Origin of the sequence: Pseudocitrobacter faecalis (genome assembly GCF_965231525.1) — a bacterium.
GTDB lineage: Bacteria > Pseudomonadota > Gammaproteobacteria > Enterobacterales > Enterobacteriaceae > Pseudocitrobacter > Pseudocitrobacter faecalis.
The window spans coordinates 4,428,731-4,544,073 of sequence record NZ_CBDDNJ010000002.1 but is presented as its reverse complement, the minus strand read 5'-3'; the positions used below and the strand labels follow the sequence as shown (position 1 = coordinate 4,544,073).

Annotated in this window: 102 protein-coding genes, 1 tRNA gene, 3 rRNA genes and 1 pseudogene (1 of these 107 cut by a window edge); 58 read left to right on the top strand and 49 right to left on the bottom strand. The window is 52.4% G+C overall.

Features of this window, described 5'->3' with window-relative positions; translation table 11 throughout:
- Positions 1–15: 15 nt before the first annotated feature.
- The gene (gene fieF / locus ACOXYR_RS21915; protein WP_108477049.1) at positions 16–909 is read right to left on the bottom strand and encodes a CDF family cation-efflux transporter FieF; all 894 of its coding nucleotides are present in this window, start codon (positions 907–909) and stop codon (positions 16–18) included.
- Positions 910–1,036: 127 nt separating this feature from the next.
- A complete protein-coding gene (gene cpxP / locus ACOXYR_RS21910; protein WP_108477050.1) occupies positions 1,037–1,534 on the bottom strand; it encodes a cell-envelope stress modulator CpxP in 498 nt (165 codons plus the stop codon).
- Positions 1,535–1,684: 150 nt separating this feature from the next.
- Here cpxP and cpxR point away from each other — a divergent pair, with 150 nt between their 5' ends.
- Both cpxR and cpxA read left to right on the top strand, forming a co-directional pair.
- The gene (gene cpxR, locus ACOXYR_RS21905) at positions 1,685–2,383 is read left to right on the top strand and encodes an envelope stress response regulator transcription factor CpxR (RefSeq protein WP_015966513.1); all 699 of its coding nucleotides are present in this window, start codon (positions 1,685–1,687) and stop codon (positions 2,381–2,383) included.
- Entirely contained in the window at positions 2,380–3,753 is a 1,374-nt protein-coding gene (gene cpxA, locus ACOXYR_RS21900) for an envelope stress sensor histidine kinase CpxA (protein WP_108477051.1), read from the top strand. The genes cpxR and cpxA overlap by 4 nt, the downstream gene beginning before the upstream one ends.
- A 114-nt stretch (positions 3,754–3,867) precedes the next feature.
- Here the strand turns inward: cpxA and yiiM are convergent, their stop codons facing one another.
- Together yiiM and sodA are read right to left on the bottom strand one after the other, a co-directional pair.
- Positions 3,868–4,542: a 6-hydroxyaminopurine reductase gene (gene yiiM / locus ACOXYR_RS21895; RefSeq protein WP_113858297.1), complete on the bottom strand. Its 675-nt coding sequence runs from the start codon at positions 4,540–4,542 to the stop codon at positions 3,868–3,870.
- Positions 4,543–4,677: 135 nt separating this feature from the next.
- Positions 4,678–5,298 (bottom strand): superoxide dismutase [Mn], encoded by a 621-nt coding sequence (gene sodA, locus ACOXYR_RS21890; RefSeq protein ID WP_015966516.1) that lies wholly within the window; start codon positions 5,296–5,298, stop codon positions 4,678–4,680.
- Between the two features lie 370 nt (positions 5,299–5,668).
- Here sodA and rhaT point away from each other — a divergent pair, with 370 nt between their 5' ends.
- A complete protein-coding gene (gene rhaT, locus ACOXYR_RS21885) occupies positions 5,669–6,703 on the top strand; it encodes an L-rhamnose/proton symporter RhaT (protein WP_113858296.1) in 1,035 nt (344 codons plus the stop codon).
- On the opposite strand, the gene rhaR is transcribed toward rhaT, so the two are convergent.
- Together rhaR and rhaS are read right to left on the bottom strand one after the other, a co-directional pair.
- Entirely contained in the window at positions 6,704–7,552 is an 849-nt protein-coding gene (gene rhaR / locus ACOXYR_RS21880; RefSeq protein WP_108477089.1) for an HTH-type transcriptional activator RhaR, read from the bottom strand.
- Positions 7,553–7,623: 71 nt separating this feature from the next.
- Complete coding sequence (gene rhaS, locus ACOXYR_RS21875) at positions 7,624–8,460, bottom strand: HTH-type transcriptional activator RhaS (RefSeq protein WP_108477054.1); 837 nt, start codon at positions 8,458–8,460, stop codon at positions 7,624–7,626.
- A gap of 300 nt (positions 8,461–8,760) precedes the next feature.
- On the opposite strand from rhaS, the gene rhaB reads away from it, so the two are divergent.
- The 5 genes from rhaB (at position 8,761) to rhaM (ending at position 14,006) form a co-directional block, all read left to right on the top strand.
- Entirely contained in the window at positions 8,761–10,230 is a 1,470-nt protein-coding gene (gene rhaB, locus ACOXYR_RS21870; protein ID WP_421356680.1) for a rhamnulokinase, read from the top strand.
- On the top strand, positions 10,227–11,486 hold the full coding sequence (rhaA, locus tag ACOXYR_RS21865) for an L-rhamnose isomerase (RefSeq protein WP_108477056.1): 1,260 nt from the start codon (positions 10,227–10,229) through the stop codon (positions 11,484–11,486). The genes rhaB and rhaA overlap by 4 nt, the downstream gene beginning before the upstream one ends.
- Before the next feature lie 166 nt (positions 11,487–11,652).
- The gene (rhaD, locus tag ACOXYR_RS21860; protein ID WP_113858295.1) at positions 11,653–12,477 is read left to right on the top strand and encodes a rhamnulose-1-phosphate aldolase; all 825 of its coding nucleotides are present in this window, start codon (positions 11,653–11,655) and stop codon (positions 12,475–12,477) included.
- A gap of 69 nt (positions 12,478–12,546) precedes the next feature.
- Entirely contained in the window at positions 12,547–13,695 is a 1,149-nt protein-coding gene (gene fucO, locus ACOXYR_RS21855; protein WP_421356553.1) for a lactaldehyde reductase, read from the top strand.
- Positions 13,692–14,006 carry an L-rhamnose mutarotase gene (gene rhaM / locus ACOXYR_RS21850; protein WP_108477059.1) on the top strand — a complete coding sequence of 105 codons (315 nt, stop codon included), beginning with the start codon at positions 13,692–13,694 and terminating at the stop codon, positions 14,004–14,006. The genes fucO and rhaM overlap by 4 nt, the downstream gene beginning before the upstream one ends.
- A 65-nt stretch (positions 14,007–14,071) precedes the next feature.
- Here the strand turns inward: rhaM and ACOXYR_RS21845 are convergent, their stop codons facing one another.
- The gene (locus ACOXYR_RS21845) at positions 14,072–15,481 is read right to left on the bottom strand and encodes a carbohydrate porin (protein ID WP_108477062.1); all 1,410 of its coding nucleotides are present in this window, start codon (positions 15,479–15,481) and stop codon (positions 14,072–14,074) included.
- Between the two features lie 382 nt (positions 15,482–15,863).
- Positions 15,864–16,412 carry a helix-turn-helix domain-containing protein gene (locus tag ACOXYR_RS21840; RefSeq protein WP_421356554.1) on the bottom strand — a complete coding sequence of 183 codons (549 nt, stop codon included), beginning with the start codon at positions 16,410–16,412 and terminating at the stop codon, positions 15,864–15,866.
- A 102-nt stretch (positions 16,413–16,514) separates the two neighbouring features.
- On the opposite strand from ACOXYR_RS21840, the gene ACOXYR_RS21835 reads away from it, so the two are divergent.
- A complete protein-coding gene (locus tag ACOXYR_RS21835; protein WP_108477064.1) occupies positions 16,515–17,180 on the top strand; it encodes an AzlC family ABC transporter permease in 666 nt (221 codons plus the stop codon).
- Positions 17,180–17,503, top strand: coding sequence for an AzlD domain-containing protein (locus ACOXYR_RS21830; protein WP_108477065.1), 324 nt, complete (start codon positions 17,180–17,182; stop codon positions 17,501–17,503). The genes ACOXYR_RS21835 and ACOXYR_RS21830 overlap by 1 nt, the downstream gene beginning before the upstream one ends.
- Before the next feature lie 42 nt (positions 17,504–17,545).
- Here ACOXYR_RS21830 and ACOXYR_RS21825 read toward each other — a convergent pair whose 3' ends face one another.
- Complete coding sequence (locus ACOXYR_RS21825) at positions 17,546–17,758, bottom strand: YdgH/BhsA/McbA-like domain containing protein (protein ID WP_108477066.1); 213 nt, start codon at positions 17,756–17,758, stop codon at positions 17,546–17,548.
- 128 nt (positions 17,759–17,886) lie between these two features.
- Positions 17,887–18,678 carry a formate dehydrogenase accessory sulfurtransferase FdhD gene (gene fdhD / locus ACOXYR_RS21820; protein ID WP_373300361.1) on the bottom strand — a complete coding sequence of 264 codons (792 nt, stop codon included), beginning with the start codon at positions 18,676–18,678 and terminating at the stop codon, positions 17,887–17,889.
- Positions 18,679–19,140: 462 nt separating this feature from the next.
- On the opposite strand from fdhD, the gene fdnG reads away from it, so the two are divergent.
- Genes fdnG through fdhE form a run of 4 tightly spaced genes read left to right on the top strand, consistent with a single transcriptional unit; the run spans position 19,141 to position 24,664 of the window.
- Positions 19,141–22,191 (top strand): formate dehydrogenase-N subunit alpha, encoded by a 3,051-nt coding sequence (gene fdnG / locus ACOXYR_RS21815; RefSeq protein ID WP_189624127.1) that lies wholly within the window; start codon positions 19,141–19,143, stop codon positions 22,189–22,191.
- Positions 22,192–22,203: 12 nt separating this feature from the next.
- On the top strand, positions 22,204–23,106 hold the full coding sequence (gene fdxH / locus ACOXYR_RS21810) for a formate dehydrogenase subunit beta (RefSeq protein ID WP_108477068.1): 903 nt from the start codon (positions 22,204–22,206) through the stop codon (positions 23,104–23,106).
- On the top strand, positions 23,103–23,738 hold the full coding sequence (gene fdoI / locus ACOXYR_RS21805) for a formate dehydrogenase cytochrome b556 subunit (protein ID WP_015966543.1): 636 nt from the start codon (positions 23,103–23,105) through the stop codon (positions 23,736–23,738). The genes fdxH and fdoI overlap by 4 nt, the downstream gene beginning before the upstream one ends.
- A complete protein-coding gene (gene fdhE / locus ACOXYR_RS21800; protein ID WP_421356555.1) occupies positions 23,735–24,664 on the top strand; it encodes a formate dehydrogenase accessory protein FdhE in 930 nt (309 codons plus the stop codon). Before fdoI ends, fdhE begins: the two co-directional genes overlap by 4 nt.
- A gap of 133 nt (positions 24,665–24,797) precedes the next feature.
- Here fdhE and nadS read toward each other — a convergent pair whose 3' ends face one another.
- On the bottom strand, positions 24,798–25,088 hold the full coding sequence (gene nadS / locus ACOXYR_RS21795) for a NadS family protein (protein ID WP_421356556.1): 291 nt from the start codon (positions 25,086–25,088) through the stop codon (positions 24,798–24,800).
- A complete protein-coding gene (locus ACOXYR_RS21790) occupies positions 25,089–25,400 on the bottom strand; it encodes a type II toxin-antitoxin system RelE/ParE family toxin (protein WP_108477091.1) in 312 nt (103 codons plus the stop codon). It lies immediately after the preceding gene.
- Positions 25,401–25,629: 229 nt separating this feature from the next.
- Here ACOXYR_RS21790 and ACOXYR_RS21785 point away from each other — a divergent pair, with 229 nt between their 5' ends.
- From ACOXYR_RS21785 to ACOXYR_RS21775, 3 genes are read left to right on the top strand one after another with little or no spacing between them, the layout of a single operon-like run.
- Positions 25,630–26,538: an alpha/beta hydrolase gene (locus ACOXYR_RS21785; protein ID WP_421356557.1), complete on the top strand. Its 909-nt coding sequence runs from the start codon at positions 25,630–25,632 to the stop codon at positions 26,536–26,538.
- Positions 26,539–26,598: 60 nt separating this feature from the next.
- Positions 26,599–26,841, top strand: coding sequence for a type II toxin-antitoxin system ParD family antitoxin (locus ACOXYR_RS21780; RefSeq protein ID WP_113858287.1), 243 nt, complete (start codon positions 26,599–26,601; stop codon positions 26,839–26,841).
- Positions 26,834–27,124, top strand: coding sequence for a type II toxin-antitoxin system RelE/ParE family toxin (locus tag ACOXYR_RS21775; protein WP_113858286.1), 291 nt, complete (start codon positions 26,834–26,836; stop codon positions 27,122–27,124). Before ACOXYR_RS21780 ends, ACOXYR_RS21775 begins: the two co-directional genes overlap by 8 nt.
- Here the strand turns inward: ACOXYR_RS21775 and fabY are convergent, their stop codons facing one another.
- From fabY to typA, 5 genes are all read right to left on the bottom strand, one after another.
- The gene (gene fabY, locus ACOXYR_RS21770; protein ID WP_158529134.1) at positions 27,125–28,066 is read right to left on the bottom strand and encodes a fatty acid biosynthesis protein FabY; all 942 of its coding nucleotides are present in this window, start codon (positions 28,064–28,066) and stop codon (positions 27,125–27,127) included.
- A 44-nt stretch (positions 28,067–28,110) separates the two neighbouring features.
- Positions 28,111–28,548: a D-aminoacyl-tRNA deacylase gene (gene dtd, locus ACOXYR_RS21765; protein WP_108477074.1), complete on the bottom strand. Its 438-nt coding sequence runs from the start codon at positions 28,546–28,548 to the stop codon at positions 28,111–28,113.
- Positions 28,545–29,411: a virulence factor BrkB family protein gene (locus ACOXYR_RS21760; protein WP_421356558.1), complete on the bottom strand. Its 867-nt coding sequence runs from the start codon at positions 29,409–29,411 to the stop codon at positions 28,545–28,547. Before ACOXYR_RS21760 ends, dtd begins: the two co-directional genes overlap by 4 nt.
- A complete protein-coding gene (yihX, locus tag ACOXYR_RS21755) occupies positions 29,405–30,004 on the bottom strand; it encodes a glucose-1-phosphatase (RefSeq protein ID WP_189624132.1) in 600 nt (199 codons plus the stop codon). Before yihX ends, ACOXYR_RS21760 begins: the two co-directional genes overlap by 7 nt.
- A 247-nt stretch (positions 30,005–30,251) precedes the next feature.
- Positions 30,252–32,075: a ribosome-dependent GTPase TypA gene (gene typA / locus ACOXYR_RS21750; RefSeq protein WP_108477077.1), complete on the bottom strand. Its 1,824-nt coding sequence runs from the start codon at positions 32,073–32,075 to the stop codon at positions 30,252–30,254.
- Between the two features lie 380 nt (positions 32,076–32,455).
- Between typA and glnA the strand changes: the two genes are divergently transcribed.
- The 3 genes from glnA to glnG all read left to right on the top strand — a co-directional run bounded on the left by glnA (position 32,456) and on the right by glnG (position 36,527).
- Complete coding sequence (gene glnA, locus ACOXYR_RS21745; protein ID WP_015966560.1) at positions 32,456–33,865, top strand: glutamate--ammonia ligase; 1,410 nt, start codon at positions 32,456–32,458, stop codon at positions 33,863–33,865.
- Between the two features lie 193 nt (positions 33,866–34,058).
- Positions 34,059–35,108 carry a nitrogen regulation protein NR(II) gene (gene glnL / locus ACOXYR_RS21740; protein ID WP_421356559.1) on the top strand — a complete coding sequence of 350 codons (1,050 nt, stop codon included), beginning with the start codon at positions 34,059–34,061 and terminating at the stop codon, positions 35,106–35,108.
- A gap of 9 nt (positions 35,109–35,117) precedes the next feature.
- On the top strand, positions 35,118–36,527 hold the full coding sequence (gene glnG, locus ACOXYR_RS21735) for a nitrogen regulation protein NR(I) (protein WP_108477078.1): 1,410 nt from the start codon (positions 35,118–35,120) through the stop codon (positions 36,525–36,527).
- A 73-nt stretch (positions 36,528–36,600) separates the two neighbouring features.
- On the opposite strand, the gene hemN is transcribed toward glnG, so the two are convergent.
- Positions 36,601–37,974: an oxygen-independent coproporphyrinogen III oxidase gene (gene hemN, locus ACOXYR_RS21730; protein WP_421356560.1), complete on the bottom strand. Its 1,374-nt coding sequence runs from the start codon at positions 37,972–37,974 to the stop codon at positions 36,601–36,603.
- 313 nt (positions 37,975–38,287) lie between these two features.
- Positions 38,288–38,794, bottom strand: a complete 507-nt coding sequence (gene yihI, locus ACOXYR_RS21725) for a Der GTPase-activating protein YihI (RefSeq protein WP_189624134.1) — start codon at positions 38,792–38,794, stop codon at positions 38,288–38,290.
- 584 nt (positions 38,795–39,378) lie between these two features.
- On the opposite strand from yihI, the gene yihA reads away from it, so the two are divergent.
- Entirely contained in the window at positions 39,379–40,014 is a 636-nt protein-coding gene (yihA, locus tag ACOXYR_RS21720) for a ribosome biogenesis GTP-binding protein YihA/YsxC (protein ID WP_108477081.1), read from the top strand.
- Positions 40,015–40,134: 120 nt separating this feature from the next.
- On the opposite strand, the gene spfP is transcribed toward yihA, so the two are convergent.
- Positions 40,135–40,182 (bottom strand): small protein SpfP, encoded by a 48-nt coding sequence (gene spfP / locus ACOXYR_RS24815; protein WP_071892919.1) that lies wholly within the window; start codon positions 40,180–40,182, stop codon positions 40,135–40,137.
- A 165-nt stretch (positions 40,183–40,347) separates the two neighbouring features.
- On the bottom strand, positions 40,348–43,140 hold the full coding sequence (gene polA / locus ACOXYR_RS21715) for a DNA polymerase I (protein ID WP_421356561.1): 2,793 nt from the start codon (positions 43,138–43,140) through the stop codon (positions 40,348–40,350).
- Between the two features lie 396 nt (positions 43,141–43,536).
- Here polA and ACOXYR_RS21710 point away from each other — a divergent pair, with 396 nt between their 5' ends.
- On the top strand, positions 43,537–44,442 hold the full coding sequence (locus tag ACOXYR_RS21710; protein WP_421356562.1) for an acyltransferase: 906 nt from the start codon (positions 43,537–43,539) through the stop codon (positions 44,440–44,442).
- 45 nt (positions 44,443–44,487) lie between these two features.
- Here ACOXYR_RS21710 and ACOXYR_RS21705 read toward each other — a convergent pair whose 3' ends face one another.
- From ACOXYR_RS21705 to ACOXYR_RS21690, 4 genes are all read right to left on the bottom strand, one after another.
- Positions 44,488–45,957: a DUF945 family protein gene (locus ACOXYR_RS21705; RefSeq protein ID WP_421356563.1), complete on the bottom strand. Its 1,470-nt coding sequence runs from the start codon at positions 45,955–45,957 to the stop codon at positions 44,488–44,490.
- 158 nt (positions 45,958–46,115) lie between these two features.
- A complete protein-coding gene (gene dsbA / locus ACOXYR_RS21700) occupies positions 46,116–46,739 on the bottom strand; it encodes a thiol:disulfide interchange protein DsbA (RefSeq protein WP_108477085.1) in 624 nt (207 codons plus the stop codon).
- 27 nt (positions 46,740–46,766) lie between these two features.
- A complete protein-coding gene (locus ACOXYR_RS21695; protein ID WP_421356564.1) occupies positions 46,767–47,753 on the bottom strand; it encodes a serine/threonine protein kinase in 987 nt (328 codons plus the stop codon).
- A gap of 77 nt (positions 47,754–47,830) precedes the next feature.
- Positions 47,831–48,100 (bottom strand): YihD family protein, encoded by a 270-nt coding sequence (locus ACOXYR_RS21690; protein WP_015966571.1) that lies wholly within the window; start codon positions 48,098–48,100, stop codon positions 47,831–47,833.
- 113 nt (positions 48,101–48,213) lie between these two features.
- On the opposite strand from ACOXYR_RS21690, the gene mobA reads away from it, so the two are divergent.
- Positions 48,214–48,741 (top strand): molybdenum cofactor guanylyltransferase MobA, encoded by a 528-nt coding sequence (mobA, locus tag ACOXYR_RS21685; protein ID WP_233503916.1) that lies wholly within the window; start codon positions 48,214–48,216, stop codon positions 48,739–48,741.
- A complete protein-coding gene (mobB, locus tag ACOXYR_RS21680; protein WP_421356565.1) occupies positions 48,738–49,244 on the top strand; it encodes a molybdopterin-guanine dinucleotide biosynthesis protein MobB in 507 nt (168 codons plus the stop codon). The genes mobA and mobB overlap by 4 nt, the downstream gene beginning before the upstream one ends.
- Positions 49,245–49,415: 171 nt before the next feature.
- Here mobB and rrf read toward each other — a convergent pair.
- The 4 genes from rrf to ACOXYR_RS21660 form a co-directional block, all read right to left on the bottom strand.
- Positions 49,416–49,531, bottom strand: a 5S ribosomal RNA gene (rrf, locus tag ACOXYR_RS21675).
- Between the two features lie 188 nt (positions 49,532–49,719).
- A 23S ribosomal RNA gene (locus ACOXYR_RS21670) occupies positions 49,720–52,625 on the bottom strand.
- Between the two features lie 191 nt (positions 52,626–52,816).
- Positions 52,817–52,892 (bottom strand) — tRNA-Glu (locus ACOXYR_RS21665).
- A gap of 85 nt (positions 52,893–52,977) precedes the next feature.
- Positions 52,978–54,519 (bottom strand): 16S ribosomal RNA (locus ACOXYR_RS21660).
- Together the 16S, 23S and 5S rRNA genes with 1 tRNA gene alongside form the textbook arrangement of a ribosomal RNA operon.
- A gap of 475 nt (positions 54,520–54,994) precedes the next feature.
- On the opposite strand from ACOXYR_RS21660, the gene ACOXYR_RS21655 reads away from it, so the two are divergent.
- Positions 54,995–55,699: a FadR/GntR family transcriptional regulator gene (locus ACOXYR_RS21655; RefSeq protein ID WP_108476229.1), complete on the top strand. Its 705-nt coding sequence runs from the start codon at positions 54,995–54,997 to the stop codon at positions 55,697–55,699.
- 9 nt (positions 55,700–55,708) lie between these two features.
- Positions 55,709–57,106 carry a multidrug transporter subunit MdtD gene (gene mdtD / locus ACOXYR_RS21650; RefSeq protein ID WP_108476230.1) on the top strand — a complete coding sequence of 466 codons (1,398 nt, stop codon included), beginning with the start codon at positions 55,709–55,711 and terminating at the stop codon, positions 57,104–57,106.
- On the opposite strand, the gene rbsR is transcribed toward mdtD, so the two are convergent.
- The 7 genes from rbsR to kup all read right to left on the bottom strand — a co-directional run bounded on the left by rbsR (position 57,103) and on the right by kup (position 65,000).
- Positions 57,103–58,095, bottom strand: a complete 993-nt coding sequence (gene rbsR, locus ACOXYR_RS21645) for a ribose operon transcriptional repressor RbsR (protein WP_108476231.1) — start codon at positions 58,093–58,095, stop codon at positions 57,103–57,105. The two genes, mdtD and rbsR, sit on opposite strands and share 4 nt — an antisense overlap.
- A gap of 3 nt (positions 58,096–58,098) precedes the next feature.
- Positions 58,099–59,028, bottom strand: coding sequence for a ribokinase (gene rbsK, locus ACOXYR_RS21640; RefSeq protein ID WP_407731805.1), 930 nt, complete (start codon positions 59,026–59,028; stop codon positions 58,099–58,101).
- 99 nt (positions 59,029–59,127) lie between these two features.
- Positions 59,128–60,018, bottom strand: coding sequence for a ribose ABC transporter substrate-binding protein RbsB (gene rbsB, locus ACOXYR_RS21635; RefSeq protein ID WP_108476233.1), 891 nt, complete (start codon positions 60,016–60,018; stop codon positions 59,128–59,130).
- 27 nt (positions 60,019–60,045) lie between these two features.
- The gene (rbsC, locus tag ACOXYR_RS21630) at positions 60,046–61,011 is read right to left on the bottom strand and encodes a ribose ABC transporter permease (RefSeq protein ID WP_015966579.1); all 966 of its coding nucleotides are present in this window, start codon (positions 61,009–61,011) and stop codon (positions 60,046–60,048) included.
- A gap of 5 nt (positions 61,012–61,016) precedes the next feature.
- Complete coding sequence (gene rbsA / locus ACOXYR_RS21625; RefSeq protein ID WP_108476234.1) at positions 61,017–62,522, bottom strand: ribose ABC transporter ATP-binding protein RbsA; 1,506 nt, start codon at positions 62,520–62,522, stop codon at positions 61,017–61,019.
- A 7-nt stretch (positions 62,523–62,529) separates the two neighbouring features.
- Complete coding sequence (rbsD, locus tag ACOXYR_RS21620; RefSeq protein ID WP_108476235.1) at positions 62,530–62,949, bottom strand: D-ribose pyranase; 420 nt, start codon at positions 62,947–62,949, stop codon at positions 62,530–62,532.
- A gap of 182 nt (positions 62,950–63,131) precedes the next feature.
- Positions 63,132–65,000 carry a low affinity potassium transporter Kup gene (kup, locus tag ACOXYR_RS21615; protein WP_108476236.1) on the bottom strand — a complete coding sequence of 623 codons (1,869 nt, stop codon included), beginning with the start codon at positions 64,998–65,000 and terminating at the stop codon, positions 63,132–63,134.
- A gap of 219 nt (positions 65,001–65,219) precedes the next feature.
- Between kup and ravA the strand changes: the two genes are divergently transcribed.
- Both ravA and viaA read left to right on the top strand, forming a co-directional pair.
- Positions 65,220–66,719, top strand: a complete 1,500-nt coding sequence (gene ravA, locus ACOXYR_RS21610) for an ATPase RavA (RefSeq protein ID WP_189624464.1) — start codon at positions 65,220–65,222, stop codon at positions 66,717–66,719.
- Complete coding sequence (gene viaA / locus ACOXYR_RS21605; RefSeq protein WP_421356478.1) at positions 66,713–68,164, top strand: ATPase RavA stimulator ViaA; 1,452 nt, start codon at positions 66,713–66,715, stop codon at positions 68,162–68,164. The genes ravA and viaA overlap by 7 nt, the downstream gene beginning before the upstream one ends.
- 3 nt (positions 68,165–68,167) lie before the next feature.
- Here viaA and asnA read toward each other — a convergent pair whose 3' ends face one another.
- Positions 68,168–69,160, bottom strand: a complete 993-nt coding sequence (asnA, locus tag ACOXYR_RS21600; RefSeq protein WP_113859121.1) for an aspartate--ammonia ligase — start codon at positions 69,158–69,160, stop codon at positions 68,168–68,170.
- Positions 69,161–69,312: 152 nt separating this feature from the next.
- Here asnA and asnC point away from each other — a divergent pair, with 152 nt between their 5' ends.
- The 14 genes from asnC (at position 69,313) to ACOXYR_RS21530 (ending at position 81,698) form a co-directional block, all read left to right on the top strand.
- Positions 69,313–69,771: a transcriptional regulator AsnC gene (gene asnC / locus ACOXYR_RS21595; RefSeq protein WP_015966586.1), complete on the top strand. Its 459-nt coding sequence runs from the start codon at positions 69,313–69,315 to the stop codon at positions 69,769–69,771.
- Between the two features lie 88 nt (positions 69,772–69,859).
- Positions 69,860–70,309: an FMN-binding protein MioC gene (mioC, locus tag ACOXYR_RS21590; RefSeq protein WP_113859120.1), complete on the top strand. Its 450-nt coding sequence runs from the start codon at positions 69,860–69,862 to the stop codon at positions 70,307–70,309.
- Positions 70,310–70,681: 372 nt separating this feature from the next.
- A complete protein-coding gene (gene mnmG, locus ACOXYR_RS21585; protein ID WP_108476241.1) occupies positions 70,682–72,571 on the top strand; it encodes a tRNA uridine-5-carboxymethylaminomethyl(34) synthesis enzyme MnmG in 1,890 nt (629 codons plus the stop codon).
- A 102-nt stretch (positions 72,572–72,673) separates the two neighbouring features.
- Positions 72,674–73,297, top strand: a complete 624-nt coding sequence (gene rsmG / locus ACOXYR_RS21580) for a 16S rRNA (guanine(527)-N(7))-methyltransferase RsmG (protein WP_108476242.1) — start codon at positions 72,674–72,676, stop codon at positions 73,295–73,297.
- 615 nt (positions 73,298–73,912) lie between these two features.
- Positions 73,913–74,293 carry a F0F1 ATP synthase subunit I gene (gene atpI, locus ACOXYR_RS21575; protein ID WP_015966590.1) on the top strand — a complete coding sequence of 127 codons (381 nt, stop codon included), beginning with the start codon at positions 73,913–73,915 and terminating at the stop codon, positions 74,291–74,293.
- An 8-nt stretch (positions 74,294–74,301) separates the two neighbouring features.
- Entirely contained in the window at positions 74,302–75,117 is an 816-nt protein-coding gene (atpB, locus tag ACOXYR_RS21570; protein ID WP_015966591.1) for a F0F1 ATP synthase subunit A, read from the top strand.
- A 46-nt stretch (positions 75,118–75,163) separates the two neighbouring features.
- Positions 75,164–75,403 (top strand): F0F1 ATP synthase subunit C, encoded by a 240-nt coding sequence (gene atpE, locus ACOXYR_RS21565; protein ID WP_000429386.1) that lies wholly within the window; start codon positions 75,164–75,166, stop codon positions 75,401–75,403.
- A gap of 61 nt (positions 75,404–75,464) precedes the next feature.
- Positions 75,465–75,935, top strand: a complete 471-nt coding sequence (atpF, locus tag ACOXYR_RS21560) for a F0F1 ATP synthase subunit B (protein WP_015966592.1) — start codon at positions 75,465–75,467, stop codon at positions 75,933–75,935.
- A gap of 14 nt (positions 75,936–75,949) precedes the next feature.
- On the top strand, positions 75,950–76,483 hold the full coding sequence (gene atpH / locus ACOXYR_RS21555) for a F0F1 ATP synthase subunit delta (protein WP_108476243.1): 534 nt from the start codon (positions 75,950–75,952) through the stop codon (positions 76,481–76,483).
- 12 nt (positions 76,484–76,495) lie between these two features.
- Positions 76,496–78,037, top strand: a complete 1,542-nt coding sequence (gene atpA / locus ACOXYR_RS21550; RefSeq protein ID WP_015966594.1) for a F0F1 ATP synthase subunit alpha — start codon at positions 76,496–76,498, stop codon at positions 78,035–78,037.
- A gap of 50 nt (positions 78,038–78,087) precedes the next feature.
- Positions 78,088–78,951: a F0F1 ATP synthase subunit gamma gene (gene atpG, locus ACOXYR_RS21545; RefSeq protein WP_015966595.1), complete on the top strand. Its 864-nt coding sequence runs from the start codon at positions 78,088–78,090 to the stop codon at positions 78,949–78,951.
- Positions 78,952–78,977: 26 nt separating this feature from the next.
- Positions 78,978–80,360, top strand: coding sequence for a F0F1 ATP synthase subunit beta (atpD, locus tag ACOXYR_RS21540; protein WP_015966596.1), 1,383 nt, complete (start codon positions 78,978–78,980; stop codon positions 80,358–80,360).
- A gap of 20 nt (positions 80,361–80,380) precedes the next feature.
- On the top strand, positions 80,381–80,800 hold the full coding sequence (locus tag ACOXYR_RS21535) for a F0F1 ATP synthase subunit epsilon (protein ID WP_015966597.1): 420 nt from the start codon (positions 80,381–80,383) through the stop codon (positions 80,798–80,800).
- 199 nt (positions 80,801–80,999) lie between these two features.
- The gene (locus ACOXYR_RS21530) at positions 81,000–81,698 is read left to right on the top strand and encodes a Bax inhibitor-1/YccA family protein (protein WP_421356479.1); all 699 of its coding nucleotides are present in this window, start codon (positions 81,000–81,002) and stop codon (positions 81,696–81,698) included.
- A gap of 391 nt (positions 81,699–82,089) precedes the next feature.
- Here the strand turns inward: ACOXYR_RS21530 and ACOXYR_RS21525 are convergent, their stop codons facing one another.
- Positions 82,090–84,237 carry a right-handed parallel beta-helix repeat-containing protein gene (locus tag ACOXYR_RS21525; RefSeq protein WP_421356480.1) on the bottom strand — a complete coding sequence of 716 codons (2,148 nt, stop codon included), beginning with the start codon at positions 84,235–84,237 and terminating at the stop codon, positions 82,090–82,092.
- 345 nt (positions 84,238–84,582) lie between these two features.
- On the opposite strand from ACOXYR_RS21525, the gene glmU reads away from it, so the two are divergent.
- The 7 genes from glmU (at position 84,583) to phoU (ending at position 92,893) form a co-directional block, all read left to right on the top strand.
- On the top strand, positions 84,583–85,953 hold the full coding sequence (glmU, locus tag ACOXYR_RS21520; protein WP_113859117.1) for a bifunctional UDP-N-acetylglucosamine diphosphorylase/glucosamine-1-phosphate N-acetyltransferase GlmU: 1,371 nt from the start codon (positions 84,583–84,585) through the stop codon (positions 85,951–85,953).
- 234 nt (positions 85,954–86,187) lie between these two features.
- Positions 86,188–88,017 (top strand): glutamine--fructose-6-phosphate transaminase (isomerizing), encoded by a 1,830-nt coding sequence (glmS, locus tag ACOXYR_RS21515; protein ID WP_108476247.1) that lies wholly within the window; start codon positions 86,188–86,190, stop codon positions 88,015–88,017.
- 299 nt (positions 88,018–88,316) lie between these two features.
- Positions 88,317–89,357 (top strand): phosphate ABC transporter substrate-binding protein PstS, encoded by a 1,041-nt coding sequence (pstS, locus tag ACOXYR_RS21510; protein WP_108476248.1) that lies wholly within the window; start codon positions 88,317–88,319, stop codon positions 89,355–89,357.
- A 127-nt stretch (positions 89,358–89,484) separates the two neighbouring features.
- On the top strand, positions 89,485–90,444 hold the full coding sequence (pstC, locus tag ACOXYR_RS21505) for a phosphate ABC transporter permease PstC (protein ID WP_108476249.1): 960 nt from the start codon (positions 89,485–89,487) through the stop codon (positions 90,442–90,444).
- Positions 90,444–91,334 carry a phosphate ABC transporter permease PstA gene (gene pstA / locus ACOXYR_RS21500; protein WP_108476250.1) on the top strand — a complete coding sequence of 297 codons (891 nt, stop codon included), beginning with the start codon at positions 90,444–90,446 and terminating at the stop codon, positions 91,332–91,334. Before pstC ends, pstA begins: the two co-directional genes overlap by 1 nt.
- Positions 91,335–91,380: 46 nt before the next feature.
- Positions 91,381–92,154: a phosphate ABC transporter ATP-binding protein PstB gene (gene pstB / locus ACOXYR_RS21495; RefSeq protein ID WP_015966605.1), complete on the top strand. Its 774-nt coding sequence runs from the start codon at positions 91,381–91,383 to the stop codon at positions 92,152–92,154.
- Positions 92,155–92,167: 13 nt separating this feature from the next.
- On the top strand, positions 92,168–92,893 hold the full coding sequence (phoU, locus tag ACOXYR_RS21490; RefSeq protein ID WP_421356481.1) for a phosphate signaling complex protein PhoU: 726 nt from the start codon (positions 92,168–92,170) through the stop codon (positions 92,891–92,893).
- A 61-nt stretch (positions 92,894–92,954) separates the two neighbouring features.
- On the opposite strand, the gene yieH is transcribed toward phoU, so the two are convergent.
- Positions 92,955–93,620: a 6-phosphogluconate phosphatase gene (yieH, locus tag ACOXYR_RS21485; protein ID WP_113859114.1), complete on the bottom strand. Its 666-nt coding sequence runs from the start codon at positions 93,618–93,620 to the stop codon at positions 92,955–92,957.
- 168 nt (positions 93,621–93,788) lie between these two features.
- On the opposite strand from yieH, the gene adeP reads away from it, so the two are divergent.
- Complete coding sequence (gene adeP / locus ACOXYR_RS21480; protein WP_108476253.1) at positions 93,789–95,126, top strand: adenine permease AdeP; 1,338 nt, start codon at positions 93,789–93,791, stop codon at positions 95,124–95,126.
- A 92-nt stretch (positions 95,127–95,218) separates the two neighbouring features.
- On the opposite strand, the gene ACOXYR_RS21475 is transcribed toward adeP, so the two are convergent.
- The 4 genes from ACOXYR_RS21475 to ACOXYR_RS21460 form a co-directional block, all read right to left on the bottom strand.
- Entirely contained in the window at positions 95,219–95,785 is a 567-nt protein-coding gene (locus tag ACOXYR_RS21475) for an NADPH-dependent FMN reductase (protein WP_108476254.1), read from the bottom strand.
- A gap of 38 nt (positions 95,786–95,823) precedes the next feature.
- Positions 95,824–96,573 carry a 4'-phosphopantetheinyl transferase family protein gene (locus ACOXYR_RS21470; RefSeq protein WP_108476255.1) on the bottom strand — a complete coding sequence of 250 codons (750 nt, stop codon included), beginning with the start codon at positions 96,571–96,573 and terminating at the stop codon, positions 95,824–95,826.
- Between the two features lie 170 nt (positions 96,574–96,743).
- Positions 96,744–97,703 (bottom strand): HTH-type transcriptional regulator YidZ, encoded by a 960-nt coding sequence (yidZ, locus tag ACOXYR_RS21465; RefSeq protein ID WP_407731810.1) that lies wholly within the window; start codon positions 97,701–97,703, stop codon positions 96,744–96,746.
- A complete protein-coding gene (locus ACOXYR_RS21460; protein ID WP_421356484.1) occupies positions 97,672–98,856 on the bottom strand; it encodes an MFS transporter in 1,185 nt (394 codons plus the stop codon). The genes yidZ and ACOXYR_RS21460 overlap by 32 nt, the downstream gene beginning before the upstream one ends.
- A gap of 1,377 nt (positions 98,857–100,233) precedes the next feature.
- Between ACOXYR_RS21460 and ACOXYR_RS21455 the strand changes: the two genes are divergently transcribed.
- From ACOXYR_RS21455 to ACOXYR_RS21440, 4 genes are all read left to right on the top strand, one after another.
- Positions 100,234–101,217, top strand: coding sequence for an AAA family ATPase (locus tag ACOXYR_RS21455; protein ID WP_421356482.1), 984 nt, complete (start codon positions 100,234–100,236; stop codon positions 101,215–101,217).
- A gap of 21 nt (positions 101,218–101,238) precedes the next feature.
- Positions 101,239–101,661, top strand: a complete 423-nt coding sequence (locus ACOXYR_RS21450) for a hypothetical protein (protein ID WP_421356483.1) — start codon at positions 101,239–101,241, stop codon at positions 101,659–101,661.
- Positions 101,662–101,710: 49 nt separating this feature from the next.
- A protein-coding gene (locus ACOXYR_RS21445; protein ID WP_096147877.1) for an IS3-like element ISSen4 family transposase occupies positions 101,711–102,831 on the top strand; the annotation gives its coding sequence in 2 pieces (ribosomal slippage) (positions 101,711–101,969 and positions 101,969–102,831; 1,122 coding nt in all).
- Between the two features lie 121 nt (positions 102,832–102,952).
- Complete coding sequence (locus tag ACOXYR_RS21440) at positions 102,953–104,908, top strand: S8 family peptidase (RefSeq protein WP_421356057.1); 1,956 nt, start codon at positions 102,953–102,955, stop codon at positions 104,906–104,908.
- Positions 104,909–105,001: 93 nt separating this feature from the next.
- Here the strand turns inward: ACOXYR_RS21440 and ACOXYR_RS21435 are convergent.
- The 6 genes and pseudogenes from ACOXYR_RS21435 to rpmH all read right to left on the bottom strand — a co-directional run bounded on the left by ACOXYR_RS21435 (position 105,002) and on the right by rpmH (position 110,316).
- Positions 105,002–106,220: pseudogene (locus ACOXYR_RS21435) on the bottom strand (tyrosine-type recombinase/integrase).
- Positions 106,221–106,463: 243 nt separating this feature from the next.
- Positions 106,464–107,828, bottom strand: coding sequence for a tRNA uridine-5-carboxymethylaminomethyl(34) synthesis GTPase MnmE (mnmE, locus tag ACOXYR_RS21430; RefSeq protein ID WP_350436822.1), 1,365 nt, complete (start codon positions 107,826–107,828; stop codon positions 106,464–106,466).
- Positions 107,829–107,932: 104 nt separating this feature from the next.
- Positions 107,933–109,576: a membrane protein insertase YidC gene (yidC, locus tag ACOXYR_RS21425; protein ID WP_015966613.1), complete on the bottom strand. Its 1,644-nt coding sequence runs from the start codon at positions 109,574–109,576 to the stop codon at positions 107,933–107,935.
- 2 nt (positions 109,577–109,578) lie between these two features.
- Positions 109,579–109,836, bottom strand: coding sequence for a membrane protein insertion efficiency factor YidD (gene yidD, locus ACOXYR_RS21420; RefSeq protein WP_015966614.1), 258 nt, complete (start codon positions 109,834–109,836; stop codon positions 109,579–109,581).
- The gene (rnpA, locus tag ACOXYR_RS21415; RefSeq protein ID WP_014072458.1) at positions 109,800–110,159 is read right to left on the bottom strand and encodes a ribonuclease P protein component; all 360 of its coding nucleotides are present in this window, start codon (positions 110,157–110,159) and stop codon (positions 109,800–109,802) included. Before rnpA ends, yidD begins: the two co-directional genes overlap by 37 nt.
- Positions 110,160–110,175: 16 nt before the next feature.
- A complete protein-coding gene (rpmH, locus tag ACOXYR_RS21410; RefSeq protein ID WP_000831330.1) occupies positions 110,176–110,316 on the bottom strand; it encodes a 50S ribosomal protein L34 in 141 nt (46 codons plus the stop codon).
- Between the two features lie 793 nt (positions 110,317–111,109).
- On the opposite strand from rpmH, the gene dnaA reads away from it, so the two are divergent.
- The 4 genes in view from dnaA to gyrB are tightly spaced (at most 28 nt apart) and all read left to right on the top strand, a layout consistent with a single transcriptional unit that may run on beyond the window.
- Entirely contained in the window at positions 111,110–112,507 is a 1,398-nt protein-coding gene (gene dnaA / locus ACOXYR_RS21405) for a chromosomal replication initiator protein DnaA (protein WP_108476260.1), read from the top strand.
- Positions 112,508–112,511: 4 nt separating this feature from the next.
- On the top strand, positions 112,512–113,612 hold the full coding sequence (gene dnaN / locus ACOXYR_RS21400) for a DNA polymerase III subunit beta (protein WP_108476261.1): 1,101 nt from the start codon (positions 112,512–112,514) through the stop codon (positions 113,610–113,612).
- The gene (gene recF / locus ACOXYR_RS21395) at positions 113,612–114,685 is read left to right on the top strand and encodes a DNA replication/repair protein RecF (RefSeq protein WP_113859110.1); all 1,074 of its coding nucleotides are present in this window, start codon (positions 113,612–113,614) and stop codon (positions 114,683–114,685) included. Before dnaN ends, recF begins: the two co-directional genes overlap by 1 nt.
- A gap of 28 nt (positions 114,686–114,713) precedes the next feature.
- On the top strand, positions 114,714–115,343 hold the start of the coding sequence (gene gyrB, locus ACOXYR_RS21390; protein WP_108476263.1) for a DNA topoisomerase (ATP-hydrolyzing) subunit B. It continues 1,785 nt past the right edge of the window; only the first 630 of its 2,415 coding nucleotides appear in the window; the start codon lies at positions 114,714–114,716; its stop codon lies beyond the right edge, outside the window.

The window sequence follows — 115,343 nt, the reverse complement described above, 5'->3', positions numbered from 1 at the left end:
ACGACTTACGAAAGTTCAAACGCTCCTGCCACCATCCGGGACAACTGAGCACGGATCCTGGTGAATAATCACATCGGATCCCGGGAAACGACGCAAAATAGCCTGCTCCACCTGTTCAGCAATCACATGTGCCTGAACTAAGGGTAGGTTATCTTCCATTTCCAGATGGATCTGAATAAAGCGGGTCGGCCCTGACTGCCGCGTTCTGAGATCGTGTGCACCGCTTACCCCGGGCCAGGCGGTCACGATGTCGATAATTTCCTGACGTTCTCCGTCGGGTAATGCGCGATCCAGCAAAGACTGAACCGCCTCATAACCCATACGTAATGCGCTATATAAAATATAGATGCCAATTCCTAATGCAAACAGCGCATCTGCGCGATGCCAACCGTACCAGGAAAGCCCCAGCGCGACTAAAATTGCACCGTTCATCATAACATCAGACTGATAATGAAGCATATCCGCCCTTACCGCCTGACTTTGCGTTTTACGAACCACCCAACGCTGGAATGAGACCAGCAACAGCGTACTTACCAGCGCAACAACGGTCACCAGCACACCAATGCCCGGTTTATTCATTTCCTGCGGCTGTGCCAGATGCTGGATGCCGGTTAAGAAAAGAAACAGTGCTGAACCGGAAATAAACATGCTCTGCGCCAGTGCCGCCAGCGATTCTGCTTTACCGTGGCCGAAGGTGTGCTCATCGTCGGCGGGTTGCAGCGAATAACGCACCACCCACAGATTGGTCAGCGATGCCGCAATATCCACCAGCGAATCCACCAGGGCCGCCAGAATACTGACGGAACCGGTGTACCACCACGCAAAAATTTTGATCAAAAGTAACACAGAGGCCATCACCGTCGCGGCAAGCGCTGCGCGGCTGATGAGCTGGCCATATGATTGATTCATAAACGCTCCTGCCATTCATTCTGCGGCTAGTATAGCGGAGGCGGTGGCAAAAATTGGGCAAAAAAAACCCCCACATCATGTGGGGGAAGACAGGGATGGTGTCTATGGCAAGGAAAAACAGGGTTTGTTACTGGTTGCTACGGGTACTACTAAATAACATTGTCGTTGGGTTTTTCTGCATCCCGGCAACCTCACGCAACTGATCCATACGTTGCTTGTGTTTCTCATTTAAAGCCGCTTGCTGCTCTGGCGTAAGGAGGCGATACATCTGGTTGCGCACTTTCGCCATTTCGACCTGGCGGGCAACCTGCTCCTGCGCCATTTTTTCTGCCTGAGCGCGTACCGCGGCTTCATCAAATTTTTCTGCTGTAATGAGACGATGCATCGTCTCTACTTCGCTAACATTAACGGGCGGCTGGTCATGCCGGGCTCGTTGCATCAGATCTCGCATCTGCTGACGTTGATGTTCGGTTAAACTTATGCCGTCAAACATATGACCCTGACTGCTACGCTGCGTACTACCCTCAGCGGGGTGCCAGTTAACGCTGGTGACGACTTCAGCTGCCTGGCTAGTAGCACTTAGCGCCAGTGTTGAGGCCATGACGGCAGCGATAACATTGCGCATCACTTGCTCCCAAAAACTTTTGTGTCGCGATTCAACGAGAGAGAGTTTACGATTCAGGCTGCAAACATGCGTCAGGGGGTGTAAAACAACGTAAAGTCATGGATTAGCGGGCCTTGATGACGTAATTTCTGCCTCGGAGGTATTTAAAATATGAATAAAATTTTATTAGTTGATGATGACCGCGAGCTTACTTCCTTGTTAAAGGAGTTGCTCGACATGGAAGGGTTCAACGTTCTGGTAGCCCATGACGGTGAACAGGCGCTGGCACTTCTGGACGACAGCATCGACCTGCTTTTGCTCGATGTGATGATGCCGAAGAAAAACGGTATCGACACGCTTAAAGAGCTTCGTCAGACACACCAGACCCCCGTTATTATGCTTACCGCGCGCGGAAGCGAGCTGGATCGCGTTCTGGGCCTTGAACTGGGCGCAGATGACTACTTGCCTAAGCCGTTCAACGATCGCGAACTGGTTGCGCGTATACGTGCGATTCTGCGTCGTTCGCACTGGAGCGAACAGCAACAAAACAGCGACGTTGGTTCACCAACCGTTGAAGTCGATTCCCTGAGCCTGAATCCGGGGCGCCAGGAAGCCAGCTTTGATGGGCAGGTTCTTGAACTGACCGGCACGGAATTCACCCTGCTTTACCTGCTGGCACAGCACCTCGGCCAGGTGGTTTCTCGTGAACACCTTAGTCAGGAAGTGCTGGGCAAGCGCTTAACTCCGTTCGACCGCGCTATCGATATGCACATCTCCAATCTGCGCCGCAAACTGCCAGAGCGTAAAGATGGGCATCCGTGGTTTAAAACCCTGCGTGGTCGCGGTTATCTGATGGTATCCGCTTCATGATAGGAAGTTTGACCGCACGCATCTTCGCCATTTTCTGGTTAACACTGGCGCTGGTGCTGATGCTGGTTCTGATGCTACCGAAGCTCGATTCTCGTCAGATGACCGAGCTGCTGGACAGCGAGCAGCGCCAGGGGATGATGATCGAGCAGCATGTTGAGGAAGAGTTAGCGGCAGACCCACCGAATGATTTGATGTGGTGGCGTCGCCTTTTCCGTGCCATTGATAAGTGGGCACCGCCGGGTCAACGTCTTCTGCTGGTGACCAGCGAAGGCCGCGTGATCGGCGCAGAACGCAGCGAAATGCAGATCATTCGCAACTTTATCGGCCAATCGGATAACTCAGATCACCCGCAGAAGAAAAAATATGGCCGCGTTGAGCTGGTCGGCCCGTTCTCTATCCGCGATGGGGAAGATAATTACCAGTTATACCTGATTCGACCGGCCAGCAGTTCACAGTCAGATTTTATCAACCTGCTGTTTGACCGCCCGTTATTGCTGCTTATCGTGACGATGTTAGTCAGTTCCCCACTGCTGTTATGGCTGGCGTGGAGCCTGGCGAAACCGGCGCGTAAGTTGAAGAATGCAGCCGATGAAGTTGCCCAGGGGAATTTGCGTCAGCACCCTGAACTGGAAGCCGGGCCACAGGAGTTTTTAGCCGCAGGTACCAGCTTTAACCAGATGGTGACGGCGCTGGAACGCATGATGACGTCGCAGCAACGCCTGCTTTCTGATATCTCCCACGAGTTGCGCACGCCGTTAACGCGTTTGCAGTTGGGCACCGCATTATTGCGTCGCCGCAGCGGCGAGAGCAAAGAGCTGGAGCGTATTGAAACCGAAGCGCAGCGTCTGGACAGCATGATCAACGATCTGCTGGTGATGTCGCGTAATCAGGCGAATAACGCGCTGGTCAGCGAGACGATGAAAGCGAATCAGCTGTGGGGAGAAGTGCTGGATAACGCGGCGTTTGAAGCAGAGCAGATGGGCAAATCCTTCAGCATCGATTACCCGCCGGGCCCGTGGCCGCTGTACGGTAACCCGAATGCGCTGGAAAGCGCGCTGGAAAATATCGTACGCAATGCTCTGCGTTACTCGCATACCAAAATCGCCGTGGCGTTTGCAGTCGATAAAGATGGTATCACCGTAAACGTTGACGATGATGGCCCGGGTGTCAGCCCGGAGGACAGAGAGCAAATCTTCCGTCCGTTCTATCGCACCGATGAAGCCCGCGACCGTGAATCCGGCGGCACCGGTCTTGGCCTGGCGATTGTTGAAGCCGCTATCCAGCAGCATCGTGGCTGGGTGAAGGCCGATGACAGCCCGCTCGGTGGGTTGCGGTTAACGATTTGGTTGCCGTTGTATAAGCGGACATAGGGATGAGGGCCCCCTCACCCTAACCCTCTCCCGCAGGGAGAGGGAACCGGCCCAGTTTTCCCCCTCTCCCTGTGGGAGAGGGCCGGGGTGAGGGCATCAAACCGCATAGTAACCCTACTTCCCCCACAATCTGCGCGAATTATCCTCAATTTTGCCGCTAAGTACCCGCTTCTGCATGGTTCTTGTCCAGCTTGTTGACAGCCCCGCAGCCGACATCAACCGATGATACTGCTCTTCATCAAACGGCATATGCCACGCAATCGCTGCCGCTTCATGCACGGAAACGTCGCTTAGCCGCGAAACCAGCTCCAGCGGTGCATCGCTCGACACCGGCCCCGGTGCGACTACGCGATACAACCAGCCTACTTTTGCCCGGCTTTGCATCTGCGAGGACATATCGGCAATGCCAAAATGGTAGTTCAGCTTAAAGCAGGGTGAACGCGGCTGGCTGATTTGAATCAACGCCTCGCCCCAGCGGAAGATATCGCCGATGAAAGCCTCTTTTTCGGTTAAACCGTGAGTGGAAAGATTTTCGCCAAACGCAGGCGCATAGAAGAGATCGGCCTGGTCTGGAAATTCGCGCATCCACTCTGCGTAGTGTTCGCGGGGATAGTGGCACAGCGCGCGCTCAGGCCCGCCATGGATTTTTTTCTCTGCCTGCTCATCGCCCACCAGCCCCAGCTCAGTCAGCGTCAGCTCGCCGTCTACCTGCACTTTGGCAATCGCACTCGGGCGGCTGCCGTCGTAGTCGCGGATCGTGCCAATAAAAACCTCAACCGGATAATGCATTTCGTCACCCTGCTCCTCGGAATCACTGCTTAAAGGCTCGCTGGTTGCAGGGGGAAATTCAATCTTTTCCTTAAAATCAGGACAAAAAAAAGCCCCTGAAGGCAAACCTTCAGGGGCTTACTATGAGCTCAGAACTTATTTTTTAGCCGCGAAACGTGCAGCAGCTTCGTCCCAGTTCACCACGTTCCAGAACTCTTTGATGTAGTCCGGGCGGCGGTTCTGGAATTTCAGATAGTAAGCGTGTTCCCAAACGTCCAGGCCCACGATCGGGAAGCCGGAAGCGCCAGAGATAGCTTCACCCATCAGCGGGGAGTCCTGGTTAGCGGTAGAAACCACAGCCAGTTTGTCGCCTTTCAGCACCAGCCATGCCCAACCGGAACCGAAACGGGTCGCCGCCGCTTTTTCGAATTCTTCTTTGAATTTGTCAACGGAACCGAAATCGCGCTCGATAGCCGCTTTCAGGTCACCCTGCAGGGTGGTGCCTTTTTTCAGGCCTTTCCAGAACAGGCTGTGGTTCGCGTGGCCGCCGGCGTTGTTGCGCAGGAAGGTTCTTTTTTCAGCCGGGATCTGGTCCAGTTTGGTGATCAGTTCTTCCGCAGACAGGGAAGCGAACTCCGGCAGGCTTTCCAGCGCGGTATTCGCGTTATTCACGTAGGTCTGGTGGTGTTTAGTGTGATGGATTTCCATCGTCTGCTTATCGAAGTGCGGTTCCAGAGCATCGTATGCATAAGGCAGTGATGGCAGGGTATAGCTCATAATCTTCTCCATTATTGTCGGGCGGCAAAGTGTTAACGCCGCGTAAGCAGTTGGTTCATTATAGTTAATTAAATGATATTGAAAATGATTATCAATGCCGTAGTTTTTATAAGGTTATAACATTTTGTTATGTGCCTGATTTTACGGGGCTTATAGCGCAGAAAAGCATTGCCTATCAATGAAAAAGGCACAACCGCCTCGCTTTCTGCACAGAATGTAAAAGTGTGAAGCCACTCACTACGACATTGCTCTGGTGGTCATTTTTTGATTCACCGTGGCAATTAACGGAAGGTTATTAAATCGCATACTTTTTAAGCTCAACGAGTTGGCAGGACGCCTGAACCAACAATAAACCGTTGAGGAAACAATAATGAATAATGCGATTATGATGGGCATTTTCTGGCATTTGATAGGCGCAGCCAGTGCAGCCTGTTTCTATGCCCCCTTCAAGAAGGTCAAACACTGGTCCTGGGAGACGATGTGGTCCGTTGGCGGCACCGTATCGTGGCTTATTCTTCCCTGGACAATCAGTGCCCTGCTATTACCCAATTTCTGGGCCTACTACGGCTCGTTTAGTGCCTCAACCCTGATGCCGGTCTTTCTCTTCGGCGCGATGTGGGGGATTGGCAATATCAACTATGGTCTGACGATGCGCTATCTCGGCATGTCAATGGGCATCGGGATTGCGATTGGCATTACGCTGATTGTCGGCACGCTAATGACGCCGATTCTGAACGGTAGCTTTGATGTACTGATCAACACCAAAGGTGGCCGTATGACGCTGCTCGGCGTGCTGGTTGCGCTGATTGGCGTAGGCATCGTCACGCGCGCAGGCCAGTTGAAAGAGCGCAACATGGGCATTAAAGCGGAAGACTTTAACCTCAAGAAAGGACTGGTACTGGCGGTAATGTGCGGCATCTTCTCAGCGGGGATGTCATTCGCGATGAGCGCCGCAAAACCGATGCACGAAGCCGCTGCCGCGCTGGGCGTCGATCCTCTTTACGTCGCGTTGCCAAGCTACGTCGTTATCATGGGCGGCGGCGCGCTGATTAACCTCGGCTTCTGCTTCATTCGTCTGGCAAAAGTGAAAACCTTGTCGGTAAAAGCTGACTTCTCGCTGGCAAAACCGCTGATCATCACCAACGTATTACTCTCTGCGTTGGGCGGCCTGATGTGGTATTTGCAGTTCTTCTTCTACGCCTGGGGCCACGCCAAAATCCCGGCGCAGTATGAATACATCAGTTGGATGCTGCACATGAGCTTCTACGTGCTTTGCGGCGGTCTGGTTGGGCTGGTGCTGAAAGAGTGGAGCAACGCAGGTCGCCGTCCGGTCGGCGTTCTGAGTGTCGGCTGCGTGGTGATTATCATCGCGGCGAATATTGTTGGGCTGGGTATGGCGAGTTAATCAGGCAACCACTCCGTTACGATGACGCCACTGACCTGGCGTCATCCCCACCTCGCGGTTAAACACTACCGAAAAGTAGTTGCTGTCTTCAAAGCCACACTGCATCGCCACCTCACCGATCATCAAATCTGTATGCTGCAATAAATACTGCGCGTGGCAGATGCGCAGCTGACGCAGATAGTGATTCACGGTCATGCCAGTTTGCTGACGGAATTGCTGGCGCAACGCGCGTTCGCTACACCCTTCCTGCGAACAAAAGCGATCCAGCGAGAAAGGCCGGTTTAGGCTTCCGGCAAGCGCACTCAGCAAGCGGTCGAGCAACGCCTCGCTTTGCGTCGCTTCCAGATTATCCGTGGCGTAGCGATAACGTTTGAAAGAGACCACCAGTTGCGCAAAAAGCAGCTCGGCCATTTCATTCGCCAGCGGTTCATCTTTGCGGCTTTCATGTTCCAGTTGGGTAATGATTTGCCGCGTCTGGGTCATACCGTTACTGCCCATCCGCCAGTGCGGTGTCCAGGCGCTACCGTTCAGGCCGGGTAAGTAGCTTTGCCAGTCCAGATTAAGCTTCAGTCGCTCAGGGCAGTAGATAATATTTTGTAAAACCAGATCGTTAACGGAAGCGTAGGAGTGTTTATCTTCCGCGCGAATGTAGAAGAGATCGCCGCGCGTAATGCGATAAGGGCGATCGTTGAGCATGTGCAGGCCGTTCCCGCGCCAGACCAGTACCAGCTCGCAAAACTCATGGGTGTGCTCGGCAAAGACGTTTTGCGGATAACGATCGGCCACCGCCACCGCCTGCCCGGGGCGGGCAAAGAATTCCTCTTTTCGCAGAACTAAGTGACCCGACACTGCCATCCCTCACGACTTATAACGCACCATTGTCGCAGTTCTACGTTGCGAAAACGTTGATAGCCGCCGCGTTACTGCAAGGTGGCATCGCGCCCCTGGCGAATATCGCGCGGTGACCAGTCGAATTCCCGACGAAACAGAGTAGAGAAATGATTGCTGTCGCCAAAGCCACAGCGATAGGCAATATCCGTCACGCTTTCGTCGCTATGGCGCAGCAGATGGCGGGCCTTAATCAAACGCAGCCGATTCAGATAACGCTGCGGCGTCAGGCCCGTCGAGTGTTTAAGCTGGCGGTGGAGCGTACGCAGCGACAGCGAAAACTGCTCCGCCAGCGCTTCCCAGCAGACATCTTCTGCAAAATGTTCTTCCAGCCAGGCCATTAACTGGTTCAGCCGTGCGTCACTATCCATCCCGCCTGCAACCTGCGTCCCACGACGCAGAAGCACCAGCAGTTGCATAAAGAGAATTTCGCGATTGGCGAGCGTTGCCGCGTCCATGCTGTCATCCACCTGCGCCATTTGTTCGAGGATAAAACGCACCTGTTGCAGCGTGCTCTGGCTCACGCGCCAGTGGGAGGGGTAATTCCCTTCCGTTTCCTGCGGCAATAATTGATCGAGCCCGGAAAGAAACTGGAACGCCTCCGGTGAACGATAGAGAACATTGGTCAGGCAAAGGTTATCGGTGTGCTCATAAAGGTGGCGATCCGTATCGCGAACAAAACAGACAGTGCCACCACAAATGGTATACGGCTGGCCGTTAAATACGTGAATACCGGTTCCCTGTTCAACGATCACAATTTCATGAAAATCATGATGATGCTCAGGAAAAGCGGGCTGCGGAAGTCGCGGTTCAATCGCCACAGGTAAACGACCTGAACGGAAAAAATCCACACTGTGCAATACGGTCATAACGCCCCCACTAAATGAGAAAAGTTATCAGGATAGTAATCGGGGGTGGCTGACCTCACCTTAAAATTTCGACAGTAAAGAGCGCAAATCCAGTCGTTTTTTCAAGAAATACTGGGAAAGATTGGGAATTGCGGAGAGCGTCACACCCACGAAATACGGGGGGATTAGCGGAAATTGTGACCTCTCTCACGTCTACCTTTGCTTTCTTGCCAGCCGCCCATTTTGCTGTCAGTGATGAGAAGGTCACACTCGCACGCGCTTCATAGACTGGGTCCAATGACATTAAGAAGGACTCCAGCCATGACTCTTCGCCATTGTGTGGCCGTCGATTTGGGGGCATCCAGCGGTCGCGTGATGCTCGCCCGCTACGACAATAAACAACACACGCTCTCGCTGCACGAGATCCACCGTTTTGTGAACTGCCTGCAAAAGCAGGATGGGTTTGATACCTGGGATATCGACGGGCTTGAAGCGGAAATTCGCATCGGCCTGAACAAAGTTTGCGAGCAGGGCATCCTGATCGACAGCATCGGTATCGACACCTGGGGCGTGGATTACGTGCTGCTTAACCGCGACGGTCAGCGCGTTGGCCTGCCGGTCTCGTATCGGGACAACCGCACCGACGGCGTGATGGCGCGGGCGATTGAACAGCTCGGTAAAGCGCAAATCTATCGCCGCAGCGGCATTCAGTTCCTGCCGTTTAATACGCTCTATCAGCTACGCGCATTGGTAGAACAACAGCCAGAAGTTGCCGCTGAGGTCGCACATGCCCTGCTGATCCCCGATTACTTCAGCTATCGCCTCACCGGCAACATGAACTGGGAATATACCAACGCGACCACCACGCAGTTGGTCAATATTCAGACCGATAACTGGGATGAAGACCTGCTTAACTGGACCGGCGCATCGCCTAAATGGTTCGGTACGCCAACGCACCCTGGCAACGTGATCGGTCACTGGATTTGCCCGATGGGCAACAAAATCCCGGTGGTGGCCGTCGCGAGCCATGATACGGCAAGCGCTGTCATTGCTTCACCGCTGGCGAACAAAGACGCCGCTTATCTCTCTTCCGGCACCTGGTCGTTGATGGGCTTTGAAAGCACCACGCCGTATACCAGCGAATATGCACTGGCAGCCAACATCACGAATGAAGGCGGCGCGGAAGGGCGTTACCGCGTGCTGAAAAACATCATGGGGCTGTGGCTGCTTCAGCGTGTGATTAAAGAGCAGAACATCACTGACCTGCCCGCACTGATTGCCGAAACGGAAAAACTCGGCGCCTGCCGTTTCCTGATCAACCCCAATGACGACCGTTTTATTAACCCGGACAACATGAGCGCGGAAATCCAGGCTGCCTGCCGCGAAACCGCACAGCCGGTGCCGCAGCGCCCTGCCGAACTCGCGCGCTGTATTTTCGACAGCCTTGCCCTGCTTTACGCCGACATTCTGAACGAACTGGCGCAACTGCGCGGCAAACCGTTCAGCCAGCTACACGTCGTTGGCGGCGGTTGCCAGAACCACTTACTCAACCAGCTTTGTGCCGACGCCTGCGGTGTGACAGTGGTGGCGGGCCCAATTGAGGCCTCCACGCTCGGCAATATCGGCGTACAGCTGATGACGCTCGAAGAGCTGGGCACCGTAGATGATTTCCGTCAGGTGGTGACCGGTAACTATGGCCTGACCACCTTTACCCCTAACTCTGAACATGAAATTGCCCGCTACGTTGCGCAGTTTCAGCAAAAACGACTGACAAAGGAGCTTTGCGCATGACCACTCAACTTGAACAAGCCTGGGAACTGGCGAAACAGCGTTATTCCGCCATTGGCATCGACGTCGAAGAGACCCTGCGTCAGCTCGATCGCCTGCCGGTATCCATGCACTGCTGGCAGGGCGATGATGTCGCCGGTTTTGAAAACCCGGAAGGTAGCCTGACCGGCGGGATTCAGGCAACAGGGAATTACCCTGGCAAAGCACGCAACGCGACAGAATTACGTGCCGATCTGGAGCAGGCGCTGAGCCTGATCCCGGGGCCAAAACGCCTGAATCTGCATGCGATCTATCTCGAATCCGAAACCCCGGTTTCCCGCGACCAGATTAAACCGGAACACTTTAAAAACTGGGTAGAGTGGGCGAAAGCGAATCAACTGGGACTCGATTTTAACCCATCCTGCTTCTCGCACCCGCTGAGCGCTGACGGTTTCACGCTCTCTCATCCGGATGCGAAAATTCGTCAGTTCTGGATTGACCACTGCAAGGCCAGCCGCCGCATCTCCGCTTACTTCGGTGAGCAACTGGGCACACCATCGGTGATGAATATCTGGATCCCGGACGGCATGAAAGACATCACCGTCGACCGTCTGGCACCGCGTCAGCGTCTGATGAACGCGCTGGATGAAGTGATTAGCGAAAAACTGGATCCGGCGCACCACATCGATGCGGTTGAAAGCAAACTGTTTGGTATTGGCGCGGAAAGTTACACCGTGGGCTCTAACGAATTCTATATGGGCTACGCCGCCAGCCGTCAGACCGCGCTGTGTCTGGATGCAGGCCACTTCCACCCGACGGAAGTGATCTCCGACAAAATCTCCTCCGCCATGCTTTACGTGCCGCGTCTGCTGCTGCACGTCAGCCGCCCGGTGCGCTGGGACAGCGACCACGTGGTGCTGCTGGATGACGAAACCCAGGCTATCGCGAGCGAAATCGTGCGCAACGATTTGTTCGACCGCGTACACATCGGCCTCGACTTCTTCGATGCTTCCATCAACCGCATCGCGGCGTGGGTTATCGGTACCCGCAACATGAAGAAAGCCCTGCTGCGCGCCCTGCTGGAGCCCGTCGATGAGCTACGCAAACTGGAAGCGGAAGGCGATTACACCGCACGCCTGGCGCTGCTGGAAGAGCAGAAATCCCTGCCGTGGCAGGCGGTGTGGGAAATGTATTGCCAGCGCCACGATACGCCAGCGGGCAGCCAGTGGCTGGAAAACGTGCGCGCGTATGAGAAAGAGATTTTGAGCAAACGCGGGTAAACAACCCTCACCCCGGCCCTCTCCCTGAGGGAGAGGGTGAAAACCAAACAGTCCCCTCTTCCTGAGCGAGAGGGTGAATACCGAAACCGGACAATCCCCTCTCCCTCAGGGAGAGGGTTAGGGTGAGGGGTAAACCCCGCACCGCCTGAACAGGAACTCGAATACTATGCAATCCATCACTCAATCCTGGTTCGTCCAGGGCATGATCAAAGCCACCTCTGACGCCTGGCTGAAAGGCTGGGACGAACGTAACGGCGGCAACCTGACGCTGCGTCTGGACGATGCCGATATCGCCCCTTACGAGGCTGATTTCCACAAAGAACCGCGCTATATCGCGCTCAGCCAACCGATGCCGCTGCTGGCGAACACGCCATTTATCGTCACCGGTTCCGGTAAGTTCTTCCGCAATGTTCAGCTCGATCCAGCCGCCAATATTGGCGTGGTGAAAGTGGACAGCGACGGTGCGGGCTATCACATCCTGTGGGGCTTAACCCATGAGGCAGTGCCGACGTCTGAATTACCGGCTCACTTCCTGTCACACTGCGAGCGCATCAAAGCGACCAACGGCAAAGATCGCGTGATCATGCATTGCCACGCCACCAACCTGATCGCCCTGACCTACGTGCTGGAAAACCGCACCGACGTGATCACCCGCCAGTTGTGGGAAGGTAGCACCGAATGTCTGGTGGTATTCCCGGACGGCGTGGGCATTCTGCCGTGGATGGTGCCGGGCACGGACGAAATCGGCCAGGCGACTGCCGTCGAAATGCAGAAACACTCGCTGGTGCTGTGGCCGTTCCACGGTGTATTCGGCAGTGGGCCGACGCTGGACGAGGCGTTTGGTTTGATCGATACCGCCGAGAAATCCGCAGAAGTGCTGGTGAAGGTCTATTCCATGGGCGGCATGAAACAGACCATCACGCGTGAAGAACTGATTGCGCTTGGCAAACGCTTTGGCGTCACCCCGCTCGCCAGCGCGCTCGCGCTCTAACCTATCCGCTCACGCCCGGCGACAGTGGCTGCCGCCGGACATAGGGCTTTTAATTTAAGGAGAAATAGCATGAGCTTTATGTTGGCGCTTCCCAAAATCAGCCTGCACGGTGCGGGCGCGATTGCCGATATGGTCAACCTGGTCGCTGGCAAACAGTGGGGCAAAGCGCTGGTGGTCACCGACGGGCAACTGGTAAAGCTGGGTCTGCTGGATAGCCTGTTTACCGCACTTGATGCGCAGAATATGTCTTACCATCTTTTCGATGAAGTGTTCCCTAATCCCACCGAAGAGCTGGTGCAAAAAGGCTTTGCGGCATATCAGGACGCGAGCTGCGATTTTATCATCGCCTTTGGCGGCGGCAGCCCTATCGATACCGCCAAAGCGATCAAAATTTTGACCGCCAACCCTGGCCCGTCTACCGCCTACTCAGGCGTGGGAAAAGTCAAAAATGCGGGCGTGCCTCTGGTTGCCATTAATACTACCGCAGGCACCGCCGCCGAGATGACCAGCAACGCCGTGATCATCGACACCGCGCGCCAGGTGAAAGAAGTCATTATCGATTCCAATATTATCCCGGATATCGCCGTAGATGACGCCAGCGTGATGCTGGACATTCCCGCGTCCGTCACCGCCGCCACCGGTATGGATGCCCTGACCCACGCGATTGAAGCTTACGTTTCCGTTGGCGCGCATCCGTTGACTGACGCCAACGCACTGGAAGCCATTCGTCTGATCACTCTGTGGCTGCCGAAAGCGGTCGATGATGGTCATAACCTGGAAGCCCGCGAGCAGATGGCGTTTGGTCAGTATCTGGCGGGGATGGCGTTTAACAGTGCGGGGCTCGGCCTGGTGCATGCGCTGGCACATCAGCCGGGCGCAACGCACAATCTGCCGCACGGCGTATGCAATGCCATCCTGCTGCCGATCATCGAAAACTTTAACCGCCCGAACGCCGTCGCGCGTTTTGCACGCGTCGCGCAGGCAATGGGTGTTGAAACCCGCGGGATGAGTGACGAAGCAGCCAGCATGGAAGCTATCAACGCCATTCGTAAACTGAGCGCGCGTGTTGGCATTCCGGAAGGTTTCAGCAAGCTGGGCGTTACCAAAGCGGATATCGAAGGCTGGCTGGACAAAGCGCTGGCTGACCCTTGCGCCCCATGTAACCCGCGCACCGCCAGCCGTGATGAGGTGCGCGAACTGTATCTGGAGGCATTATGATCCGCAAAGCTTTTGTGATGCAGGTGCATGCCGACGCACACGAAGAGTATCAGCGCCGTCATAATCCTATCTGGCCGGAACTGGAAGCGACGCTGAAATCCCACGGTGCGCACCATTACGCCATTTATCTCGATAAAGCGCGTAACCTGCTTTTCGCGACTGTTGAGATTGAATCGGAAGAGCGCTGGAACGCGGTGGCAAACACCGATGTATGTCAGCGTTGGTGGAAATATATGACCGAGGTAATGCCAGCTAATCCGGATAACAGCCCGGTAAGCACAGAATTGAAAGAGGTATTCTATCTCGATTAATTGTTCACTCTCATAAAAAAGCCTGCAATGCAGGCTTTTTTTATGTATGCGGATTTGAACAAAGATTAGAAATAATATTTAAAGCGAACGCGTGCGCCGTAACGATCGTCGTTTTCGGTGTAGCCGTCAGCATTACTATTATCGCTATTGATCATTGAGTAATATGCGCCGAGATAAACGTTGAAGTTTTTCATATTCATCACATTCGGAATCAAATAAGACGCGTGAATAGTGTGAATATCGTAGGTACCTTCGTTATAAATCCAGTCGTCATCATCGTGTTTAATCAGGCCAGCATAATCATCGATGGTGTTATGCGCATAAACGTAACCCAACTCAAAGTTTCTCCACAGGGCGTTAACCGCCGCAGTGAAATCTTTTTCGTTGTTGGCATCCAGGTATGCGGTGTTCAGGTTAACCACAATGCCATTTTCTGGATCGGTTTTTTGACCGTTCCAGGTCATGGTTAAGCCATAGCCGGTACGGTCAGACTGGTCGATAATCTCGCCATTTTTTCCTTCATAACCATATGCGCCATCAACAACGTTGGATTCCATCGCCGCAGAAACCGTAAATTCATCCTGGGTATAAGCGACAACCGGACGCATATAGATAACGTTTTTCTGTTGCACCATCTCACGGCCATGGTAGGAATGTTTCCCATCATTTTCGCTATACAGAGACGTACCATCTTCAAACAGGGTGTTAAGCTCGAAGTACCAGTTATCAAGCTGTTTACTCATCAGGAAGTTACCACCGGCATCAGAACGACCGCGACCTTCTTTCATCATATAGATATAACCGCTACCGTCGTCGTACAGATCATTGGCGGTGTTGCCTGAATGCTCAACAAAGGTATCCTGATTGAGGGGGAACATATCGTAGGCTTCGAAACGGCCAACTTTAATTTTCCAGTCGTCCTGACGGCCAAAGAAGAATACCGCATCATCGATATTGACCACGCCTTCCATATCACCCAAAGGCTGAGCCGAGAAGCCAGCATAGTAACCATCACCTAACTGGCGAGTACCGTCAAAGCCAAGCAGAATACGGCCATTCAGGTTCCACTGTTCGTTGGAGTCGTCTGGCTTAAAATTACCGTTAGTTGCCGCCAACACGCCGTGCTTACTTTCAGCATCCATGTTGAATTCCACGTCGCCGTAGAATTTGATGTCGCCATACCCTGTCAACGTCAGCGTTGGTTTAGACGCATTTTTTGCCGTCTCTTCCGCAGGCTGCTGCCCATTTACAGGAGTATTTCCCTGAGCGGCCTTGATTTCTTTAATTTCAGCGGCCTGCTGTACCTGTAGCTGCTGAACTTTATTTTCTGCCTGCGTCGCACGGTTTTCGGCCGCTTCAAGACGGTTTTCCAACATCTCCAGACGCTGTTCCAGCGTCATAGAATGGGTTTTTGCTACACCTGCATTTGCCACCAACAACAGCCCAATGGCGATAGATAATGTTGTTTTCTTCATTATTCGCTTTCCTTGAGATAACTAATAATTAGCAAAGCTCTGCGCGATTTTATTCATCTATTTTATATCACAGTGATGAATATTCTTTTATTAGAGTCCCGGACGCGAAATAACGTAACTACATCAATTCTTTTGATTAGGCCTTCCACGTCTCAAGAGCTAATAAATATTAGTCAAATAGTTCCTTAAGTAAACGCAAAGAACGTTGAGATCGTGAGCGAGATAACACTGAAAACAAATTTAAATAAGCGAGTGATTATTAATATTTCCTAAATTTATTAATTTTAAAATTCAATAAATAACTCATATAAATAAAATGAATTATTATTTTACTATAATAGGTGAAATATATAATTGTGCGCACAGACGTACGCACGACGAGTTAATTTTGCTCGGCGACCAGAATCGCCAGGGTATCAGGTTCCAGCGCTTTGAAGATATGTTCCTGATTGCCGGGGTAACAGATGTAATCGCCAGCGCTTAACTCTTCCGCAGCGTCCGTTAGCCCCACCAGCGCACGCCCTTGCGTCACAATGATATGTTCGACCGAACCGACAGGATGGGGTTGCGAGATACGATCGGCGCCCGGCTGCGTCGTCAGCAGGTAAATATCGCGACGCGCGCCCGGTGGGCAGGTCGCCAACAGCGTCGCCTGATAGTTCGCCTGCTCTGCCAGCACTTTCACTCCTTCGCCCCGACGAATGACCTGCGTTTTCTGCACCTGTGGTTCCAGCAGGCGGCTGAAGGGGATATCCAGCGCCACGCAGAGCGACCACAGCGTTTCCAGGCTAGGATTACCATTCCCTGCTTCGAGCTGGGAGAGCGTCGATTTCGCAATGCCGGCACGGCGAGCGATTTCCGCCAAAGACAGCCCTGTTCTCATACGCTCGCGTACCAGACTCTTTGCGATCACGCTGATTGGCTGCGTCATAATGCCACTTCCTTATCCTATTGATCGAACGGATTGATTATCTTGAAAAGCCCCTTCGTTGCGTTCATTATAATGGAAACTCGTTCGATATAGCCAACAATCATGTTTAAAAAACATTTCGGTTGCCTGAAAAGCGACACCTTAAAAGCCATATTCCTGGTCTGTCTTGCCGTCGGGATCGTCGCGGTTTCCTACGGCTCATTGGCAATGGCATACGGTTTTCCGCTATGGGTGCCGCTCATTCTTTCACTCACCGTACTGGCGGGCGCATCTGAATTTATGTTTATCGGCATTGTTGCCAGCGGCGGTAACCCACTTGCAGCAGCCGTGGCGGGATTGTTGGTCAACGCACGTCATTTCCCGTTCGGTATCACCGTACGCGATCTGGTGGGTAAACGCATACTGAGCTTTCTCGGCTGCCACATTATGAATGATGAAAGCGTCGTTTTCGGCCTGTCACAGCCGACACCAGAACAGCGTAAAGCCGCGTTCTGGCTATGCGGGCTGGGCGTCGCTTTCGTTTGGCCGGCAGGAACGTTGCTGGGCGCGGGCGTCGGAAAACTGCTTCCCTCTCCGGAGACTATCGGCCTGGATGCTGTTTTCCCGGCCATTCTGCTGGCGTTAGTGCTTCCGGCACTGAAGAAAAGTAAAACGTCGCTTATTCGCGCATCCAGCGGAGCAGCCATATCACTGGCTTCCGTACCTTTCGCGCCGGTCGGCTTACCCGTCCTGCTCTCAATGCTCGGCTTACTGGCGAGGAAAAAATAATGGGTGACACCACGCTGATTATTCTTGGGATCGCTCTACTTTCTGCGGGCACCTATTTAATGCGCCTGGGCGGTGCGAAGCTGGGTGGACGATTGCAGTTCTCTGAGCGTTCTCAGGCATTGTTATCCGATGCCGCAACCACGTTGTTATTTGCCGTGGCGCTGGCGACGACCTTTTATGAAGGTGAACATTTTGCCGGTCTGGCACGCGTTCTGGGTGTGGGATTTGCGGTATTTCTGGCGTGGCGAAAGTGCCCGTTAATCGTGGTGATTTTCGCGGCGGCGATCGTCACGGGGTTGCTGCGGTTGGCGGGAATACATTAAAAAAAAGCGCCCCGAGGGCGCTCTTTCGACAATAACGTTGGCTTATTTATTCAGTTCGGCGGTCATGTGCACGCGGTTACCGGTAAAAGCCTGAGTAATTTTGTAAGACGATGCGCCAGCCTGTTCAGCTTTTGCGGCGATTTTTGCTTCAGCGCCGTCGAGTGTGGAAGCCGTTGCGGTAACAGTCTGTGCAGCGAAAGAACCAAAAGAAGCAGACAGAGCGATAACAGCGACAAAAGTTTTGATGCTTTTCATGATATAAACCCTTTCACTTAGTTGTTTGAGTAAGGCACCGTGCCTTGATGTGATAAATGATAGGTCGATTCATCACCAACTGAAAGCGGAAGGATTTGCCAGTCTTAGTCAAAATTTTTGATTAATAATTATTCACCCATTAATCGCTGCGGATGCGTATAAATCGTCGCTCTGCCCGGTTTGCAAAAACCCACCAGCGTCAGGTTGCAGCGTTCGGCCACTTCCACAGCAAGCGTCGTCGCGGCAGAGACGGCGAACAGGATCTCGACGCCACACATGGCGGATTTCTGCACCATCTCATAGCTGGCGCGGCTGGAAACCAGTGCGGCGCCATGCTGCCAACGATCGCCCTCTTTCGCACGATGGCCCAGCAGTTTATCCAGCGCCACATGACGTCCCACATCTTCATGCCCGCCAATCAACTCACCTGAAGGCATAACCCAGGCCGCAGCGTGCGTACAGCCGGTTTCGCGGCCTACGGGCTGCACATCATTTAAATGTCTGAGCGCATGATCGAGATGAGAAAGGTCGAACGTCTGCGTAAAAGGCAGCGGCTTGATGGGTTTACCGATATCGTTGAGCTGCTCAACGCCGCAGACACCGCAGCCGGTACGCCCGGCCAGCGCGCGGCGACGTTCTTTAAGGCCCATAAAACGGCGGCTGGAGAGATCGATTTGCACTTCCAGGCCGTTGCAGGCCTGAGTGACTTCGATTCCAAAAATTTCACGCGGGTGCTCAATAATGCCTTCTGAAAGCGAAAACCCGATGGCGAAAGCTTCCAGATCTTTCGGTGTCGCCATCATCACGACGTGAGAGATGCCGTTGTAGACCAGGGCAACGGGAATTTCTTCAGCAAGAATATCCTGAGTGGGTTGCATAATCTGTGGCCTTCTGAAGACAGAACGCTCGACGGCACCGATAAGCTGCGACGATGGTTTGACTTCATCTTTAACATTAAACACGGCAATTACTCTGAACAACGACGGAAAAGGAGAGGCGTCTATTCCATCACATCCGGAGGGAATCAGGGCTTATTATGGATCAAGTTTCTGGTGCAATAACACTCAATCTTCAGTTTCGCTCATCCTTTCTTAGCAAAAACGCCGTGAAAAAATAATTACCACCAATGAGTTAACCACGTTAAACGCATGGTATTTTTTGCACGCAATTCGCTTTAAATGCGATCAACATCACAATTCAATGTTAATGCGCGCAAATTCTGTTCACTCGCCGTTAACCGCATTGGAACAAGCCTACCGAAATTGTGGTATTCTGAGTCAACGCCCTCCAGGAGCTGAGGACGCTAACTATTCAGCATCTTTGCGGCGCACGCGGCGAAGAAAAATTACAAGCAATGACAATGTCGAAACAAGGAGCGAACCATGCAGGTCAGCAGAAGGCAGTTCTTTAAGATCTGCGCTGGCGGTATGGCAGGCACCACGGCAGCAGCGCTGGGATTTGCCCCCAGCGTTGCACTGGCGGAAACGCGGCAATATAAGCTGCTGCGCACCCGTGAAACCCGTAACACCTGCACATATTGTTCCGTCGGCTGTGGGCTGTTGATGTACAGCCTCGGCGATGGCGCAAAAAACGCTAAAGCGTCCATTTTCCATATCGAAGGTGACCCGGATCATCCGGTAAACCGTGGTGCGCTCTGCCCGAAAGGCGCAGGCCTGGTGGATTTCATCCACTCCGAAAGCCGCCTGAAATTCCCGGAATATCGCGCGCCAGGCTCCGATAAATGGCAGAAAATTAGCTGGGATGAGGCATTTGACCGCATCGCGAAGCTGATGAAAGAAGACCGCGACGCCAACTACGTTGCGCAGAACGCCGAAGGCGTGACCGTTAACCGCTGGCTCTCCACCGGGATGCTGTGTGCATCCGCGTCGAGCAACGAAACCGGCTATTTAACACAAAAATTCTCCCGCGCGCTGGGTATGCTCGCGGTCGACAACCAGGCGCGTGTCTGACACGGACCAACGGTAGCAAGTCTTGCTCCAACATTTGGTCGCGGTGCGATGACCAACCACTGGGTCGACATCAAGAACGCCAACCTGATCGTGGTGATGGGCGGTAACGCCGCTGAAGCTCACCCTGTAGGGTTCCGCTGGGCGATGGAAGCGAAAATTCACAACGGCGCGAAGCTGATTGTGATCGATCCTCGTTTCACGCGTACAGCGTCGGTGGCCGACTTCTATGCGCCGATCCGTTCCGGTACTGACATTACGTTCCTGTCGGGCGTGATGCTGTACCTGCTGAACAATGAAAAATTCAACCGCGAATACACCGAAGCCTATACCAACGCCAGCCTGATCGTGCGTGAAGATTTTGGCTTTGAAGATGGCCTGTTCACTGGCTACGACGCGGAAAAACGCAAGTACGATAAAACCAGCTGGAACTATGAGCTGGATGAAAACGGCTTCGCCAAACGTGATACCACCCTGCAACACCCTCGTTGCGTGTGGAACCTGCTGAAAACGCACGTTTCCCGCTATACGCCGGACGTGGTTGAGCAGATTTGCGGTACGCCGAAAGCCGACTTCCTGAAAGTGTGTGAGTACATCGCAGAGACCAGCGCGCATGATAAAACCGCGTCGTTCCTGTATGCCCTTGGCTGGACACAGCACTCCATCGGCGCGCAGAACATCCGCACCATGGCGATGATCCAGTTGCTACTCGGCAATATGGGCATGGCAGGCGGCGGCGTGAACGCCCTGCGCGGTCACTCCAACATTCAGGGGCTAACCGACCTTGGCCTGCTGTCACAAAGCCTGCCGGGCTACATGACGCTGCCAAGCGAGAAACAAACCGACCTGCAAACCTACCTTGCCGCCAACACGCCGAAACCGCTGCTGGAAGGTCAGGTGAACTACTGGGGCAACTACCCGAAATTCTTCGTCTCGATGATGAAAGCCTTCTTTGGCGACAAAGCGACGAAAGAGAACGACTGGGGCTTCGACCTGCTGCCTAAGTGGGACAAAGGCTACGACGTTCTGCAATATTTCGAGATGATGAACCAGGGTCTGGTGAACGGTTATATCTGCCAGGGCTTCAACCCGGTGGCGTCGTTCCCGAACAAAAATAAAGTGGTCGCGTCACTGTCGAAACTGAAGTTCCTGGTGACCATCGATCCGCTCAATACTGAGACGTCCACCTTCTGGCAGAACCACGGTGAGTCGAACGATGTCGATCCGTCGAAGATTCAGACTGAAGTGTTCCGCCTGCCATCGACCTGCTTCGCGGAAGAGAACGGCTCGATCGTCAACTCTGGTCGCTGGTTGCAGTGGCACTGGAAAGGCGCGGACGGCCCGGGCGAATCCATCACCGATGGCGAAATCCTTGCCGGTATTTTCCTGCGCTTACGCAAGATGTATGCCGAACAGGGCGGCGCGAACCCGGAACAGGTGCTGAGCATGACGTGGAACTACTCCACGCCGCACGAGCCGAAGTCCGAAGAAGTGGCGATGGAAAGCAACGGTAAAGCGCTGGCCGATATTATCGACCCGGCAACCGGTGCGGTGCTGGTGAAAAAAGGCCAGCAGCTCAGCACGTTTGCGCATCTGCGCGATGACGGCACCACCTCAAGCGGTTGCTGGATCTTCGCCGGAAGCTGGACGCCGGAAGGCAACCAGATGGCAAATCGTGATAACGCCGATCCGTCAGGCCTCGGTAATACGCTGGGATGGGCATGGGCGTGGCCGCTCAACCGCCGCATTCTGTATAACCGTGCCTCCGCCGACCCGCAGGGGAATCCGTGGGATCCAAAACGCCAGATTCTGAAATGGGATGGCGCGAAATGGGGCGGGATGGATATTCCTGACTACAGTGCCGCCGCACCTGGCAGCAACGTTGGGCCGTTCATCATGCAGCCGGAAGGGATGGGTCGCCTGTTTGCCCTCGATAAGATGGCAGAAGGTCCGTTCCCGGAACACTACGAACCGTTTGAAACGCCGCTGGGGACTAACCCGCTGCACCCGAACGTTATTTCCAACCCTGCCGCCCGTATCTTTAAAGGCGATGCAGAAGCGCTGGGTAAAGCCGATAAGTTCCCGTATGTGGGTACCACTTATCGCCTGACCGAGCACTTCCACTACTGGACCAAGCATGCGCTGCTCAATGCCATCGCACAGCCGGAACAGTTCGTGGAGATTGGCGAGAAGCTGGCGAATAAACTCGGCATTGCCCATGGCGATACCGTGAAGGTTTCCTCCAACCGTGGCTACATCAAGGCCAAGGCGGTAGTGACCAAACGTATTCGCACGCTGAAAGCGGACGGGAAAGATATCGATACCATCGGTATTCCAATCCACTGGGGCTACGAAGGGGTTGCGAAGAAAGGCTTTATCGCCAATACGTTAACGCCATTCGTCGGTGATGCGAACACGCAGACGCCGGAGTTTAAGTCCTTCCTCGTAAACGTGGAAAAGGTGTAACGGAGACGACCTATGGCTTATCAATCGCAAGATATTATCCGTCGTTCCGCGACTAACGGTTTCACCCCCGCGCCTCAGGCGCGGGACCACCAGCAGGAAGTGGCGAAGCTTATCGACGTGACCACCTGCATCGGCTGTAAAGCTTGTCAGGTGGCGTGCTCAGAGTGGAACGACATCCGTGATGAGATCGGCAGTAACGTTGGGGTGTACGACAACCCGGCGGATCTGACCGCCAAATCCTGGACAGTGATGCGCTTCTCGGAAGTGGAGCAGAACGACAAACTGGAATGGCTTATCCGCAAAGACGGCTGTATGCACTGCGCGGATCCGGGCTGCCTGAAGGCGTGCCCGGCGGAAGGCGCTATCATTCAGTATGCCAACGGCATCGTCGACTTCCAGTCTGAACAGTGTATTGGCTGCGGCTACTGCATCGCGGGCTGCCCGTTCAACGTGCCGCGACTGAACCCGGAAGACAACCGCGTCTACAAATGTACGCTGTGCGTTGACCGCGTGAACGTCGGGCAGGAACCGGCCTGTGTGAAAACCTGCCCAACCGGCGCTATCCACTTTGGTTCCAAAGAGGATATGAAAACGCTGGCGGGCGAACGCGTCGCCGAGCTGAAAACCCGTGGTTATGACAACGCTGGCCTGTACGATCCGGCAGGCGTTGGCGGTACACACGTGATGTACGTGCTGCACCACGCCGACAAGCCGAATCTGTACCACGGCCTGCCGGAAAACCCGGAAATCAGCGCCACGGTGAAATTCTGGAAAGGTATCTGGAAACCGCTGGCGGCGGTCGGTTTTGCCGCAACGTTTGCAGCGAGCATCTTCCACTACGTCGGTGTCGGCCCGAACCGTGCGGAAGAGGAAGAAGACAATCTGCATGAAGAGAAAGACGAGGTGCGCAAATGAAACGACGTGACACCATCGTGCGCTACACCGCGCCGGAACGTATCAACCACTGGGTCACCGCCTTCTGTTTCATCCTGGCGGCGGTGAGCGGGCTGGGGTTCTTTTTCCCCTCCTTCAACTGGCTGATGCAAATTATGGGGACTCCGCAACTGGCGCGTATTCTGCACCCGTTTGTGGGCGTCATCATGTTTGCCTCGTTTATCATCATGTTTTTCCGTTACTGGCACCACAATCTAATCAATCGGGATGATATCTTTTGGGCGAAGAATATTCGTAAGATCGTCGTCAACGAGGAAGTGGGTGACACCGGGCGTTATAACTTCGGCCAGAAATGCGTATTCTGGGCGGCGATTATCTTCCTGGTCCTGCTGCTGGTAAGCGGTGTGATTATCTGGCGTCCGTACTTTGCGCCTGCTTTCTCAATCCCGGTGATCCGATTTGCGTTAATGCTGCATTCATTTGCCGCAGTAGCGTTAATTGTGGTTATCATGGTGCATATCTACGCCGCCCTCTGGGTGAAAGGCACCATTACCGCGATGGTGGAAGGATGGGTTACCCGTACGTGGGCGAAGAAACATCACCCGCGCTGGTACCGTGAAGTCCGCCAGAAACAGGAAAAGTCATCTGAATGAGTATTCGCATAATCCCGCAAGATGAGCTGGGTTCGAGCGAGAAACGCACGGCGGAGTATATTCCGCCGTTGTTATTCCCCAGACTCAAGAACCTCTACAACCGCCGCGCCGATCGTTTGCGCGAGCTGGCCGAGAACAATCCGCTGGGTGATTACCTGCGCTTCGCGGCGCTGATTGCCCACGCGCAGGAAGTGGTGCTGTACGACCATCCGTTACAGATGGATCTTACCGCGCGCATTAAAGAAGCGAACGACCAGGGCAAGCCGCCGCTGGATATTCACGTTCTGCCGCGCGATAAGCACTGGCATACCCTGCTTCGCTCAATGATTGCTGAGCTGAAACCGGAAATGACCGGGCCCGCATTAGCGGTGATCGAGAATCTGGAAAAAACGTCTGAGCAAGAACTGGAGCAGATGGCCAGCGCGCTGTTTGCATCTGACTTTGCGTCCGTGAGCAGCGATAAAGCGCCATTCATCTGGGCGGCGTTGTCGCTCTATTGGGCGCAAATGGCCAGCCTGATCCCCGGTAAAGCCCGTGCAGAATATGGCGAACAGCGCCAATACTGCCCGGTATGCGGCTCAATGCCGGTCTCCAGCGTGGTGCAAATTGGCACGACGCAGGGCCTGCGTTATCTGCACTGCAATCTGTGTGAAACCGAGTGGCACGTGGTGCGCGTGAAATGCAGCAACTGCGAGCAGAGCCGCGATTTGCACTACTGGTCTCTTGATAACGAACAGGCGGCGATCAAAGCGGAAAGCTGCGGCGACTGCGGCACTTACCTGAAGATTCTGTATCAGGAAAAAGACCCGAAAGTGGAAGCCGTCGCCGACGACCTCGCCTCACTGGTACTGGATGCGCGTATGGAGCAAGAAGGGTTCGCCCGCAGCTCTATTAACCCGTTCCTGTTCCCGGGAGAGGGGGAGTAAACTTTCTGCATTATCGGGCGGCGAAAGTCGCCCGATTTCGGACCATCACGAAACTCCTGTACAGGCGGCACAATACCGCTTTCACATGAGTTCTGAATGCCTCTGTTTTCTGCTTGCCATATCTTTCACTTCCTTATCGACTCAGCGCCTGAATAACATGCTGTGGATCGTTAGCAATCGCACGCAGCAATGCTTTCGCGGGCCCGGTAGGCGAACGGCGACCTTGTTCCCAGTTACGCAGAGTATCTACACTGACGGATATCAGTTCAGCAAACTTAGATTGAGATAAACCAGATGCATGACGAATCTCTTTAATTTTAAGCGAATCAATGTGAAAAACCCTGGAAGGTTTACGCTCACCAGCAACAATCTCATTCATCTGAGCCATGCTTTGGGCTAACCGCTCAAACAACGCTTTATCCATCTACCACCTCGCATTTAACATTCGCAGCATCGCCTTTTCCTGGGCGGTAAGATCATCTTTAATTCCTTTTTTATAGATTAGGAGGAATCGGATCTCACTTTCTGAAGCGCGATAATAGTAAATAACGCGCACGCCGCCCCGCTTTCCTGTTCGCTCCGCTACCCACCGAATTTTTCGCAAACCGCCCGTTTCTGGAATGATGTCGCCATGATGAGGATTTAATGTAAGAAAAATCTGGAGACGACCGTATTCATCGTCATTCAATAGCTTTTGAACATCTTCAGTAAAAAAATCCGTTTCGATGAAGATCATAATAATACGCCATTGGCTTAGAGTAACAACCATTTAATGTACGCCATTGACGTACACCATTCATTGAATAGCCTACCGCCCTGGAACCAGCAAAACCACATTCCCGCGCTCACTATTTCCCTTCTGCGAGCCGCTTTCCAAAATTCATACTTATCGCCTTCCCCCTCTTCCCATCAGCGAAAAGCCAGCGTATAAAACTGTACATTCATACAGCAAAAAGGATTTCAACATGGTGCTGGAAAAAGGTATCGCTGAGCAGGTTGAGGCGTTTATTGCCGCGGGCCGCCCGTCTGCTCGACAGCAGAGTATTGATGACCGGAGGGCGGGCTATCTCGCCAGTACGGCCCTGGCGGGTGAAACAGAGTCATTCGTCTCTATCCAAACCATTGAGCTGGAAGCGATGACGTTTCGTGTCTATTCACCACTACAAAGCCCGGCCCATCTCCCGACGGTTATTTACTACCACGGCGGCTGTTTTATCAGCGGTGGCTTTGCAACTCACGATAATCAACTGCGCCAGTTGGCGGTGCTTGGTGGATGCCGGGTGATTGCCGTTCAGTATCGGTTAGCGCCTGAGTACACCTTTCCCGCTGCGCATGATGACGCACAGCGGGGAGCGGAGCTGGTGTGGGAACATGCCGGGTTATTTGGCATTGATAAAGACCGCGTTACCCTTGCTGGCGACAGCGCTGGCGGGCATCTGGCGCTGGTCACGGCGCTGAGACTTAAAGCAGCCGGTAGCTGGCGACCCAGGCAGCTTATCCTGATTTATCCCATGGTGGATGCAACAGCGCACTTCGAAAGCTATGTTCGCAACGGAAAGGATTACATCATCACCCGCGATACGTTGCTTAGCGGCTATGAAATCTATCTACCGGGAGTGGATCGGCGCCATCCGGAGGCCAGCCCGCTGTGGCGAGACGATTTCGGCGGCCTGCCGCCCGTGCATATCATCACGGCGGAATTTGATCCGCTGTGTGATGAAGGAAAAGCGCTGTACCAGCGAATGACGGAACAGGGCGTGGTGTGCACCTGTCAGCAGTATCTTGGGGTGATTCATGGCTTTTTCCAGTTGGGTGGGGTAAGTCGTGCCGCGAGGGATGCGGTAAGGGATGTGGCGTATCGTGTGGGGAGGTAATTCCCTGTCATGTTTATCAGTGCTATCTTGTGTTAATAGATAACACAACAGGATATGAGTATGCCCAGAACGACCAGTATTACCATTGGCGACCAACTTGACCATTTCATTACCAAAATGATTGAGAGCGGCCGTTACGGCTCCACCAGCGAGGTGGTTCGATCCGCGCTACGCCTGCTTGAAGAGCAAGAGTTACGAAATGTTCAACTTCGCGAGGCGTTGGAAGAGGGACTCAATAGCGGTGAGAGTTCACTCACGCTAGGTGAAATAGCAGCAAGGAAGAAACGCGATTTAAATGTATAAACTTTCAAATCGAGCAGCTGACGACTTTGGTTCAATCTATGAATACACATGGCGTCAGTTTGGTTGCGAACAAGCAGACAAATATACCCACGAGCTGGATCTGTTTCTTAACTTGCTGGCAAAAAATCCCAAGGCTGGGCGCGATGTCTCCGAAATTATTAATGGGGTTCGTCGGCATGACTATCGCTTACATGCAATCTTTTACCGACAGTCGGATGTTGGCATTTTCATCATCCGCATACTGCATCAAAAAATGAACCCCTTTCTCCATCTGAGCGAGTAGCTACTCCTCCTCATTCCCCCCTTCTTCATACGCACCAAACGGCTTCGCGGGAAGCACAATGAAAGTCCCGTCAAACACGGCTCCGAGTTTGTCATCACCGGACAGCTCCACCAGCAACTGCACGCGCGCTTTACGGCCTCGCGCTAATCGGTCCAGATCGCCGCTCAGTGAACCGAGATCGGCCACCGCCTGCGGTTTGCCGCTGATGGGATGGCTGTAACGGATATGCGCATCGGCAAGGATGATAGTGCCGCCCAGGTGTCGTTCACGCAGCATCAGCCAGATAAGGCCCCAACCGGTAAGCGTTGCCAGCGAAAACAAGCTTCCGGCAAACAGTGTATGGTGCGGATTTTGATTGCCCGTCTCCGGCATGGTGGTGATAAATTTCTGCCCGGTATACTGCTGAATGCGCACGCCCATTTTTTCACTGAGGGGGATATGCTCATACCAGGCTTGCTGAAGCTGCCCACACCAGTCGCCGCGATGCAGAATGTCATCCAGCGAAGCCACCGGTTTGATCATCAGAAAATGGCGAATGGGCGTAGTGGTGGGTGTAGTGATTTCGCCCTGATTCACAAACCCCAGCTTGGCAAAGAACTCAACCGCATCTTCACGCGCGCTACAGGTTACGCGCTTCACACCTTCCTGACGTGCGACGGACTCCAGCGTCATCGCCATCAGCGTGCCGAGGCCCTTATCCTGCACGGACGGATGCACCGCCATAAAACGAATCGAGGCTTCAAAATCAGCATTGATGTAGAGCCGCCCGATCGCGACCAGATTGCCCTCTTCATCCACTACCATTTGGTGGTGAGCCATCGCATCCCAGGCGTCACGCTCAGAACCTTTCGGCTGATGAAGGGGTTTACGCAACATCTCCCAGCGGAACTGATAGTAGCGGTCTAACTCTTCTTCCGTTTGCGGCACTCGAAGGTGATACATAGCAGCACTCTCTTTTGTCGCCCGTAACCTCACTGGAAGTTGGTTCATACCTGTAACCAGAAGGTAACGGGGCCATCATTGACCAGCGAAACCTGCATATCGGCAGCGAATCGCCCGGTTTGGGTGTTCATCTCTTGCTGGCGACAACGCTCAACGAAGTATTCATACAGCGCTTCCGCTCTCTGCGGCTCTGCGCCTTTAGAGAAGCTCGGACGCATACCGCGTTCGGTATCGGCCGCCAGCGTAAACTGCGACACCACCAGCACGCTTCCGCCCGCCTGCTGCACGTTGAGATTCATCTTGCCTTCCGCATCACTGAAGATGCGATAACCCAGCACACGCTCGCACAGGCGGTTGGCTTTTTGTTCGTCGTCATCCTTTTCGACACCTAATAACACTAAAAGTCCAGGCCCGATTTCGCCCGTCACTTCATCCGCCACGGTGACGCTGGCCCGGGTTACGCGTTGAATCAATGCAATCATGGTTGGTCTGCTTCTTGTTGTTCTGTTTTAAGTTTTCGGTATTCCCCGAGAGTGACAGTTATTTCCGCCCCAAGCAAGACGATACACCAGGTCCAGTAGACCCAGACAAACAGGATAGGCACAACGGCGAGCACGCCGTAAATTAGCTGATAGGAAGGGAACGCGGTGATATATAACGCAAACGCTTTTTTGCCAAGCTCGTAAAGCACTGCCGCCACCAGCGCACCGATAACCGCATCGCGGTTCGGCACACGCGTCGTCGGTACCACGCTATAGAGCAGCCAGAAGGAGATCCACGATAACAGCAGCGGAAAGATTCGCAGTGCGTTATCCACCGCGCTATTGAACTCGCTCGCCCAACGCAACGATAGCAGGTATGAGCTAATCACCAGACTAGCCCCTGCCAGCAATGGCCCAAGCGTAAGGATCATCCAGTAAATCGCAAACGAATAGACCTTTGGCCGCACGCGCTTGCTGCGCCAGATGGTATTCAGCGCGCTATCAATGGAGTACATCAGCAGCAGCGCCGTGACAATCAGCCCGCAGGCCCCGACCGCTGTCATACGGTTGGAATTGGCGACAAACTGCTCAATGTAGCGCTGAATAACGTCACCGGTAGCCGGAATAAAATTGGCGAAAATAAAGTGCCGAATCTGAACGCTGACTTCGGAAAACATTGGAAAAGCGGCGAACAACGCAAACACGACGGCCACCAGCGGTACCAGTGAGAGCAACGACACATAGGCCAGATTCCCGGCCAGCGTCGTCATATTATCTTCGTCAATACGCCGCCAGAGGAACTTCCCCCACGCCACCAGTGACCGGGTATGGTGAATCGTTTTTTGATGAACGGTTTTTAACATAACTGCTTCGTAAAATAGCGAGGTATTGTCTCTTTCCCCGTTACCAGGATAGAGGTGATCCCCAATTGATTGGCTCCCTCTATATTATCGGCATTATCATCAAAAAAGACCGTATCAGCGGCAGAAAAACCTTCTGCTTCAAGCACCCGCTGGTAGATACGCGCTTCCGGTTTACGCATCCCCATCTCTTGCGACAGATAAACATGGTCCGCCGCGGCGTGAATTTCCGGGTATTCATCCGGCCAGAACGTGGTATGCAGCCGGTTGGTATTAGAGAGAACCACCACGCGATGCCCCTGCTCGCGCAGTTTATGCATGATCTCAATCACCTCCGGGCGCAGCGAAACAAAAATCGCCTGCCAGCCATGGGAGAACTGCTCATAGCTCAACGGTAAATCCATTTCATGGCAAATCGCCTGTGCAAAAGCTTCGTCAGTGATTTCACCGCGTTCGTGCTGATGAAAAGCCTCGCCCATGGTGAAACTCTGCTTGAGCGTGGCCAACGGCACACGGGTCAGATCGCTCCACGCGCCAAAAACGCGGTTGAAGTCGATATCGACAATCACATTACCTAAATCAAAGATATAGAGCATTTTTGCCTCCTTTCTCGCCGTGGAAAATTAACTGTAGCGGGAAAGGAGTAGTTTGACTATGGCGTATACAGGATAAGTGTGAGGCCATTATCCTAAAAAATAATGAACATTCAGCGTGTAATCACGCCTCTATCAGAGACAGTAGCCCTTGCCTTCAAAAGGGGATTATAAATGCGCTTGCCGTGACGTGAAGGCAAAAAAAAAACCTGCCATCGCTGGCAGGTTTTTCATGCGTGGAAGAGGAGAATTACTCTTCTTTCGCACCGCGCATTGCACGTTTACGGTCGTTCTCAGTCAGGTGACGTTTACGGATACGGACGGAAGTTGGGGTAACTTCTACCAGTTCGTCGTCATCGATGAACTCAAGCGCCTGTTCCAGCGTCATTTTAACCGGCGGAACCAGAACCGTTGCTTCGTCAGTACCAGACGCACGCATGTTGGTCAGTTTCTTACCGGTCAGGCAGTTTACAGTCAGGTCGTTAGAACGACTGTGAATACCGATGATCTGACCTTCATAAACTTCTGCACCGTGACCCAGGAACAGCTTACCGCGGTCCTGCAGGCTGAACAGTGCGAATGCAACCGCTTTACCCTGACCATTGGAAATCAGTACGCCGTTCTGGCGCTGACCCACATCACCCGGACGAACATCGTCGTAGTGGCTGAAGGTGGAGTACAGCAGACCGGTACCAGAAGTCATGGTCATGAATTCTGAACGGAAACCGATAAGGCCTCGGCTTGGGATCACGTAGTCGAGACGTACGCGGCCTTTGCCATCTGGATTCATGTTTTTCAGGTCGCCTTTACGCTCACCCAGAGCCTGCATTACAGAACCCTGATGTTGCTCTTCAACGTCCAGCGTTACGTTCTCGAACGGCTCTTGTTTACGGCCATCGATTTCGCGGAAGATAACTTTCGGACGGGAAACCGCCATTTCGAAACCTTCACGACGCATGTTTTCGATCAGAACAGACAGGTGCAGTTCACCACGACCAGACACGCGGAATGCGTCAGCATCCGGCGTTTCTTCGACGCGTAGCGCCACGTTGTGAACCAGTTCTTTGTTCAGACGATCAAGGATCTGGCGAGACGTGACGTATTTACCTTCTTTACCGCAGAACGGAGAGGTGTTGACGCAGAAGAACATAGAAACGGTCGGTTCATCAACGGACAGGGCCGGCAGCGCTTCCACATTTTGCGTGTCGCAAATGGTGTCAGAGATGTTCAGCTCACCCAGACCGGTGATCGCAATGATGTCACCCGCTTCAGCGATATCGCTGTCGATACGCTCCAGACCCAGGTGAGTCAGAACTTTACCGACTTTACCGTTACGGGTTTTACCTTCGCTATCGATGATGGTGACTTGCTGGTTCGGTTTGATTTTACCGCGTTTGATACGGCCGATACCGATAACACCAACATAGCTGTTGTAGTCCAGCTGGGAGATCTGCATCTGCAGAGGGCCGTCGAGATCGACGTCCGGTGCAGGAACATGGTCAACAATCGCCTGATACAGCGGGGTCATGTCTTCTGCCATGTCTTCGTGATCCAGACCCGCGATACCGTTCAGCGCAGAGGCGTAAACGATCGGGAAGTCCAGCTGTTCGTCGGTCGCATCCAGGTTAACGAACAGGTCGAATACCTGGTCAACAACCCAGTCAGGACGCGCGCCAGGACGGTCAACTTTGTTGATAACAACAATAGGTTTCAGGCCATAGGCAAAGGCTTTCTTGGTCACGAAGCGCGTCTGCGGCATCGGGCCGTCAAATGCGTCAACGACCAGCAGCACGGAGTCTACCATGGACATTACACGTTCAACTTCACCACCGAAGTCGGCGTGCCCTGGGGTATCAACGATGTTGATACGGTAGTCATTCCATTTGATAGCGGTGTTTTTCGCGAGGATGGTAATCCCACGCTCTTTCTCCAAATCGTTGGAGTCCATCACACGCTCTTGAGTTTCGGCACGTGCATCAAACGTACCGGATTGCTGCAGCAGCTTATCAACCAGGGTAGTTTTACCATGGTCAACGTGCGCGATGATGGCGATGTTACGCAAATTTTCGATCACAACTTTGCCTCGGGCATTAGAAATAGCGCGTTATTGTACACGGATTAATCGCAGTACAAAACAGGATCACAAACATCCTCCGCAAACAAGTATTGCAGAGTTCCTTTGTGATCGCTTTCACGGAGCGAAAAAAGGGCACCTTAACGCAAATTGCACCAATATGGTGCTTTATGTTCACATACAAGCACTATACTGGTGCAATGACACCATCGTGGTGCAGCCCTTTTGCACTATGATGCGCATGATAGCGCCTTTTGGGGGTAATTTAAAAGTTGGCACAGATTTCGCTTTATATATTTCAGGGCAACAACGCCACTTTTAAGAAGTGTTTGAAGACCTCGTTACCACGACGACAATGACAAATCCGGGAGATGTAAAGTATGTCCGCTGAACACGTTTTGACGATGCTGAATGAGCACGAAGTGAAGTTTGTCGATCTGCGCTTCACCGATACCAAAGGTAAAGAACAGCACGTCACTATCCCTTCCCATCAGGTTAATGCTGAATTCTTTGAAGAAGGCAAAATGTTTGACGGCTCCTCTATCGGCGGCTGGAAAGGCATTAACGAATCTGACATGGTTCTGATGCCGGACGCATCTACCGCACTCATTGACCCGTTCTACGAAGAACCGACACTGATTATCCGCTGCGATATCCTGGAACCAGGTACCCTGCAGGGCTATGACCGTGACCCGCGCTCCATCGCGAAACGCGCGGAAGAATACCTGCGCTCTACTGGCATCGCCGACACCGTACTGTTCGGGCCAGAACCAGAATTCTTCCTGTTCGATGACATCCGCTTCGGCGCATCCATTTCCGGTTCTCACGTGGCTATCGACGATATCGAAGGCGCGTGGAACTCTTCCACCAAATACGAAGGTGGTAACAAAGGTCACCGTCCAGGCGTGAAAGGTGGTTACTTCCCGGTTCCGCCGGTCGATTCCTCTCAGGACATCCGTTCTACCATGTGTATGATCATGGAAGAAATGGGCCTGGTTGTTGAAGCTCACCACCACGAAGTGGCAACGGCGGGCCAGAACGAAATCGCCACCCGCTTCAACACCATGACCAAAAAAGCGGACGAAATTCAGATCTACAAATATGTGGTTCACAACGTTGCGCACCGTTTCGGTAAAACCGCGACCTTCATGCCAAAACCAATGTTTGGCGATAACGGCTCCGGTATGCACTGCCACATGTCTCTGTCCAAGAACGGCGTAAACCTGTTCTCTGGCGACAAATATGCAGGTCTGTCTGAGCAGGCGCTGCACTACATCGGCGGTGTTATTAAACACGCGAAAGCGATCAACGCCCTGGCGAACCCGACGACCAACTCCTACAAACGTCTGGTTCCGGGTTATGAAGCGCCGGTTATGCTGGCTTACTCTGCGCGTAACCGTTCCGCATCCATCCGTATTCCGGTTGTTACCAGCCCGAAAGCGCGTCGTATCGAAGTGCGCTTCCCGGACCCGGCAGCTAACCCGTACCTGTGCTTCGCAGCACTGCTGATGGCTGGCCTTGACGGTATCAAGAATAAAATCCATCCGGGCGAAGCAATGGACAAAAACCTGTATGACCTGCCGCCGGAAGAAGCGAAAGAGATCCCACAGGTTGCTGGTTCTCTGGAAGAAGCACTGAAAGAACTGGATCTGGACCGCGAGTTCCTGAAAGCCGGTGGTGTGTTCACTGACGAATCCATCGATGCTTACATCGCGCTGCGCCGTGAAGAAGATGACCGCGTACGTATGACGCCGCACCCGGTAGAGTTCGAGCTGTACTACAGCGTTTAATTTACGTTAGTCATTCTCCGCCCACTTCTTGTCGCCGCTTGGCGGCAAGAACAAGCTGAGTAAGTTGTTGCCGTGGAACGTTTAGCCCATCTCTGGATGGGCTTTTTTCTCCACGAAAACGCGTAGTTAGCGCCTTTTTCCCGTCCATCCAGCTATAATGCACTAAAACAGTGCAATCAAAGGAGACTGCTAAATGGCAACCGGCGCGCTGCCCGATGCTGGGCAGATCCTCAATTCTTTAATTAATAGCATTCTGCTGGTCGATGATGACCTGGCGGTGCATTACGCTAATCCTGCGGCGCAGCAACTGCTGGCGCAAAGCTCACGAAAACTGTTCGGTACGCCATTACCGGAACTGCTGAGCTATTTCTCATTAAATACCGGTTTGATGCAGGAGAGCCTGCAAACGGGCCAGGGCTTCACGGATAACGAAGTGACGCTGGTGATCGACGGACGCTCGCATATCCTCTCTCTGACGGCCCAGCGGCTGCCTGACGGCTTTATTTTGCTGGAGATGGCCCCGATGGATAATCAACGTCGTCTGAGCCAGGAGCAGCTCCAGCATGCGCAGCAGATTGCGGCGCGCGATTTAGTCCGTGGCTTAGCCCATGAGATAAAAAACCCACTCGGTGGCTTACGCGGCGCGGCGCAGCTTTTAAGCAGAGCACTGCCCGACCCGTCGCTCACTGAATACACCAAGATGATCATTGAGCAGGCCGATCGCCTGCGCAACCTGGTCGATCGTCTGCTGGGGCCGCAACAGCCGGGGATGCACGTAACCGAAAGTATCCACAAAGTGGCCGAACGCGTCTTTTCGCTGGTGTCGATGGAGCTGCCGGATAACGTGCGGCTGGTGCGTGATTACGACCCGAGTTTGCCGGAGTTACCGCACGATCCCGACCAGATTGAACAAGTATTACTGAATATTGTTCGCAATGCGTTGCAGGCGTTAGGGCCAGAAGGCGGCGAAATCATTCTGCGCACGCGCACCGCATTCCAGCTAACGCTGCACGGTGAGCGCTATCGCCTGGCGGCACGCATTGACGTTGAAGATAACGGGCCGGGTATTCCGTCCCATTTACAGGACACGCTGTTCTATCCAATGGTGAGTGGCCGCGAAGGCGGCACCGGGCTGGGTTTATCTATCGCCCGCAGCCTGATCGATCAGCATTCCGGCAAAATTGAATTTACCAGTTGGCCAGGCCATACCGAGTTTTCGGTTTACCTGCCAATTCGAAAATAAGGTGTGTTTATGCAACGAGGGATAGTCTGGGTCGTAGATGACGATAGCTCCATCCGTTGGGTGCTTGAACGCGCACTCACCGGGGCGGGCTTAAGCTGTACCACATTTGAGAGCGGCAACGAGGTGCTGGACGCACTCACCACCAAAACGCCGGACGTGCTGCTGTCGGATATTCGTATGCCTGGCATGGACGGCCTTGCGCTGCTCAAGCAGATTAAACAGCGCCATCCGATGCTCCCGGTCATCATAATGACCGCCCATTCGGATCTGGATGCCGCCGTTAGCGCGTATCAGCAGGGTGCATTTGATTATCTGCCTAAACCGTTTGATATCGATGAGGCTGTAGCGCTGGTTGAACGTGCCATCAGCCACTATCAGGAACAACAGCAGCCGCGCGACGTGCCCGCATTCGGGCCTACTGCCGATATTATCGGTGAAGCACCGGCGATGCAGGACGTCTTTCGCATTATCGGGCGACTCTCCCGGTCATCAATAAGCGTGCTGATTAACGGCGAATCCGGTACCGGTAAAGAGCTCGTCGCGCATGCGCTGCATCGCCACAGCCCACGCGCGAAAGCGCCGTTTATCGCTCTGAATATGGCGGCGATACCGAAAGATTTAATTGAATCTGAACTCTTTGGCCACGAGAAAGGCGCCTTTACGGGCGCGAACACCGTCCGTCAGGGACGTTTTGAGCAAGCTGACGGCGGCACGCTGTTTCTCGACGAAATTGGCGACATGCCCAACGATGTACAAACACGTCTGCTGCGCGTGCTAGCCGATGGGCAGTTTTATCGCGTCGGCGGCTATGCGCCGGTAAAAGTGGATGTGCGCATCATCGCGGCGACCCACCAGAACCTGGAATTGCGCGTACAGGAGGGGAAATTCCGCGAGGATTTGTTCCACCGCCTGAACGTGATTCGCGTGCACCTGCCGCCGCTGCGCGAGCGTCGGGAAGATATTCCGCGCCTGGCGCGCCACTTCCTGCAAATTGCCGCACGCGAACTGGGCGTAGAAGTCAAACTGCTGCATCCGGAAACCGAGGCGGCACTGACGCGTCTGGCGTGGCCGGGCAACGTGCGCCAGCTGGAAAATACCTGCCGCTGGCTGACGGTGATGGCCGCAGGCCAGGAAGTGTTGATTCAGGATCTGCCGAGCGAACTGTTTGAAACCACCGTTCCGGATGGTACGACCCACACGCAGCCGGATAACTGGGCGACGCTGCTGGCGCAGTGGGCCGATCGCGCGTTGCGATCCGGTCATCAAAATCTGTTATCGGAAGCACAGCCGGAAATGGAGCGTACGCTGCTGACAACCGCTCTGCGTCATACTCAAGGGCATAAACAGGAAGCCGCGCGTTTGCTGGGTTGGGGACGTAATACCCTGACGCGGAAGCTGAAAGAGCTGGGGATGGAGTAGCGCAGCGTTGCGCCGGATGGCGCTTCGCTTATCGGGCCTACAAACAACGAGGCGTTGTAGGCCCGGTAATAGCTTAAATCACGCGTGAGAACTGCTGCATCCGCGCTTTCTGCCGCAGATAAGCATCGAAGCACATGCAGATATTACGAATCAACAGACGACCTTTTGGCGTCACCTGGATTCCTTTTTCATCCACATCCACCAGCCCATCTTTCGCCAGCGGCGCCAACAGTTTTAAATCTTCTGCAAAATAGTCAGCAAAATTCAAATCCCACTGCTGCTCAACCGCGGCGTAATCCAGGCGAAAATTACAAATCAGCGCTTTAATCACATCACGACGAATGCAGTCATCGCGCGTTAAAGCAATCCCACGCCACAGCGCATCGCCGCGTTCATCGACCTGCTGATAGTAGAGCTTCAGCTCTTTCTGGTTCTGGGCGTAGCAGTCGCCAATCATACTGATGGCGGATACACCCATACCGAGCAGATCGGTATCGCCCTGCGTGGTGTAGCCCTGGAAGTTACGATGCAACACACCTTCACGCTGAGCAACGGCCAGCTCGTTATCCGGGCGGGCAAAGTGATCCATGCCGATAAACTGGTAACCGGCGTCAGTGAGCGACGCGATCGTTTCCTGCAGGATATCCAGCTTCTGCTGAGCAGTCGGTAAATCTGCATCTTTAATTTTACGCTGCGCGGCAAACAGCGTCGGCAGGTGCGCGTAGTTGAAGACGCTCAGGCGATCCGGGTTCAGTTCCGCCACGCGTTTAAGCGTAAAGGCAAAGCTTTCCGGCGTCTGTTTTGGCAGGCCGTAGATCAGGTCAATGTTGGTTGAGGTGAAGCCAATCTCGCGGGCGTGATTCAGCAGTGCAAAGATAAACGCTTCGTCCTGCTCGCGGTTCACCAGACGCTGAACCTCTTTGTTGAAGTCCTGCACGCCCATGCTCAGGCGGTTAAAGCCTTCGGCACGCAGATGGTCGATCACGTCCAGTTCGATTTCACGCGGATCAACTTCAATAGAGATCTCAGCGTCAGCGGCAAAATGGAAGTTCTCACGCAGCAGCGTCATCAGGCGCGTAATTTGCGCTTTGTTCAGATAGGTTGGCGTGCCGCCGCCCCAGTGCAACTGGGTGACATTGCGCCCGGTGAACAACGGTGCGCGATGGCGAATTTCCTGCTCCAGCGCGTCGAGATACTGGTCAGCTTTATGCTGCTGGCGTGTGACAATTTTATTGCAGCCGCAGAAATAGCAGAGTTTGTGGCAGAACGGGATATGCACGTACAGCGACAGCGGCCGCTCAGGATATCGCGCAACCGCATTCAGAAATTCGCTCTCGCCAAACGCGTCGGAAAACTCCAGCGCGGTGGGATACGAAGTGTAACGTGGCCCGGAATAGTTATATTTCTGGATCAGGGCCAGATCCCAGTCGATTAACTGCACAGACATGCTTACTCCTTCCAGTGACGTCGCTAACGACGACGGCGTGCCGGCCTGGCTCCTTGTTGAGCCATTAGCCGGTTGCGCAGCCGTTTTTGACGCCGCGACAACCGTTGTAGTTTAACGAATAACCACACCAGATAACATATAACCAGAAGGGTTATACACGTCACCATTCACATTGCCTCTGTGTTGGCTGCGTGCTTTCGCCCCCGTCACGTACTTTTGTACGCTCCTTGGGACTCACTCGCTTGCCGCCTGGACGCACTGTGAATGCTTTTGTGTCTATAAGCAGGGCCGGGAAACCAACTGCGTGCAAACGTTAGTTTCCGCCCTTAAGCAGACGCATCATGTCTTCCTTGCCCTCTTCTTCCTCTTCTTCTTCGTCATCGTCGTAGGAGAGGCCAAGCTGCTGCATCAGTTCGTCGATTCTGTCCAGTTTGGCATCGACCCAGCTTTGCTCTTCAGCATTCAGTTTTCCGCCTTCTTCCAGGCGCTCCAGCAGCGCATCCAAACGCTCATCCGTTTCTAACTGCTCCAGCTCAGCCTGCGGTGAAAGCATAGGTTTCTCACTTTTTGGTTTTTGCTGACGAGGGGTTGTCTGCGCAGCGGTAACGCCCAGCTGAACAGGTTTTTTACTGCCAATACGGGGATCTTTTTCCTGACCTTTTTGGCTTGCGCGACCCGATTCACCGCCACCATTTGCACGGCTGCCCGGCGTATGGCCACGATGCTTCTTCTGGCGCTTACGATCGCGCGCTTCCTGGTCCAGTTCTTCACGGGTTTTGCGGCGCGTTTTGGCACGCGGTGCAGATGTTGGTTTTTTCATGGTGTTGTCTTATGGCCGTTTTATTCAGTATAGAATTGAGGCGGAATCTAGCAGAATACCAACAAAGAAAAAAGGCGACAGAGTAATCTGTCGCCTTTTTCTGACTCTCCACCCTCAACGGGCGCTACATTCCATGTTAGCTACCGACACACCCTGTCTTTCCTTTAGCCTGGAACAATCCCTGTACTGCTCCATTTCCTTTCGCTACGTCTCCGGACGTTTGTCATCCTGACAATCCTAAGTCTTCGCCTCCTGGCGCTCCTGACCCTCATCCTGAGTTAGAAATCCTTCCGGCGTCCTCGCCAATGAGTGATACTTTACCTTGTTGAGCTAAACTAACAAGCAGCGAAACGGCACATAAATATAAAATCAGAGTTTTCCCCAACATTAACTCTATGATTTATCTATTTTTAGCGATTTTTTCTTCTCAAACTTCTCTGAAAATTCGCATAGGGACTATGGGCAATATCTCACAAACTGTAGGGGTTTTGCTTACATCCTGTAGACTCGCTGAGGAAAATCAGCCTTTTTTTACCGATCGGGTATAATCGCCAGCATTGCCCGATTTAACGGAGACGACCGTTTTGATTAACCTGAATTATCAACTGACGCATTTTGTGACCAGTGCGCCAGATATCCGCCATTTACCTTCTGATACCGGAATCGAAGTGGCATTTGCAGGCCGCTCCAACGCCGGGAAGTCCAGCGCACTCAATACGCTGACGAACCAGAAAAGTCTGGCCCGTACCTCCAAGACACCTGGCCGTACGCAGCTGATTAACCTGTTTGAAGTGGCTGACGGTAAACGTTTGGTCGACTTACCGGGCTATGGTTACGCAGAAGTGCCGGAGGAGATGAAAATCAAATGGCAGCGTGCGCTGGGTGAGTACCTGGAAAAACGTCTGTGTCTGAAGGGGATTGTGATCCTCATGGACATCCGCCATCCGCTGAAAGATCTTGATCAACAGATGATTCAGTGGGCCGTAGACAGTGAGATTGAGGTGCTGGTGTTGCTGACCAAAGCCGATAAACTTGCCAGCGGCGCACGAAAAGCACAGATCAATATGGTGCGCGAAGCTGTGCTCGCCTTTAACGGTGATGTGCAGGTTGAAGCGTTTTCATCACTGAAAAAACAGGGTGTAGATAAGCTGCGTCAGAAGCTGGACACCTGGTTTAGTGAGATCCCGCCGGAAGTGGCGGCTGAAGAAGCTGAAGAGTAATCATTCTGCCGTCGGGCGCCATTGCCCGACCCTGATTTCACGCAAAGCTGCCATCCGGCGGCTTTTCTTTTGCCCAATAAAAAACGCCCCGGTCATTACTGACCGGGGCGGCTAAAATATTCAGCCAAATCCGATTACGTGAAGTAAAAGGTCTGAAAGATAGAACATCTTACCTCTGTACCCTACGCGACTAACTCTACTCTTTTTTTTTGGTCACAGAAAGCACTTTTTGTAGTTTTTTTTCACTTATTACATAGCGAATTCTAATGTTCATCACAAAACGCTATAAGTTATGTTGCTTACTTACCAAAAAAGCGCTTAGTCGCCGAACGGTTAGTGCGCCTGATCCCAGTTTTCGCCACTGCCTACTTCCACCAGCAAAGGCACATCCAGTTTGGTGCTATTTTCCATCAGTTCATGGATTTTCTTCGACACGGCATCCACATCATCTTTGTGCACTTCAAACACCAGCTCATCGTGCACCTGCATAATCATGCGCACGCGCGGTTTTTCGCTTTCAAGCCAGGCATCCACAGCAATCATCGCTCGTTTGATGATATCTGCGGCAGTGCCCTGCATCGGAGCGTTGATTGCGGCGCGTTCAGCTCCGGCACGACGCGCGCCGTTGCTGGATTTGATGTCCGGGAGGTAAAGCCGACGACCATCCAGCGTTTCAACATAACCCTGATCTTTCGCCTGAGCACGGGTGCGCTCCATATACTCCATCACTCCGGGATAGCGCTCAAAGTAGAGATCCATGTACTTCTGCGACTCTTTACGCGGGATATTGAGCTGGCGAGAGAGGCCAAAAGCGCTCATGCCGTAGATTAAACCGAAGTTAATCGCCTTCGCGCTGCGACGCTGTTCGCTACTGACGCTCTCTAATGGCAGGCCAAAGACTTCCGCCGCCGTCGCACGGTGGATATCTTTCCCTTCGGCAAATGCCGTCAGCAGGCCTTTATCACGCGACAGATGCGCCATAATGCGCAGTTCGATTTGTGAGTAGTCCGCAGAGACAATCACGTAATCTTTCGGCGCGATAAATGCCTGTCGTATGCGACGCCCTTCATCATTACGTACAGGAATGTTTTGCAGGTTGGGATCCGTCGAGGAGAGACGCCCCGTTGCGGTGACAGCCTGGTGATAGGAGGTATGCACGCGCCCGGTTTTCGGGTTGATCATCAACGGCAGTTTGTCGGTGTAAGTGGACTTCAGCTTCGCCAGGCCACGATATTCGAGAATAACTTTTGGCAGCGGATAATCCAGCGCCAACTCCTCAAGCACTTCTTCTGACGTAGACGGCGCGCCGCCCGGGGTTTTCTTCAGCGGTTTAATCCCCTGTTTTTCAAAAAGAATCGTTTGCAGTTGCTTCGGTGAGGAGAGGTTAAACTCTTCACCGGCGACCTCAAAGGCCTTCTGTTCCAGCTCCACCAGCCGTTTCGCAATCTCCTGTGAATGTGCATGCAGCACTGCCGGATCAATCTTGACGCCGTTGCGTTCCACACGCGACAGCACCGGCACCAGCGGCATTTCGATATTTTCGAAGACGCTCAGCGGCCCTTTCTCCTTTTGCAGCTTCGGCCACATTTTCAGATGCAGCTGCAGCGTGACGTCAGCGTCTTCCGCCGCATAACGGCCCGCTTCTTCCAGTGCAATCTGGTTAAAGGTGAGCTGCTTTTTGCCTTTGCCGGCGATCTCCTCAAAGGTAATCGTTTTGTGCTTCAGCCAGCGCTCAGAAAGGCTGTCCATATCGTGGCGGCCCGCAACGCTATCCAGCGTGTAGGATTCCAGCATGGTGTCATATGCAATCCCGCGCAGCTCAATGCCATAGTTCGCAAGGATCCCGCGGTCATATTTGAGGTTCTGCCCGACTTTCAGGCATTTTTCATCTTCCAGCACCGGTTTGAGCAGTTCCAGCGCGCGTTCGCGGGAAATCTGTTCTGGCGCGTCAAGATAATCGTGCGCGACAGGCACATACGCGGCAACGCCGGGTTCAGCTGCGAACGACAGGCCAACCATATTGGCAGAGACATTATCAAGGCTGTCCGTTTCCGTATCGAAAGCAAACAGAGGCGCTTTTTTCAGTTTCTCAATCCATTCAACTAACGTCGCTTCATCCAGGATCGTGACATAGTTATCGGCGCTCAGGGTGGCGTTGGTTTCGACGTCTTCCTCCACCACGATAGTGTCCGCAGGTTTGTCAGCGGATTTCGTCGGCTTCGCGCCTTTCGCCTGTAACCATTTTCCTGACTCAACATCGCTTATCCAGCGTTTGAACTCATATTTTTTGAATAGAGCCAGCAGCTCTTCAGCCGCAGGTGCCTGCACTTCCAGCTGTTCGCAGGTCAGCTCCAGCTCAACGTCGGTTTTGATGGTCGCGAGTTTGTAAGAGAGATAGGCCACCTCTTTATTTTGCTCAAGCTTTGCGGCCATCGTTTTCGCGCCACGGAAGCTCAGCCCGGCGATTTTATCCGGCTCGGCATAAAGGGTATCCAGCCCCCCCAGCCCCTGAAGCAGCGCCTGGGCTGTTTTTTCGCCCACACCCGGCACGCCCGGAATATTATCCGAGGAGTCGCCCATCAGCGCGAGGAAGTCAATGATGAGTTCCGGCGGCACACCGTACTTGGTCACCACCTCTTCCGGGCCAAGAATGGTATTCGTCATGGTGTTAATCAGGGTAATACCCGGCGTGACCAGTTGCGCCATATCTTTATCGCCGGTGCTGATCAACACCGGGCGACCCGCCGCTTCCGCTTCGCGCGCCAGCGTGCCGATCACATCATCCGCTTCGACGCCCGATACGGCCATCAGCGGGAGCCCCATGGCTTTCACCATTGCATGCAGCGGCTCGATCTGCGCACGCAGATCATCAGGCATTGGTGGGCGGTGAGATTTGTAATCCTCAAACAGTTCGTCACGGAAGGTTTTACCCTTCGCATCAAACACCACAACAGCGTGTGTCGGCTGATATTGCAGCAACAGGCTGCGCAGCATATTCAGCACGCCATACATCGCGCCGGTCGGTTCGCCTGCGCCATTGGTCAACGGTGGGAAAGCATGATACGCCCTGTAAAGATACGAGGAGCCATCAACGAGGATAAGGGGATTTTCGGGGATCTGAACCATAATTTCCGTGCCTGTTTATCAGATTATGGTTAAAGGATGCCACAGACAGCATGAAAACATGAGTTTTTCGCCCCATTTACGCGAAAAGATTTGCAGATCTTCTGGATCACTCGCAAAACAAATCTGTGGATAACTTTGTGCATAGTTTTATGATGCTAATAACGTGTGATCTTTTGCATTTATGAAAATCATTAATAACCTATATTTTTCAGTTGCTTGAAAATAGATCTGCCGTGAAAAACACGCGGTGGTGACAATTTATCCTGTGTGGATATAAGCAGAGGTTATTTTTCTGTTCTGGTAAGACCCATCATTTGGTGTGTTTTCTGATAAAATCAGCCTCTTGTGCGTTTTGCCTGCGCGCGTTAAATGACTAACTATCTGAATAAACTAATTATGTCGAGATTTCTCGCGGCGATAACGCTTCCCATAAGTATCGCGCTTACTATTTTACTGACCATATTGTGTTCGGTGCCGATCATCATCGCCGGGCTTGTTAAGCTCATTTTGCCCATCCCGGCAATCTGGCGCTCTGTCTCCGTTTTTTGCAATTTCATGATGTACTGCTGGTGCGAAGGCCTGGCAGCACTGCTGCATCTCAACCCGCATCTGAAGTGGGAAATTGAGGGGCTGGAAAAGCTGAACAAAAAGAACTGGTATCTGCTTATCTGTAATCACCACAGCTGGGCCGACATCGTGGTGCTGTGCGTGATTTTCCGTAAGCACATCCCGATGAATAAGTATTTCCTGAAGCAGCAACTGGCCTGGGTTCCCTTTATCGGTCTGGCCTGTTGGGCGCTGGATATGCCATTTATGCGCCGCTATTCGCACAGCTACCTCATCCGCCATCCGGAACGTCGCGGCAAAGATGTTGAAACCACGCGCCGCTCCTGCGAGAAATTTCGTACGCATCCCACCACTATCGTGAATTTTGTCGAAGGATCGCGCTTTACCGAAGAGAAACGCCGTCAAACCCGCTCGCCGTATAAAAATCTTCTGCCGCCAAAAGCGGCTGGTATTGCGATGGCGCTGAGCGTACTGGGCGCGCAGTTTGATAAATTGCTCGACGTCACGCTGTGTTACCCGGAAAACAACGACAGCCCGTTTTTTGACATGCTGAGCGGCAAGCTGACGCGCATTGTGGTACGCGTGAATCTGTTGCCGGTGGCCGAAGAGTTACACGGTGATTATGTTTCAGATAAAAACTTTAAGCGCCGTTTCCAGCAGTGGCTGAATACCCTGTGGGAAGAGAAAGATACGCTGCTGACATCGCTAATTACGCCGCACCCGCAGAAGAAATAATGTCTTTATCTCGCCTCCTGAATAACAGGAGGCGAGATAATCAGCTTATTGCAGGAAACGACCGCCCCGCGCCATAAACTCTTCCGCCGTCATCTCTTTGCCATTAAAGACAACGTTGCCCTGCTGATATTCGAAATCAAGCTTCGCCGCTTTTTCGTCCACGCTGATGAGATCCATCATTTTGCCAAGCGTCGTGAAGTTGTTAACGTCTTTCTCTGCTTGTTTTTGTGCGGAGGCATCATCCTTACCTTCTGCTAGCTTAACTTGCTTAGCGGTATAGGTGATAACATCCACAGGCAGCATGACGTTTGCCGTGATGGTTTTGACATTCTGGTCTACGGATTCGGTTAAGGACCCAGGCGTGAATTTTGCTTTAACCGGATCGGCAATGGCGATATTAACATTAGCCGTCATTTCGCCTTTGTCATTTTTCCAGCTAATCGGGAGTTTGATGACTGGCTCACTTTTCTGGATGTTGGCGATATACTTCGTGAGCAGTTTCAAACTGACCTCACCCATCGCGTCTTCATCTTTACCTAGAGCAGGATTCGCCACGATAGCCTTACTCAGTTCCGCGTTGTAATTAGTGAACAACTCGCGAACCGCAACAGGATCGAGATTCTCTAACACCAGAGCAATTTTACCGCTTCCCAGATTCTGTTTTCCACGAATCAAATCCTTGATGGCATACTCCTGAGTATAGTTAATGTGCTTTTTATCACTGGATAATGCCAAAGCGCCTGTTCCGGTGAAGGTATTAATCTGTATTAAATCTTTGCCCCTGGAGTTTACTCGTATATTATTCAGTGATACATCAGCATGGCCAACAGTGATATTATCATCAACTTTATTACCCGTTGAAGTAATAGTCATGGAGTCTGAATAAATTTTCACATCATTACTATCCTGGCTAATAACAATGTTTTTTAACTGCCCATTAATCTGTGCATCCGTGAGCAGTGAATTTTCGCCTGAGACATTAAATTCACCGCCGTCAAAAGCAAACGTGGTTTTGGTATCGGAATAAGATGCTGGCGCGACAACAACCTGGGTCGCGATAGATTTATCATAAGTTGCACGAATATTTGCATCAATTGGCGAGTGTCCTTTGGCCGCATCAAAGAGGGGTTTGGTGATCTCACCGTTAACCAGCGACACCTTCATTGCTGCCATTGCCGGGGCCAGACTACCTTTCGCCAGCGAGGAAAGCGGGAAAGGGCCATGGTCAACATCAACGTCAAACGCAACGTTTTGCCCGGCTTTGATGCCGCTGGCTTCGGCACCATGTTCAAATGTCAGCACCACCTGAAAATGAGAACTCAGCAAGCCGCTGGTGAATTCCTTGTAACTTAATGTCATCCCCGTTTTTGATGACTTCGCTTTACTGGCCTGATTAAATGAAGAGACAAAATCAGCAACTTTCGGTTCGATCTGTTTACCGGTATACCATGCGCTCCCCATCCAACATACACCTAAAGCCACTACCACGCCCGCCGCCACGACACTCTTTTTCATAACAATCATCCCTAATTAATGTGTGCGGGCATTATATAAAAGAATATCTGGGGGCTGTATATTTATCAGGCGAAAAAGCGAATTATCAGAATGTGTTTATTTAGCAGATAAAAAAAGGCCCGCAATAATTTGCGAGCCATATATATTATTAATTAAACTTATTTTTTCTCAATAAGTTGTTTTACGGTGTCCGCATACTGTTGAACAAAGATTTCCATGTTGCTGGCATCCATACCCTGTGGATTCAGCTGATATTTACCGTTAACAAACATTGCCGGCACACCCTGCAATTGCAGGTCAGCGGCCGCTTTTTCCTGCTGTGCTACCAGGGATTTCACGACAAAGCTGTTCCATGCAGCATCGTACTCTTCGCCTTTCACGCCAGCATCGACGAAGACCTTGCGAATATCAGCGACGTTCTGGACAGTCTGTTTTTTCTGAATGGCCTCGAACATCGGCGCAGTGATTTTATCTTCCACGCCCAGCGCCATCGCTACCGCCCACGCCTGAGTCAGATCTTTGCCCAATGGGCCCAGGAACTCAACGTGGTATTTGGTCATTTTGGTGCCTTCCGGCAGTTTCTGTTTCACGGTATCGGAAACATGCAGCACTTCTTCAAACTGATAGCAGTGCGGGCAGTAGAACGAGAAGAACTCCAGCACCTGCGGCTCGCCGGCAACCGGTTTATCGAGGGTGGTGTATTGTTTGCCGTCGGTAATCTGAGCAGCGGAAGCGCTGAATGCCAGAATCATACCTGCCAGCGCAAGCCAAATCTTTTTCATAACGAATTCTCTCCTGAATATGTCAAATTAATACATTGGCGTTAACTGAAGAGGGGGTTCCTGCAGAACCTTCACCTGCTCAATAAATATCGAAATCTGCCGCAGCCAGAAATCTTCCCCGGTAAGCCAGGGGAAATTCTGAGGAAACGCAGGGTCATCCCAGCGCCTGATAATCCACGCCAGATAATAAACCAATCGCATCGCGCGTAAAGGTTCAATCAGGGCTAATTCATCCAGATTGAAATTGCTGAACTCCTCGTAGGCTTCAACAATCATTTCCATCTGCATCCGCTGCTCGGCACGATCGCCATTCAGCAACATCCACAGATCCTGTACCGCGGGGCCGGTACGCGCATCATCCAAATCAACAAACAACGGCCCATCACGCCAGAGAATATTCCCGGCATGGCAATCTCCGTGCAGGCGCAGCGTGTTAGAGCGGCCATGCCACTGTGCCATCACGGCATCAATAAGATCGTCGGTCGCTCTCAGAAAACGTTCTTTCAACGCGGCGGGGACCAGAGCGGAATGTTCAAAAATGGCGCGTGGCTCAATAAGATACTCTTTCACGCCAATTTCCGGGCGGGCGACAAAGCGAGACTTACGGCCGGTTTGGTGCAAACGACCCAGATAACGCCCAACCCACTCCATTTGATCCAGATTATCGGATTCAAACTGGCGGCCACCCAGGCTTGGGAAGACGGCGAAGTAAAATCCCTGATGGGTCAGCAACGTTTGGTTGTTGAAAGCGATGGGGGCGGCTACAGGCACTTCATCATTAAGAAGTTCCTGGGCGAAGAGATGCTCTTCCAGGATTTGGTCAGCCGACCAGCGTTCGGGACGATAGAACTTCACCACCATACGGCGGCGATCTTCATCCTGAAATTGATAAACCCGGTTTTCATAGCTGTTTAACGGGGTAAGGCCAGAATCCACCCGAATACCCTGATCGAATAACGCATCGATAATGGTATCCGGGTGCAATGTCTGAAAAGTGAAAGCCTTGTCGTTCATCCTGCCAATCCGACTAACTATACGAAGAGTTCAGGATATCATTTCGTAGCGCTTTCAGTGGCTGTGCTTACAACCTTTTACTCTTTAATCACACCACGCGCGCGTAACAGCGCGGTTTTAAAATCTTCTTCATAATCTTTCTGAATCCCGGGAATCACAGCATCTTTTGCCGAGTCACGCATTTTCAGGTGATAGATCAGAATATCATCCGTTAAATCCGCCAGTTCCCCCTCATAACCTGACTCTTTCGCCAGTTTCTGCAAAAATTGCATCAGGTTCAGTTCCGGCTCTTTCTGCCAGGCTGGCTGGAGGAGTTCAATAACTTCATTCAGACGTTTACATTTCATGGTCGTGCTCCTTACTCTTGATTAACACACGGTAGCAGGGTCAAACCCACAATAAAAGAGGCGATATAGTGAATATAACGGGTGTCGTGCTGGCAGGCGGTAGAGCGTCAAGAATGGGTGGGCAGGATAAGGGATTGATGGCGCTGCATGGGAAACCGCTGTGGAAACATGTGGCGGATCGTTTACAGCCACAGGTGAATGGCATGGCGATCAGCGCTAATCGCAATATTGCGGTGTATCAGGCCAGCGGTTTTCCCGTTTATCAGGATACGTTTACCGACTTTCCGGGGCCGCTTGCCGGAATGGCCTCCGTGATCAGGCAAGCCGGCGGCGAATGGTTCCTTTTCTGCCCATGTGATACACCGTTTATTCCGGCCCATCTGGCTGAACGACTGCAATCACAGCGTAATGAAGCACCGGTTGTGTGGGTTCATGATGGCGATCGCGATCATCCGGCAATTGCGTTGGTTCATCGTCGAATAGCGACCGATATCGAAGCCTACCTTGCGCGCGGCGATCGCCGGGTGATGGTATTTATGCGCGAAGCCGGCGGGCATGCGGTAGATTTTAGCGATTGCCAGGGCGCATTCAGTAACGTGAATACGCTGGAAGATTTGACCTGGTTTGAGGCTCGCCCATGATTCCCTTATTAGCGATAGCGGCATGGAGTGGGACCGGTAAAACAACGCTACTGAAGCAACTGATCCCCATGCTATGTCAGCGCGGAATACGACCTGGGCTTATAAAGCATACGCACCACAATATGGATGTCGATAAGCCGGGCAAAGATAGCTATGAGTTGCGTAAAGCAGGTGCGGCGCAGACGCTGGTTGCCAGCACGCAGCGTTGGGCGCTGATGACCGAGACGCCAGAGGAAGAGGAACTGGATCTCCCATTCCTGGCGAGCAGAATGGATGCCTCGAAGCTGGATTTAATTCTGGTGGAGGGCTTTAAGCATGAGGAGATCGCGAAGATTGTCTTGTTTCGCCAAGATGCCGGGCATAATCCAGAAGAGCTGGTGATCGATGCGCATGTTATTGCTGTCGCCAGTGATATTCCGCTCAGTGTGGATGTGCCGTTACTGGATATTAATGACGTTGAGGGAATAGCGGATTTTGTGGTGCGATGGATGCGGATGATGTGATTTATGCGCGCTGTGGTGCCCGGTGGCGCGGAGCTTACCTGGCCTGCGGGTTCGTGCCATTCGGCGGGGATTGTTCTTTTGCAGTCCGGATAAGGCAAAGCCGCAGCCGGCGTTTTTTTCGTACCAGCGCAAAAAGGCCATCCTTTCGGATGGCCTTCTGCTTAATTTGATGCCTGGCAGTTCCCTACTCTCGCATGGGGAGACCCCACACTACCATCGGCGCTACGGCGTTTCACTTCTGAGTTCGGCATGGGGTCAGGTGGGACCACCGCGCTGTTGCCGCCAGGCAAATTCTGTGCTCTGTCCTGTGTCTTTTGTGTTGATACTGCGTTGGCTGCATTCGCGAAAGTCAGTCACATACCTCAGTATGCTCCTTCCTTCTCTTCATTTGCCGCCTTGTCTCAGCGCAAAATCCTTCGGACTCTGAATCTGAGCTGAAAATCGTCTCTCTTCGCCAAAACATCTTCGGCGTTGTAAGGTTAAGCCTCACGGTTCATTAGTACTGGTTAGCTCAATGCATCGCTGCACTTACACACCCAGCCTATCAACGTCGTCGTCTTCAACGTTCCTTCAGGAGACTTAAAGTCTCAGGGAGAACTCATCTCGGGGCAAGTTTCGTGCTTAGATGCTTTCAGCACTTATCTCTTCCGCATGTAGCTACCGGGCAATGCCATTGGCATGACAACCCGAACACCAGTGATGCGTCCACTCCGGTCCTCTCGTACTAGGAGCAGCCCCCCTCAATTCTCCAGCGCCCACGGCAGATAGGGACCGAACTGTCTCACGACGTTCTAAACCCAGCTCGCGTACCACTTTAAATGGCGAACAGCCATACCCTTGGGACCTACTTCAGCCCCAGGATGTGATGAGCCGACATCGAGGTGCCAAACACCGCCGTCGATATGAACTCTTGGGCGGTATCAGCCTGTTATCCCCGGAGTACCTTTTATCCGTTGAGCGATGGCCCTTCCATTCAGAACCACCGGATCACTATGACCTGCTTTCGCACCTGCTCGCGCCGTCACGCTCGCAGTCAAGCTAGCTTATGCCATTGCACTAACCTCCTGATGTCCGACCAGGATTAGCTAACCTTCGTGCTCCTCCGTTACTCTTTGGGAGGAGACCGCCCCAGTCAAACTACCCACCAGACACTGTCCGCAACCCGGATTACGGGTCTACGTTAGAACATCAAACATTAAAGGGTGGTATTTCAAGGTTGGCTCCATGCAGACTGGCGTCCACACTTCAAAGCCTCCCACCTATCCTACACATCAAGGCTCAATGTTCAGTGTCAAGCTATAGTAAAGGTTCACGGGGTCTTTCCGTCTTGCCGCGGGTACACTGCATCTTCACAGCGAGTTCAATTTCACTGAGTCTCGGGTGGAGACAGCCTGGCCATCATTACGCCATTCGTGCAGGTCGGAACTTACCCGACAAGGAATTTCGCTACCTTAGGACCGTTATAGTTACGGCCGCCGTTTACCGGGGCTTCGATCAAGAGCTTCGCCTTACAGCTAACCCCATCAATTAACCTTCCGGCACCGGGCAGGCGTCACACCGTATACGTCCACTTTCGTGTTTGCACAGTGCTGTGTTTTTAATAAACAGTTGCAGCCAGCTGGTATCTTCGACTGATTTCAGCTCCACGGGTAAACCGCTTCACCTACATATCAGCGTGCCTTCTCCCGAAGTTACGGCACCATTTTGCCTAGTTCCTTCACCCGAGTTCTCTCAAGCGCCTTGGTATTCTCTACCTGACCACCTGTGTCGGTTTGGGGTACGATTCGATGTTACCTATAGCTTAGAGGCTTTTCCTGGAAGCAGGGCATTTGTCACTTCAGCACCGTAGTGCCTCGTCATCACGTCTCAGTCTTAAAGCAAACCGGATTTACCTGGTCTGCAAACCTACACGCTTAAACCGGGACAACCGTCGCCCGGCCAACATAGCCTTCTCCGTCCCCCCTTCGCAGTAACACCAAGTACAGGAATATTAACCTGTTTCCCATCGACTACGCCTTTCGGCCTCGCCTTAGGGGTCGACTCACCCTGCCCCGATTAACGTTGGACAGGAACCCTTGGTCTTCCGGCGTGCGGGTTTTTCACCCGCATTATCGTTACTTATGTCAGCATTCGCACTTCTGATACCTCCAGCATGCCTCACGACACACCTTCAACGGCTTACAGAACGCTCCCCTACCCAACAACACTTAGTGTCGCTGCCGCAGCTTCGGTGCACAGTTTAGCCCCGTTACATCTTCCGCGCAGGCCGACTCGACCAGTGAGCTATTACGCTTTCTTTAAATGATGGCTGCTTCTAAGCCAACATCCTGGCTGTCTGAGCCTTCCCACATCGTTTCCCACTTAACTGTGACTTTGGGACCTTAGCTGGCGGTCTGGGTTGTTTCCCTCTTCACGACGGACGTTAGCACCCGCCGTGTGTCTCCCGTGATAACATTCTTCGGTATTCGCAGTTTGCATCGGGTTGGTAAGTCGGGATGACCCCCTAGCCGAAACAGTGCTCTACCCCCGAAGATGAGTTCACGAGGCGCTACCTAAATAGCTTTCGGGGAGAACCAGCTATCTCCCGGTTTGATTGGCCTTTCACCCCCAGCCACAAGTCATCCGCTAATTTTTCAACATTAGTCGGTTCGGTCCTCCAGTTAGTGTTACCCAACCTTCAACCTGCCCATGGCTAGATCACCGGGTTTCGGGTCTATACCCTGCAACTTAACGCCCAGTTAAGACTCGGTTTCCCTTCGGCTCCCCTATTCGGTTAACCTTGCTACAGAATATAAGTCGCTGACCCATTATACAAAAGGTACGCAGTCACCTAACAAGTAGGCTCCCACTGCTTGTACGTACACGGTTTCAGGTTCTTTTTCACTCCCCTCGCCGGGGTTCTTTTCGCCTTTCCCTCACGGTACTGGTTCACTATCGGTCAGTCAGGAGTATTTAGCCTTGGAGGATGGTCCCCCCATATTCAGACAGGATACCACGTGTCCCGCCCTACTCTTCGAGTTCACAGCATATGCATTTTGGTGTACGGGACTATCACCCTGTACCGTCGGACTTTCCAGACCGTTCCACTAACACACATGCTGATTCAGACTCTGGGCTGCTCCCCGTTCGCTCGCCGCTACTGGGGGAATCTCGGTTGATTTCTTTTCCTCGGGGTACTTAGATGTTTCAGTTCCCCCGGTTCGCTTCATTACGCTATGTATTCACGTAATGATAGTGTGTCGAAACACACTGGGTTTCCCCATTCGGAAATCGCCGGTTATAACGGTTCATATCACCTTACCGACGCTTATCGCAGATTAGCACGTCCTTCATCGCCTCTGACTGCCAGGGCATCCACCGTGTACGCTTAGTCGCTTAACCTCACAACCCGAAGATGTTTCGTAAAACACCACCGTGTTGCGAAAATTTGAGAGACTCGAACACACCTAAAAGTGTGTCGTTTCAATTTTCAGCTTGATCCAGATTTTTAAAGAGCAAATATCTCAAACAAGACTTTACAGTCTGTTTTGAGATATTACGGTCGGCGACTTTCACTCACACATACCAGCAAGTGGCGTCCCCTAGGGGATTCGAACCCCTGTTACCGCCGTGAAAGGGCGGTGTCCTGGGCCTCTAGACGAAGGGGACACTGAAGTCTCAATCGCAAGACGCCTTGCTATTTACTTTTCATCAGACAATCTGTGTGGACACTTCAAGGAACGGTTCTTTAAGGTAAGGAGGTGATCCAACCGCAGGTTCCCCTACGGTTACCTTGTTACGACTTCACCCCAGTCATGAATCACAAAGTGGTAAGCGCCCTCCCGAAGGTTAAGCTACCTACTTCTTTTGCAACCCACTCCCATGGTGTGACGGGCGGTGTGTACAAGGCCCGGGAACGTATTCACCGTAGCATTCTGATCTACGATTACTAGCGATTCCGACTTCATGGAGTCGAGTTGCAGACTCCAATCCGGACTACGACATACTTTATGAGGTCCGCTTGCTCTCGCGAGGTCGCTTCTCTTTGTATATGCCATTGTAGCACGTGTGTAGCCCTGGTCGTAAGGGCCATGATGACTTGACGTCATCCCCACCTTCCTCCAGTTTATCACTGGCAGTCTCCTTTGAGTTCCCGGCCTAACCGCTGGCAACAAAGGATAAGGGTTGCGCTCGTTGCGGGACTTAACCCAACATTTCACAACACGAGCTGACGACAGCCATGCAGCACCTGTCTCACAGTTCCCGAAGGCACCAAAGCATCTCTGCTAAGTTCTGTGGATGTCAAGACCAGGTAAGGTTCTTCGCGTTGCATCGAATTAAACCACATGCTCCACCGCTTGTGCGGGCCCCCGTCAATTCATTTGAGTTTTAACCTTGCGGCCGTACTCCCCAGGCGGTCGACTTAACGCGTTAGCTCCGGAAGCCACGCCTCAAGGGCACAACCTCCAAGTCGACATCGTTTACAGCGTGGACTACCAGGGTATCTAATCCTGTTTGCTCCCCACGCTTTCGCACCTGAGCGTCAGTCTTCGTCCAGGGGGCCGCCTTCGCCACCGGTATTCCTCCAGATCTCTACGCATTTCACCGCTACACCTGGAATTCTACCCCCCTCTACGAGACTCAAGCTTGCCAGTTTCAAATGCAGTTCCCAGGTTGAGCCCGGGGATTTCACATCTGACTTAACAAACCGCCTGCGTGCGCTTTACGCCCAGTAATTCCGATTAACGCTTGCACCCTCCGTATTACCGCGGCTGCTGGCACGGAGTTAGCCGGTGCTTCTTCTGCGAGTAACGTCAATTGCTGTGGTTATTAACCACAACACCTTCCTCCTCGCTGAAAGTACTTTACAACCCGAAGGCCTTCTTCATACACGCGGCATGGCTGCATCAGGCTTGCGCCCATTGTGCAATATTCCCCACTGCTGCCTCCCGTAGGAGTCTGGACCGTGTCTCAGTTCCAGTGTGGCTGGTCATCCTCTCAGACCAGCTAGGGATCGTCGCCTAGGTGAGCCATTACCCCACCTACTAGCTAATCCCATCTGGGCACATCCGATGGCAAGAGGCCCGAAGGTCCCCCTCTTTGGTCTTGCGACGTTATGCGGTATTAGCTACCGTTTCCAGTAGTTATCCCCCTCCATCAGGCAGTTTCCCAGACATTACTCACCCGTCCGCCACTCGTCAGCAAAGCAGCAAGCTGCTTTCTGTTACCGTTCGACTTGCATGTGTTAGGCCTGCCGCCAGCGTTCAATCTGAGCCATGATCAAACTCTTCAATTTAAGTTTGATGCTCGTGAATTAAACTTCGTAATGAATTACGTGTTCACTCAGAGACTTGGTATTCATTTATCGTCTTGCGACGTTAAGAATCCGTATCATTGAGTGCCCACACAGATTGTCTGATAAATTGTTAAAGAGCAGTGCAACGCGGCGTGAAGCTCACCGTTGCGAGGTGCGCATAATACGCTTTCCTCCTTCAGAGTCAAGCGCTTATTTTCGCTTTTCTCTGGCGGCGTTCCCGAAGGAAGCCTGTTAACCCGGTGGCCTGGAAGCCGTTGTTCCGTGTCAGTGGAGGCGCATTATAGGGAGTTATTTCTGACAGACAAGAGGTTATTAAAAAAAAATGACAGTTCGTACTTTTTTTCACCATTACGCATGGTAATACGCCATAAAATGCACTCTTTGCCGTTTTTGCAGCCGATTTTTATCCGTGAATGGCATACTAGAAACAATAACAAGATACAGGACACCTTTTATGTCTTTAAGCGCACAGCAATTAGCAGCTCAAAAAAACATCTCGTGGGTATTAGCGGAGAAGTTAGCTCAGAAAATCCTCAAAGGTGAATATCCTCCGGAAAGTATTCTGCCGGGTGAAATGGAATTGGGTGAGATCTTTGGCGTCAGCCGTACCGCCGTACGTGAAGCGGTTAAAACCCTTTCCGCGAAAGGGATGCTTTTGCCGCGCCCGCGCATAGGCACTCGTGTCATGCCACAATCGCACTGGAACTTTCTCGATACTGAGCTGCTTGCCTGGTGGCTGACGGAAGATAATTTTCAGGAAGTGATGAAACACTTTCTGGTACTCCGTCACAGCCTTGAGCCACAGGCATGCTCGCTGGCCGCCGTATTAGGCACCGCAGAGCAAAAAGCGGAGCTCAATACACTAATGAAGGAGATGGCGATTCTGAAAAAGAACTTCGATCGCCAACGCTGGGTTGATGTAGATACCGCCTGGCACGAACATATCTACGAAATGACGGCGAACCCGTTCCTGATCTCTTTCGCTAAACTCTTCCATTCGGTGTATCACACCTACTTTACGTCAATTACGCAGGATGAAGTGATTGAACTGGAAAAGCATCAGGCAATTGTTAACGCCATTCAGGAAAGTGATAGCCAAAAAGCGTTTATTGCCTGCCAGGCGCTCTTAAGCGCGCCACATATTCGACCAGGAGTATAAGAGCATCGCATGATTAAGAAAAAAGCGCGGAGTATGGCCGGACTGCCGTGGATAGCCGCCATGGCATTTTTTATGCAGGCCCTGGATGCGACGATCCTTAATACCGCACTCCCCGCCATCGCGCACAGCCTAAACCGTTCACCGCTCGCCATGCAGTCTGCCATTATCAGTTACACTCTGACAGTCGCCATGCTGATCCCGGTAAGTGGCTGGTTGGCCGACCGCTTCGGTACTCGCCGCATCTTTATGATTGCCGTAACGCTTTTCACGCTAGGTTCGTTAGCCTGCGCCCTCTCAACATCATTACTTGAGCTGGTTATCTTCCGCGTTATTCAGGGTATCGGCGGGGCGATGATGATGCCCGTCGCACGCCTGGCACTACTGCGCGCATATCCACGTAGCGAACTCCTGCCGGTGCTTAACTTCGTCACCATGCCGGGTTTGGTGGGGCCAATTCTAGGCCCGGTACTCGGCGGCGTGCTGGTCACGTGGGCCAGCTGGCACTGGATTTTCCTGATTAATATTCCAATTGGGATTACCGGCCTTATCTATGCCCGCAAATACATGCCCAACTTCACCACGCCGAAGCGAAGCTTTGATATGTCCGGATTTCTGCTGTTTGGCCTGAGCCTCGTGCTGTTCTCCAGCGGGATGGAGCTGTTCGGCGAACGCATTGTGGCAAGCTGGATAGCTTTCGCGATTATCGGCATCAGTATTCTGCTGTTGCTGGCTTATATTCGCCACGCCCGTCGTCATCCCTCACCGCTTATCTCGCTGTCGCTCTTTAAGACGCGCACTTTTTCCGTCGGGATTGCCGGAAACCTGGCCACGCGTTTGGGCACCGGCTGCGTGCCGTTCCTGATGCCGCTGATGTTGCAGGTCGGTTTTGGCTACCCCGCGTTAATCGCGGGTTGCATGATGGCCCCGACCGCGCTCGGGTCTATTCTGGCAAAATCAACGGTGACGCAGGTGCTGCGCTGGCTGGGCTACAGGAAAACGCTGGTGGGGATTACACTGTTTATTGGCGTGATGATTGCGCAATTCTCGCTGCAATCGCCCTCAATGCCGATATGGATGTTGATCCTGCCGCTGTTTGTGCTCGGGATGGCAATGTCGACGCAGTTTACGTCGATGAACACCATTACGCTCGCTGATCTGACGGATGAGAACGCCAGCAGCGGCAACAGTATGCTGGCCGTCACGCAGCAGCTTTCGATCAGTTTAGGGGTGGCGATCAGCGCCGCCGTGCTAAGGGTGTATCAGGGAATGGAAGGCTCAAACACCATCGAGCAATTCCACTACACCTTTATTACGATGGGTGGGATAACGGTAGTGTCAGCATTAATGTTTATGCTGCTGAAACCGAAAGATGGCCGCAACCTGATCAAGGAGCGGCACAAAGCTTAAACAGAGCCGCGAACCACCAGCTCGGGCGTCAGCTGCACGCGCTGCTGTTTCTGTCCGGGCTGGGCCATACGGTGGATCAATACATCAATCGCCAGTTCGCCCAGTTCATCTTTGGGCTGATGAATGGTCGTGAGCGGTGGCGTCATGTAGCGCGCCAGTTCAATATCGTCATAACCAATCACCGCCATATCCTGTGGAATGCGCAACCCGGCCTGATAAAGCGCCTGATACGCCCCTACCGCCATCGCGTCATTTCCGACAAATACCGCCTGCGGTAACTCAGGCAATGCCAGAAGTTGCTGCATAGCGTCAAAACCACCGCCGAATTCAAAGTTACTGGTTATCACATATCCGTCAGGAACGGGAAGCCCCGCATGCTGCATAGCTGAGCGATATCCTTCCAGACGCAGACGCGCCGGCGTTTTATCCAGCGGCCCGGCGATACAGGCGATGCGAGTGTGGCCCTGTTCGATGAGATAACGTGTTGCCATGTCACCGCCCAGCAAAGAGTTATCCTGTATCAGATCGCTGTCACCATCGAACGGCGCCCAGTCCATCATCACCGTCGGAATGGACGGATAACGCTGCATAATCTCCTGCGATGGCTGATGCGTTTCGGTGCATAACAGCAATAACCCATCAACGCGTTTTTGCATTAGCGTCTCCAGGTTGCGGTTCATTCGCTGCTCGTCGCCTTCGGTATTGCACAGTACCAGGCTGTAACCGCGCTCAAAACAACTGCGCTCTACGCCCCGCACCAGCTCCGAATAGAATGGATTGGTACTGGCCGTGATCAGCATGCCGATAGTGCGGGTTTGATTCAGTTTGAGGCTTCGCGCTATCGCGGATGGCGCGTAGTTCAGGCTTTTGATGGCCGCATCAACTTTTTCAGTGATCGCTTCACTGACGTAGCGGTCTTTATTAATGACGTGAGAAACGGTAGAGGTTGAAACGCCCGCAACGCGAGCGACATCTTTCATGGTAGCCAAACATTACCTCTGCTGATTCAGAAATTCGTCGATCTCTTCACGCCAGGGAACGGAAGGCTGCGCGCCTTTACGGGTGACGGCAATGGCCGCCGCCGCGTGCGCAAACCGGATCGCCTCGTTCAGTGTTTTATCTTCCAGCAGTGCAGTGATCAGCGCACCGTTAAAGGTATCTCCGGCGGCGATGGTATCAATAGCCTGCACTTTAAAGCCCGGCACGCGTTGACCTTCACCCTTGACGCTTGCCCACACGCCACGGCTGCCCAGGGTGATGATAACGGTATCAATGCCTTTGCTGTGCAACGCCTGTGCCGCTTTCGCCGCATCGTCATCGTTTTCCACGCGGATGCCGGTTAACTTTTCAGCTTCCGTTTCATTCGGCGTGATAATGTCCACCAGCGCCAGCAGTTCATCAGACAGCTCACGCGCCGGGGCGGGATTTAAAATCACCTGCGTCTGGTGCTGATGGGCAATTTTAGCTGCCAGCATGACGCTTTCCAGCGGTGATTCCAGCTGCATCAGCAGTGCATCCGCCTGTGCAATACGCGTTTTCTGTGCTTCAACCAATGCAGGCGACAGTGCCGCATTTGCGCCCGCATGAATACCAATGACGTTTTCGCCTTCGCCGTTAACGAAAATCAGCGCCACGCCGGTCGATTCCCCCGCAATAACGCTTACCGGTGCCACGTCGATGCGATCGTTGGCCAGCTGTTGACGCACGCGTTCGCCAATATCATCTTCACCTGTACAGGCAATAAACGCGATATTCGCGCCGCTGCGCCCGGCAGCCACCGCCTGGTTGGCACCTTTGCCGCCAAAAGCGACCTGATACTGGTTGCCGGTGACGGTTTCACCCGGCGTCGGGAAAGAGTCAAGATTAAGGATGTGATCGGCATTGATGCTGCCAAGAACGACGAGTTTGCCTGCGGTTTTCATTTCAGCGTGTCCGATAAGTGCGCCACCCGTTGCCGGGTGGCGCGTGCCCTGCTTTTCTTTATAGTTTGTCCCTCAAGCCTTTTGTGGCCCGATGGTGACTTATTGCTTAATGACCAGTTTCAGGTCAACCGGATATTTAGCCTGAACTTTCTCACCTTTCAGGACCTTATCCGCAGTTTCAACGCCTTTTGCGCCGATCTGCTCTGGCAACTGAGCAATAGTCGCTGCCAGTTTGCCATCATTTACTGCTTTTTCGCCATCTGGCGTGCCGTCAAACCCGACAACCATCACATCGGATTTACCTGCAGTTTGCAGCGCACGCAGTGCACCCAGCGCCATTTCGTCGTTCTGAGCAAATACGGCCTGTACATCCGGATGCGCCGTCAGCAGGTTCTGCATGACGTTCAGCCCCTTAGTGCGGTCGAAATCAGCCGGTTGGCTCGCCAGCACGTTAAATTTGTGCGCGGCCACGGCCTGCTGGAAACCTTCACCACGCTCGCGCGCGGCAGAGGTTCCGGCGATACCCTGTAATTCAATCACTTTGGCGCCTTCACCGGCTTTCTTCGCAATGTAATCACCGGCGATTTTTCCGCCCAGCACGTTATCAGACGCGATATGGCTGACCACTTCACCTTTGGACGCTACGCGGTCGAGGGTGATTACCGGAATTTTAGATTGGTTAGCCATTTTGATGGCGTTACCCACGGCGTCGGAATCCGTCGGGTTGACCAGCAGAATTTTCGCACCGCGCACGGTGAGATCCTGCACGTTCGCCAGCTCTTTCGCCGGGTTGTTCTGCGAATCCAGCACGACCAGGTTGTAGCCCAGTTTGTCGGCTTCTTTCTGCGCGCCATCCTTCAGCGATACGAAGAACGGGTTATTCAGGGTAGAGATGACCAGCGCGATGGTGTCTTTCGCCATCGCGTTTGCGCTGACGGTGGCGCTCAGCGCAACAGCAGAAACCAGGGTAGCCAGTTTTTTCATATTCATAGTTAAGATGTCCTGTAGAGTCGTGAGTTACTGCTTTTTGTTGTCTACCAGCACCGCCAGCAAAATCACCACTGCTTTAACGATCATCTGGTAATAGGAAGAAACGCCGAGCAAATTCAAACCATTATTCAGGAAACCGAGAATCAGTGCGCCGATCAGCGTCCCAACAATGCGACCTTTACCGCCCGCAAGGCTGGTGCCGCCCAACACAACCGCTGCGATAGCATCCAGCTCGTAGCCCGTGCCTGCTGTCGGCTGTGCAGAAGAGAGACGCGCCACTTCGATAACGCCCGCCAGCGACGCCAGCAAACCGCACAACGCGTAGACGATGATTTTGATTTTATTGACGCTGATCCCGGAAAGACGCGTTGCTGCTTCGTTACCGCCCAGCGCATAGATATAGCGACCAAGACGCGTATGGTGCAGCATGTACCAGGCCGCCAGGAAGACAATCGCCATGATCCACACCGGCGTCGGGATGCCCAGCGGGCGGCCAATCCCGAACCAGCCGAACAGATCGGCGTTATCCGTAAAGCCGGTATTCACCGGACTGCCGTTGGTGTACACCATGGTCACCCCGCGCAGCAGAAGCATCATCACCAGCGTGGCGATGAACGCCTGAACGCGGCCTTTCGCGACAATCACCCCGGTCACCGCGCCGATTGCGCCACCGAGCGCCAGCGCGGCAGCTACCGCCACCAGCGCATTGACTTCAAGGCCGACAATCGAGGCTGCGACAGCACCGGTTAACGCCAGCAGGGAGCCGACGGACAGGTCGATCCCGGAGGTTAAAATCACCAGCGTCATCCCCACCGCCATAATGGCGTTGACGGATGTCTGTTGCAGGATGTTGAACAGGTTATTGACGGTAAAAAAGTTGGGGCTCATGGTCGAGACGATGGCAATCAGCACCAGCAGCGCGATCAGCGATTTTTGCTCCATCAGCCATGCTTTGGTGAAATAACGGCGACCAGCGACAGCCTGGTTTGTCATCTTCTTTACTCCTGATTCACACGGTTAAGCTTGCCCACAGCGGCAGCCATTAATACTTCCTGGGTGGCCTGCTCGCGTGTAAATTCACCGCCGAGATGCCCTTCATGCATCACAATAATGCGATCGCTCATCCCCAGAACTTCCGGCATCTCGGAGGAGACCAGAATAATGCTCAGACCATCGGCCTTGAACTGGTTGATAAGCTGATAAATCTCTTTCTTCGCGCCAACATCTACGCCACGCGTAGGTTCGTCGAGGATCAGCACTTTCGGGCGCGTCATCAGGCCACGCGCGATAGCCACTTTCTGCTGATTGCCACCGGAGAGCAGGCCGATGGCCTGTTCCATTGATGGCGTTTTGACGTTAAACAGACGGATAAAATCGCTCACCGCCTGCTGTTCATCTTTATGCTTCAGGCTGCCGCCCGCGTGGCTGAAGTAGCGCAGCGCCGTCAGCGACATATTCTCTTTTACCGACATGCCGAGTACTAAACCGTCACGCTTGCGGTCTTCAGAGATATAGACGATGCCGTTCGCCAGACCATCCTGCGGTGAACGCGCCACCACTTCGTGGCCGTCGAGCGTGACATATCCACTGCTGCGCGGCAGCGCGCCGTACAGCACTTTCATCAACTCCGTGCGTCCGGCCCCCATCAGGCCCGCAACGCCAAGAATTTCACCTTTGCGCAGCGTGAAGGAGACATTTTCAACGCCCGAGCCACACAGGTTATCGACCTTCAGGCGGATCTCACCCGGCGCTTTATCAAGGCGCGGATATTGATCTTCGAGCTTACGGCCTACCATCATTTCGATCAGCGAATCTTCTGTTAGCGAGGAAACTTCCCGCTCGGCGATAAACTGCCCATCGCGGAATACGGTCACGTCATCGCAAATCTCGAAGATTTCTTTCATGCGGTGGGAGATATAGACAATGCCGCGCCCCTGCGATTTCAGCTCGCGAATGACGCGGAACAGGGATTCGGTTTCGGTATCAGTCAGCGCATCGGTCGGTTCATCCATCACGATGACTTTCGACTCAAAGCTCAGTACCTTGGCAATTTCCACCATCTGCTGGTCGCCGATGGAGAGCTCGCCCACCAGCCGGTCACTTTTAAAGCGCAGGTTGAGTTTTGCCAGCAGCACGTCTGCTTCGGCATACATCTTCTTCCAGTCGATTTTGCCAAAGCGATTCACAAACTCGCGGCCCAGGAAGATGTTTTCCGCAATGGTGAGCTGCGGGATCAGGTTCAGCTCCTGGTGGATAATGCCAATCCCGGCCTCCTGCGATGCTTTCGGCCCGCTGAAGGTCGTTTCTTTGCCCAACCATAACAACGAACCGGCATCGCGAGAGTAGATACCGGTCAGCACTTTCATCATCGTGGATTTACCGGCGCCGTTTTCGCCCACCAGCGCCATCACACGGCCCGCATAAACATTTAACGCCGCGCCAGAGAGGGCTTTCACGCCCGGGAAGGATTTATCGATACCTTTTAATTGCAGTAATGCGTCCATGTTGGCCTCAGAAGGTGACGCCAGCACAGAGAATAATGTTCGCATACGGGGAACACTCCCCGCTGCGAATCACCGCCTGACTGTCTGCGGTTTGTTTTTTAAACTGCTCATGGGTGGTGTAACGAATTTCTATGGTATTTCCCTGGTGTTGTTGCAGTTGCCCGATGAATTTGAGCAACGTTTCGTGGAGTTGCGGATTATGTTGTTTAATCTCCGAGGCGAGAATGGCGGCCTCAACCTGCATTTCACGGGTCACCACGTCCAGCACCTGCATAAAGGTGGGAACGCCCTGGGTTAATGCCATATCGATACGCGTTGTACTGCGTGGGATGGGTAAACCTGCATCACACACCACCAGCGTATCGGTATGCCCCAGGCGGGAGATAACCGATGAGATCTCAGAATTAAGTACCGTGCCTTTCTTCATTTTCTTGCTCCACTAGCGAAACGTTTCGCTGTTGTAAGTTTAATCTTAAGAGTGAGCAGAAAACCAACATGACGTAACAGAATTGTGATCGTCGTCGAAACGTTTCGCTCGCGATGTAAAAAGTGAAGAGTAGAAAGAGAAACGCCGGGAGGTGATAAACCTTCCCGGCGTTTTGACTGGCGTTAAATCTCGACCTGGGTACCCAGTTCGATTACCCGGTTCGGTGGGATTTCAAACTGATCCGGCGCGCGCAGGGCGTTTCGCTGCAGCAGCAGATAAAGCTTACCGCGCAGGCGCAAATACCACGGGCGTTTACCGACAATCAGCGATTCATGCGACATAAAGAACGAGGTTTCCATCATTCGACAGCTTAACCCTTCAAGGCCGCAACGGTGGAAGACCTCTTCCACATTCGGCGTTTCGCGCCAGCCATAGCTGGCAACCACCCGCCAGAAGGTCGGCGAAAGCTGTTCAATCTGCACACGACGCACGTTGTGGACGTAAGGCGCATCTTCCGTGCGCAGCGTCAGTAAGATCACACGCTCATGCAGCACCTTGTTGTGCTTGAGGTTGTGCATCATGGCAAATGGAATCACGTTCAGCGCGCGCGACATATATACCGCGGTGCCCGGAACGCGAACCGGCGGTGATTTCTCCAGCGAGGCGATCATCGCTTCCAGAGAGTTGCCGTGCTCATGCATACGACGCAGCAGACGGAAGCGCTCGCTTTTCCAGGTCGTCATCACGATAAACATCACCGTACCGAGGCTCAGCGGCAGCCAGCCGCCGGAGACGATTTTATCGAGGTTCGCCGAGAACAGCGGAATATCGATACACAGGAAGGCGACCAGAATGAACGCCACAAGGAACTTATTCCAGTGCCAGTTTTTACGCGCCACGGTGGTCGACAGAATCGAGGTCAGCACCATAGTGCCGGTCACCGCAATACCGTATGCCGCCGCCAGATTACTGGAGTGCTCGAAGTTGATAATCACAATCACCACGGAGAAATAGAGCAGCCAGTTGATGAACGGGATGTAAATCTGCCCGGACTCCATCTCGGAGGTGTGGATGATGCGCATCGGAGAGAGATACCCCAGACGCACCGCCTGGCGAGTCAGAGAGAAGACACCGGAAATAACCGCCTGCGAGGCGATAACCGTCGCCAGCGCCGCCAGAATCAGCAGCGGGATCAACGCCCATTCTGGCGCGAGCAGGAAGAACGGGTTCTTAATCGCTTCCGGATGCTTCAAAAGCAGCGCGCCCTGACCAAAGTAGTTCAGCGTCAAAGACGGCAGCACCACAGAGAACCAGGCTAAACGAATCGGGAATTTACCGAAGTGGCCCATATCCGCATACAGCGCTTCTACCCCGGTAATGGAGAGGACAACCGCCCCCAGCGCCACAAACGACACCATCTTATATTCAAGGAAGAAGTGTACCGCCCAAACTGGATTGAGCGCCTGAAGGACTTCCGGGTTTCCGATAATGCTACGCACGCCCAGCACCGCCAGAATCAGGAACCACGCCAGCATAATCGGGGCGAAGAGTTTGCCCACCATGCCGGTACCGTGCTTCTGAATCATAAACAGCAGCGTCAGCACCAGGATTGAGAGCGGCACTATCCAGCTATCAAGCTGCGGCGCGACAATTTCCAGGCCTTCAATGGCCGACATCACCGAAATCGCAGGCGTAATGACCACTTCCCCATAGAAGAAGCTGCCGCCAATCAATCCGATTATCACCAGGAACGAGGTGGTTTTAGCCGACGTGTTGCGTCCCGCCAAAGACATTAGCGTCAGGATCCCCCCCTCACCGGCGTTATCTGCGCGCATGACGAAGGTCAGGTACTTAATGGATACAACAAAGATCAGCAGCCAGAAGATTAATGACAGAAAGCCAAAAACCGCGTCACGTTCAACGCCAAAACCAAACTGCCCGGACAAACATTCTCGAAGAGTATAAAGAGGGCTGGTGCCGATATCGCCGTATACCACCCCAATGGCAGCGAGGGTTATCGCCGACAAAGATTGCTTCTTATCAGTGCTCATAGACTAGTCTTTCGTTTGTAAAACAAATGAGTGCCTGGTCCCTTGGCCCACGAAAAGCGCACAGTATGCACGATTAATCGCAAAATCGTACCCTTATGTGAATTCATATTAACCTGGCGCAAAGAAAATGAAGCGCTTCTTCAGCCTATTATCCTCGTCCATGAAACGTCTATACTCGCTCAGTTAGCCGTATGTTCGGCGAAAGGATGCAACTCAATTATGGCCCAATCACATTTATTAGCAGAAAGAATTTCGCGCCTGAGTAGCGCGCTTGAGAAAGGGCTGTATGAACGCAGTCACGCTATCCGCCTGTGCCTGCTGGCGGCGCTCAGCGGCGAGAGCGTGTTTTTGCTTGGCCCGCCAGGTATCGCCAAGAGCCTGATTGCGCGACGCATTAAGTTCGCGTTTCAACACGCGCGCGCCTTTGAATATCTGATGACCCGCTTCTCCACGCCGGAAGAAGTATTTGGCCCACTTTCCATCCAGGCGTTAAAAGATGAAGGGCGCTATGAGCGTCTGACCGCAGGCTATTTACCGGAAGCGGAAATTGTCTTTCTTGATGAGATCTGGAAAGCTGGCCCGGCGATACTGAACACCCTGCTGACCGCAATCAACGAACGCCATTTCCGCAACGGCGCGACGGTCGAGAAAATCCCGATGCGCCTGCTGGTGGCCGCATCGAACGAACTCCCTGAAGCAGAAAGCAGCCTTGAAGCGCTGTATGACCGCATGCTCATTCGCCTGTGGCTCGACAAAGTGCAGGAAAAAGGCAACTTCCGTTCCATGCTCGTAAACCAGCAGGATGAGAATGAAAACCCGGTAGCACCAGGCCTTCAGGTTACCGATGAAGAGTTCTTCCAGTGGCAAAAAGACATAGGCCAGGTCAAACTGACGGATGCCGTTTTTGAACTGATCTTCACCCTGCGCCAGCAGCTTGATACGCTGCCAAATGCGCCCTACGTCTCCGACCGTCGCTGGAAGAAAGCGATTCGCCTGTTGCAGGCCTGCGCATTCTTCAGTGGGCGCGACGCCATTGCGCCTATCGATCTTATTTTGCTTAAAGAGTGCCTGTGGCATGACGCGCAAAGCCGCAATTTAATGCAACAGCAGCTTGAAATATTGATGACCGGACACGCCTGGCAACAGCAATCCATGCTGAATCGCCTGAGCGCCATTACTCAGCATCGTTTGCAGCTTCAGCAGCAGGAAAGTGACAAAACCGCGCTCAAAGTGAACCGACTGGGTGGTATGTTCAGCCGTAAACCGCACTATGAGCTTCCACCTGAAGTACAAAGCCCGACGGTCACGTTACTGCTGCAAAAACCGCTGAAATTGCACGATATCGACGTTATTCACATCACCTTCGAGCGTCAGGTGCTGGCGCACTGGCTGGAGAAAGGCGGCGAAATCCGCGGTAAACTCAATGGCATAGGTTTTGCGCAGACGCTGAATATGGAAGTGGATAACGCGCAGCATCTGGTCGTGCGTGATATCAGTTTGCAGGGCTCACGCCTGGCGTTGCCGGGAACAGAAAGCCAACAGAACATGCCTGCCGAAATCAAACAGCAGCTCGACGAACTGGCGGAAGAGTGGCATCGACAGCATCTCAGTTTTAACGATCAGCAAAAATGCCTGTTCATTCATAGCGACTGGCTGGCACAGATCGAAGCCAGCCTGCAGGATGTCGCGGCGCAGATCAAACAGGCCCAGCAATGCTGACGATCGATACGCTCAATGTGATGCTGGCGGTCAGCGAAGAGGGATTGATCGAAGAGACGATCATCGCCCTGCTGGCGTCACCACAGCTATCGGCATTCTTTAAGAAATTCCCGCGCCTGAAAAGCGCCATTACGGAAGACCTGCCCCGCTGGCGTGAAAACCTGAAAAGCACGCTTAAAGGCACGCATGTGCCGCCAGAGCTGGAAGAAGAAGTGCTCTGTTATCAGCAATGTCAGACCTTCTCCACACAGCAAATCAATGCGCAGCTGCCGCAGATCCTGGCGTTGCTGAGAAAGGTGCGCTCACCCTACGCCGAGCAGGCGCAGCAACTGGCGACGCATAATCCCACCTTTACCCCGGCGCTGCATACGCTATTTCTGCAACGCTGGCGGCTGAGCCTGGTGGTACAGGCGACATCACTTAACCAGCAGTTACTGGAAGGCGAACGGGAACAGTTGCTGAGCGAAGTTCAGGAGCGCATGACCTTAAGCGGCCAGCTGGAGCCAGTGCTGGTGGAGAACGAAAACGCCGCCGGTCGCCTGTGGGATATGAGCGCCGGGCAGCTAAAGCGCGGTGATTATCAGTTGATCGTGAAATATGGCGATTTCCTCAGTCAGCAGCCGGAACTGATGCAACTGGCCGATCAACTGGGGCGATCGCGCGAAGCAAAATCGGTGCCCAAAAAAGATGCGCCGATGGAAACCTTCCGCACGCTGGTGCGCGAACCGTCGACGGTGCCAGAGCAGGTCGACGGCATTCAACAGAGCGATGACATTCTGCGTCTGTTGCCGCCGGAACTCGCTACGCTCGGCATTACCGAGCTGGAGTATGAGTTTTACCGGCGGCTGGTGGAGAAACAGCTTCTCACCTACCGACTGCACGGAGACGCGTGGCATGAGAAAATCACCGAACGCCCGGTGGTACATCAGGATGTAGACGAACAACCACGCGGGCCGTTTATCGTCTGCGTAGATACCTCAGGCTCAATGGGCGGCTTTAACGAGCAGTGCGCGAAAGCCTTTTGTCTTGCGATGATGCGTGTGGCGCTGGCGGATAACCGCCGCTGCTTCATTATGTTGTTTTCCAGCGAAGTGGTGCGCTACGAACTGACCGGCCCGCAGGGGATCGAACAGGCAATCCGTTTCCTGAGCCAGCGTTTTCGCGGCGGCACTGATATGGCGAGTTGTTTTCGCGCCATCGTCGAACGACTGGAAAATCCGGCCTGGCAGGATGCCGATGCGGTGGTGATTTCAGACTTTATTGCCCAGCGGCTGCCGGATGAGGTGGTGAATAAGGTAGGGGAGTTACAGCGAAAACATCAGCACCGTTTTCACGCGGTGGCGATGTCTGCGCATGGCAAACCCGGCATCATGCGCATCTTTGACCACATCTGGCGCTTTGATACCGGGTTGCGTAGCCGCCTGCTCAGACGCTGGCGGCGGTAAATCTTACAGCAGGGAAGAGACGCCTTCACGAACCTGCGCTGGCCATACGCCGCACTGAACCTGCCCAATGTGGGAGAGTTGCAGCAGCAGCATGGTCAGGCGTGACTGACCAATCCCGCCACCGATGGTCTGCGGCATTTCACCGCGCAGCAGCGCCTGGTGCCACTCCAGTTGCAGACGCTCTTCGTCGCCGGTCAACTGTAACTGGTGTTGCAGCGCTTTTGCATCAACGCGGATCCCCATAGAAGAGAGCTCGAACGCATCTTCCAGAATGGGGTTCCACACCAGGATATCGCCGTTCAGGCCCGCCAGACCGGATTCCACCTGCGTGCTCCAGTCATCATAATCCGGCGCACGGACGTCGTGGCGCTGCCCATCAGAGAGCTTACCACCGATCCCAATCAGGAAGACGGCACCCAGTTCTTTGGCAATCGCACGTTCACGACCTTTCGCGTCGAGATCCGGATAACGGCTTAACAGTGTCTGGCTGTGCACAAAGTGGATCTGTTCTGGCAGGAACGGTGCCAGGCCAAACTCTTTGCTTACTGCCGCTTCCGTTTCTTTAATTCCAGCCCAAATCGCCTTCACGGTACTTTCCAGGGTACCGAGATGGCGCTCGCCATCTCCCATCACACGTTCCCAGTCCCACTGGTCAACGTAAACGGAGTGGATTGGCGAAAGGCGGTCTTCATCGGGGCGAAGGGCTTTCATGTGCGTGTAGAGCCCTTCGCCCGCGCTGAAGTCGTGCTGCCCCAGGGTTTGACGTTTCCACTTAGCCAGAGAGTGCACCACTTCAAACTGGGCCTCTGGCAGCGCTTTCACTTTTACCTGTACCGCTTTTTCGCAACCAGAAAGGTTGTCCTGCGTCCCGTCCCCTACGCGGCTCAGCAGCGGTGCCTGGACTTCAATCAGGCCCAACTTTTCTTCTAGCTGACGTGAGAAAAAGGATTTTACGAAACTAATCTGGCGTTGTTTTGCGATGTAAGCGGTTTTCATTTTTTATTACTCCTGCGTCCTGTTGGTTATGATTAAGCAACAGAATGAGGGTCATATTCAATAATCAACAGATAAAAAGGCGAGTTCACTTTTGATTCGTTAAAAACAGGCGCTAAAATAGAAAGAATCATCATTCTTCATAAGAAAAAGCTATGGAAAATTATCAGATCGACAATCTGGACCGCGGCATCCTTGACGCCTTAATGGCGAATGCGCGTACCGCCTATGCGGAATTAGCCAAACAGTTCGGCGTCAGCCCTGGCACCATTCACGTTCGCGTCGAAAAAATGAAGCAAGCGGGCATAATCACCGGCGCGCGGGTTGACGTCAGCCCAAAACAGCTTGGATACGACGTCGGGTGCTTTATCGGCATTATATTGAAGAGCGCGAAAGACTATCCGTCCGCACTGGCGCGGCTGGAAAGCCTGGATGAAGTTACCGAGGCGTACTACACCACCGGGCATTACAGCATCTTTATTAAAGTGATGTGCCGTTCGATCGACGCGTTGCAGCACGTACTTATCAACAAGATCCAAACAATTGATGAAATTCAGTCCACCGAAACACTGATCGTCCTGCAGAACCCGATCATGCGTACCATCAAGCCGTGATCGGCTTTTTTAATCCCGCACTTTTCCACAGGTAGATCCCAGACGGTTCACAGCGTACAATACGCCACTCTTAATAAAGGTGGCGGTTATGGCAGATATCACACTCATCAGCGGAAGCACACTTGGCAGCGCCGAGTATGTGGCGGAACATCTGGCTGAAAAGCTGGAAGACGCAGGTTTTTCGACCCAAACGCTGCATGGTCCTTTATTAGAGGATCTCTCTGCGTCGGGTATCTGGCTGATTATCAGCTCTACGCACGGTGCCGGTGACATTCCCGACAACCTGCAGCCCTTTTATAACGATCTTCGGGAACAGAAACCCGACCTTTCACAGGTACGCTTCGGTTCAATCGGCATTGGCAGCCGTGAATACGACACCTTCTGCGGTGCTATCGATAAATTAGACACCGAATTGACCGCCTGCGGTGCGAAACAGGTCGGTGAAACGCTCAAGATTAATGTCCTTGAACATGACATTCCTGAAGATCCCGCGGAAATTTGGGTCGGATCCTGGGCAGATCGGCTCAGAGATTTGTAAAGATCCAACTTTATTCTGTGGATAAACCTGGTCAAAACCTTGGATCAACCGGTAGTTATCCAAAGAACAACGGCTGGTTAGTTTTTGAGTTGTGTATAACTCCCCGTTTTGATCCCAGCTTATACGGAACAGGATCACCGATCATTCACAGATAGTGATCCTTCTTAAGCTTTTGATCTTAAATACAGGATCGCACTTATCCACAGAGACTGGCGATCCTAATAAGAGATCACAATAGAACAGATCTCTAAATAAAAAGATCTTCTTTTAAATAGCAAAGATCCAGACGCTTTCTCGATCGACTAAAGTTGAGTAGAATCCACGCCCGGACTTCAATCCATCATCAAACCGCGTAATGCGAGGCAGACCACCATGTTTTATCAGGATCCTTTTGACGTCATCATCATTGGCGGGGGTCATGCAGGCACTGAGGCCGCGATGGCCGCAGCGCGAATGGGTCAGCAGACCCTGCTTTTGACACACAATATCGACACTCTGGGGCAAATGAGCTGCAACCCGGCGATTGGCGGCATTGGGAAAGGACACCTGGTAAAAGAAGTGGATGCACTGGGCGGCCTGATGGCCACCGCGATCGACCATGCAGGCATCCAGTTTAGGATACTAAACGCGAGCAAAGGGCCGGCGGTACGCGCTACCCGAGCTCAGGCAGACCGCGTGCTCTATCGCCAGGCCGTACGTACCGCGCTGGAGAACCAACCGAACCTGATGATCTTCCAGCAGGCGGTTGAAGATCTGATTGTGGAAAACGATCGCGTGGTCGGCGCAGTTACCCAGATGGGGCTGAAATTCCGTGCCAAAGCGGTTGTGCTGACTGTCGGGACTTTCCTCGACGGCAAAATTCATATCGGGCTGGATAACTACAGCGGTGGCCGTGCCGGCGATCCGCCATCCATTCCGCTCTCGCGTCGCCTGCGTGAACTGCCGCTGCGCGTGAGCCGTCTGAAAACGGGCACCCCGCCGCGTATCGACGCGCGCACAATCGACTTCAGCGTGCTGGCACAACAGCATGGCGACAATCCAATGCCGGTCTTCTCGTTCCTCGGCGATGCGTCCCAGCATCCACGCCAGGTGCCGTGCTATGTCACGCACACTAACGAGAAAACCCACGACGTGATCCGCAATAACCTCGATCGCAGCCCAATGTATGCGGGCGTGATTGAAGGTATTGGCCCACGTTACTGCCCGTCTATCGAAGACAAAGTCATGCGCTTCGCCGACCGAAATCAGCACCAGATCTTCCTGGAGCCGGAAGGGCTGACCTCCAACGAAATTTACCCGAACGGTATCTCCACCAGCCTGCCGTTTGATGTGCAGATGCAAATCGTCCGCTCAATGCAGGGGATGGAAAATGCGAAGATCGTTCGTCCGGGTTATGCCATTGAATATGACTTCTTCGATCCGCGTGACCTGAAACCGACGCTGGAAAGCAAATTTATCCACGGTCTGTTCTTTGCCGGCCAGATCAACGGCACCACCGGTTACGAAGAAGCCGCCGCACAGGGTCTGCTTGCCGGTCTGAACGCCGCCCGTTTTTCTGCGGAGAAAGAGGGCTGGGCGCCGCGTCGCGATCAAGCCTACCTTGGCGTACTGGTTGACGATCTCTGCACGCTGGGTACCAAAGAACCGTACCGTATGTTCACTTCTCGCGCGGAATATCGCCTGATGCTTCGCGAAGACAATGCCGATCTGCGTCTGACCGAAGCTGGCCGTGAACTGGGTCTGGTGGATGACGTGCGTTGGGCGCGCTTCAACGAGAAGCTGGAGAACATTGAGCGTGAACGGCAGCGTCTGAAAACGACCTGGGTTGCACCATCCTCTGAGTCTGCAGGCGAAGTGAATACTCACCTGAGTGCGCCTCTGTCACGTGAAGCCAGCGGCGAAGATCTCCTCCGTCGCCCGGAAATGACCTACGAACAGTTAACTGCATTGACACCATTCGCGCCAGCGCTGGACGATGCTCAGGCCGCTGAACAGGTTGAGATTCAGGTGAAATACGAAGGTTACATCGCGCGTCAGCAGGATGAGATTGAAAAACAGCAGCGTAACGAAAATACGCTGTTGCCTGCGACGCTCGATTACCGTCAGGTTAACGGTCTTTCCAACGAAGTGATCGCCAAACTGAACGACCATAAACCGGTTTCAATTGGTCAGGCGTCACGAATTTCCGGGATTACCCCTGCCGCCATCTCAATTTTGCTGGTTTGGCTGAAAAAACAAGGTATGCTGCGCCGCAGCGCGTAATAACGGTTTTGGGCGACGGCGTTTTGCTTGCCGCCCTACAAATTCGTCAGCCGGATAAGGTTAAGCCAACATCCGGCAAATTATCCCCAACAGGTATCTTTCGTGATTAACAAACTCTCTCGTCTGCTGGATGAAGCAGGTATTTCGCTCACCGATCACCAGAAAAGTCAGCTGGTGGCCTATGTCGATATGCTGAACAAATGGAACAAAGCGTACAACCTGACGTCCGTACGCGATCCTAACGAGATGTTAATTCGACATATTCTGGACAGCATCGTGGTTGCGCCGCATTTGCATGGTCAACGTTTTATCGATGTCGGAACGGGCCCGGGGTTGCCAGGCGTCCCACTCTCTATCGTTCGCCCTGAATCGCATTTCACATTGCTCGACAGCCTGGGTAAGCGCATACGTTTCCTGCGCCAGGTGCAGCATGAGCTGAAGCTTGAGAACATCACGCCGGTGCAAAGCCGTGTGGAAGAATTCCCTGCGGAGCCCCCGTTTGATGGCGTCATCAGCCGTGCGTTTGCGTCACTGACAGACATGGTGAGCTGGTGTAAGCACTTACCAGCGGAGAATGGCCGCTTCTACGCCCTGAAAGGGCAGAGGCCAGATGATGAGATCAGTCAGTTACCGACTGAATTTTCCGTAGAAAACATTGTTGAACTGCGCGTTCCACACCTCGAAGGCGAACGCCATCTGGTGACAATTAGAGCAAACAAAAGTTAACTTTTATCAAAAAATGTCGGAAAAAACTGACCCTGATTTTGTTAAAAAGAAGCGACAAAAGCGGTGGAACATTCAGTTACATTTAACGACATTTTAACTGCGGGATATCTGAAATTTAACGTGGCTCTTTTTGTTAACCAATAAAATAGTCAACGTGGAAAATATCAGGGTCCTAGCAGTCGATTTGCTGAATGAAACGCTGATGTTAATTTATTATTATAAATGTCAATAAGCTGTTTTTAAGGTGTGTGTGTCATTTTTGAAAAGAGTTGTCTCTAATTGCCTTTAAGATCAAAACGCTGGCAAGTTATGAATTGAGGCTAATCTTATGAGTGCATCATCAAAAATGTTTATTATGTGATCTAGTGCACGCTTTATAGTCAGTGTTTTCGCGGTATTTGCACTTTTGTTCGATCGTTCACACTTTCACAAAAATCGCGAAAATAGAGGTGAGGAAAAATATTTAAACATTTATTCACCTTTTTGCTACTTATTGTTTGAAATCACGAGGCGTCACCGTATAATTTGACCGCTTTTTGATGCTTGACTCTGAGCCTTAAAGAACGTTTTATACGACACGCGGCATACCTCAAAGGGAGCAGGAGTAATAACGTGATGTCATTGTCGCTCGTGAGTCGTAACGTTGCTCGTAAGCTTCTGTTCATTCAGCTCCTGGCAGTAATAGCAAGTGGACTGCTGTTCAGCCTCAAAGACCCCTTCTGGGGCATTTCCTCCGCGTGCGGAGGTATGGCAGTATTCCTGCCTAACATGTTGTTTATGATTTTTGCCTGGCGCCACCAGGTACATACACCGGCTAAGGGCCGAGTTGCCTGGACGTTCGCGTTTGGCGAAGCGTTCAAGGTGTTGGCGATGCTGGTGTTACTGATCGTGGCGTTGGCGGTTTTGAAGGCGGTGTTCTTACCGCTAATCGTGACATGGATTTTGGTGCTGGTGGTTCAGATACTGGCACCCGCTGTAATTAACAACAAAGGGTAAAAGGCATCATGGCTTCTGAAAATATGACGCCGCAGGATTACATAGGTCACCACCTGAATAACCTTCAGCTGGACCTGCGTACATTCTCGCTGGTAGATCCGCATAACCCCCCAGCCACCTTCTGGACGCTCAATATTGACTCCATGTTCTTCTCGGTGGTGCTGGGTCTGTTGTTCCTGCTTATGTTCCGTAGCGTTGCTAAACGAGCAACCAGCGGCGTACCAGGCAAATTTCAGACCGCGATTGAGCTGGTAATCGGCTTCGTTCATGGCAGTGTCAAAGACATGTACCATGGCAAAAGCAAGCTCATCGCTCCTCTGGCTCTGACGATTTTCGTCTGGGTCTTCCTGATGAACCTGATGGACCTTCTGCCTATCGACCTGCTGCCGTATATTGCTGAGCATATACTGGGCCTGCCGGCGCTGCGCGTGGTGCCGTCTGCGGATGTGAACATTACCCTGTCTATGGCACTGGGCGTGTTCATCCTGATTCTGTTCTACAGCATCAAAATGAAAGGCATCGGCGGCTTCACGAAAGAGTTGACGCTGCAGCCGTTCAATCACTGGGCTTTCATTCCTGTCAACTTAATCCTTGAAGGGGTCAGCCTGCTGTCCAAACCGGTTTCTCTCGGTCTGCGACTGTTCGGTAACATGTATGCCGGTGAGCTGATTTTCATTCTGATTGCTGGTCTGTTGCCGTGGTGGTCACAGTGGATTCTGAATGTGCCGTGGGCCATTTTCCACATCCTGATCATTACGCTGCAAGCCTTCATCTTCATGGTTCTGACGATCGTCTATCTGTCGATGGCGTCTGAAGAGCATTAATTTACCAACACTACTACGTTTTAACTGAAACAAACTGGAGACTGTCATGGAAAACCTGAATATGGATCTGCTGTACATGGCTGCCGCTGTGATGATGGGTCTGGCGGCAATCGGTGCTGCGATCGGTATCGGCATCCTCGGGGGCAAATTCCTGGAAGGCGCAGCGCGTCAACCGGATCTGATTCCACTGCTGCGTACTCAGTTCTTTATCGTTATGGGTCTGGTGGATGCTATCCCAATGATCGCTGTAGGTCTGGGTCTGTACGTGATGTTTGCTGTCGCGTAGTAAGCGTTGCTTGAATTAGAAAGCAATATCAGAACGTTAACTAGATAAGAGGCATTGTGCTGTGAATCTTAACGCAACAATCCTCGGCCAGGCCATCGCGTTTGTCCTGTTTGTTCTGTTCTGCATGAAGTACGTATGGCCGCCGTTAATGGCAGCCATCGAAAAACGTCAAAAAGAGATTGCTGACGGTCTTGCTTCTGCTGAACGAGCTAAAAAGGATTTGGACCTTGCACAGGCCAACGCGACCGACCAGCTGAAAAAAGCGAAAGCGGAAGCCCAGGTTATCATCGAGCAGGCGAACAAACGTCGCGCCCAGATCCTGGACGAAGTGAAAGCTGAAGCAGAACAGGAACGTACTAAAATCGTGGCGCAGGCTCAGGCGGAAATCGACGCTGAGCGTAAACGTGCTCGCGAAGAACTGCGTAAGCAAGTTGCTATCCTGGCTGTTGCTGGCGCCGAGAAGATCATCGAACGTTCCGTGGATGAAGCTGCTAACAGCGACATCGTGGACAAACTTGTCGCTGAACTGTAAGGAGGGAGGGGCTGATGTCTGAATTTGTTACTGTAGCTCGCCCCTACGCCAAAGCAGCTTTTGACTTTGCCGTCGAACACAACAGTGTAGAGCGCTGGCAGGACATGCTGGCGTTTACCGCTGAAGTGACGAAAAACGAACAAATGGCAGAGCTTCTGTCTGGCGCGATGGCGCCGGAAACGCTCGCTAAGTCGTTTATCGCCGTCTGTGGTGAGCAACTGGACGAAAACGGCCAGAACCTGATTAAGGTTATGGCTGAAAATGGTCGTCTGCGTGTGCTCCCGGATGTTCTTGAGCAGTTTATTCATTTACGTGCCGCCAGCGAGGCGGTTGCCGAAGTCGAAGTGACTTCAGCGACAGCACTGAGTGAAGAACAGCTTGCGAAAATCAGCACAGCGATGGAAAAACGTCTGTCACGCAAAGTGAAGCTGAATTGCAATATCGATAAGTCTGTAATGGCAGGCATTATCATCCGCTCGGGTGATATGGTCATTGATGGTAGCGTACGCGGCCGTCTTGAACGCCTTGCAGACGTCTTGCAGTCTTAAGGGGACTGGAGCATGCAACTGAATTCCACCGAAATCAGCGAACTGATCAAGCAGCGCATTGCTCAGTTCAGTGTTGTGAGTGAAGCTCACAACGAAGGTACTATTGTTTCTGTAAGCGACGGTGTTATCCGCATCCACGGCCTGGCCGATTGTATGCAGGGTGAAATGATTTCCCTGCCGGGTAACCGTTACGCTATCGCACTGAACCTGGAGCGCGACTCCGTTGGTGCAGTGGTTATGGGTCCGTATGCTGACCTTGCCGAAGGCATGAAAGTTAAGTGTACTGGTCGTATCCTGGAAGTTCCGGTTGGCCGTGGCCTGCTGGGTCGTGTGGTTAACACCCTGGGTGCGCCAATCGACGGTAAAGGTGCGCTGGATAACGACGGCTTCTCCGCTGTTGAAGCTATCGCGCCGGGCGTTATCGAACGTCAGTCCGTTGATCAGCCAGTACAGACTGGTTATAAGTCCGTTGATGCCATGATCCCAATCGGTCGTGGTCAGCGTGAACTGATCATCGGTGACCGTCAGACCGGTAAAACTGCGCTGGCAATCGATGCCATCATCAACCAGCGTGATTCCGGTATCAAATGTGTCTACGTGGCTATCGGCCAGAAAGCGTCCACCATTTCTAACGTGGTACGTAAGCTGGAAGAACACGGCGCGCTGGCTAACACCATCGTTGTTGTGGCAACCGCGTCTGAATCCGCTGCACTGCAATACCTGGCGCCGTATGCCGGTTGCGCAATGGGCGAATACTTCCGTGACCGTGGTGAAGATGCGCTGATCATTTATGATGACCTGTCTAAACAGGCTGTCGCATACCGTCAGATCTCCCTGCTGCTCCGTCGTCCGCCAGGACGTGAAGCATTCCCGGGCGACGTATTCTATCTCCACTCCCGTCTGCTGGAGCGTGCTGCGCGTGTTAACGCCGAATACGTTGAAGCCTTCACCAAAGGTGAAGTGAAAGGGAAAACCGGTTCTCTGACCGCTCTGCCGATTATCGAAACCCAGGCGGGTGACGTTTCTGCGTTCGTTCCGACCAACGTAATTTCCATTACCGATGGTCAGATCTTCCTGGAAACCAACCTGTTTAACGCCGGTATTCGTCCTGCGGTTAACCCGGGTATCTCCGTATCCCGTGTAGGTGGTGCAGCGCAGACCAAGATCATGAAAAAACTGTCCGGTGGTATCCGTACCGCACTGGCGCAGTATCGTGAACTGGCGGCGTTCTCTCAGTTTGCATCCGACCTTGACGATGCAACCCGTAAGCAGCTTGACCACGGTCAGAAAGTGACCGAACTGCTGAAACAGAAACAGTATGCGCCGATGTCTGTTGCGCAGCAGTCTCTGGTTCTGTTCGCAGCAGAACGTGGTTACCTGGCAGATGTTGAATTGTCGAAAATCGGTAGCTTCGAAGCCGCTCTGCTGGCTTACGTCGACCGTGATCACGCTCCACTGATGCAAGAGATCAACCAGTCCGGTGGCTATAACGACGAAATCGAAGGCAAGCTGAAAGGCATCCTCGATTCCTTCAAAGCAACCCAATCCTGGTAACGTCTGGTGGCCTGCCTTAAGGCAGGCCGCAAGGCATTGAGGAGAAGCTCATGGCCGGCGCAAAAGAGATACGTAGTAAGATCGCAAGCGTCCAGAACACGCAGAAGATCACTAAAGCGATGGAAATGGTCGCCGCTTCCAAAATGCGTAAATCGCAGGAACGTATGGCGGCCAGCCGTCCTTATGCAGAAACCATGCGCAAAGTGATTGGTCACCTTGCAAACGGTAATCTGGAATATAAGCACCCGTACCTGGAAGAACGCGACGTTAAACGCGTGGGCTACCTGGTGGTGTCGACAGACCGTGGTCTGTGTGGTGGCTTGAACATTAACCTGTTCAAAAAAATTCTGGCGGAAATGAAAGGTTGGTCTGATAAAGGCGTTCAGTGCGATATCGCAATGATCGGCTCTAAAGGCGTCTCTTTCTTCAATTCCGTTGGCGGCAACATCGTCGCGCAGGTCACTGGCATGGGGGATAACCCTTCCCTGTCCGAACTGATCGGCCCGGTAAAAGTGATGTTGCAGGCTTACGATGAAGGCCGTCTGGACAAGCTTTATATTGTAAACAACAAATTTATCAACACCATGTCTCAGGTTCCTACCATCACTCAGCTGCTGCCGCTGCCTGCGTCAGAAGATGAGGATCTGAAGCGTAAATCCTGGGATTACCTGTATGAACCCGATCCGAAAGCGCTGCTGGATACTCTCCTGCGCCGCTACGTAGAGTCTCAGGTTTATCAAGGTGTTGTAGAAAACCTGGCCAGCGAGCAGGCCGCACGTATGGTGGCGATGAAAGCCGCGACCGACAATGGCGGCAGCCTGATCAAAGAGCTGCAGTTGGTATACAACAAAGCTCGTCAGGCCAGCATTACTCAGGAACTCACCGAGATTGTCGGTGGTGCATCCGCGGTATAACCAGGTTAATTCGTAGAGGATTCAAGATGGCTACTGGAAAAATTGTCCAGGTAATCGGCGCCGTAGTTGACGTCGAATTCCCTCAGGATGCCGTACCGCGCGTGTACGAAGCTCTTGAGGTACAGAATGGTAATGAAGTGCTGGTGCTGGAAGTTCAGCAGCAGCTCGGCGGCGGTATCGTGCGTACCATCGCAATGGGTTCTTCTGACGGCCTGCGCCGTGGTCTGGATGTAAAAGACCTCGAGCACCCGATCGAAGTCCCGGTAGGTAAAGCAACACTGGGTCGTATCATGAACGTACTGGGTCAACCGGTCGACATGAAAGGCGACATCGGTGAAGAAGAGCGTTGGGCTATCCACCGCGCAGCACCGTCCTATGAAGAGCTGTCAAACTCTCAGGAACTGCTGGAAACCGGTATCAAAGTAATCGACCTGATGTGTCCGTTCGCTAAGGGCGGTAAAGTCGGTCTGTTCGGTGGTGCGGGTGTAGGTAAAACTGTAAACATGATGGAGCTCATTCGTAACATCGCGATCGAGCACTCCGGTTACTCTGTGTTTGCGGGCGTAGGTGAACGTACTCGTGAGGGTAACGACTTCTACCACGAAATGACCGAATCCAACGTTATCGATAAAGTATCCCTGGTGTATGGCCAGATGAACGAGCCGCCGGGAAACCGTCTGCGCGTTGCACTGACCGGCCTGACCATGGCTGAGAAATTCCGTGACGAAGGCCGTGACGTACTGCTGTTCGTCGATAACATCTATCGTTATACCCTGGCCGGTACGGAAGTATCCGCACTGCTGGGTCGTATGCCTTCAGCGGTAGGTTATCAGCCGACTCTGGCGGAAGAGATGGGTGTTCTTCAGGAACGTATCACCTCCACCAAAACCGGTTCTATCACCTCCGTACAGGCGGTATACGTACCTGCGGATGACTTGACTGACCCATCCCCAGCAACCACCTTTGCGCACTTAGACGCAACCGTGGTACTGAGCCGTCAGATCGCGTCTCTGGGTATCTACCCGGCCGTTGACCCGCTGGACTCCACCAGCCGTCAGCTGGATCCGCTGGTTGTTGGTCAGGAACACTATGACACTGCGCGTGGCGTTCAGTCCATCCTGCAGCGTTATCAGGAACTGAAAGACATCATCGCCATCCTGGGTATGGATGAACTGTCTGAAGAAGATAAACTGGTGGTAGCACGCGCACGTAAAATTCAGCGCTTCCTGTCCCAGCCGTTCTTCGTAGCGGAAGTATTCACCGGTTCTCCGGGTAAATACGTTTCCCTGAAAGACACCATCCGTGGCTTTAAAGGCATCATGGACGGCGAATACGATCACCTGCCAGAGCAGGCGTTCTACATGGTCGGTTCCATCGACGAAGCCGTGGAAAAAGCCAAAAAACTTTAACGCCTTAATCGGAGGGTGATATGGCAATGACTTACCACCTGGACGTCGTCAGCGCAGAGCAACAAATGTTCTCTGGTCTGGTCGAGAAAATCCAGGTAACGGGTAGCGAAGGTGAACTGGGTATTTACCCGGGTCACGCCCCGCTGCTCACCGCCATTAAGCCTGGTATGATCCGCATCGTGAAACAGCACGGTCATGAAGAGTTTATCTACCTGTCTGGCGGCATTCTTGAAGTGCAGCCAGGTAGTACGACCGTTCTGGCTGATACCGCCATTCGTGGCCAGGATCTCGACGAAGCGCGAGCCCTGGAAGCGAAACGCAAAGCGGAAGAGCACATCAAGAGCTCTCACGGCGACGTGGATTACGCTCAGGCGTCTGCGGAACTGGCCAAAGCGATCGCGCAGCTGCGCGTTATCGAGCTGACCAAAAAAGCGATGTAACACCGGCTTGAAAAGTCAAAAAGCCAGTCTGGTTTCCAGGCTGGCTTTTTTTATGATTTGTATCTGTCACATACAAAATATTTATTAATATTCAAAAAGTTAGCCAATACCCTTCACGCAGATTGTCTCTCAGTTGACGCAGTGCTATTTTGTCCATCATGTAACTATTACAGCTGTAACTATATGAGGGATCATTAGCATGTCATTTAAACCTTTATTTGAAGGCCCGCAATCTGCTCACCAGGCCGATCGCGCCACGTTTATACGCCAAACCTATATTCACCTTGCCATTTCAGTGCTGGGCTTTATTTTGCTGAGCGCGGTATTTATGAACCAGGGCGTGGGCGAGATGATGCTGGCAAAACTGGCGGCGGGCGGTCGCTACGGTTGGCTGGTTGTACTGGGCGCTTTTATGCTAGTGGGCATGCTGGCGACACGTCTCGCCGATAATGTAGAATCCGAAAATACCCAGCAGATTGGCCTTGGAATTTACGTACTCGCCGAAGCGTTAATCTTCGCGCCGTTGCTCACTGTTGCAAGATTCGTTAACCCGGACATCATCCCTGCCGCGGCGATTACCACAGTGCTGCTGGTATGCGGCCTGACGTTTACCGCGTTCACCACGCGTAAAGACTTTTCGTTTTTGCGTTCATTTTTAAATATGGCTGGCTTTATCGCCCTCGGCGCTATTGTAGCGAGCGTGATGCTCGGTTTTTCGCTCGGGATTTGGTTCAGTGCCGGGATGGTACTGTTATGTGCAGGGTTTATTCTCTATAACACTTCTAACATTATTCATCACTATCCAACCAATCGTCCTGCAGGCGCGGCGCTACACCTGTTTGCGTCCATCGCCACAATGTTCTGGTATGTGCTGCGTCTGTTTATGTCGCGTAACTGAGTTTGTGCGGTGAATCTTGCTTATGCAGGTTTTACCGCGCTGTTTTAATTTGCCTGAAACTGAAAAGCGGTTTTGATATTTTGTGATGAGCATCACAAAAATGTTGATCGATTAAAAAATGAAGCGTAGACTTATTTTTGTGAGTTGAGTCACAAAAAATATCTTTCTACAAAGGTGCTATCATGAAACTGATCAACAAAATCATCGCTCTTTTCAGCTCTATGAATGTCTCTTTCGGTACTATCAACCACTAAGGTTGGAAGTCTGAAAAACGTGTTTGCTGTGTTTCGTTTCGCGCTGTACCGCTAACTAAAACCACAACACATGCGGTGTGAACGAGAACCAAACGAAAAAGGTCGCCCGATGGCGACCTTTTTGTTTATGCACTGCCTTAGTTTTTAGTCAGGAAATCCCCGGTCTTAAAGCTGCCGTCCGCGTTGCGCTCCAGCGGCTGCGGCAGATCCAGCGAGAGATACTCGTTGCTGTTGACGCTTTTCCCATCAGTGATAAAGATGTTACTGGCATCCATATTCCCCACCACCGCATCATCATATTTTCCGGGCGTCGTACGCAGCGAAAGGTTGTCAGTGAAGATACCTTGCGTTGACGCATCGCCGTAGGGGCTCGGGCGGAAGATGAAGTTGAAACGCTGATTGTCGACGGCAACGTTGTTCACCACCACCAGCTTGCCCGGGTTAAAGTTATCGGTGAAACCATCAAGGTGGTTGCCAATCGCAATGCTGTTGCGGATCTCGTGTGCGACCGGCTGCCCTTCACCACCCAGTTTAAAGCCGTTACTGGTGTTATTACGGGCGATGGAATTTTCAATCACCACCACGCCGTTGGCACCATCTTCGATTTTGTTGAACAGATCGTAGCCGTCATCAATGTTGTCGTGTGAATAGCATCCCTCCAGCCGGTTGCCTTCCCCCACGCGCATCTTCACTGCAAAACCATCGGCATTGATCTTGCCAGGATCTTCATTGCTGAATGATTCCGAATTCACCACCCGGTTGTAGCTGGCCCACAGTGGGCGACCCAGTTTATCCGGCGAGGAGATCTGAATCCCGGTATCGTCGTTGTGATAGGCCACTACGTTCTCAATCAGATTATGGCTACCCTGAATACGCAAACTCTTATCGGTAATATCGATACCGTTGAGATGCCAGTAGTTCGCGTCCAGCAGCATACCGTGGATCACCGCTTTACCGCTGGTTGTCAGCGTTTTCGGCTTATCTTTCAGGCCGCTGGCGCTGAGCGGAATATCCGTTTTGGGATAGCTTCCTGCCGCGAGTATCATTTTTCCGCCAGGCGGCAGCAGACTAATGGCCGTATTGAGATCCAACGGCGAGGCTTGCGTACCTTTCCCCTCTGCTTTTCCGTCTGGCGCGACATACAACGTGTTGCCCGTGATTGTCGTGATGAGTTGTACGTCCATGCTCTGGGTTACCGGCTTGCCGTTTGTGGGCGTCCAGCTAATCTGAAAATTATTGTTCTCCTGAAGGTGAACAGGCAGGGTAAACATCTCGCCGGCCTTCACCGCTTTATCAAGCCCGATCACCACTTCGTTATGGCGCACGGTAAAGTTTCCGTCACCGTTGGCGCGCGCCTGTAGGGTGTAATCTTTGCTCAGGCTTTTATCAGCGGAAGCAATCTGCATCACCGGCGGCCAGTTTTTCGCCACAAAAGGTGCCGATGCTACGGTTTGCGCGGGAGAGGTGACAAGAGAAGCATCGCTGATGGTGATTTTCGCATTGCGTGAGGCAAAGAAGCCGACGTAATAATGTTGCTTATCCTGTACCGAAATAAGATCGGCGCGCGGTAGTTTTTCGCTGACCCATTCTTCGCTACCCGCAGGCGCCCAGGCGGTAATGAAACCGTCGTTGGTACGCTCAAGCTTGAGGCGGAAGGTCGGCGTCTTTTGCAGATCAACTTCTTCTTTATAGCTCACCTTATTTATCGCTGACCCGGCATTTCCCCAGGGTTGGGTGATGCCTTCGCGTGCGATAGCTTGTAGTTTCACGCGGTGAGCATCTTTTTTGTCCTGCGTCATGATGGCATTCATCACCATGTTGGCCGCAGCCGGGAACTCCTCGTAGCCCTCTTTCAGCGGCTCCTGGCGCGGAGTACCAATCACATCGCGCACGAGTAACCCCGCGCCCTCCTGCGCCGCCGGTTTGGCACCGTTTTCCGGGCCAAACTGATCGACGGTCACTGTGGCTTTCAGCACAAAGTTTTCATCTGTGGGAAGTTGGGTGTAGAAGAACGTCAGACCATCATGAGAGTTAGCAATCTTGCCGCCACGGCTTTCGATTGTTACCGGTTTGCTCAAATCCGCCGTGCTGTCAGGACTGAGCGTTTTCCCCGCGATGGTGACGTTGTTTACGCCAACCTTTTCCGGCAGAACGTTAGAAGAGAAATTAACATCGGTCGATTGCCCAAAGGCAATCGCTTTCCAGATTGGTGCATCTGCGGCCAGTGCCGGTAGGGTGATAACGGCGCTGCACAGGGTTAAAGCCAGAGGTAATTTGTTTTTCATATTATGTTCCTGAATGGTTTCCCGCTGCGATTATCATAAAAATGAAATACTGTTTCTTTTTTATGCGTCACAAAATCGCTCAAATAAAACGCTGTTTTATTTCTAATTAATCTTTATTCAGGAGGCAAAAGAAGAGACTAAGCAGGGGCATAGCGCGTAATTCGGCGTTCTGGCTAAACTTTTACAAGACAAAACGTTTTATGATGGTCGAAAATGGGCCTGGAAAGGCGCGTAACAACAGACGGTTGACCGTTTTAACAGCAGACCATTTCATGATGAAAAATATGTAGAAATTTCAAGGTGAAATGGGGTTTACTTCCTACTTAATTTACAGACAGGATGCATATGTCTAACAGTACAATGAGCGTCGTGATCCTTGCCGCTGGCAAAGGCACCCGCATGTATTCCGAACTTCCAAAAGTGCTGCACACCCTGGCAGGAAAGCCAATGGTGCAACACGTCATTGATGCTGCCAATAAATTAGGCGCAGCGCAGGTTCATCTGGTGTATGGCCACGGCGGCGAACTGCTCAAAAAGACGCTCACCGACGGCAATCTGAACTGGGTACTTCAGGCTGAGCAACTCGGTACGGGTCATGCCATGCAGCAGGCCGCGCCGTTCTTTGCTGATGATGAAGACATCATGATGCTGTATGGCGATGTGCCGCTGATCTCCGTCGAGACGCTGCAACGCCTGCGTGATGCGAAACCGCAGGGCGGCATTGGCCTGCTGACCGTCAAGCTCGACGATCCTACCGGCTATGGCCGCATCACCCGCGAAAACGGCAAAGTGACCGGCATTGTTGAGCATAAAGATGCCAGCGATGAACAGCGTCAGATTCAGGAAATTAACACCGGCATTCTGATTGCCAGCGGTGCGGATATGAAGCGTTGGCTGTCGAAGCTGAATAACAACAATGCGCAGGGTGAGTTCTATATCACTGACATTATCGCGATGGCGTACCAGGAAGGGCGTGAAATTGCCGCAGTGCATCCTGACCGCCTGAGCGAAGTAGAAGGCGTCAACAACCGCCTGCAACTCTCGCGCCTTGAACGCGTTTACCAGTCTGAGCAGGCTGAAAAACTGCTGCTGGCGGGCGTAATGCTGCGCGATCCGGCGCGTTTTGATCTCCGTGGCTCCCTGTCTCATGGGCGCGATGTGGAAATTGACGCTAACGTTATTCTGGAAGGCGACGTTACGCTGGGCAACCGCGTGAAAATTGGCGCGGGCTGCGTGATTAAAAACGCGGTGATTGGCGATGATTGTGAAATCAGCCCGTACAGTGTGGTGGAAGATGCGCGTCTTGACGCTGCCTGCACTATCGGCCCATTCGCCCGTCTGCGTCCTGGCGCGGAACTGCTGGAAGGCGCGCACGTCGGTAACTTCGTTGAAATGAAAAAAGCGCGTCTGGGTAAAGGCTCGAAAGCCGGTCATCTGACCTACCTGGGCGATGCGGAAATTGGCGACAACGTGAATATCGGCGCAGGCACCATCACCTGTAACTACGATGGTGCGAACAAATTCAAAACTATCATCGGGAATGATGTGTTTGTGGGTTCCGACACACAGCTGGTGGCGCCGGTGACCGTGGGTAATGGTGTCACTATCGCCGCCGGTACCACTGTCACGCGCAATGTTGCTGATAACGAACTGGTTTTAAGCCGTGTACCGCAAGTCCATAAACAGGGCTGGCAGCGTCCGGTGAAGAAGAAGTAAATTTCGTGGCGGGATAACCCCGCCCCAAAAGGTATTTATCCAATTTGTAGGCCTGATAAGGCGAAGCCGCCATCAGGCAGACAGGAGATGAGGGGATAAAATAATCCTCCGCTCAAATTGCTGTATCTATAAAAATAACCCCACTCTCTACAAAGGCTCGGGGCGCCCGAAAATACGGGCATACAGGTTGACCGACAACGACTGGCATATCGCCAAAATCGGAATTAAAAAACTATGTGTGGAATTGTAGGCGCAGTCGCGCAACGTGATGTAGCTGAGATCCTTCTCGAAGGTTTACGTCGTCTGGAATACCGTGGTTATGACTCCGCGGGTCTGGCGGTCGTTGATGAAAAGGGCAATATGACCCGTCTGCGTCGTCTGGGTAAAGTCCAGATGCTCTCTCAGGCGGCGGAAGAACACCCGCTTCACGGCGGCACCGGTATTGCTCACACCCGTTGGGCAACGCACGGCGAACCCTCAGAAACCAACGCGCATCCGCATGTTTCTGAACACATTGTGGTGGTGCATAACGGCATCATCGAAAACCACGAACCGCTGCGCGAAATGTTGCAGGGCCGTGGCTATACCTTCGTGTCCGAAACGGATACCGAAGTGATCGCCCACCTGGTGCACTGGGAAATGGAACAGGGCGGCACACTGCGTGAAGCTGTGCTGCGCGCGATCCCACAACTGCGTGGCGCGTATGGCACCGTCATTATGGATACCCGCAATCCGGAAACCCTGCTGGCCGCGCGTTCGGGTAGCCCGCTGGTTATCGGCCTTGGCATGGGTGAAAACTTTATCGCCTCTGACCAGCTGGCGCTGCTGCCGGTTACTCGTCGCTTTATCTTCCTCGAAGAGGGCGATATCGCGGAAGTGACCCGCCGCGCGGTAACCGTGTTTGATAAATCTGGCGCAGAAGTAAAACGTCAGGATATTGAATCCAATCTCCAGTATGACGCAGGCGATAAAGGTATTTACCGCCACTACATGCAGAAAGAGATTTACGAGCAGCCGAACGCCATCAAAAACACTCTGACCGGTCGTATCAGCCATGGCCAGGTGGATTTAAGCGAACTGGGCCCGAACGCCGACGAACTGCTGTCGAAAGTCGAGCATATCCAGATCATCGCCTGCGGGACGTCCTACAACTCCGGTATGGTTTCTCGCTACTGGTTTGAATCGCTGGCGGGCGTACCGTGTGACGTGGAAATCGCCTCTGAATTCCGCTATCGCAAATCCGCGGTGCGTCGTAACAGCCTGATGATCACCCTGTCTCAGTCTGGCGAAACGGCAGATACCCTCGCGGGCCTGCGTCTGTCGAAAGAGCTGGGTTACCTCGGTTCTCTGGCAATCTGTAACGTACCGGGCTCTTCGCTGGTACGTGAATCCGATCTGTCGATGATGACCAATGCGGGGACTGAAATCGGTGTAGCGTCCACCAAAGCGTTCACGACGCAGTTGACCGTTCTGCTGATGCTGGTGGCAAAACTGGCAAACCTGAAAGGTCTGGATGCCTCTATCGAGCACGACATCGTTCATGGCCTGCAGGCGCTGCCGAGCCGTATCGAGCAGATGCTGTCGCAGGATAAACGCATTGAAGCGCTGGCAGAAGATTTCTCTGACAAGCATCACGCATTGTTCCTCGGTCGTGGCGATCAGTATCCGATCGCGCTGGAAGGCGCGCTGAAGCTGAAAGAGATCTCCTACATTCACGCAGAAGCTTACGCTGCAGGCGAGCTGAAACACGGCCCGCTGGCGCTGATTGACGCGGATATGCCGGTTATCGTGGTTGCACCGAACAACGAACTGCTGGAAAAACTGAAATCCAACATTGAAGAAGTTCGCGCGCGCGGCGGCCAGCTGTATGTCTTCGCCGACCAGGATGCCGCCTTCACCAACAGCGACAATATGCACATCATCGAGATGCCGCACGTTGAAGAGGTGATTGCGCCAATCTTCTACACCGTGCCGCTGCAGTTGCTGGCGTACCACGTCGCGCTGATCAAAGGCACCGACGTTGACCAGCCGCGTAACCTGGCGAAATCGGTCACTGTAGAGTAATCGCACCAGACTCCACCTTCGGGTGGAGTTTTTTTTACGCCAATCCCCGCCTGAGATTTATGACAATCTGTCATTTTCAGCTATGGTTTCTGATGTCATAAAAAGAAAATATTGCTGAAATCAGAAATTCGCAACTACGAATAAGTTATTGAAACTTACGGTTTTTATATCCATATTATCGATAAGCACCTCCTTGTCATAAAACTGTCATATTCCATACATATAACTGTCACCTGTTTGTCCTATTTTGCTCATCGTAGCCATTAAACAATGCTTTATGAATCCTTCCAGGAGACATTATGAAAGTTATGCGTACCACCGTCGCCACTGTTGTCGCCGCGACCTTATCGATGAGTGCTTTCTCTGTATTCGCAGCAGCAAGCCTGACAGGCGCTGGTGCAACATTCCCGGCACCGGTGTATGCCAAATGGGCTGACACCTACCAGAAAGAGACCGGTAATAAGGTGAACTACCAGGGCATCGGTTCTTCTGGCGGCGTAAAACAAATTACCGCTAACACCGTGGATTTCGGCGCATCGGATGCTCCGCTGTCTGACGAAAAACTGGCGCAGGAAGGCCTGTTCCAGTTCCCGACCGTTATCGGCGGTGTGGTTCTGGCTGTAAACATTCCGGGTCTGAAATCTGGCGAACTGGTGCTGGACGGTAAAACCCTGGGTGACATCTACCTGGGTAAAATCAAGAAGTGGGATGACGAAGCCATCACCAAACTGAACCCGGGCGTGAAACTGCCATCGCAGAATATCGCTGTGGTACGCCGTGCGGATGGTTCCGGTACTTCCTTCGTCTTCACCAGTTACCTGGCGAAAGTGAACGAAGAGTGGAAATCCAAAGTGGGTGCAGGCTCTACCGTAAACTGGCCGACTGGCCTCGGCGGTAAAGGCAACGACGGAATTGCAGCGTTTGTGCAGCGTCTGCCGGGGGCGATTGGTTATGTTGAATACGCTTACGCGAAACAGAATAACCTGGCCTACACCAAAATTGTTTCCGCTGACGGTAAACCGGTAAGCCCGACCGAAGAGAGTTTCTCTAACGCTGCCAAAGGCGTCGACTGGAGCAAATCCTTCGCGCAGGATCTGACGAACCAGAAAGGTGACGATGTGTGGCCGATTACCTCCACCACCTTCATCCTGGTGCACAAAGAGCAGAAAAAACCTGAGCAGGGCGTCGAAGTGCTGAAGTTCTTCGACTGGGCTTACAAAAACGGCGCGAAACAGGCTAACGACCTGGATTACGCTTCACTGCCGGATAGCGTTGTTGAGCAGGTTCGTGCCGCATGGAAGACCAGCGTGAAAGACAGCAGCGGTAAAGCGCTGTACTAACGGGAAATATTGACGAAAATGGCGGGTGGCGCTGCGCTTACCCGCCCTACGGTTCACACTGTAGGCCCGATAAGCGTTTACGCTATCGGGCAACTTCGTAAAACGCGTTTAACGGAAAGAGTGATTTATGGCTGCAACCAAGCCTGCTTTTAACCCACCGGGTAAAAAGGGTGACATGATCTTCAGCGCGCTGGTAAAACTGGCAGCGCTGATTGTGCTATTGATGTTGGGCGGCATTATCGTGTCCCTGATCATCTCCTCCTGGCCGAGCATCGAAAAATTCGGCTTCTCATTCCTGTGGACCAAAGAGTGGGATGCGCCGAACGATATTTACGGTGCGCTGGTTCCCATTTACGGAACCCTTGTAACCTCCATTATCGCGCTGCTGATCGCCGTTCCGGTGAGTTTCGGCATCGCCCTGTTCCTGACGGAACTGGCCCCCAACTGGCTGCGTCGCCCGTTAGGTATCGCCATTGAACTGCTGGCGGCTATCCCGAGTATCGTTTACGGCATGTGGGGCCTGTTTATCTTCGCCCCGCTGTTCGCGACGTACTTCCAGGAGCCGGTTGGCAACGTTCTCTCCAACATCCCGTTTGTGGGTGCACTGTTCTCCGGCCCGGCCTTTGGTATCGGGATTCTGGCGGCAGGCGTGATCCTCGCCATCATGATCATCCCGTACATCGCGGCAGTCATGCGCGATGTGTTCGAACAAACGCCGGTAATGATGAAAGAATCCGCTTACGGCATCGGCTGCACCACCTGGGAAGTTATCTGGCGCATTGTGCTTCCGTTCACCAAAAATGGCGTCATCGGCGGCATCATGCTGGGCCTTGGCCGCGCGCTGGGTGAAACCATGGCGGTGACCTTTATCATCGGTAACACTTACCAGCTCGACAGCGCCTCGCTGTATATGCCGGGCAACAGTATCACCTCGGCGCTGGCAAACGAATTCGCGGAAGCGGAATCCGGGCTGCATGTTGCGGCGCTGATGGAACTGGGTCTGATCCTGTTTGTGATTACCTTTATCGTGCTGGCGGCGTCTAAATTCATGGTGATGCGTCTGGCGAAAAACGAGGGGGCGCGTTAATGGCTACGCTCGATATGCAAAACACCGCGGCCCTGGCGGAATCTCGCCGCAAAATGCAGGCGCGTCGCCGCCTGAAGAACCGCATCGCACTCACGCTTTCCATGGCGACGATGGCGTTCGGTCTGTTCTGGTTGGTGTGGATCCTGATGTCCACCATTACTCGCGGTATCGACGGAATGTCGCTGGCGCTGTTCACCGAAATGACACCGCCGCCAAACACGGCGGGTGGTGGTCTGGCGAACGCCCTGGCAGGCAGTGGTTTGCTGATCCTGTGGGCGACGGTATTTGGTACGCCGCTCGGCATCATGGCGGGGATTTATCTCGCGGAATATGGCCGTAAATCGTGGCTCGCAGAAGTGATTCGTTTTATTAACGATATCCTGCTTTCCGCACCGTCGATTGTCGTGGGTCTGTTCGTCTATACCATCGTGGTGGCGCAAATGCAGCATTTCTCCGGCTGGGCCGGGGTGATTGCGCTGGCGCTGTTGCAGGTGCCAATCGTTATTCGTACCACCGAAAACATGCTCAAACTGGTGCCCGATAGCCTGCGCGAAGCGGCTTACGCGCTGGGTACGCCGAAATGGAAGATGATCTCGGCGATTACGCTGAAGGCGTCCGTTTCGGGGATCATGACCGGTATCCTGCTGGCGATTGCTCGTATCGCGGGCGAAACCGCACCGCTGCTGTTTACCGCGCTCTCGAATCAGTTCTGGAGCACCGACATGATGCAGCCGATCGCCAACCTTCCGGTCACCATATTTAAATTTGCGATGAGCCCGTTTGCCGAGTGGCAGCAACTGGCCTGGGCCGGGGTACTGATTATTACCCTGTGCGTACTGCTACTGAATATTCTGGCGCGCGTGATTTTCGCGAAGAAGAAACACGGTTAATTTTTGCGGCGTGGCGGATGCCGCGTCGGATGAGGAAAAGAGTGAGATGAGTATGGTCAATACTGCCCCGGGTAAAATTCAGGTTCGTGATTTGAACTTCTACTACGGTAAATTCCATGCCCTGAAGAACATTAACCTGGATATCGCCAAAAACCAGGTAACGGCATTTATCGGGCCGTCCGGCTGCGGGAAATCCACGCTGCTGCGTACCTTCAACAAAATGTTCGCGCTCTACCCTGAGCAGCGTGCGGAAGGGGAAATTCTGCTCGATGGTGACAACATCCTGACCAATACCCAGGATATCGCGCTGTTGCGTGCGAAAGTGGGCATGGTGTTTCAGAAACCGACGCCGTTCCCGATGTCAATTTATGACAACATCGCCTTTGGTGTGCGTCTGTTTGAAAAGCTCTCGCGCACCGACATGGACGAGCGCGTGCAGTGGGCGTTGACCAAGGCCGCATTATGGAACGAAACCAAAGATAAACTGCATCAGAGCGGGTACTCTCTCTCCGGTGGTCAGCAGCAGCGTCTGTGCATCGCGCGCGGCATCGCGATTCGCCCGGAAGTGCTGTTGCTTGATGAACCGTGCTCCGCGCTTGACCCCATCTCCACCGGGCGTATTGAAGAGCTGATCACCGAACTGAAACAGGATTACACCGTCGTTATCGTGACCCACAACATGCAGCAGGCTGCGCGTTGCTCGGATCACACGGCGTTTATGTACCTGGGCGAGCTGATTGAGTTCAGCGACACGGATGCACTGTTCACCCGCCCGGCGAAGAAACAGACTGAAGATTACATTACTGGCCGCTACGGTTGATTTGGAGTTAACCATGGACAACCTCAATCTTAATAAACACATTTCCGGCCAGTTCAACGCTGAACTGGAAAGTATCCGCACCCAGGTGATGACCATGGGCGGCATGGTCGAGCAGCAGCTCTCCGACGCGATTACCGCGATGCACAATCAGGACAGCGATCTGGCCAAACGCGTAGTGGAAGGCGACAAACAGGTCAATATGATGGAAGTCGCTATCGATGAAGCGTGCGTGCGCATTATCGCCAAACGCCAGCCGACGGCGAGCGACCTGCGCCTGGTGATGGCGATTATCAAAACTATCGCCGAGCTGGAGCGTATAGGTGACGTTGCGGATAAAATCTGCCGCACGGCGCTGGAGAAGTTCTCTTCTCAGCACCAGCCGCTGCTGGTGAGCCTGGAATCGCTGGGCCGCCACACGGTACAGATGCTGCATGACGTGCTGGATGCCTTCGCACGTATGGATCTCGACGAAGCGGTGCGTATCTACCGCGAAGATAAGAAAGTCGATCAGGAATATGAAGGCATCGTGCGTCAACTGATGACGTATATGATGGAAGATCCGCGCACTATCCCGAGCGTATTAACGGCGCTGTTCTGCGCGCGCTCTATCGAGCGTATCGGTGACCGCTGCCAGAATATCTGCGAATACATCTTCTACTTCGTGAAAGGGCAGGATTTCCGTCACGTGGGCGGCAATGAACTGGATAAGCTGCTGGCAGGGAAGGATCCGAAAGAGTAACCAGCAAAGCGCGCGATCGGTTCCCTCTCCCTGAGGGAGAGGGTTAGGGTGAGGGGAAACATCACCTCACGATATCCCACCCGCGCGCCTTCCACAGCGCTGGCAACTGTGCCAGATCGGTAAAGGTCGTGACTTTCGGGTGGTTAATCGGCTTGTTATGCGGGTCGGCGCAGAAGTAGAACACCTCCATTCCCGCATCAATTCCCGACTGCGCGCCAGCGGAAGAGTCGTCCACCAGAATGCAGTTCTCCACGTTGACGTTCATCGCCTTCGCCGCGTGGAACATCAGCGCCGGGTCTGGCTTCCAGCGCTGGATGTCGTAGCCGCTGAACAGTTTTTCCGGGAAATGGTGCAACATCTGAAGTTTGCCCAATGAGTGCTGCATTTTGCTGACCGGCCCGTTAGAAACCACGCACATCGGCACTTTCATGGCATTCAGCAGCGTATCTGCCCCGGCGATTATCTCAAGTTCCGAGTCGAACAGGCGTGCGACCTCTGCGCGATAAACCGGTTCCAGATCTGCGCGGGCGAGATTCACCCCGTGCTCTGCGTTAATGATGTCGATGATCTCGTAGAGTTTCACGCCTTTAAAACGTTTAAAGATCTCTTCGAGATCAAGCGTAATGCCAAACACTTTGAACATATGGACATACGCGCGAGAACAAATCACTTCGCTGTCGACCAGCGTGCCGTCACAGTCGAAAAATACTGCTTCAATCCCGGACATATCATTCCCTTAATAACAAGTTTAACGTTTTCGTACTGCTGAATTGAGAGACGCAATCGTTGCCGTATAAGCAAAACAGATGAAAAAAAGTATCTCGCAACCGCGCCTATTGTCGCATTTTGGTATAGGATAGCGACGAATTTTCCTTCCTTTCTGCGGAAATAGATGATGAGCCAACAACAAACTACCCCGGCTTCCGGTCAGGGTATGCTGGAACGCGTGTTCAAATTGCGCGAACACGGCACAACGGCACGTACTGAAGTGATTGCCGGTTTCACCACTTTCCTGACGATGGTCTACATCGTTTTTGTAAACCCACAAATTCTCGGCGTGGCGGGCATGGACACCAGCGCGGTGTTTGTCACCACCTGCCTGATTGCTGCGCTGGGCAGCATCCTGATGGGCGTTTTCGCGAACCTGCCGGTGGCGCTGGCACCTGCGATGGGCCTCAACGCCTTCTTCGCCTTTGTCGTGGTACAGGCAATGGGCCTGCCGTGGCAGGTGGGCATGGGCGCAATCTTCTGGGGCGCAATCGGCCTGCTGTTGCTGACTATCTTCCGCGTGCGTTACTGGATGATTGCCAATATCCCGGTTAGCCTGCGCGTGGGTATCACCAGCGGTATCGGTCTGTTCATCGGTATGATGGGCCTGAAAAACGCGGGCGTCATCGTAGCGAACTCCGAAACGCTGGTGGCGATTGGCAACCTGACCTCTCACAGCGTACTGCTGGGTGTGCTGGGCTTCTTCATTATCGCCATCCTGGCATCGCGCAACATTCATGCTGCCGTACTGGTCTCCATCGTCGTAACCACGCTGCTGGGCTGGATGCTGGGCGACGTGCATTACAACGGTATCGTTTCTGCGCCGCCGAGCGTCATGACGGTTGTCGGTCACGTTGACCTGGCGGGTTCGTTTAACCTGGGCCTGGCGGGCGTGATTTTCTCCTTCATGCTGGTGAACCTGTTCGACTCCTCCGGTACGCTGATTGGCGTGACCGATAAAGCAGGGCTGACCGACGAAAAAGGCAAATTCCCGCGCATGAAACAAGCGCTGTATGTGGACAGCATCTCGTCCGTCGCCGGTTCCTTTATTGGCACCTCGTCCGTCACCGCGTATATCGAATCCTCTTCCGGTGTTTCCGTCGGTGGCCGTACCGGCCTGACGGCGGTCGTTGTGGGTCTGCTGTTCCTGCTGGTTATCTTCTTGTCTCCGCTGGCCGGAATGGTACCGGGCTATGCGGCTGCAGGTGCGCTGATTTACGTTGGCGTGCTGATGACCTCAAGCCTGGCGCGCGTGAAGTGGGAAGACCTGACCGAATCTGTACCGGCGTTCATCACCGCCGTGATGATGCCGTTCAGCTTCTCCATTACCGAAGGTATTGCGCTGGGCTTTATTTCCTACTGCGTGATGAAAATCGGTACCGGCCGTTTCCGCGATCTCAGCCCGTGCGTGATTATCGTTGCGCTGCTGTTCGTGCTGAAGATTGTGTTTATTGACGGGCATTAATGCCCTCACCCTAACCCTCTCCCTCTGGGAGAGGGGATGGTGTGGTGTTCTCCCTCTCCCAGTGGGAGAGGGCCGGGGTGAGGGGAAATGTTCTACGCCTTAACCCGCAAAATATACTCGCCAAATGCGGTCAACTGACCGGTCAGATGATCCAGCGTGCCTTGCTCAATCACTTCACCCAACTGTGGGTCGACTTTGTTCTGAATCACGCCGCCCATAAACTCCGGCTTGTTCATCACCATTGCATCAAGGAAGACCAGAATCTGACGCAGGTGATACTGGCAGCGTGCGCCGCCAATCGCGCCCATAGAGCTGGTCTGAATCAGCACTGGCTTACCGGCCAGCGGCTGTTCTGGCAGGCGTGACAGCCAGTCGATAGCATTTTTCAGCCCACCCGGCACGGAGTAGTTATATTCCGGCGTCACAATCACCACGCCATCCGCCTGACGAATCTGCTCCGCCAGCGCTAATACGCTTTGCGGAAAACCCTCTTCCTGCTGAACATCGGCGTCATACAGCGGGATATCGCCAATCGACGGCAGCGGAGCAACATCCATACCCGCGGGCGCAATTTTCGGCAGGGTGCGCGCAACCATACCGTTAAATGAACCTTTGCGCAGGCTTCCCAGTAACGTAACAACTTTCAACGCTTCGGACATGATTACTCCTGTTTATCTACTGGCCAACGACGGCCAGGCTAATTGAGTATAAGAGCCTTATCAGCCGACAGGCTGGTGAATCGCATCAGACGAGCGTCTTCGGCATTCGCGCGCGTTTGTGCGTCAGGCAGGCTCTGCCAGCCGTGCTTACCGTCATATTGCCAGATTTTGAGCTTCTCAATGGCGGGCGTCGCGGCGAGTGACCAGACCAGCACATCTTCCGCATCGCTCAGCGCTTCCAGCTGTGCCAGACGGGCCGATCGTAAACGTCCCGAACCCGGTAACAACTGGAGCAGTTCAGGCTTATCGTGATGAATTTCACCGGTGAGTTTAAGAATGCTATGGCGGAGAGTCAGCAACTGAACCTGTGCTTCATTGGCGTCATTTTGATTTTTAATCCACAGCTTCTCATTGCTGGTGAAGCCGTCACTTTCTGGATTCTGTGCCCGGGAAAGTGAGTAGGCAGAACGCTGTAGTTCAATATCGAGCCCGCATTTTCCTTCGGTGGTCAGCGCGACGCCGACAATATTTCCGGTGTAGGCCAGCGAAAAATCGGGAAGGTTGGGGTCACGAAAAACCGGCCTGCCATCAGGCTGATTGATGATTTCTGGCAATTCGCTAATGCCGTAGAGCATGAACACCAGCTCCGCGAGCAGGGCGCGTGATGCCAGAAAGCGTGTTCGTCGATGTGATGGTAACTCGCGGGCCGCATTATGGCAGGCTGTCGACAGCCTGACCGAGAGCATATGCCCGTCGTTCAGTATCCCTCTTGCAAAATGTATCGCCATTTTTCGCTCCGTGATTAATGGTCCGTTAATAAATTCCACCCTTATATTATCGGTGAAACGTATACGTTTTAATGCGGAAGCGCAGACATTGAAAGGGTCAGGAGAGGACTTTTACAATTTCTTAGTCGTAACAGTTAAATATGTCGCAAAAATGACATAAACAAGCAGGATCATTTAATATCCTGATATAACGATTTTATGGTCTCCTTTAGCCAGACGAGCTTCGGATTGTGGCTATTACGCTTGTGCCACAGAAGCGTAAAAGGCACCCTCATCTTCTCGCGCAGGCTCACCTCAAAGGGCAGTGGACGGGCAACCAGCGGTAGATGATGCTGCTGGTTATAGTGCTGACAGTAAAGCGGTGCGGTAGCGATCAGCGAATGATCCGGTTGGGCGGCCATAAAGAGCGATTGTTCGAATCCCGGCAGGCTTAGGGCGATAGTGCGTTCGCGCCCCAGCTCCTGTAACACGTTATCCAGCGCCCAGGTGTCACTCTGTTCCCAGCAGATGCTGATGTGCGGATAACGCAGGAAAGTCTCCAGGTTCCACTCTTCGCGCAGCGCCGGATGATCCTCGCGCAGCCAGACCCATGGAAGATCGGTAAACAGCACCTCAAAGTCGATCGACAGCGGCAGGGCGCTAAGCAGTTCTCGTGAGCGCGGGTGGGTTTCGCGGCCGGTAAATCCGATATCGACCTCGCCACGCGTGATGGCATCCAGCGAGTCGTAATCCCAGTTACGCACTTTTATCGACGCCTGCGGGTAGCGCTGATAAATCTGCTGCGACAGCGAATTAAATTTCAGCATCATCAGCGGCGACTCGGCCGCCAGCTCAAATTTCAGCCCGCCCGGCGTCTCATTATGCGGCTTATCAAGAATTTGCTTCCCCATCTGCATCCAGTCCGCCAGATCCTGCTCAATGCTTACCATCAGTGGCGTCGGCGTCAGCCCTAGTGGCGTATTGATAAACAGCGGGTCGTCAAACCAGGTGCGCAGCTTCGCCAAAGACTTACTGACCGCCGATGGCGTCACACTCATCCGCTTCGCTGCTTTGGTTACGCTACGCTCCTGCGCCAGCAGTTGCAGGCATAACAGCAGGTTAAGATCGAGGCTGGTGATGGATTTCTTCATGGCGATGCGCGGTCCTGTTGGGCGTGACGGCGAGAATCAGCAATAGACTCAATATGCTACAGGCAATCAGAATCCCGATCAGCATATTCAGCGCATTGAGGCCGAGCACCGCCGCCAGCCAAATCCACAGCGAAGATCCACAGACCTGAGCAATGCCCAGTACCGAACTGGCGACGCCCGCGCGCAGGGCGAACGGGCCGAGTGCCTGGCTCATTGCCACGCCAAACCCGACCGAGAACCCTGCGCAAATCAGCGTAATGCCAAACAGCGTAACAGCATGGGTTGACGCAAGAATGAGCACCACGCCTGCCGCCAGAAACAGACACTGCGAGGTCATCATCAGCGTGCGCGGCTTAAAGAGACTCAACGCAAACGGCGTCGAGAACGAGACGGCCATGCTTACGCCCGCCGTTAATGCCATGGTGGTGGCATACTCACCGCGCGCAAAGCCCATCATCTCCATCAACAGCACCGGTGACGTATTCACAAAGGTGAGGATCACCGAGACGCTAAGCGTAGTGATGGCCAGGCGGCTGAGGAAGAATCGGTCGAGCAGCGATTCGGGTGAGGGCGCAGAGTGTGTGGTGGCATTGTGTTGTTTATCGGGCCGCGTCTCTTTCAGCACCAGCAGTGAGAGCAGGAACACCACTACGCCCATGGTCAACATGGTCCAGAACAGGCTCTGCCATGGATAGCTGAGCATGATCAGATGTCCCACCACGGGCGCCAGTACGGGCACAATGCAGGTGATACCGTTCAGCAACGACAGCACTTTGGCACGCCGCTGTTCATCCAGCGTATCGCGCAGAATCGCGAAGGCTACAACATAGCAGTTCCCCGCTCCAAACCCTTGTATAAAACGGCCAATCAGAAACAACGAACTCTCCTGCGCCAGCGCGCATAGCGCAGAGGCCAGAATAAACGTCACCGCGCCAAACAGTGCTACAGGCCGGCGCCCTGAGCGATCGGCGGCGCGTCCGGCAAACAGCATCGCGGTCGCCATACCGGCCAGATAAACTGAGAAGGCAATATGCAGCTGCGCCTCGCTGGCGTTGAGATCGACGGCAATACGCGGTAAACCCACCAGATACATATCGATACCAGCAGGATAAAGCAAAACAAGGGCGAAACTACACAGGAGATAGCGGGCCATAGCGTCCTCACAATAAGCGTGGCGCTCAGGATACGGGGAGGGCGAATGGCTGGCGAGTTGCCATTTGGACAAGTGTGATTTCCTGTGAGGAAATCACACTTCAGGGGCAGTGATACCAAACGCCCGGTGGCGCTGCGCTTATCCGGCCTACGGGGTTTCCCCGTAGGCTGGATAAGGCATTTACGCCGCCATCCGGCGATGGGCACCAAAGCCTGCCGAAAACAATACAGAAGCTGGAAAATCGAGCTAACGCGTTAATCCATCAGCGATACCTTTCTTTAAACATGGCTATAGGCACATCCAAGGAACAAAAGCTAAATAGCTGATGGAACCACGCTTAAAACCATCACATTATGAGGATTTAGAGGAATTCAGCTTTTATTGCAGATGTTCCTGCAATGGCAATAGTTTTTGCCAATGAATCGTGGCTCCTGAATTACTGTGTGGACGATTTTATGCAGTCACCTACCCGGGCAGGGATATACCCACACGTATAATGACCTGTCCTCCGGTATCGGTTCGGTAGTGCTGGTTTCTCCTCCTGGTAAGTGAATTTCTGACATCTGTTTGAGTGTCAGCCTGTTTGTTGCAGTGGATTTGCAGGCAGTAGCTGGGTTGAAGCTGATCTGCGCGCTGGCGTCACTTTCAGCAGGAAGTACGGACGCAAAGCCTTTGGCAATGCCGTCCGACTTCTCTACAGCGTTCTGTCTGTCGCTACGCTTGCAACAGGGTAGCGATAAAGGATGTGGTCACCTGTATCGAGACAGGAGGTCAGTTTCAGACCACGCTTCGTTCCCTGGTTGACCGGGGGCTGACCGCCAAAGGCGCTTCTTACAGGTCGCAGTTCGTCTTAGAACAGGAAGCTTTTAGGGGTACTGCTATGAGTTGGGGATAGGGTAAATCTGGGGGAGGGGGAAAGCTGCGGGAAATTGTTTGTGGGATTTGAAAGTTTTTTTATCAGTTAAATCAATAGGTAATGGTTTCGTGGCCAGGCAGTATGACTCAAGCTTGAAGTAAATATGTTATCACTAAGGACTATATTTCATGGGGGGAAATACGGAGGGAGAGGTATAACCTTATTGTTAAGTATCAGTGATACATTCCGTGGATTTTTGTGTAATACCAATGGGTTTTATTTGATGGAAAAGAAACATTCAATAACGGTTTTTTCCTTTGTATGCGAGTCTTGGGGGATGCTATATGAAACTATTAATGTTATTGGGGGATAAGTATTGATTATATTTTGTATATAAACGATATATTGTGATTTGATTTTTGATTAAATAATTTATATTAAATTTTGATGAAATCCTTATGTAAATGGTGTATAATATGAAAACTTTTTATAATGGGTGTGTCGAAATTGTGAGATAAAAAATGGCTAGTGCAAATCAGCTTAAGTTGCTAATAAAAAGTCATCTTAATAAAGATGATAGAAAATTTCTGACTACTGTATTACAGATTGCTGCGCACGAAGCTAAAATTGGACATACTAACTTTGCTGATGAATTAAGATCATTAGTTGAAAAAGCAAAGCTTTCTGATATTGATGAAAATAATTATCCTAAAATATTTTCGTCAAGTACAGCTGTAATGACACACACCTCGACGGAACTTTTTACTGTTAGTCATCCGACCGTTTCGCTTAGAGATATAATTCTTTCAGAATCAATTAGAAATAAAATAATTAGATTTTTAGATGAAAATAAAAATTCAATAAAAATTAGACAGCACGGTTTAATTCCAAGGAGACATGTAATGCTTTTTGGACCTCCGGGAACAGGAAAGACAATGACTGCTTCTGTTATTGCACATGAGCTATCATTCCCTCTTTTCACTGTAAGAATGGATTCATTAATAACAAAATTTATGGGAGAAACCTCTGCTAAGCTAAGAAGTATATTTGATTATATCTCACAACATAGAGGCGTCTACCTTTTTGATGAGTTTGACACAATCGGATCTAAAAGGAGTATGATCAATGACGTAGGTGAGATAAGACGCGTTCTTAATACTTTTTTACAGCTTTTAGATGAGCATCGAACAGATAGTTTAATTATTACCGCGACGAATCATAAAGAGATTCTTGATAGTGCTCTTTATAGAAGATTTGATGATGTTATTGAATATCAACTCCCTGTAGAACATAGTTTAGAAGAGCTGATTAGGAATAAGTTTATTTCCTATGAGTTAAAACTAACCTCACTTAATGAGGTAGTTAAATCAGCGGAAGGTCTTAGCTATGCTGAGATTTCAAAAGCGTGTGATGATTCTATAAAACATGCAATTATTCACAATAAAAAGGTTGTATCGCAGGAATCATTAATGCATATGCTTGTGGAAAGAAAATCATTCCATTAATTATCCTACACATGGTGCCTTATGAAGGAACATATAAAGCTTTCGTTAAAACAGAAACTGTATGATTTTTCTCCTGTATTGCCGGTCCCTCGCAAGAAGATAAAGCCAGTTAATCGGAATGCACATTTTGCAAAAATACGAGAAGAGCTAGGTAATGCGCTAATAAAAGCAAACAATTCTCTATTGAATATACCCCAAACTCCATCATTTGAACCACCTAAAAACATAGTATTAACATTTAAAGAAAATAAAGATATTGATGAACGACTTGTGATCAAAAGTTTGGATTCACATGGTATGACGCTATTATCTGTAAATAAAATAGATGATAGATATATTGCAAATGTCTCTGTACCTCAGAATAGAATAGAGAAATTAAAAGAACTAGTAGAAGATTATGGAAATAAAACCCAAGGAAAATATGACCTGCTCCCCGTTGATTAGTACACCCCGATGTTAGTAATGTCTTCATAAGCCACATGAGGACATCCCCATGAAGAAGCGTTTTTCCGATGAACAGATCATCAGTATTCTCCGCGAAGCCGAAGCTGGGGTACCCGCCCGTGAACTCTGCCGCAAGCATGCCATTTCCGATGCCACGTTTTACATCTGGCGTAAGAAGTATGGCGGTATGGAGGTGCCTGAAGTTAAGCGCCTGAAGTCGCTTGAGGAAGAGAACGCCAGACTCAAGAAGCTGCTTGCCGAAGCCATGCTGGATAAAGAGGCGCTTCAGGTGGCTCTTGGGCGAAAGTACTGACGACAGACCAGAAGCGGGAAGCCGTGATGTTGATGTGTGATGCGACCGGTCTGTCGCAACGTCGTGCCTGCAGGCTTACAGGTTTATCCCTGTCGACCTGCCGCTATGAGGCTCACCGTCCGGCTGCTGATGCGCATTTATCAGGGCGCATCACTGAGCTGGCACTGGAGCGCAGGCGTTTTGGCTACCGTCGTATTTGGCAGTTGCTGCGCCGTGAAGGGCTTCATGTTAATCATAAGCGCGTGTACCGGCTTTATCACCTCAGTGGCCTGGGCGTAAAACGCAGAAGACGTCGTAAAGGGCTGGCAACAGAACGTCTGCCGCTGCTCCGTCCGGCGGCGCCCAATCTGACCTGGTCGATGGATTTCGTCATGGACGCACTTTCCACCGGTCGCAGGATCAAGTGTCTTACCTGCGTCGATGATTTCACAAAGGAATGCCTGACGGTCACTGTTGCCTTTGGGATTTCAGGCGTTCAGGTCACGCGTATTCTGGACAGCATTGCACTGTTTCGAGGCTATCCGGCGACGATAAGAACTGACCAGGGGCCGGAGTTCACTTGCCGTGCACTGGATCAATGGGCCTTTGAGCATGGTGTTGAGTTGCGCTTAATCCAGCCGGGCAAGCCAACGCAGAACGGATTTATTGAGAGCTTTAACGGACGATTTCGCGATGAATGTTTGAATGAGCACTGGTTCAGCGATATCGTTCATGCCAGGAAAATTATTAATGACTGGCGGCAGGATTATAACGAATGCCGCCCGCACTCCACGCTGAATTATCAGACACCGTCTGAATTTGCAGCGGGCTGGAGAAAGGGTCATTCTGAGAATGAAGATTCCGACGTTACTAACTGAGTGTTGTATCTAATCGTGGGGGCAGGTCAAATATAATACACCGAAAAATAAATCACTGATTGAATCAATATCTGAAATTGATTATGGAGATATAAGTTCTTTATGGCTTTCTGAAAAGTCGTTGCCTTTAAATAAAGATTTAATTATAAATACTGAGATTTGGCTAGATATTTCAAGCATAGATTCAGATGTCTTAGAAGAGAAAATTCAAAATATTGCAACAACGTTAAACATAACAATAATGAACGGGCGGATTGTTTTCAGAGATAGATTGGTTAAGATTGTTTGTGCGTCTATAAATCAATTACAGCTTCTGCAAACAATGCTCCAACAAATAGCAGAAATTAGACCAGCAAATACGGTTAGTGTTGATTTCCTTGATTTAAAACCGATACAGCAATTTAAATGGACTCAAGATATTACATATACGCTTTCTGATAGCCAGATTCCCGTATGTATTTTAGATACCGGTGTAACTTATACTCATCCCCTTTTACAACAGTTCACGAATTCTAAATGCGTTATTTCTGCAGAGCCACATTGGAACCCTGATGATCAAAAAGGTCATGGTACGGGTATTGCTGGATTAGTTGTTCTTGGTGATCTAAAACATACATTACAATCATCTAATGTAGAAATAACAGCAAAAATTGAATCAGTTAAAATACTACCAGATGTAGGGTATAATGATCCTAAGCTTTATGGTTCTATAACTACAGATGCGGTTTATAGCATTGAGTCAATTGAACCGTCTAACAATAGAATTTATACGATGGCTGTAACATCAGAATATAGTCTAAGAGGAATACCGAGTAGTTGGTCAGCAAAAATAGATGAGCTTTCTTCTGGTACACCTGACGATGAATCTAGGCGATTATTCGTTATTTCAGCTGGTAATATGGAACCGCAATATATATCTGACTACCCTAATTCAAACATAACATCCTCAATTGAAGATCCTGCCAACTCTTACAATGCACTTACTATTGGATATTGGGCTAGTGAGAATAATATTCGTACTCCTGGATATGTACCTGTTGCTAAACTTACAGATTTAGGGCCCACAACTACAACATCTCTACGATGGTTAAGAAATTCACCAATAAAACCGGATGTAATTTTTGAAGGCGGTAATTATGGTTTTGATACAACCTATAATTTCCCTGCAGACTTAGAGGAACTTAGTCTTACAACAACTTCCAATCAAAGTAATTCTGGAATTTATTTTACAAAATTTGCAGAGACAAGTGCAGCGACAGCATTAGCTTCAGGGTTTATATCTAAAATATGGAGTAAATACCCTAACTATTGGCCTGAAACAATTCGTGCATTGATTGTTCATAGTGCAGAGTGGCCACAGGAGATTTATAATAGATTTTCGCCTTATAAAAACAAGCAAGATGTTGAAAATTTATTAAGAGCTGCAGGCTATGGTTACCCAAATTTGGTAAAAGCTATTTCAAGTGGTAATAAATCTGTTAATATGATTGTTGAGGATCAGCTACAGCCATATACTGAAGATGGGAAGCTTAATAAAATGGCACTCTATACATTACCATGGCCAGAAGATGTATTACTTCAGTTGGCTAGTGAGGATGTAAAGTTGAGGGTAACATTGTCATATTTTATTGAGCCAAACCCAGGGGAAAGAGGATGGCAGAACAAATATAAATATAGCTCATATGGATTGAGGTTTGATTTCAATAGTGCTGGTGAGGATTCTCAAGAGTTTGTATATCGGATAAATAAAAAATATAGAGATGAGATTGATGATGTTGATTCAGGAAATAGTGATTCAAACCAATGGTTTTTAGGGCAAAAATTACGGAGTAAAGGTTCAATTCACAGTGATGTTTGGTCTGGGACTGCTGCAGAACTCGCAGATAAAAAATATATTGCAATATTCCCTGTTAGCGGGTGGTGGAAAGAGTTAAAAAAAGAGAAGCGGCAATCTAGTATTGCTAGGTTTTCCTTGTTAATTTCAATTGAGACACCCTCAAATAATATTGAGATACAGAATAGAATTGAGCAGTTGATATCAATTGATACAAGTGTAACAAATTCAATAGGAATTTAAATCCCGAAACCAATCCCTTATCAAAGTATAAGGGATTGGTTTTAAAAATATTCATGTGAGCAATTTTCATGATGAGTTTTTTTGTATTCCAATTTATCTATTTATCTCATAAGCCTTCCCAAACTTACCGATAACCACCTTCCGCCCCTCCTCAATCTGCGCATCAACAAAGTCCGCCCATGACTGAAGCATCTCCCGGCGCTGATTCAGGTACTCTGCACGGTTGTAGACACCGTGAACGCCGCCGATCTTATGCGCCAGGCATTTCTCCACCCAGTCTGAGTTGTAGCCTTGCTCATGTAGCAATGTGCTGGCAGTACGCCGGAAGTCATGAATAACAAAATCCCTGACGTTCAGATCCAGCGTACGCACCGCGCAGTTAAGCGTTGTTTTGGAGATCGGGCGTCGGTGGTCGTTTCGGCTGGGGAAGACGTAAGGGGAATCTCCGGCTAGAAATTTTAGCTCTTCGCACATCGCCAGCGCCTGCTTTGACAGCGGAACAATATGCGGGTTATCCATCTTCATTCTTTCGCCGGGGATACGCCATTCCAGCGCGTTGAAGTTAACTTCACTCCATGTCGCTTCAATCATCTCCGATTTACGCACCATGCAGATGATCAGCAGGTGCAGGGCCAGCTTGTGGCGTCGGTTCATGTTAGAGGTGTAGATCCCCTGTAACAGGATGCCGATCTCTTCTGCGGTTAGCGCCACGTCGCGGCTTGTTGCTTGTGCGATATAACGGGCCTCGATAGCTGCTGCCGGGTTGTTGAAGATGATTCCCCTGGAAATCGCATAGGCCAGCATGCGTTTAAGCACGTTGCGCGTCAGTAGCGCGACGTGATCCGAACCTCGTTGTTTGATGCGGTCGAGCACGACCTGAATGTGGGCAGTTGTGAGTTCTTCGAGTTCCAGCTTCCCGATGATGGGAATAATGTCCTTCTCGATAATACGAGTGATGTTGCGCGGATCGCGGTTACTTTTTTCAACGATATCGGTCAGCCAGCGTTTGGCGAATGTTTGACTGTCGTTGGGTCTTTCTGTTTAAGCTTTTCTTCCTGCTTTTTCTGCGCGGGATTGATGCCATGGGCAACCATTGAGCGACACTTTTCACGCCAAAGCCGTGCTTCTGCAAGTGAGAAAGCCGGGTATTCGCCCAGCGTGATCTTTTGCAATTTGTTGTCAAAGCGGTAGCGGAAACGCCAGATTTTTCGTCCGGTGGGAAGAACTTCAATCACCAGTCCGTCATGATCGGCAAGTTGCCAGGGGTGGTTTCTGGGAGCAAGTGTGCGCAGTTTGTATCTGAAAGTGCCATATCTCACCTCCACAATGTGTCCATGAGAAGGCAGAGTTGAGCGTTTTTTGTGTCCATTTGATGTGATTTTTAGATCAAAAAACAAACAATGACACACGGGGAATTTAAAGATGGGCACAATTCAGGACACAAAAATCGCGGGTGAATCCGCACGACTATGGACGAGTACGGAAAGTAAAAACCCGCATTAACAGGCGGTTAATGCGGGTTAGTGAACGTTCATGGACGAAGATGGGCTAAAACTTACTTACCAATACAGAAACTCGAGAAAATCCGCCCCAGCAAATCATCGGAGGTGAATTCCCCGGTAATCTCGCTCAGGGCCTGCTGTGCGAGGCGTAGTTCTTCTGCCAGCAGTTCACCCGCCCATGCACCCAACAGTTGCGCCTTGCCCTGCTGAAGGTGCTCTGCGGCCTGTTCCAGCGCCTGCAGGTGGCGACGACGCGCCAGGAAACCGCCTTCCATATTGGTTTCAAAGCCCATACTCTCTTTGAGATGATTGCGCAGCACTTCCACGCCATCGCCGGTACGTGCGGAAAGACGAACCAGTGAGTGACCATTCACCTCACTCAGCCCCTGCGGTTCGCCGGTAATGTCTGCTTTGTTTCGTACTACGGTAATCGGTAGATTCGCTGGCAGACGGGCGATAAAGTCTGGCCAGATTGCTGCCGGGTCAACGGCGTCGGTGGTGGTGCCATCGACCATGAACAGCACGCGGTCGGCCTGTTCGATTTCCTGCCAGGCGCGCTCAATACCGATGCGCTCCACTTCATCACTGGCTTCTCGCAGGCCAGCAGTATCAATGATATGCAATGGCATGCCATCGATATGAATATGTTCGCGCAGTACGTCGCGTGTGGTGCCCGCGATATCGGTGACGATAGCGGCTTCACGCCCTGCCAGCGCGTTCAGCAGGCTCGATTTCCCGGCATTGGGACGCCCGGCAATCACCACTTTCATCCCTTCACGCAGCAGGCTGCCCTGACGCGCTTCGGCACGCACGGCGTCGAGATCGGTCATCACATTGTTCAGTTGCGCTTCGATTTTACCGTCGGAGAGAAAATCAATTTCTTCATCCGGGAAGTCGATGGCGGCTTCGACGTAGATGCGCAGGTGAGTGAGCGCTTCCACTAAGTGATTTACGCGAGCGGAAAACGCTCCCTGCAACGAGTTCAGCGCGGAACGCGCCGCCTGTTCTGAGCTGGCGTCGATCAGATCGGCAATCGCTTCTGCCTGCGCTAAATCAAGCTTGTCGTTAAGGAACGCACGCTCCGAGAATTCCCCCGGCTTCGCGATACGTACGCCCGGAAGGGTCAGAATTCGCTTGAGCAGCAGATCCAGAATCACCGGGCCGCCGTGGCCTTGCAGTTCAAGCACGTCTTCACCGGTAAAAGAGTTCGGGCCAGGGAACCACAGGGCGATGCCCTGATCGAGCGCGGTACCGTCGACATCTTTGAATGGCAGATAGTCGGCGTAGCGAGGTTTTGGCAGTTTGCCCAGCACGGCTTCAGCCACCTCACGCGCCTTCAGGCCAGAGATGCGCAGAATGCCCACACCACCGCGTCCCGGTGGGGTAGCCTGGGCGATGATCGTGTCGTTTTGGCTCATGATATGTCTCGTTCAATACAAATAAAAAAAGGCGGTCATGAGACCGCCCTATCATTATTGTTCCGATTGCCGGGTGGCGCTACGCTTACCCGGCCTACACCGAATCAGGAGCTTTTCTTCTCGCGGCTATGCAGGCCACGTTTCTCCAGACCACGGTAAATCAGTTGCTGCTGAATAATGGTCACCAGGTTGCTGACGATATAGTACAGCACCAGACCTGACGGGAACCACAGGAAGAACACCGTGAAGATGACCGGCATAAAGGTCATGATCTTCTGCTGCATCGGGTCGGTTACGGTGGTCGGCGACATCTTCTGAATGAAGAACATCGTTACGCCCATCAGAATCGGCAGGATGTAGTACGGGTCCTGTGCGGACAAGTCGTGGATCCAGAGTGCGAACGGCGCATGACGCAGTTCAACGGAGCCCATCAGCATGTAGTACAGCGCAAGGAAGATTGGCATCTGGATCAGCAGCGGGAAGCAGCCGCCCAGCGGGTTAACCTTCTCGGCTTTGTACAGAGCCATCATCTCCTGGCTCTGACGCTGTTTGTCATCACCCAGACGCTCACGCATCGCCTGAATCTTCGGCTGCAGCATACGCATCTTCGCCATGGAGGTGTACTGCGCTTTAGTCAGCGGGTACATGATGCCACGAACGATGAAGGTGATAACGATGATGGAGAAGCCCCAGTTACCCAGGAAGCTGTGGATCCATTTCAGCAGTTTGAACAACGGCTGAGAGATGAACCACAACCAACCATAATCAACGGTCAGATCCAGGTGCGGCGCAACGGCTGCCATTTTATCCTGAATTTCCGGGCCAACCCACAGGGTGCTGCCCAGCGTACCGGTTTGACCCGGCTGAATCAGCACTGGCTGAGATTTGTAGCCGATTGCTGCAACGCCATTACCGAGGTTAGCGGTATAGAAGTTGTTGGAGCCATCGTTACGCGGAACCCATGCTGTTGCAAAGTACTGTTGCAGCATCGCCACCCAACCGCCTTTGGAGCTGACGTTCAGGTTTTCGTTATCTGCAATGGTATCGAATTTGTATTTTTCATACTTCGCGTCAGGCGTGGAGTACGCGGCGCCGCGGAAGGTGTGCAGCGCAAAGTTGCTGCTGCCCGTATCGCGGTGAGAGGGCAGATTGATGGACTGCTTAAGCTGACCAAAGGTGGACAACTCTAACGGTTTCTCGCTGCTGTTCTGCACGCTGTAGCCCACATTCACCGCATACTCGCCCTTTTTCAGGGTGAAGGTTTTGGTGAAGGTGTTACCCGCTTTATCGGTATAGGTCATCGGGATAACCAGTTCGTTCTGACCATCGGCCATTACGAAAGTATCGCTGGTGACGTTATACAGCGGACGATCGCCATTTGCCGGGTTATCCGGGCCATCACGACCGGTCAGGCCGCTCTGTGCCTGATAGATAAACTGCGGCGTCGTTTCCAGTAACTGGAACGGCTCAGAAGATTTGAGTTCTTTCGGGTAAGCCAACAGGAGTGCCTGCTCAACATCACCACCACGGGTGTTGATGGTCAGCTCGAGCACATCGGTTTTCACCGTAATCAGTTTCCCCTGGCCACTGGCCGGTACGCCCTGGTCGGCGGCGCTACCCGCTGCGGTGGTCGTAGTCTGCGTGGTCTGCTGCTGAGGTTGAGGATTTTTATCCTGCTCCCAAGCCTGCCAGATCATGAAAGACACGAACAACAAAGCGATGATGAGAAGATTGCGTTGCGAATCCATCGTTAGTGTTCTCTGGTATTAAAAGGTCCGGGGGGGACGGGGTCGTCTCCACCTGGGTGTAAAGGGTGGCATTTTAATACGCGTTTCACTGTCAACCAACTGCCTTTTATCACTCCAAACCTGCGCAATGCCTCAATTCCGTATTGTGAACAGGTAGGAGTGAAACGGCAATGCGGCCCGAGTAGCGGACTAATCAGGCGTTGATAGACCCGAATGAGGGCTATCAGGAGCCGTGAGCCAGGCGACAATGGCGGCGCCATAATTTTTCCAACGCTTCCGAAAGAGCACGGTTATCGAGGTCTGCAACCCCCTTCTTCGCCACCACCACGAAATCCATAGACGGGAGTTCATGTTGACGTAAACGGAAGCTTTCACGCGTCAGACGTTTAATCCGATTGCGTTCATGCGCACGTTTAACATTTTTCTTGGCGACTGTAAGACCGATACGGGGATGCCCCAGCGAATTTTGGCGGCCGAGGATGGTGATTTGCGGCGTGCCAGCCCGTTGTGGCTGCTGGAAGACGAATGTGAAATGAGTGGGAGTTAACAAACGTAACTCCCTGGGAAATGCTAGCTTAACCACTCAGGGGTTAGCTTTATTACTTGGAAACGGTCAGACGAGCGCGGCCTTTAGCACGACGACGTGCCAGAACCTGACGACCATTTTTAGTAGCCATACGAGCACGGAAGCCGTGAGAACGGTTGCGCTTCAGTACAGACGGTTGAAAAGTGCGTTTCATGGCGATTTCTACCTAAACTTGAATAAATTCAATGGCTTTATTGGATATCCGCCCGAAAATCGAACGATGGACACCGAAGCCATGGGTGATTAAAGAGGCCGGATTGTAATAATTGTACACTCCGGAGTCAATTCTCTTTCCTTATTTACCGCGCAATTCACCACGTTTTTTTGTAGCGATTAGCACGGAAAATGAGCAACATCTGACGCCTGTTGGCACGTAGCATGCGCTGGGTCGGGGATTATACGGCCTGACCATTAAAGCGCAAGGATCATCCAGGATCTTTGTTAGATCATTTAAGCAAAAAATTGTCGTTACTCATTAATTTTTCCAATATGCGGCGTAAATCCCCCCTCCTTCTCTTGCGGATCGTTTACACTTAGCCGGTCTCGATCCTTCCTGTGGATAAATCGGGAAGAATCTGTGAGAAACAGAAGATCTCTGGCTCAGTTTAGGCTATGATCCGCGGTCCTGATCGGATCCACGGATCCTGAACCGGGAAAACACACTGAACGCTTCCGGTGTTTCTGGTTGCGGTACTGCCCACGGGCAGCCCGAGGTGTTTTGTGGAAAACCGCAAAGAGCGGTTCGCACGTCACCCTTGTGCATTGGGTCTTTTCGACGTGTGCCAATAATCACGAACTTTTTAATCTTATACACAGCACTATTCAGGCTGCATCTGCGGCTACTGAGTGAGTCCCCGACAGTTTATGTCAGGCAGGTTCATCAACAGCACCCTGACAGGGTCGCCTGAACGATGATGTGTATCGACTTTTTTCGAGTGGAGTCCGCCGTGTCACTTTCGCTTTGGCAGCAGTGTCTTGCCCGATTGCAGGATGAGTTACCAGCCACAGAATTCAGCATGTGGATCCGCCCGTTGCAGGCGGAACTGAGCGATAACACGCTGGCCCTGTACGCGCCAAATCGTTTTGTGCTTGATTGGGTAAGAGATAAATACCTGAATAATATCAACGGGCTGCTTAATGATTTTTGCGGTTCAGATGCGCCACAACTGCGTTTTGAAGTGGGTACCAAACCGGTCACCCATACCCTTAGAGAAACCGCGAACGTGGCGATCCCTGCCCAGGCGGCGCAGGTTCATACGCCACGCGCGGCACCCGCTCCTCGTCAGGGGTGGGATAACGTCCCGGCACCGGCAGAACACGCTTACCGTTCCAACGTCAATGTGAAGCATACCTTCGATAACTTCGTTGAAGGTAAGTCGAACCAACTGGCGCGTGCGGCGGCACGTCAGGTAGCGGACAACCCTGGCGGCGCGTATAACCCACTGTTTCTATACGGCGGCACGGGGCTCGGTAAAACGCACTTATTGCATGCGGTTGGTAACGGCATTATCGCCCGTAAACCGAATGCCAAAGTGGTGTATATGCACTCTGAGCGTTTTGTGCAGGACATGGTAAAAGCTCTGCAAAACAACGCCATTGAAGAGTTCAAACGCTACTATCGCTCCGTCGATGCCCTTCTTATCGATGACATTCAGTTCTTTGCCAATAAAGAACGATCCCAGGAAGAGTTTTTCCACACCTTTAACGCCCTGTTGGAAGGTAATCAACAGATCATCCTGACGTCGGATCGCTATCCAAAAGAGATCAACGGCGTGGAAGATCGTCTGAAATCCCGCTTCGGCTGGGGCCTGACGGTGGCGATTGAGCCGCCGGAACTGGAAACCCGCGTGGCCATTCTGATGAAAAAGGCCGACGAGAACGACATTCGTCTGCCGGGTGAGGTGGCGTTCTTTATTGCCAAGCGTCTACGCTCTAACGTGCGTGAGCTGGAAGGGGCACTGAACCGTGTGATTGCCAACGCCAACTTTACGGGCCGGGCGATCACTATCGACTTCGTTCGCGAAGCGCTGCGCGATTTGCTCGCGTTGCAGGAAAAACTGGTCACTATCGACAATATTCAGAAGACGGTGGCCGAGTACTACAAAATTAAGGTGGCGGATCTGCTCTCCAAACGGCGTTCCCGTTCGGTGGCGCGTCCGCGTCAAATGGCGATGGCGCTGGCTAAAGAGCTGACCAACCACAGTCTGCCGGAAATTGGCGACGCATTTGGTGGTCGTGACCATACTACCGTGCTTCATGCCTGCCGCAAGATTGAGCAGTTGCGTGAAGAGAGCCACGATATCAAAGAAGATTTTTCAAATTTAATCAGAACATTATCGTCGTGACGCTATGAAATTTACCGTAGAACGTGAACATTTATTAAAACCGCTACAACAGGTGAGTGGCCCGTTAGGTGGCCGCCCGACGCTGCCTATTCTCGGAAACCTGTTGTTGCAGGTGGCTGACGGTACGCTGTCATTGACCGGTACCGATTTAGAAATGGAGATGGTCGCTCGCGTGGCGCTGGTGCAGACGCACGAGCCCGGCGCAACCACCGTCCCGGCGCGTAAATTCTTCGATATTTGCCGTGGTCTGCCGGAAGGCGCAGAGATAGCCGTACAACTGGAAGGCGACCGTATGCTGGTGCGTTCTGGCCGTAGCCGCTTCTCGCTTTCCACGCTGCCTGCTGCCGATTTCCCGAATCTGGACGACTGGCAGAGCGAGGTGGAATTCACCCTGCCGCAGGCGACCATGAAGCGTCTGATTGAAGCAACCCAGTTCTCGATGGCGCATCAGGATGTCCGCTATTACTTAAACGGCATGCTGTTCGAAACCGAAGGTGAAGAGCTGCGCACCGTAGCGACCGACGGTCACCGTCTGGCGGTGTGCTCTATGCCGGTCGGCGAATCGCTGCCAAACCATTCGGTGATCGTGCCGCGTAAAGGCGTGATTGAACTGATGCGTATGCTCGATGGTGGTGATAACCCGCTGCGCGTGCAGATTGGCAGTAATAATATCCGCGCGCATGTCGGCGATTTTATCTTCACTTCCAAGCTGGTTGATGGCCGTTTCCCGGATTATCGCCGCGTATTGCCGAAGAATCCGGACAAACATCTGGATGCCGGTTGCGACATTCTCAAGCAAGCGTTCGCGCGTGCGGCCATTCTTTCCAACGAAAAATTCCGCGGCGTGCGTCTGTTTGTCAGCGAAAATCAGCTGAAAATCACCGCCAACAACCCGGAACAGGAAGAAGCGGAAGAGATTCTGGACGTCAACTATTCCGGTACCGAGATGGAAATTGGCTTTAACGTCAGTTACGTCCTCGATGTGCTCAATGCGCTGAAATGTGAAAACGTGCGAATTTTGCTGACGGACTCCGTTTCCAGCGTTCAGATTGAAGATGCTGCCAGCCAAAGTGCGGCCTACGTTGTCATGCCAATGAGACTGTAATGTCGCTCACCCGCTTGTTGATCCGCGACTTTCGCAACATCGAAAGCGCGGATCTCGCCTTATCCCCTGGCTTTAATTTCCTGGTTGGCGCAAACGGCAGTGGCAAAACCAGCGTGCTGGAAGCCATCTATACGCTCGGCCATGGCCGGGCGTTTCGCAGTTTGCAGATTGGCCGCGTGATCCGCCATGAGCAGGACGCGTTCGTGCTGCACGGGCGTTTGCAGGGCGAAGAGCGCGAAATCGCGATTGGCCTGACGAAAGACAAACTTGGCGACAGCAAAGTGCGCATCGACGGCACCGACGGTCACAAGGTGGCGGAGCTGGCGCTGCTGATGCCCATGCAACTCATCACGCCTGAGGGGTTTACTTTACTCAACGGCGGCCCCAAATACAGAAGAGCATTCCTTGACTGGGGATGCTTCCACAACGAAGCCGGGTTCTTTACCGCCTGGAGCAACCTCAAGCGCCTGCTGAAGCAGCGCAACGCCGCGCTACGCCAGGTCAGCCGCTATGAGCAGCTACGGCCCTGGGATAAAGAATTGATTCCCCTGGCGGAACAAATCAGCCGCTGGCGTGCCGAATACAGCACCGGTATCGCCGAGGATATGGCGGATACCTGCAAACAGTTTTTACCGGAGTTCTCCCTCACCTTCTCTTTCCAGCGCGGCTGGGAAAAAGAGACGGATTATGCCGAGGTGCTGGAGCGGAACTTCGAGCGTGACAGAATGCTGACTTACACCGCGCACGGCCCGCATAAAGCCGATTTTCGCATACGCGCCGACGGCGCGCCGGTGGAAGACACCCTGTCGCGCGGGCAGCTTAAGCTGCTGATGTGCGCACTGCGCCTGGCACAAGGCGAGTTCCTGACCCGCGAAAGCGGTCGGCGCTGCCTGTACCTGATAGATGATTTTGCCTCGGAACTTGATGACGCGCGTCGCGGGCTATTAGCCAGCCGCTTAAAAGCCACGCAATCACAGGTTTTCGTCAGCGCGATTAGCGCTGAACACGTTATGGACATGTCGGATGAAAATTCGAAGATGTTTACCGTGGAAAAGGGTAAAATAACGGATTAACCCAAGTTTAAATGAGCGAGAAACGTTGATGTCGAATTCTTATGACTCCTCCAGTATCAAAGTCCTGAAAGGGCTGGATGCGGTGCGTAAGCGCCCGGGTATGTATATCGGCGACACGGATGACGGCACCGGTCTGCACCACATGGTATTCGAGGTTGTGGATAACGCTATCGACGAAGCGCTCGCAGGGTACTGTAAAGACATCGTTGTCACCATCCATAGCGATAACTCCGTATCCGTACAGGATGATGGCCGTGGTATCCCAACCGGTATTCACCCGGAAGAGGGCGTGTCTGCCGCCGAAGTTATCATGACCGTTCTGCACGCAGGCGGTAAATTCGATGATAACTCCTATAAAGTCTCCGGCGGCCTGCACGGCGTAGGTGTTTCCGTGGTGAACGCCCTGTCGCAGAAACTGGAACTGGTTATCCAGCGCGATAACAAAGTTCACCGTCAGATTTACGCGCACGGCGTACCAGAAGCTCCCCTTGCCGTCACCGGCGAAACCGAAAAAACCGGTACCATGGTTCGCTTCTGGCCGAGCCTTGAAACCTTTACTAACGTCACCGAATTTGAGTATGACATCCTGGCGAAACGCCTGCGCGAACTGTCATTCCTCAACTCCGGCGTTTCTATTCGCCTGAAAGACAAGCGTGAC

Bases quoted from the DNA above. Each gene is read 5' to 3' on its own strand.
- fieF (WP_108477049.1), bottom strand. From the start codon at position 909: ATGAATCAATCATATGGCCAGCTCATCAGCCGCGCAGCGCTTGCCGCG.
- cpxP (WP_108477050.1), bottom strand. From the start codon at position 1,534: ATGCGCAATGTTATCGCTGCCGTCATGGCCTCAACACTGGCGCTAAGT.
- cpxR (WP_015966513.1), top strand. From the start codon at position 1,685: ATGAATAAAATTTTATTAGTTGATGATGACCGCGAGCTTACTTCCTTG.
- cpxA (WP_108477051.1), top strand. From the start codon at position 2,380: ATGATAGGAAGTTTGACCGCACGCATCTTCGCCATTTTCTGGTTAACA.
- yiiM (WP_113858297.1), bottom strand. From the start codon at position 4,542: ATGCATTATCCGGTTGAGGTTTTTATTGGCACGATCCGCGACTACGAC.
- sodA (WP_015966516.1), bottom strand. From the start codon at position 5,298: ATGAGCTATACCCTGCCATCACTGCCTTATGCATACGATGCTCTGGAA.
- rhaT (WP_113858296.1), top strand. From the start codon at position 5,669: ATGAATAATGCGATTATGATGGGCATTTTCTGGCATTTGATAGGCGCA.
- rhaS (WP_108477054.1), bottom strand. From the start codon at position 8,460: ATGACCGTATTGCACAGTGTGGATTTTTTCCGTTCAGGTCGTTTACCT.
- rhaB (WP_421356680.1), top strand. From the start codon at position 8,761: ATGACTCTTCGCCATTGTGTGGCCGTCGATTTGGGGGCATCCAGCGGT.
- rhaA (WP_108477056.1), top strand. From the start codon at position 10,227: ATGACCACTCAACTTGAACAAGCCTGGGAACTGGCGAAACAGCGTTAT.
- rhaD (WP_113858295.1), top strand. From the start codon at position 11,653: ATGCAATCCATCACTCAATCCTGGTTCGTCCAGGGCATGATCAAAGCC.
- fucO (WP_421356553.1), top strand. From the start codon at position 12,547: ATGAGCTTTATGTTGGCGCTTCCCAAAATCAGCCTGCACGGTGCGGGC.
- rhaM (WP_108477059.1), top strand. From the start codon at position 13,692: ATGATCCGCAAAGCTTTTGTGATGCAGGTGCATGCCGACGCACACGAA.
- ACOXYR_RS21845 (WP_108477062.1), bottom strand. From the start codon at position 15,481: ATGAAGAAAACAACATTATCTATCGCCATTGGGCTGTTGTTGGTGGCA.
- ACOXYR_RS21840 (WP_421356554.1), bottom strand. From the start codon at position 16,412: ATGACGCAGCCAATCAGCGTGATCGCAAAGAGTCTGGTACGCGAGCGT.
- ACOXYR_RS21835 (WP_108477064.1), top strand. From the start codon at position 16,515: ATGTTTAAAAAACATTTCGGTTGCCTGAAAAGCGACACCTTAAAAGCC.
- ACOXYR_RS21830 (WP_108477065.1), top strand. From the start codon at position 17,180: ATGGGTGACACCACGCTGATTATTCTTGGGATCGCTCTACTTTCTGCG.
- ACOXYR_RS21825 (WP_108477066.1), bottom strand. From the start codon at position 17,758: ATGAAAAGCATCAAAACTTTTGTCGCTGTTATCGCTCTGTCTGCTTCT.
- fdxH (WP_108477068.1), top strand. From the start codon at position 22,204: ATGGCTTATCAATCGCAAGATATTATCCGTCGTTCCGCGACTAACGGT.
- fdoI (WP_015966543.1), top strand. From the start codon at position 23,103: ATGAAACGACGTGACACCATCGTGCGCTACACCGCGCCGGAACGTATC.
- fdhE (WP_421356555.1), top strand. From the start codon at position 23,735: ATGAGTATTCGCATAATCCCGCAAGATGAGCTGGGTTCGAGCGAGAAA.
- nadS (WP_421356556.1), bottom strand. From the start codon at position 25,088: ATGGATAAAGCGTTGTTTGAGCGGTTAGCCCAAAGCATGGCTCAGATG.
- ACOXYR_RS21790 (WP_108477091.1), bottom strand. From the start codon at position 25,400: ATGATCTTCATCGAAACGGATTTTTTTACTGAAGATGTTCAAAAGCTA.
- ACOXYR_RS21785 (WP_421356557.1), top strand. From the start codon at position 25,630: ATGGTGCTGGAAAAAGGTATCGCTGAGCAGGTTGAGGCGTTTATTGCC.
- ACOXYR_RS21780 (WP_113858287.1), top strand. From the start codon at position 26,599: ATGCCCAGAACGACCAGTATTACCATTGGCGACCAACTTGACCATTTC.
- ACOXYR_RS21775 (WP_113858286.1), top strand. From the start codon at position 26,834: ATGTATAAACTTTCAAATCGAGCAGCTGACGACTTTGGTTCAATCTAT.
- fabY (WP_158529134.1), bottom strand. From the start codon at position 28,066: ATGTATCACCTTCGAGTGCCGCAAACGGAAGAAGAGTTAGACCGCTAC.
- dtd (WP_108477074.1), bottom strand. From the start codon at position 28,548: ATGATTGCATTGATTCAACGCGTAACCCGGGCCAGCGTCACCGTGGCG.
- ACOXYR_RS21760 (WP_421356558.1), bottom strand. From the start codon at position 29,411: ATGTTAAAAACCGTTCATCAAAAAACGATTCACCATACCCGGTCACTG.
- yihX (WP_189624132.1), bottom strand. From the start codon at position 30,004: ATGCTCTATATCTTTGATTTAGGTAATGTGATTGTCGATATCGACTTC.
- glnA (WP_015966560.1), top strand. From the start codon at position 32,456: ATGTCCGCTGAACACGTTTTGACGATGCTGAATGAGCACGAAGTGAAG.
- glnL (WP_421356559.1), top strand. From the start codon at position 34,059: ATGGCAACCGGCGCGCTGCCCGATGCTGGGCAGATCCTCAATTCTTTA.
- glnG (WP_108477078.1), top strand. From the start codon at position 35,118: ATGCAACGAGGGATAGTCTGGGTCGTAGATGACGATAGCTCCATCCGT.
- hemN (WP_421356560.1), bottom strand. From the start codon at position 37,974: ATGTCTGTGCAGTTAATCGACTGGGATCTGGCCCTGATCCAGAAATAT.
- yihI (WP_189624134.1), bottom strand. From the start codon at position 38,794: ATGAAAAAACCAACATCTGCACCGCGTGCCAAAACGCGCCGCAAAACC.
- polA (WP_421356561.1), bottom strand. From the start codon at position 43,140: ATGGTTCAGATCCCCGAAAATCCCCTTATCCTCGTTGATGGCTCCTCG.
- ACOXYR_RS21710 (WP_421356562.1), top strand. From the start codon at position 43,537: ATGTCGAGATTTCTCGCGGCGATAACGCTTCCCATAAGTATCGCGCTT.
- ACOXYR_RS21705 (WP_421356563.1), bottom strand. From the start codon at position 45,957: ATGAAAAAGAGTGTCGTGGCGGCGGGCGTGGTAGTGGCTTTAGGTGTA.
- dsbA (WP_108477085.1), bottom strand. From the start codon at position 46,739: ATGAAAAAGATTTGGCTTGCGCTGGCAGGTATGATTCTGGCATTCAGC.
- ACOXYR_RS21695 (WP_421356564.1), bottom strand. From the start codon at position 47,753: ATGAACGACAAGGCTTTCACTTTTCAGACATTGCACCCGGATACCATT.
- ACOXYR_RS21690 (WP_015966571.1), bottom strand. From the start codon at position 48,100: ATGAAATGTAAACGTCTGAATGAAGTTATTGAACTCCTCCAGCCAGCC.
- mobA (WP_233503916.1), top strand. From the start codon at position 48,214: ATGGGTGGGCAGGATAAGGGATTGATGGCGCTGCATGGGAAACCGCTG.
- mobB (WP_421356565.1), top strand. From the start codon at position 48,738: ATGATTCCCTTATTAGCGATAGCGGCATGGAGTGGGACCGGTAAAACA.
- ACOXYR_RS21655 (WP_108476229.1), top strand. From the start codon at position 54,995: ATGTCTTTAAGCGCACAGCAATTAGCAGCTCAAAAAAACATCTCGTGG.
- mdtD (WP_108476230.1), top strand. From the start codon at position 55,709: ATGATTAAGAAAAAAGCGCGGAGTATGGCCGGACTGCCGTGGATAGCC.
- rbsK (WP_407731805.1), bottom strand. From the start codon at position 59,028: ATGAAAACCGCAGGCAAACTCGTCGTTCTTGGCAGCATCAATGCCGAT.
- rbsB (WP_108476233.1), bottom strand. From the start codon at position 60,018: ATGAATATGAAAAAACTGGCTACCCTGGTTTCTGCTGTTGCGCTGAGC.
- rbsC (WP_015966579.1), bottom strand. From the start codon at position 61,011: ATGACAAACCAGGCTGTCGCTGGTCGCCGTTATTTCACCAAAGCATGG.
- rbsA (WP_108476234.1), bottom strand. From the start codon at position 62,522: ATGGACGCATTACTGCAATTAAAAGGTATCGATAAATCCTTCCCGGGC.
- rbsD (WP_108476235.1), bottom strand. From the start codon at position 62,949: ATGAAGAAAGGCACGGTACTTAATTCTGAGATCTCATCGGTTATCTCC.
- kup (WP_108476236.1), bottom strand. From the start codon at position 65,000: ATGAGCACTGATAAGAAGCAATCTTTGTCGGCGATAACCCTCGCTGCC.
- ravA (WP_189624464.1), top strand. From the start codon at position 65,220: ATGGCCCAATCACATTTATTAGCAGAAAGAATTTCGCGCCTGAGTAGC.
- viaA (WP_421356478.1), top strand. From the start codon at position 66,713: ATGCTGACGATCGATACGCTCAATGTGATGCTGGCGGTCAGCGAAGAG.
- asnA (WP_113859121.1), bottom strand. From the start codon at position 69,160: ATGAAAACCGCTTACATCGCAAAACAACGCCAGATTAGTTTCGTAAAA.
- asnC (WP_015966586.1), top strand. From the start codon at position 69,313: ATGGAAAATTATCAGATCGACAATCTGGACCGCGGCATCCTTGACGCC.
- mioC (WP_113859120.1), top strand. From the start codon at position 69,860: ATGGCAGATATCACACTCATCAGCGGAAGCACACTTGGCAGCGCCGAG.
- mnmG (WP_108476241.1), top strand. From the start codon at position 70,682: ATGTTTTATCAGGATCCTTTTGACGTCATCATCATTGGCGGGGGTCAT.
- atpI (WP_015966590.1), top strand. From the start codon at position 73,913: ATGTCATTGTCGCTCGTGAGTCGTAACGTTGCTCGTAAGCTTCTGTTC.
- atpB (WP_015966591.1), top strand. From the start codon at position 74,302: ATGGCTTCTGAAAATATGACGCCGCAGGATTACATAGGTCACCACCTG.
- atpE (WP_000429386.1), top strand. From the start codon at position 75,164: ATGGAAAACCTGAATATGGATCTGCTGTACATGGCTGCCGCTGTGATG.
- atpH (WP_108476243.1), top strand. From the start codon at position 75,950: ATGTCTGAATTTGTTACTGTAGCTCGCCCCTACGCCAAAGCAGCTTTT.
- atpA (WP_015966594.1), top strand. From the start codon at position 76,496: ATGCAACTGAATTCCACCGAAATCAGCGAACTGATCAAGCAGCGCATT.
- atpG (WP_015966595.1), top strand. From the start codon at position 78,088: ATGGCCGGCGCAAAAGAGATACGTAGTAAGATCGCAAGCGTCCAGAAC.
- atpD (WP_015966596.1), top strand. From the start codon at position 78,978: ATGGCTACTGGAAAAATTGTCCAGGTAATCGGCGCCGTAGTTGACGTC.
- ACOXYR_RS21535 (WP_015966597.1), top strand. From the start codon at position 80,381: ATGGCAATGACTTACCACCTGGACGTCGTCAGCGCAGAGCAACAAATG.
- ACOXYR_RS21530 (WP_421356479.1), top strand. From the start codon at position 81,000: ATGTCATTTAAACCTTTATTTGAAGGCCCGCAATCTGCTCACCAGGCC.
- ACOXYR_RS21525 (WP_421356480.1), bottom strand. From the start codon at position 84,237: ATGAAAAACAAATTACCTCTGGCTTTAACCCTGTGCAGCGCCGTTATC.
- glmU (WP_113859117.1), top strand. From the start codon at position 84,583: ATGTCTAACAGTACAATGAGCGTCGTGATCCTTGCCGCTGGCAAAGGC.
- glmS (WP_108476247.1), top strand. From the start codon at position 86,188: ATGTGTGGAATTGTAGGCGCAGTCGCGCAACGTGATGTAGCTGAGATC.
- pstS (WP_108476248.1), top strand. From the start codon at position 88,317: ATGAAAGTTATGCGTACCACCGTCGCCACTGTTGTCGCCGCGACCTTA.
- pstC (WP_108476249.1), top strand. From the start codon at position 89,485: ATGGCTGCAACCAAGCCTGCTTTTAACCCACCGGGTAAAAAGGGTGAC.
- pstA (WP_108476250.1), top strand. From the start codon at position 90,444: ATGGCTACGCTCGATATGCAAAACACCGCGGCCCTGGCGGAATCTCGC.
- pstB (WP_015966605.1), top strand. From the start codon at position 91,381: ATGAGTATGGTCAATACTGCCCCGGGTAAAATTCAGGTTCGTGATTTG.
- phoU (WP_421356481.1), top strand. From the start codon at position 92,168: ATGGACAACCTCAATCTTAATAAACACATTTCCGGCCAGTTCAACGCT.
- yieH (WP_113859114.1), bottom strand. From the start codon at position 93,620: ATGTCCGGGATTGAAGCAGTATTTTTCGACTGTGACGGCACGCTGGTC.
- adeP (WP_108476253.1), top strand. From the start codon at position 93,789: ATGAGCCAACAACAAACTACCCCGGCTTCCGGTCAGGGTATGCTGGAA.
- ACOXYR_RS21475 (WP_108476254.1), bottom strand. From the start codon at position 95,785: ATGTCCGAAGCGTTGAAAGTTGTTACGTTACTGGGAAGCCTGCGCAAA.
- ACOXYR_RS21470 (WP_108476255.1), bottom strand. From the start codon at position 96,573: ATGGCGATACATTTTGCAAGAGGGATACTGAACGACGGGCATATGCTC.
- yidZ (WP_407731810.1), bottom strand. From the start codon at position 97,703: ATGAAGAAATCCATCACCAGCCTCGATCTTAACCTGCTGTTATGCCTG.
- ACOXYR_RS21460 (WP_421356484.1), bottom strand. From the start codon at position 98,856: ATGGCCCGCTATCTCCTGTGTAGTTTCGCCCTTGTTTTGCTTTATCCT.
- ACOXYR_RS21455 (WP_421356482.1), top strand. From the start codon at position 100,234: ATGGCTAGTGCAAATCAGCTTAAGTTGCTAATAAAAAGTCATCTTAAT.
- ACOXYR_RS21450 (WP_421356483.1), top strand. From the start codon at position 101,239: ATGAAGGAACATATAAAGCTTTCGTTAAAACAGAAACTGTATGATTTT.
- mnmE (WP_350436822.1), bottom strand. From the start codon at position 107,828: ATGAGCCAAAACGACACGATCATCGCCCAGGCTACCCCACCGGGACGC.
- yidC (WP_015966613.1), bottom strand. From the start codon at position 109,576: ATGGATTCGCAACGCAATCTTCTCATCATCGCTTTGTTGTTCGTGTCT.
- yidD (WP_015966614.1), bottom strand. From the start codon at position 109,836: ATGGCGCCGCCATTGTCGCCTGGCTCACGGCTCCTGATAGCCCTCATT.
- rpmH (WP_000831330.1), bottom strand. From the start codon at position 110,316: ATGAAACGCACTTTTCAACCGTCTGTACTGAAGCGCAACCGTTCTCAC.
- dnaN (WP_108476261.1), top strand. From the start codon at position 112,512: ATGAAATTTACCGTAGAACGTGAACATTTATTAAAACCGCTACAACAG.
- recF (WP_113859110.1), top strand. From the start codon at position 113,612: ATGTCGCTCACCCGCTTGTTGATCCGCGACTTTCGCAACATCGAAAGC.